Origin of the sequence: Streptomyces sp. NRRL F-525, assembly GCF_000716605.1 — a bacterium.
In the GTDB taxonomy this organism is placed as follows: Bacteria; Actinomycetota; Actinomycetes; order Streptomycetales; family Streptomycetaceae; genus Streptomyces.
Map to the genome: position 1 here is coordinate 1 of NZ_JNXE01000033.1, position 115,343 is coordinate 115,343.

The 115,343-nt window shown below is 70.1% G+C and carries 89 protein-coding genes and 1 pseudogene (1 of these 90 running past the window's edge); 36 read left to right on the forward strand and 54 right to left on the reverse strand.

Translation table 11 applies throughout. The features are described 5' to 3' along the window. Positions 1 to 2,954: 2,954 nt before the first annotated feature. The 4 genes from OO69_RS52620 to OO69_RS35345 are packed head-to-tail and all read right to left on the reverse strand — an operon-like array spanning position 2,955 to position 5,716. Positions 2,955 to 3,113, reverse strand: coding sequence for a DUF6760 family protein (locus OO69_RS52620; RefSeq protein ID WP_199811089.1), 159 nt, complete (start codon positions 3,111 to 3,113; stop codon positions 2,955 to 2,957). Beyond that, on the reverse strand, positions 3,110 to 3,622 hold the full coding sequence (locus OO69_RS35335) for a hypothetical protein (RefSeq protein WP_033284992.1): 513 nt from the start codon (positions 3,620 to 3,622) through the stop codon (positions 3,110 to 3,112). The genes OO69_RS52620 and OO69_RS35335 overlap by 4 nt, the downstream gene beginning before the upstream one ends. Beyond that, on the reverse strand, positions 3,622 to 4,065 hold the full coding sequence (locus OO69_RS35340; RefSeq protein WP_019063375.1) for a phage tail protein: 444 nt from the start codon (positions 4,063 to 4,065) through the stop codon (positions 3,622 to 3,624). The genes OO69_RS35335 and OO69_RS35340 overlap by 1 nt, the downstream gene beginning before the upstream one ends. Before the next feature lie 58 nt (positions 4,066 to 4,123). After that, entirely contained in the window at positions 4,124 to 5,716 is a 1,593-nt protein-coding gene (locus OO69_RS35345; protein WP_033284993.1) for a phage tail sheath subtilisin-like domain-containing protein, read from the reverse strand. Positions 5,717 to 6,008: 292 nt separating this feature from the next. Here OO69_RS35345 and OO69_RS35350 point away from each other — a divergent pair, with 292 nt between their 5' ends. Then, the gene (locus tag OO69_RS35350) at positions 6,009 to 7,436 is read left to right on the forward strand and encodes a hydrolase (protein ID WP_033284994.1); all 1,428 of its coding nucleotides are present in this window, start codon (positions 6,009 to 6,011) and stop codon (positions 7,434 to 7,436) included. A gap of 27 nt (positions 7,437 to 7,463) precedes the next feature. Here the strand turns inward: OO69_RS35350 and OO69_RS35355 are convergent, their stop codons facing one another. The 3 genes from OO69_RS35355 to OO69_RS35365 all read right to left on the reverse strand — a co-directional run bounded on the left by OO69_RS35355 (position 7,464) and on the right by OO69_RS35365 (position 11,007). Next, the gene (locus OO69_RS35355; RefSeq protein ID WP_033284995.1) at positions 7,464 to 9,473 is read right to left on the reverse strand and encodes an ATP-binding protein; all 2,010 of its coding nucleotides are present in this window, start codon (positions 9,471 to 9,473) and stop codon (positions 7,464 to 7,466) included. Then, complete coding sequence (locus OO69_RS35360; protein WP_033284996.1) at positions 9,470 to 10,162, reverse strand: DUF4255 domain-containing protein; 693 nt, start codon at positions 10,160 to 10,162, stop codon at positions 9,470 to 9,472. The genes OO69_RS35355 and OO69_RS35360 overlap by 4 nt, the downstream gene beginning before the upstream one ends. 176 nt (positions 10,163 to 10,338) lie before the next feature. Continuing rightward, a complete protein-coding gene (locus tag OO69_RS35365; protein ID WP_033284997.1) occupies positions 10,339 to 11,007 on the reverse strand; it encodes a helix-turn-helix transcriptional regulator in 669 nt (222 codons plus the stop codon). 218 nt (positions 11,008 to 11,225) lie between these two features. Between OO69_RS35365 and OO69_RS35370 the strand changes: the two genes are divergently transcribed. After that, entirely contained in the window at positions 11,226 to 14,027 is a 2,802-nt protein-coding gene (locus OO69_RS35370; protein ID WP_234444612.1) for a LuxR C-terminal-related transcriptional regulator, read from the forward strand. A gap of 21 nt (positions 14,028 to 14,048) precedes the next feature. Here OO69_RS35370 and OO69_RS35375 read toward each other — a convergent pair whose 3' ends face one another. Next, the gene (locus tag OO69_RS35375; RefSeq protein WP_033284998.1) at positions 14,049 to 15,317 is read right to left on the reverse strand and encodes an alpha/beta hydrolase; all 1,269 of its coding nucleotides are present in this window, start codon (positions 15,315 to 15,317) and stop codon (positions 14,049 to 14,051) included. A gap of 276 nt (positions 15,318 to 15,593) precedes the next feature. Between OO69_RS35375 and OO69_RS35380 the strand changes: the two genes are divergently transcribed. Beyond that, positions 15,594 to 17,675: an AAA family ATPase gene (locus tag OO69_RS35380; RefSeq protein WP_033284999.1), complete on the forward strand. Its 2,082-nt coding sequence runs from the start codon at positions 15,594 to 15,596 to the stop codon at positions 17,673 to 17,675. A gap of 72 nt (positions 17,676 to 17,747) precedes the next feature. Here the strand turns inward: OO69_RS35380 and OO69_RS35385 are convergent, their stop codons facing one another. Next, positions 17,748 to 18,308 carry a DUF3455 domain-containing protein gene (locus OO69_RS35385; protein ID WP_033285000.1) on the reverse strand — a complete coding sequence of 187 codons (561 nt, stop codon included), beginning with the start codon at positions 18,306 to 18,308 and terminating at the stop codon, positions 17,748 to 17,750. A 398-nt stretch (positions 18,309 to 18,706) separates the two neighbouring features. Here OO69_RS35385 and OO69_RS35390 point away from each other — a divergent pair, with 398 nt between their 5' ends. Further along, entirely contained in the window at positions 18,707 to 19,678 is a 972-nt protein-coding gene (locus OO69_RS35390; RefSeq protein ID WP_051801424.1) for a thaumatin family protein, read from the forward strand. Positions 19,679 to 19,700: 22 nt separating this feature from the next. Here the strand turns inward: OO69_RS35390 and OO69_RS35395 are convergent, their stop codons facing one another. Then, entirely contained in the window at positions 19,701 to 21,596 is a 1,896-nt protein-coding gene (locus OO69_RS35395) for a sigma-70 family RNA polymerase sigma factor (protein ID WP_033285001.1), read from the reverse strand. A 210-nt stretch (positions 21,597 to 21,806) separates the two neighbouring features. Here OO69_RS35395 and OO69_RS35400 point away from each other — a divergent pair, with 210 nt between their 5' ends. Further along, complete coding sequence (locus OO69_RS35400) at positions 21,807 to 22,823, forward strand: thaumatin family protein (RefSeq protein WP_234444613.1); 1,017 nt, start codon at positions 21,807 to 21,809, stop codon at positions 22,821 to 22,823. A gap of 7 nt (positions 22,824 to 22,830) precedes the next feature. On the opposite strand, the gene msrB is transcribed toward OO69_RS35400, so the two are convergent. The 4 genes from msrB to OO69_RS35420 all read right to left on the reverse strand — a co-directional run bounded on the left by msrB (position 22,831) and on the right by OO69_RS35420 (position 26,161). Continuing rightward, the gene (gene msrB, locus OO69_RS35405; RefSeq protein ID WP_033285002.1) at positions 22,831 to 23,238 is read right to left on the reverse strand and encodes a peptide-methionine (R)-S-oxide reductase MsrB; all 408 of its coding nucleotides are present in this window, start codon (positions 23,236 to 23,238) and stop codon (positions 22,831 to 22,833) included. Between the two features lie 13 nt (positions 23,239 to 23,251). Then, a complete protein-coding gene (gene murC / locus OO69_RS35410; protein WP_033285003.1) occupies positions 23,252 to 24,640 on the reverse strand; it encodes a UDP-N-acetylmuramate--L-alanine ligase in 1,389 nt (462 codons plus the stop codon). Positions 24,641 to 24,738: 98 nt separating this feature from the next. Further along, on the reverse strand, positions 24,739 to 25,212 hold the full coding sequence (locus OO69_RS35415; RefSeq protein ID WP_199811090.1) for an indole-3-glycerol phosphate synthase: 474 nt from the start codon (positions 25,210 to 25,212) through the stop codon (positions 24,739 to 24,741). Positions 25,213 to 25,366: 154 nt separating this feature from the next. Further along, positions 25,367 to 26,161, reverse strand: a complete 795-nt coding sequence (locus OO69_RS35420; protein WP_033285004.1) for a pyrimidine reductase family protein — start codon at positions 26,159 to 26,161, stop codon at positions 25,367 to 25,369. 37 nt (positions 26,162 to 26,198) lie between these two features. On the opposite strand from OO69_RS35420, the gene zapE reads away from it, so the two are divergent. From zapE to OO69_RS35460, 10 genes and pseudogenes are all read left to right on the forward strand, one after another. Then, complete coding sequence (gene zapE / locus OO69_RS35425; RefSeq protein WP_033285005.1) at positions 26,199 to 27,302, forward strand: cell division protein ZapE; 1,104 nt, start codon at positions 26,199 to 26,201, stop codon at positions 27,300 to 27,302. Positions 27,303 to 27,456: 154 nt separating this feature from the next. Further along, positions 27,457 to 27,855 carry a hypothetical protein gene (locus OO69_RS35430; RefSeq protein WP_033285006.1) on the forward strand — a complete coding sequence of 133 codons (399 nt, stop codon included), beginning with the start codon at positions 27,457 to 27,459 and terminating at the stop codon, positions 27,853 to 27,855. Positions 27,856 to 27,942: 87 nt separating this feature from the next. Further along, positions 27,943 to 28,524, forward strand: a complete 582-nt coding sequence (locus OO69_RS35435) for a carbonic anhydrase (RefSeq protein ID WP_033285007.1) — start codon at positions 27,943 to 27,945, stop codon at positions 28,522 to 28,524. A gap of 8 nt (positions 28,525 to 28,532) precedes the next feature. Then, on the forward strand, positions 28,533 to 30,029 hold the full coding sequence (locus OO69_RS35440) for a SulP family inorganic anion transporter (protein ID WP_033285008.1): 1,497 nt from the start codon (positions 28,533 to 28,535) through the stop codon (positions 30,027 to 30,029). A gap of 100 nt (positions 30,030 to 30,129) precedes the next feature. Next, a pseudogene (locus OO69_RS51520) lies at positions 30,130 to 30,637 on the forward strand (SPFH domain-containing protein); the annotation flags it as partial. Between the two features lie 50 nt (positions 30,638 to 30,687). Further along, positions 30,688 to 31,584, forward strand: coding sequence for a PPK2 family polyphosphate kinase (locus OO69_RS51525; RefSeq protein ID WP_033285087.1), 897 nt, complete (start codon positions 30,688 to 30,690; stop codon positions 31,582 to 31,584). Between the two features lie 23 nt (positions 31,585 to 31,607). Beyond that, positions 31,608 to 32,762, forward strand: a complete 1,155-nt coding sequence (locus OO69_RS35450; RefSeq protein ID WP_078652713.1) for an NADAR family protein — start codon at positions 31,608 to 31,610, stop codon at positions 32,760 to 32,762. Between the two features lie 27 nt (positions 32,763 to 32,789). Beyond that, positions 32,790 to 33,632 carry a polysaccharide deacetylase family protein gene (locus OO69_RS35455; RefSeq protein ID WP_033285089.1) on the forward strand — a complete coding sequence of 281 codons (843 nt, stop codon included), beginning with the start codon at positions 32,790 to 32,792 and terminating at the stop codon, positions 33,630 to 33,632. A 39-nt stretch (positions 33,633 to 33,671) separates the two neighbouring features. Further along, complete coding sequence (locus OO69_RS52625) at positions 33,672 to 33,815, forward strand: hypothetical protein (protein WP_199811091.1); 144 nt, start codon at positions 33,672 to 33,674, stop codon at positions 33,813 to 33,815. A 150-nt stretch (positions 33,816 to 33,965) separates the two neighbouring features. Continuing rightward, positions 33,966 to 34,703, forward strand: a complete 738-nt coding sequence (locus OO69_RS35460; RefSeq protein ID WP_033285009.1) for an aminoacyl-tRNA hydrolase — start codon at positions 33,966 to 33,968, stop codon at positions 34,701 to 34,703. 231 nt (positions 34,704 to 34,934) lie between these two features. Here OO69_RS35460 and OO69_RS35465 read toward each other — a convergent pair whose 3' ends face one another. The 5 genes from OO69_RS35465 to OO69_RS35485 form a co-directional block, all read right to left on the reverse strand. Then, complete coding sequence (locus OO69_RS35465; RefSeq protein ID WP_033285010.1) at positions 34,935 to 36,215, reverse strand: cation:proton antiporter; 1,281 nt, start codon at positions 36,213 to 36,215, stop codon at positions 34,935 to 34,937. Positions 36,216 to 36,227: 12 nt separating this feature from the next. Continuing rightward, positions 36,228 to 37,613, reverse strand: a complete 1,386-nt coding sequence (locus OO69_RS35470; protein WP_063744480.1) for a cytochrome P450 — start codon at positions 37,611 to 37,613, stop codon at positions 36,228 to 36,230. After that, a complete protein-coding gene (locus OO69_RS35475) occupies positions 37,610 to 38,743 on the reverse strand; it encodes an alpha-hydroxy acid oxidase (protein ID WP_033285091.1) in 1,134 nt (377 codons plus the stop codon). The genes OO69_RS35470 and OO69_RS35475 overlap by 4 nt, the downstream gene beginning before the upstream one ends. A 5-nt stretch (positions 38,744 to 38,748) precedes the next feature. Then, positions 38,749 to 40,350, reverse strand: a complete 1,602-nt coding sequence (locus tag OO69_RS35480) for an NAD(P)-binding domain-containing protein (protein ID WP_078652714.1) — start codon at positions 40,348 to 40,350, stop codon at positions 38,749 to 38,751. A gap of 438 nt (positions 40,351 to 40,788) precedes the next feature. Further along, the gene (locus tag OO69_RS35485; RefSeq protein WP_033285011.1) at positions 40,789 to 41,433 is read right to left on the reverse strand and encodes a methyltransferase family protein; all 645 of its coding nucleotides are present in this window, start codon (positions 41,431 to 41,433) and stop codon (positions 40,789 to 40,791) included. Positions 41,434 to 41,660: 227 nt separating this feature from the next. Between OO69_RS35485 and OO69_RS35490 the strand changes: the two genes are divergently transcribed. Continuing rightward, positions 41,661 to 42,551, forward strand: coding sequence for a DUF2236 domain-containing protein (locus OO69_RS35490; RefSeq protein ID WP_033285093.1), 891 nt, complete (start codon positions 41,661 to 41,663; stop codon positions 42,549 to 42,551). A 6-nt stretch (positions 42,552 to 42,557) separates the two neighbouring features. On the opposite strand, the gene OO69_RS35495 is transcribed toward OO69_RS35490, so the two are convergent. From OO69_RS35495 to OO69_RS35535, 9 genes are all read right to left on the reverse strand, one after another. After that, positions 42,558 to 43,085, reverse strand: coding sequence for a flavin reductase family protein (locus OO69_RS35495; RefSeq protein WP_063744482.1), 528 nt, complete (start codon positions 43,083 to 43,085; stop codon positions 42,558 to 42,560). 49 nt (positions 43,086 to 43,134) lie between these two features. Next, complete coding sequence (locus tag OO69_RS35500; protein WP_033285012.1) at positions 43,135 to 44,523, reverse strand: MFS transporter; 1,389 nt, start codon at positions 44,521 to 44,523, stop codon at positions 43,135 to 43,137. Between the two features lie 40 nt (positions 44,524 to 44,563). After that, the gene (locus OO69_RS35505) at positions 44,564 to 45,898 is read right to left on the reverse strand and encodes an NtaA/DmoA family FMN-dependent monooxygenase (protein ID WP_033285013.1); all 1,335 of its coding nucleotides are present in this window, start codon (positions 45,896 to 45,898) and stop codon (positions 44,564 to 44,566) included. Then, positions 45,895 to 46,554, reverse strand: coding sequence for a cysteine hydrolase family protein (locus tag OO69_RS35510; RefSeq protein WP_033285014.1), 660 nt, complete (start codon positions 46,552 to 46,554; stop codon positions 45,895 to 45,897). The genes OO69_RS35505 and OO69_RS35510 overlap by 4 nt, the downstream gene beginning before the upstream one ends. Next, positions 46,554 to 47,615 carry an LLM class flavin-dependent oxidoreductase gene (locus tag OO69_RS35515; RefSeq protein ID WP_033285015.1) on the reverse strand — a complete coding sequence of 354 codons (1,062 nt, stop codon included), beginning with the start codon at positions 47,613 to 47,615 and terminating at the stop codon, positions 46,554 to 46,556. The genes OO69_RS35510 and OO69_RS35515 overlap by 1 nt, the downstream gene beginning before the upstream one ends. Positions 47,616 to 47,655: 40 nt before the next feature. Beyond that, complete coding sequence (locus OO69_RS35520; RefSeq protein ID WP_033285016.1) at positions 47,656 to 48,765, reverse strand: ABC transporter substrate-binding protein; 1,110 nt, start codon at positions 48,763 to 48,765, stop codon at positions 47,656 to 47,658. Positions 48,766 to 48,871: 106 nt separating this feature from the next. Next, positions 48,872 to 49,729 (reverse strand): ABC transporter permease, encoded by an 858-nt coding sequence (locus OO69_RS35525; RefSeq protein WP_033285095.1) that lies wholly within the window; start codon positions 49,727 to 49,729, stop codon positions 48,872 to 48,874. 17 nt (positions 49,730 to 49,746) lie between these two features. Continuing rightward, complete coding sequence (locus OO69_RS35530) at positions 49,747 to 50,571, reverse strand: ABC transporter ATP-binding protein (protein ID WP_234444614.1); 825 nt, start codon at positions 50,569 to 50,571, stop codon at positions 49,747 to 49,749. Between the two features lie 150 nt (positions 50,572 to 50,721). Next, complete coding sequence (locus OO69_RS35535; protein ID WP_051801428.1) at positions 50,722 to 51,177, reverse strand: hypothetical protein; 456 nt, start codon at positions 51,175 to 51,177, stop codon at positions 50,722 to 50,724. Positions 51,178 to 51,222: 45 nt separating this feature from the next. Here OO69_RS35535 and OO69_RS35540 point away from each other — a divergent pair, with 45 nt between their 5' ends. The 7 genes from OO69_RS35540 (at position 51,223) to OO69_RS35570 (ending at position 58,577) form a co-directional block, all read left to right on the forward strand. Then, entirely contained in the window at positions 51,223 to 51,906 is a 684-nt protein-coding gene (locus OO69_RS35540; RefSeq protein ID WP_033285018.1) for a TetR/AcrR family transcriptional regulator, read from the forward strand. 104 nt (positions 51,907 to 52,010) lie between these two features. Beyond that, on the forward strand, positions 52,011 to 52,619 hold the full coding sequence (locus OO69_RS35545) for a TIGR03086 family metal-binding protein (RefSeq protein ID WP_033285019.1): 609 nt from the start codon (positions 52,011 to 52,013) through the stop codon (positions 52,617 to 52,619). A 159-nt stretch (positions 52,620 to 52,778) separates the two neighbouring features. Beyond that, positions 52,779 to 53,567 carry a DUF4142 domain-containing protein gene (locus OO69_RS35550; protein WP_033285020.1) on the forward strand — a complete coding sequence of 263 codons (789 nt, stop codon included), beginning with the start codon at positions 52,779 to 52,781 and terminating at the stop codon, positions 53,565 to 53,567. A gap of 171 nt (positions 53,568 to 53,738) precedes the next feature. Next, on the forward strand, positions 53,739 to 55,073 hold the full coding sequence (locus OO69_RS35555) for a DUF692 domain-containing protein (RefSeq protein WP_033285021.1): 1,335 nt from the start codon (positions 53,739 to 53,741) through the stop codon (positions 55,071 to 55,073). Between the two features lie 124 nt (positions 55,074 to 55,197). Beyond that, positions 55,198 to 55,968, forward strand: coding sequence for a DUF4142 domain-containing protein (locus OO69_RS35560; protein WP_033285022.1), 771 nt, complete (start codon positions 55,198 to 55,200; stop codon positions 55,966 to 55,968). A 117-nt stretch (positions 55,969 to 56,085) separates the two neighbouring features. Further along, the gene (locus OO69_RS35565) at positions 56,086 to 56,862 is read left to right on the forward strand and encodes a TIGR04222 domain-containing membrane protein (protein ID WP_033285023.1); all 777 of its coding nucleotides are present in this window, start codon (positions 56,086 to 56,088) and stop codon (positions 56,860 to 56,862) included. A gap of 134 nt (positions 56,863 to 56,996) precedes the next feature. Further along, complete coding sequence (locus tag OO69_RS35570) at positions 56,997 to 58,577, forward strand: alpha/beta hydrolase (protein WP_033285024.1); 1,581 nt, start codon at positions 56,997 to 56,999, stop codon at positions 58,575 to 58,577. A gap of 50 nt (positions 58,578 to 58,627) precedes the next feature. Here OO69_RS35570 and hemQ read toward each other — a convergent pair whose 3' ends face one another. Further along, entirely contained in the window at positions 58,628 to 59,359 is a 732-nt protein-coding gene (hemQ, locus tag OO69_RS35575; protein ID WP_033285025.1) for a hydrogen peroxide-dependent heme synthase, read from the reverse strand. A gap of 4 nt (positions 59,360 to 59,363) precedes the next feature. Continuing rightward, on the reverse strand, positions 59,364 to 60,794 hold the full coding sequence (hemG, locus tag OO69_RS35580) for a protoporphyrinogen oxidase (RefSeq protein WP_033285026.1): 1,431 nt from the start codon (positions 60,792 to 60,794) through the stop codon (positions 59,364 to 59,366). Positions 60,795 to 60,967: 173 nt separating this feature from the next. Between hemG and OO69_RS35585 the strand changes: the two genes are divergently transcribed. Continuing rightward, positions 60,968 to 61,927 (forward strand): DUF4349 domain-containing protein, encoded by a 960-nt coding sequence (locus OO69_RS35585; protein WP_033285027.1) that lies wholly within the window; start codon positions 60,968 to 60,970, stop codon positions 61,925 to 61,927. Between the two features lie 27 nt (positions 61,928 to 61,954). Next, positions 61,955 to 63,355, forward strand: coding sequence for an FAD-dependent oxidoreductase (locus OO69_RS35590; protein ID WP_033285028.1), 1,401 nt, complete (start codon positions 61,955 to 61,957; stop codon positions 63,353 to 63,355). Positions 63,356 to 63,360: 5 nt separating this feature from the next. On the opposite strand, the gene OO69_RS35595 is transcribed toward OO69_RS35590, so the two are convergent. Then, positions 63,361 to 63,684 carry a hypothetical protein gene (locus OO69_RS35595; protein ID WP_033285029.1) on the reverse strand — a complete coding sequence of 108 codons (324 nt, stop codon included), beginning with the start codon at positions 63,682 to 63,684 and terminating at the stop codon, positions 63,361 to 63,363. 125 nt (positions 63,685 to 63,809) lie between these two features. Here OO69_RS35595 and OO69_RS35600 point away from each other — a divergent pair, with 125 nt between their 5' ends. Continuing rightward, positions 63,810 to 64,634, forward strand: a complete 825-nt coding sequence (locus OO69_RS35600; protein WP_033285030.1) for a rhomboid family intramembrane serine protease — start codon at positions 63,810 to 63,812, stop codon at positions 64,632 to 64,634. 9 nt (positions 64,635 to 64,643) lie between these two features. Here the strand turns inward: OO69_RS35600 and hemE are convergent, their stop codons facing one another. Further along, positions 64,644 to 65,711 carry a uroporphyrinogen decarboxylase gene (hemE, locus tag OO69_RS35605; RefSeq protein WP_033285031.1) on the reverse strand — a complete coding sequence of 356 codons (1,068 nt, stop codon included), beginning with the start codon at positions 65,709 to 65,711 and terminating at the stop codon, positions 64,644 to 64,646. A gap of 146 nt (positions 65,712 to 65,857) precedes the next feature. On the opposite strand from hemE, the gene OO69_RS35610 reads away from it, so the two are divergent. From OO69_RS35610 to OO69_RS35630, 5 genes are all read left to right on the forward strand, one after another. Next, positions 65,858 to 66,484, forward strand: a complete 627-nt coding sequence (locus OO69_RS35610; protein ID WP_033285032.1) for a DUF3000 domain-containing protein — start codon at positions 65,858 to 65,860, stop codon at positions 66,482 to 66,484. A 237-nt stretch (positions 66,485 to 66,721) separates the two neighbouring features. Continuing rightward, positions 66,722 to 67,384: a response regulator transcription factor gene (locus tag OO69_RS35615; protein ID WP_030605794.1), complete on the forward strand. Its 663-nt coding sequence runs from the start codon at positions 66,722 to 66,724 to the stop codon at positions 67,382 to 67,384. 153 nt (positions 67,385 to 67,537) lie between these two features. Then, the gene (locus OO69_RS35620) at positions 67,538 to 68,815 is read left to right on the forward strand and encodes a ribonuclease D (protein WP_078652716.1); all 1,278 of its coding nucleotides are present in this window, start codon (positions 67,538 to 67,540) and stop codon (positions 68,813 to 68,815) included. Between the two features lie 277 nt (positions 68,816 to 69,092). After that, on the forward strand, positions 69,093 to 70,310 hold the full coding sequence (locus OO69_RS35625) for a thiolase family protein (RefSeq protein ID WP_033285033.1): 1,218 nt from the start codon (positions 69,093 to 69,095) through the stop codon (positions 70,308 to 70,310). Continuing rightward, positions 70,307 to 72,436 carry a 3-hydroxyacyl-CoA dehydrogenase NAD-binding domain-containing protein gene (locus OO69_RS35630; protein WP_033285034.1) on the forward strand — a complete coding sequence of 710 codons (2,130 nt, stop codon included), beginning with the start codon at positions 70,307 to 70,309 and terminating at the stop codon, positions 72,434 to 72,436. Before OO69_RS35625 ends, OO69_RS35630 begins: the two co-directional genes overlap by 4 nt. A 104-nt stretch (positions 72,437 to 72,540) precedes the next feature. On the opposite strand, the gene OO69_RS35635 is transcribed toward OO69_RS35630, so the two are convergent. The 6 genes from OO69_RS35635 to galE all read right to left on the reverse strand — a co-directional run bounded on the left by OO69_RS35635 (position 72,541) and on the right by galE (position 83,480). Beyond that, on the reverse strand, positions 72,541 to 73,782 hold the full coding sequence (locus OO69_RS35635) for a phospholipase D-like domain-containing protein (protein WP_033285035.1): 1,242 nt from the start codon (positions 73,780 to 73,782) through the stop codon (positions 72,541 to 72,543). Positions 73,783 to 73,849: 67 nt separating this feature from the next. Next, on the reverse strand, positions 73,850 to 78,349 hold the full coding sequence (locus tag OO69_RS35640; protein WP_078652717.1) for a bifunctional glycosyltransferase/CDP-glycerol:glycerophosphate glycerophosphotransferase: 4,500 nt from the start codon (positions 78,347 to 78,349) through the stop codon (positions 73,850 to 73,852). After that, positions 78,349 to 79,572, reverse strand: a complete 1,224-nt coding sequence (locus OO69_RS35645; RefSeq protein WP_033285037.1) for a CDP-alcohol phosphatidyltransferase family protein — start codon at positions 79,570 to 79,572, stop codon at positions 78,349 to 78,351. The genes OO69_RS35640 and OO69_RS35645 overlap by 1 nt, the downstream gene beginning before the upstream one ends. 227 nt (positions 79,573 to 79,799) lie before the next feature. Next, positions 79,800 to 81,365 (reverse strand): hypothetical protein, encoded by a 1,566-nt coding sequence (locus OO69_RS35650; protein ID WP_051801429.1) that lies wholly within the window; start codon positions 81,363 to 81,365, stop codon positions 79,800 to 79,802. 28 nt (positions 81,366 to 81,393) lie between these two features. Beyond that, positions 81,394 to 82,494: a hypothetical protein gene (locus OO69_RS35655; RefSeq protein WP_033285099.1), complete on the reverse strand. Its 1,101-nt coding sequence runs from the start codon at positions 82,492 to 82,494 to the stop codon at positions 81,394 to 81,396. Further along, a complete protein-coding gene (galE, locus tag OO69_RS35660) occupies positions 82,494 to 83,480 on the reverse strand; it encodes a UDP-glucose 4-epimerase GalE (RefSeq protein WP_033285100.1) in 987 nt (328 codons plus the stop codon). Before galE ends, OO69_RS35655 begins: the two co-directional genes overlap by 1 nt. Positions 83,481 to 83,666: 186 nt before the next feature. On the opposite strand from galE, the gene OO69_RS35665 reads away from it, so the two are divergent. Beyond that, positions 83,667 to 84,776 carry an LCP family protein gene (locus OO69_RS35665; RefSeq protein ID WP_033285038.1) on the forward strand — a complete coding sequence of 370 codons (1,110 nt, stop codon included), beginning with the start codon at positions 83,667 to 83,669 and terminating at the stop codon, positions 84,774 to 84,776. 87 nt (positions 84,777 to 84,863) lie between these two features. Here the strand turns inward: OO69_RS35665 and OO69_RS35670 are convergent, their stop codons facing one another. After that, positions 84,864 to 85,883 carry a hypothetical protein gene (locus OO69_RS35670; RefSeq protein WP_033285039.1) on the reverse strand — a complete coding sequence of 340 codons (1,020 nt, stop codon included), beginning with the start codon at positions 85,881 to 85,883 and terminating at the stop codon, positions 84,864 to 84,866. Positions 85,884 to 85,951: 68 nt separating this feature from the next. Here OO69_RS35670 and OO69_RS35675 point away from each other — a divergent pair, with 68 nt between their 5' ends. Continuing rightward, positions 85,952 to 86,323: an NTP pyrophosphohydrolase gene (locus OO69_RS35675; RefSeq protein WP_033285040.1), complete on the forward strand. Its 372-nt coding sequence runs from the start codon at positions 85,952 to 85,954 to the stop codon at positions 86,321 to 86,323. A 291-nt stretch (positions 86,324 to 86,614) separates the two neighbouring features. Here OO69_RS35675 and OO69_RS35680 read toward each other — a convergent pair whose 3' ends face one another. The 9 genes from OO69_RS35680 to ngcE all read right to left on the reverse strand — a co-directional run bounded on the left by OO69_RS35680 (position 86,615) and on the right by ngcE (position 98,742). Further along, positions 86,615 to 88,138, reverse strand: coding sequence for an amino acid permease (locus OO69_RS35680; RefSeq protein ID WP_033285041.1), 1,524 nt, complete (start codon positions 88,136 to 88,138; stop codon positions 86,615 to 86,617). A 147-nt stretch (positions 88,139 to 88,285) separates the two neighbouring features. Continuing rightward, positions 88,286 to 90,214: a 1-deoxy-D-xylulose-5-phosphate synthase gene (gene dxs / locus OO69_RS35685; protein WP_033285042.1), complete on the reverse strand. Its 1,929-nt coding sequence runs from the start codon at positions 90,212 to 90,214 to the stop codon at positions 88,286 to 88,288. 194 nt (positions 90,215 to 90,408) lie between these two features. Further along, entirely contained in the window at positions 90,409 to 91,725 is a 1,317-nt protein-coding gene (locus OO69_RS35690) for a sugar ABC transporter permease (RefSeq protein WP_033285043.1), read from the reverse strand. After that, on the reverse strand, positions 91,722 to 92,510 hold the full coding sequence (locus OO69_RS35695; protein WP_033285044.1) for an ATP-binding cassette domain-containing protein: 789 nt from the start codon (positions 92,508 to 92,510) through the stop codon (positions 91,722 to 91,724). Before OO69_RS35695 ends, OO69_RS35690 begins: the two co-directional genes overlap by 4 nt. Positions 92,511 to 92,719: 209 nt before the next feature. Further along, positions 92,720 to 93,814: a sugar ABC transporter substrate-binding protein gene (locus OO69_RS35700; protein WP_033285045.1), complete on the reverse strand. Its 1,095-nt coding sequence runs from the start codon at positions 93,812 to 93,814 to the stop codon at positions 92,720 to 92,722. Positions 93,815 to 93,946: 132 nt separating this feature from the next. After that, entirely contained in the window at positions 93,947 to 95,146 is a 1,200-nt protein-coding gene (locus tag OO69_RS35705) for an ROK family transcriptional regulator (RefSeq protein ID WP_019063292.1), read from the reverse strand. Between the two features lie 199 nt (positions 95,147 to 95,345). Further along, positions 95,346 to 96,281, reverse strand: a complete 936-nt coding sequence (locus tag OO69_RS35710; RefSeq protein ID WP_033285046.1) for a carbohydrate ABC transporter permease — start codon at positions 96,279 to 96,281, stop codon at positions 95,346 to 95,348. Between the two features lie 17 nt (positions 96,282 to 96,298). Next, positions 96,299 to 97,234, reverse strand: coding sequence for a carbohydrate ABC transporter permease (locus tag OO69_RS35715; RefSeq protein ID WP_033285047.1), 936 nt, complete (start codon positions 97,232 to 97,234; stop codon positions 96,299 to 96,301). A 59-nt stretch (positions 97,235 to 97,293) separates the two neighbouring features. Continuing rightward, entirely contained in the window at positions 97,294 to 98,742 is a 1,449-nt protein-coding gene (gene ngcE / locus OO69_RS35720; protein ID WP_033285048.1) for an N-acetylglucosamine/diacetylchitobiose ABC transporter substrate-binding protein, read from the reverse strand. Positions 98,743 to 99,111: 369 nt separating this feature from the next. On the opposite strand from ngcE, the gene OO69_RS35725 reads away from it, so the two are divergent. Further along, complete coding sequence (locus OO69_RS35725; RefSeq protein WP_199811093.1) at positions 99,112 to 102,903, forward strand: GH92 family glycosyl hydrolase; 3,792 nt, start codon at positions 99,112 to 99,114, stop codon at positions 102,901 to 102,903. Positions 102,904 to 102,910: 7 nt separating this feature from the next. Here OO69_RS35725 and OO69_RS35730 read toward each other — a convergent pair whose 3' ends face one another. From OO69_RS35730 to OO69_RS35745, 4 genes are all read right to left on the reverse strand, one after another. Beyond that, positions 102,911 to 103,285, reverse strand: coding sequence for a hypothetical protein (locus OO69_RS35730; protein ID WP_033285102.1), 375 nt, complete (start codon positions 103,283 to 103,285; stop codon positions 102,911 to 102,913). Between the two features lie 67 nt (positions 103,286 to 103,352). Beyond that, a complete protein-coding gene (locus OO69_RS35735; RefSeq protein WP_033285049.1) occupies positions 103,353 to 106,628 on the reverse strand; it encodes a GH92 family glycosyl hydrolase in 3,276 nt (1,091 codons plus the stop codon). A gap of 324 nt (positions 106,629 to 106,952) precedes the next feature. Then, positions 106,953 to 108,047: a lytic polysaccharide monooxygenase auxiliary activity family 9 protein gene (locus tag OO69_RS35740; protein WP_051801431.1), complete on the reverse strand. Its 1,095-nt coding sequence runs from the start codon at positions 108,045 to 108,047 to the stop codon at positions 106,953 to 106,955. Positions 108,048 to 108,550: 503 nt separating this feature from the next. Further along, complete coding sequence (locus OO69_RS35745; RefSeq protein ID WP_033285051.1) at positions 108,551 to 108,838, reverse strand: hypothetical protein; 288 nt, start codon at positions 108,836 to 108,838, stop codon at positions 108,551 to 108,553. Positions 108,839 to 109,014: 176 nt separating this feature from the next. Here OO69_RS35745 and OO69_RS35750 point away from each other — a divergent pair, with 176 nt between their 5' ends. Further along, a complete protein-coding gene (locus tag OO69_RS35750) occupies positions 109,015 to 111,282 on the forward strand; it encodes a glycoside hydrolase family 27 protein (RefSeq protein WP_234444615.1) in 2,268 nt (755 codons plus the stop codon). 49 nt (positions 111,283 to 111,331) lie between these two features. Here OO69_RS35750 and OO69_RS35755 read toward each other — a convergent pair whose 3' ends face one another. Beyond that, positions 111,332 to 112,870 (reverse strand): sensor histidine kinase, encoded by a 1,539-nt coding sequence (locus OO69_RS35755; protein WP_033285053.1) that lies wholly within the window; start codon positions 112,868 to 112,870, stop codon positions 111,332 to 111,334. Beyond that, entirely contained in the window at positions 112,867 to 113,592 is a 726-nt protein-coding gene (locus OO69_RS35760) for a response regulator transcription factor (protein ID WP_033285054.1), read from the reverse strand. The genes OO69_RS35755 and OO69_RS35760 overlap by 4 nt, the downstream gene beginning before the upstream one ends. Before the next feature lie 267 nt (positions 113,593 to 113,859). Here OO69_RS35760 and OO69_RS35765 point away from each other — a divergent pair, with 267 nt between their 5' ends. After that, positions 113,860 to 115,343, forward strand: partial view of a S8 family serine peptidase gene (locus OO69_RS35765; RefSeq protein ID WP_051801433.1) — the 5' end (the start) only. The gene runs 2,182 nt beyond the window's last position; only the first 1,484 of its 3,666 coding nucleotides appear in the window; the start codon lies at positions 113,860 to 113,862; its stop codon lies off the right edge, out of view.

The following is a 115,343-nucleotide window of genomic DNA, read 5'->3' on the forward strand; positions in this document are numbered from 1 at the left end:
GTGCCGGGGGATCCAGGGGTGCCGGGGAGGGCTGCGGTCCTGGGGAGGGTGGTGATCCTGGGTATTGCGGGGGTGCCCGGTGTTCCGGGGGTGCTGGAGGCTGCGGGAGTGCCGGGTACTACGGGTGTGGTGGGGCTGTCGGGTGTCGTGCGGCGGTGACGTTGCACGGGGGTGAAGGGCGATGGGGGTGCGGTGTGTCGCGCCGGGGATGGTGTGCGGAGTGAAGGGTTTGAGGGCGCTGGTGTGGTGGGGGCCTGGGGCGTGGGGCGGAGTGCGGTGAACGGGGAGGTGGTGTGGGAGGGCGCGGTGTGGGAGGGCGTACGGGGAGAGGGCGGGGCGGGGGTGGTCAGGCTGGGCGGGGTCTGCCGCGTGGGGCTGGGCGGAGCCGTGGTTGAGGGCGGGGGCACGGCCGAGGGTGAGAGCCCGGCCGGGGGCGGGGGCACGGTCGGGGACGGCGTCGCGGCTGAGGGTGAGAGCCCGGCCCGGGACGGGGTCGCGGCCGAGGGTTCAGGTACAGCCGGAGTCCGGGGACCACCCGAGGGCGGAAGCGCAGCCGGAGATGGGCTCGCGGCCTGGGCTGCGGTCGTCCGGGCTGCGGTGGTCGGGGGTGTGGCGGGTGAGGGGGCGGGGGCCGAGGAAGCCTGCGGGGCCGGTGTTGGCCCCGGTGCTGGCGCGCTGGGCGCGACGCTTCGCTGAATCGTCGGGCCCTGACCCGGTGCCGACGGAGCTGCGGTAGTTGGGGGCATGGCGGGTGCGGGGCCCGTGGCCGAGGGGACCTGCTCGGCCGGCGCAGACGCACTCGCGGCGACGCTTCGCTGGACCGCCGGCCCCAGTCCCGGTGCCATGGGAGCCGCCAGGTTCGCCGGGGCTGCCGTGGTCGCGGACGCTGCCGGTAGGGGACCCGGGGCCAAGGGGGCCTGCGCGGCCGGCACAGGTGCCACAGGTGCCACAGGCACGCTCGCGGCGACGCTTCGCTGAATCGTCGGCGCCGGACCCGGTGTCACCAGAGGCGCCGAATTGGCCGAGGGAACCTGCTCGGCCGGTACAGGCGCACTCGCGGTCACGCTTCGATGGACTGCCGGTCCCGGCCCCTGGGGCACCGGGGCTGCCGGGTTGGCCGGGGCTACGGTCGGCCCGTACACGGTGGTTGGGGGCGCGGCAAGCGGATGTGCGGTCGTCGGGTATGTGGCGGGCTGGTGTGTGGTGGCTGAGGGAGCCGTGGCCGGGGGCGGCGCGGACGTGTTGGGGGCGACGCTTCGTTGGATCGTCGGCCCGAGTCCCGCCGTCGGCCTTGAACCCGGTTCCGTACGAAGCCCAGTGCTGGCCGACGGCAACGGCGAACCGGTGAGTGGCCTCGCGTCCGCAGGCGTGACGGTGACCGGCGCCCCGAGAGGTGAACGGCGCCGGACGGGAGTGGGCGTCACGGGAGCCGGAGAGTCGGGGGCGGGTGCTGGTGAACCTGCTGCCGGGGAGGGCGTGGGCGCCGGAACAGTGGGCGAATCGCCTTGCCGGGCAGGGGCGTTCGGGGTGTTTCCCTGCTCGGGGTGAGTTGCCGAACTAGGCATCGGCGGTACGGGTGTTGAGGACTGCCGGGTCTCGTTCGGGCGCGTGGTGAGCGGGGCGCCGAGGGGGATGCGAGGCGGGCGACGGGCTGCGCTGCGTTGGATCTGGGGTGCGGGAGGGGGCGTAGGTCCGGGAGTTGGATTGCTGGTCCGGGTGCGGGCGGAGTCCGTCGGTTCTGCCGCAACTGCCGGGGCGTGGGGCTGAGGTTGGACCTGGGGCTGGGTGGTATCCCCATCGCGTGGGGCAGGAGCACTCGCGGCACGTTGTACGGGCATCGGTGCGCGGGAGGTGTTCGGGGCCGTCGGCTGCGCCGGAGCGACGGGCGTGGAGGGCGGCAACTCGGCTGACGGCGCTGCGGAGTTCTGCGTCGGCATCGGCATCGAGGCCATCGTGGACTTCGGAGCCGTCGAAGCAGCGGCCGCCGCACCCGGCATGGTGACCGCACGCTGCACGCTGTCCGCCCCGCTCCCGGAAACATTCCGACCCGCACCGCGAACTACGCCTGCAACACCACCCAGTTGCTCCACAACGTCACCGGGCGCCGGGAGGGCAGGTGGGACAGGCGAGTCACCACCCGGCTCATCTTCCCCTCGCCCCGCGCCAGTTGACGCGGACGGGGACTCGCCACCCGAACTGTCGCCCACAACCGCCGAGTTCCGCTGACCAACCAACCGCCGCTGCACCGCAGCCGCACTCGACCTCGTCAACGACCCGGTCCTCGGCCGGAGTTGCTCCGACGACGACACCGCAGTCACCCGAATACCGGAAGCCGACCCCACCGTCCCGCCCGAACCCACCACGGGAGCCGAAGCGGTACTACGCACACCCACAGCCTCCCTCGACGCAAGAGGCACAGCCCGCACGGCCCGCTGCACCACAGGCCCCGCAAGCTCCGCAAGCCCCGCACTCGCCCGCAACGGCACCACCGGCCCCGGCTGCGCCACCAAAGACCGCCCAGCCAAAGGAAGTTCACCCGCAGGCAGCCCCAGACTCGGTACCGCCCGCGCCGGCCCCACAGTCAGCGAGGAACCCGCGATCCGGGCACTCCGCTCAGCGTCCAGCACCGCACGGAACCCCGCCCCCGTGAACGACGGGTTCTGCCACGTCGGCAGACGCGCACCGAACCCGGCGTCGGCAACTCCGGTACCTCCGACGGCAGAGGCCCGCTGAATCGGCGGCAACCCCGGCCACGCGGCCAAGGCCACCGCAGCCGTAGCCGTAGCCGTAGCCGTAGCCGTAGCCGTAGCACCAGAACTCACCGGACCTGCGGAGCCACCCACCTCAGCGACACCCGGAACCTCGCCAACTCCCGCACCCACCCCGGAGTTGACGCCCCCACCGGCGACAGACCTTTCCGCCCGCCCCCGCAACCGGTCCAAGAACCCCACCGCTCAGCCCTCCGCCCCGGACCGCGTCACCAGGGACGCGATCTCGCCCAAGTAGCGGCGGCGGTCGGGGTGTTCGAGGTCCAGGATGTCCTCCAGGCTCCAGTGGAAGTGGTAGGCGACGTACGCGATCTCCTCGTGCAGCCGGTCGGTCGCGTACGTCACGATTCCCCCAGGCGGCTCCCGCCGAGCTCCACCTCGAAGGGCTCCGCGCAGTGCGGGCACTGAACTGCCGCGCGGGTGTGGCCTTCCGCGTTGATCTGGCGGTAGAAGTCCTGGAGGAAGGCGAGGTCGGAGGCGAACATGTTCTCCACGATCCCGTCGTGGACCATGGGGACGCTGCCAAGCCGCGTGATCACCCGGCCGAGCAGCACGACCGACAGATACGCCGGGTTCTCCTGCACGCGGACGTCCCGCAGCGGCACCAACTCGTCGCGTGCGGTGGCCAGTCGCATCACACCGTCCTGGTGGACCGTGCCGGACTCGTCGACGTAACCGCGCGGCAGCTGGAAGGGGAACTCTGTCCGCAGCGTCTGCCGTACGGCCGGAGCGGGCGCCGCGGCGGCCGGAGCCGACGCCGGGGTCGCTACCGGACCGGCACCCACCCCCGCCGGCGCCTCCGCACCCGGCGCAGCCACAGCCGTAGTTGCTCCCGCGGCCGCCGAACGCCTCATTATTCGATGACCAGTTCTTCGAACACGATGGTCACGGACTCGGTGAGCGCGGCGGCCTCGCCCGCCTTCACCGTGCTCGCGTCGATCTTGCTGCACCAGGCGTTGCGCAGGTGGTAGCGCTTCACCGGGTTGTTCTGGAAGTCCATCATGATGATCGACGCGTTCTTGCGCGCGGTGGTCATCTGGCCGGAGATGGACTCGTTGATCCACTGGGTGAACGAGGCCGACTGGGTCATGCCCCGGATCACCGTGCAGGTGCCGTTCTTCTTCACGCCCGGCAGGTTCTTGACGACGTTCTGGCCGTTGGGGGTGTTCTGCTGGTACGTGATGACGTCCTGCTCGATGCTGAGGCCGCTGACCTCCGCGAGGTACTCGACCATCACGCCGTCGATCTGCAGGCCGAAATTGTGTGAGGTGAGGGCGTCACCCGGCTGGAGACTCATGAATTCGCGTTCCTTCTGGCGTTACGGCGGCTGACTGCTGACGGATGAGAGTGGGGGACTACTCCTCCAACTCCCCGCTGCCGCTGGAGAACTGAGCCAGCCGGAAGATCACGAACTCGGCCGGCTTGACCGGCGCGATGCCGATCTCGCAGACGACCCGGCCGACGTCGACGGACTCCGGCGGGTTGGTCTCCTCGTCGCACTTGACGTAGTACGCCTCCTCCGGCCGCTGGCCGAACAGGGCACCGCTGCGCCACTCGTTGACCAGGAACGCCGAGATGTTGCGCCGGATCCGCGCCCACAGGGCGTGGTCGTTCGGCTCGAACACCACCCACTGGGTGCCGATCAGGATCGACTCCTCCAGGTAGTTGAAGTACCGGCGGATGTTCAGGTAGCGCCAGGCCGGGTCGGAGGACATGGTGCGGGCGCCCCAGACGCGGATGCCCCGGCCCGGGAAGGCGCGGATGCAGTTGACGCCGATCGGGTTGAGCAAGTCCTGCTCGCCGCGCGTGATTTGGGTCTCCAGGTCGACCGCGCCGCGTACGACCTCGTTGGCGGGCGCCTTGTGCACACCGCGCTCGGAGTCGTTGCGGGCCCAGACGCCGGCGATGTGGCCGCTGGGCGGGATCAGCCGGGACTGTCCGCTGGACGGGTCGAAGGTCTTGATCCACGGGTAGTACAGGGCCGCGTACTTGGAGTCGTAGCCGGCCGTCTCCTGCCGCCAGACGCGGATCTGACGGGCGTTCAGACTCGGCGGCGGGTCGATGACCGCGACCCGGTCGCCCATCAGCTCGCAGTGCGCGATCAGGCCCAACTGGACCGCCTTGACGGCCTCCAGGTCGATCGCGCCGCGCTGGTAGGCGGCCATCAGGTCGGGCACCGCGACCATGGAGATCTCGTCCACGGCCTCCAGGCCACCGAAGCCCGTGCGGTCGGAGGAGTCGCCGAGGTAGGTGGCCGGGCCGGGATGTGACGCGGTGTCATTTCCCTTGCCGGGTACGGCGGGTGCGGCCGGGGCGGCGGCGGGCGCGGCGAGGGCGACCGTCTGGTTCTCCGGGCGGGCCAGCTGCGCGGCGGGCGCGGCCTCGGTCACCGCGATGAGCTTGGAGCGCTCCTTGACCTGGGTGACGACGTAGTTGCGGCCGCCCTTCTTGGTGGTCACGTCGAAGCTCTCGACGTCCTTGCCGGCGTCCTTGACGACCAGCCGGAAGCGTTCGGCGGGGCCTTCGCCCTCGGCGTCGGCGACCTCGACGCTCAGGTCACCGGGCGCCAGAGCGGTCACGGCGAAGGTGCCGAGCTGGGCAGGCTCGCCGGGCGGCAGCGCGGCCGGAGCGGCCGAACCCGTCACGGCGGACGGGGAGTTGGACTCGGCGGAGGTGCCCTCGGCGGTGCCGCCGACGCGGACGACGTAGGCGGCCGAACCGCCGTTGTTGAAGAAGCCGTAGACGGAGTGGGCGAGGTAGTACCCGTCGGTGAACTCACCGAAGGCAGCCACGTACTGCGTCCAGTTGGTCACCAGGGTCGGCTCGTTCAGCGGACCGGTCGGGGCCAGGCCCACGAAGGCCGCCACCGAGGTGCCCACTCCCTCGATCGGGCGGGAGCCGCTGGCCACCTCCTCGACGTAGACGCCGGGCGACAGATAGGACGGCATGCTCTGCTCTCCTCGGGGTACGAGACAGGATGCCCTCAAGCGTCACGCGCGCGACCCCGCCGCCGAAACGTCCCCGAGTGCCTGCCTTGGGGCAACTTCCTTGCCCTCAGGGGCAGTCCGCGGCACCGTACGCGGGCAGCCCGCCGCGCCGTATCCTCCTCGGGGCGGTCTCATCTCGGTGCATGCCGTCGCCGCGGGGGCAGTGGCGGGTTTGGCGGGCGGCCCTTTTGGGCAACTGCTCTTGCCCCGGCGGCTCCTGACGCGCCCTCACCATCCGTCGTAGCGTCAGCCCATGAGTCTGTGGACCTCCCTGGAGCCCGCGTCCGCGACCGTCGATCCCGGTGGCAGTACCCGCGTGCGGCTGCGGCTGCGCAACACCGGCGACGTCGTGGACGAGTACCGCTTCGAGCCGGTCGGGAGCATCGCGCCCTGGACCGCTGTGGAGCCGCAGACGCTGCGGCTCTATCCGGGTACTACGGGGACGGTCGACCTGACGTTCACGCCGCCGCGCACCCCGGACGCGACGGCGGGCCCGAACCCGTACGCCGTACGTATTACGCCGACCGAGCACCCGGAGGCGGTCACCGTCCCCGAGGGCAATCTGACCATCACCCCGTTCACGGAGGTGCGGGCGGAGCTGGTGCCGCCGACGGTCAAGGGCCGTTTCCGGGGCCGCCCCCAACTCGCCGTGGACAACCTGGGCAACACCAGGCTGACGGCGTCGATCAGCGGCAGCGACAACGGCGACCAGCTGTCGTACGACATCCATCCGGGCAATGTGCAGATCGAGCCGGGCCGGGCCGCCTTCGTCAAGGCGTCGCTGAAGCCGCGGAAGATCATCTGGTTCGGGCCGAAGGAGCAACGGCCGTACACGCTCAGCGTGTTGAGGTCCGGGGCCAACCCCCTTCCCGTGGAGGGGACTTACCTCCAGCGCGGGTTCCTGCCGCGCTGGCTGGCCACCTTCCTCGGGGCCGTCCTCGCGCTCGCGCTCACCTTCCTCATGCTGTGGATCGCGTACAAGCCGCAGGTGCGGACCGCCGCCACCGAGCAGCTCAAGGACGCGGGCGTCAGCACGCTCGCGCCCAGCCCCACGCTCAGCGCCGCTCCTCCCCCGCCGTCGCCCGTCGCGACGAGCGCGGCCCCGGCGGCGGAGACCTCGACGGCCGCGGCGGGTGGCGGGTCGGGCGGCGGCTCGGGAGATTCCAAGCCTTCCGCCAAGCCGAAGCCCGCGACGGCGGCGACCGCGGTGAACAAGCTGGCCGCACGGGACGCCGGACGTCATATCTGCTACCGGATCTACGCCGAGGGTGACGGCTGGCAGTCCCCGGAGTGCGACGGTGCCACGGCCGGCACGGTCACCGACGAGAAGATCCTTTCCGTGAACATCGCGGTCTCCGGCACCGGCGGTTCGGGGGCCAACGCCTTCCTCCACAACCCCGCGTCGACCGACGGAAAGGGCCAGTACCAGCCCTCGGGGTGGACAGACGTCATCGCCGACGGCAAGGACAACTACATCGGGAGCGTGAAGTCGGACGCCCCGTACATGACGGGCTTCGCGATCAACATCGGCAGCGGCAAGCTCTGCTGGTTCTCCCGCAACACCGGCTGGGACTGGGGCCCTCAGACCTGCACCGATCCGCGGCCCGCGCTCGGCTTCCCCGGCACCGTCGACAACACCCCCCAGCTGGCGGCCATCAGGATGACCGTGCCGGCGAGCTGACAGCGTGATCCGGTGACCGGCGGGGCGCTACCAGGTGCCCTCTCCCGGCACCAGCCGCCCCGCCTTGCGGTATTCGCGGCGGGCCCCTTCGAGGAGGTCTGCCGCACACACCGTGTCCCCGCGTCCGGCGGCGAGATAGGCGGCGGTGACGACGGCACTGCGGATGGACCCGCCGGCCAGCTCGAACTCCTCGGCCAGCGGCCCGAGTTCGAGGCCGGGCACGCTCGGCACATGGGTCAGCCCGTGCCGCCACAGCGCGAGCCGCTGCGCCGGGTCCGGGAACGGGAAGTCGACGACCAGGTCGAGCCGGCGGGTGAACGCCTCGTCGATGTTGGCGCGCAGGTTGGTGGTGAGCAGCGCGATCCCGTCGAAGGACTCCAGGCGTTGGAGCAGATAGGCACTCTCCATGTTCGCGTACCGGTCGTGCGAGTCCTTCACCTCGGACCGCTTGCCGAACACGGCGTCGGCCTCGTCGAAGAGGAGCACGGCGTCGGTGCGGTCGGCCTCCGTGAAGATCCGTTCGAGGTTCTTCTCCGTCTCGCCGACGTACTTGTCGACGATCGACGACAGCTGAACGACATAGAGATCCAGGCCGAGTTCGGCCGCGACGACCTCCGCCGACAGCGTCTTGCCGGTCCCGGACTCCCCCGCGAACAGGCCGAGCACACCACGCCCCCGCCCGCCGCCCGCGCTGAGCCGCCAGTCGCCGAGGACCCGGTCGCGATGACGGGCGCGCAGGGCGAGTTCGTGCAGCTGGGTCAGCGACCGCTCGGGCAGCACCAGGTCCCGCCAGTCGACGGCGGGCCGGATCCGCCGGGCATGCTGTTCCAGCCCCGACGCCGACTGCTGCCGCGCCGCGAGCCGCAGATGGGCGGCGCTCATCGCGGTGCCGTCGAACGCGGCGAGACCGTGTGCCGCCCGGGCCGCACGCGCGATGCGGTCGGCGCCGAGATGGTACGGCGCGACGGTGGCCCGCACGTCGAACCCGCTCTGCTCGCCCACGGCGTCCGTCCAGGCCCGCACCGCCGCGGCCCGCTGCCGGGGCGCCTCCAGGATCAGCGGATCACTCTCGCACCACTGCGGGTCGTAAGGCCGCGCCCCGGCGATCAACACGGAGACATCGGTGACGTCGGTCAACGCCCGTACCAGCGCGCCGGGTTGATCGGACAACCCGCCCACGACGACGGTACGACCACTCAGCCGGGCCTCGCACAACAGCTCCGGCACCCGCTCCACGGGCCCGGAGTAGCGCACGGCGCCCATCCCCGCCACGTGCAGCGCGGCCGCCACGCACACGAGCCCGTCACCCTCATGACGCTCCCTCACATACACGGTGAGGGGCGCGCCTTCGGCGAGCAGCGCGCCCAGCCGGTCCACGAAGACAGTGAACTCCTCGTCTCCACCCGGCTCTTGTCCCTCGTACGACCCGCTCGGCACCGGCAGCGGGTGGAGGTGTCCGGTGAGGGTCGCGTCGGGGGTGTCGTCGCCGAGGAGGTGTGCCACGACCCGGTCGGGCACCCGCAACGAGCGGCTGAGGAAGGGGCGTTCGGGTTCCTCCACGGTGAGCAGCCCGAGGGTGGACAGCGGGGCCGTCGGGAGGAACCGGGCCCTGCCCTCCGCCTGGTGCGCCGGTACGCCGCACAGGTCGAGGGCGAGTCCTACGGTGGCCCGGCGGCGGCCGACGTCGTCGTTGAGGTAGCCGTAGAGGGGCTCGAAGGTGCGGTCCAGGTCGGGGGCGAGGGCGACGAGGAGGAGGGCGGTGTCGAGGTCGGTCAGGTGCAGGGCGGCGAAGCGGTCGGCGGGGCCGTGTTCCAACTCCGGTGGCGGCGGGGCCGGTTCGGTCGAGCGCAGCAGCAGGTGCCGTACCGCCTCCTCCGGGAGGTACAGGCCGCGCATCGGGTCGCCGGCCGTTGGGTCGGTGGCGGAGCGCCGGTCGACGAGCAGGGCGACGCGCTCGCGGAGGTGACCGATCCGGGCGAGAAGGGCGTCGGACTCCGACCCAGCGGTGAAAGCGACGGCCTCGTCCGTGACCGTCATGTCGGCGTCCCCGGCGTCCCCGGCGCCCTCTTGCGCCGGGCGACCTCCCGCGCCTCCCGTACCGCCGCCACCTGTCGCGGCCGGTGCGCGCGTTCCTCCACGCCCGGCCCGGTGCCGTCGAGGCCGCTCACGCGGACCGCCGCACCCTCGGTGACCGGCGGGCCGGCGTCGTACTCGGGGTAGGCCGGGAAGGGCGCGGTGACCACGAGGTCGAGGGACGGCTTGAGTTCGCCGCCGAGGGCGGACCAGATCTCCGCGAGGGAGCGCGACTCGGTCTGGATGCCGGCCACCGAGATCGGCACGGACAGGCCCAACTGACGTAGCGAACCAGGAAGTTCGTCGGGGGCGAGCAGCTCGCGCGGGATGAGGGTCGACAACACGGCGGACAGCAACCGGTGTTCGTCCTGCGGCCGCTTCGTCCACGCCGTCACCAGGTACGACAGCCGGAACCAGCGCGGCGGCTGGCGGCGCTTGACGACCACGTCCCGCTCGTCGCGCACGGCGACATGCCCGCGCTGACGGCGGTGCACGTCCTCCCGGATGTCGTACAAGTAGGTGTTGATCGTAGGGGTGTTGCGGCGGGCGGCCCAGTCGCGGGTCGGGGCGTCGAAGGAGACCTCGATCCCCGAACCGGCCAGTGCGCCGCCGCCGATCAGGTCCTTGAGAACCTCGTCCACCTCGTGGATCACCGCCGAACTCCCGCCCTGCCGTGCTGTCGTGCCCCGCGGTCCGCGTCGGCGCCCGGTACGCCCTGTCGGCCGTCCCCCGATCGTGCCGTCCCAACCTCCGGTCCGGGCAAGCACGTTGGGGACGGGGGCAGGGCACGACACGCTGCCCGCACGTGCCCCTTCGAGTGCCCGTTCGGTCAGATGTAGCCTTCCCGAAGGGCATGCGCCACGGCATGCGCCCGATTGCGCAGGTGAAGGCGTGTGGTCAGCCCGTGCATGACGTTTTTGACGGTGCGTTCGGAATAGGAGAGCTTGCTGGCAATCTCTCCGGTGTCCAGCCCCTCGGCGACCAGCCGCAGGACGTCCACCTCACGCGGCGAGAGCCCCGAGGGATGGACTCCGGACCGGCCCGCCGCGCTGCGATGCAGTGTCCCCACCTGTTCGACGAGCCGGCCGATCAGATCGGCCGGCAGGTCGCCGTCACCGCGCGCCGCGGCGACCACGGCCTGCACCAGACGCTGTGCGGTCGCCTCCCCGCGCCACACGATCGCGCCGACCCCGCACTCGATCACATCGAGCAACTCGGCCTCGCGCAGCGCCCCGACGACGAGCACGGCCCGCCCGCCCTCGCTGCGCACCAGTCGGCGCAGCCGGGTGAGCGCGGTCTCGTCGAGGGTGTCGGCGATGAACAGGGCCACTCTGCCGGGTCCGGTGTCGCTCTCCTCGCGGAGGTCGATCTCCGGGTATCTGCGCAACTGGCTGAGTGCTCCCTCGCGGGAGATCGGGTCCGGGGCGTGCACCGCGACGGGTATCCGGTCGGCGGAGTCGGCGGTACCGGGGTGTGCGGGCCGCGATGAGCTGAGCAACGTTCTCCCTCGAATCCACATCCAACTACGTGCCACCCCGGTTGCGCTGGTGGCGGCCGTGTACTCCTCACCCTCACGGGGCGGGTGGGGCGCGCGCAATCGTGGAGCACCACGAGCAGCACCACGAGATCGGACGTACGGCGGACCACGGCGAGTGAGCGGCACGGGCGGCGGAAGCGACGGGCACGACGGGTACGACGGAGACGAGGGGGACCGCGATGACGAGGACGAGGTCTGACGCCGGAGCGTCCGCGATACCGCCCGAACACCGGGACGCGACACGGCTGTTGGCGGCGGAGGCGGCATGGGCCCGGGCCGGTGCCGGCCGGCTGGTGCTGCTGCGCGGGGCCACCGGGACGGGCCGTACCACCGTGCTGGAGGACGCCGTGGCGGACGCCCTGGCGCACGGCATGCGGGTGCTGCGGGCCCGCTGTTCGCCCCGCGACCAGGCGGTGCCGTACGCCACCGTGCTGCAACTGATGGCTCCGGTACCGGAGTTCGGGGACATGAAGTTCGCCGGGGACGAGCGGGCGAGCGCGGATCTGTTCCGGCGGGTGCTGCGTTCCTACGCCGACCGGGCGCCGCTGCTGATCGCGGTGGACGACGTCCACCTCGCCGACCCGGCTTCGCACCGCTGGCTGGTCGAGTCCGCCCGGCACGTCGACCGATTACGGATCCTGCTGGTCGTCACGGAACGCAGCCAGTACGACGTCGATCCGCCGGCGCCTGGCCTGACCCACACCCTGTCGCCCGCCCTGGTCCGCACCCTCACGCTGGGTCCCCTGACCGCGAACTCGGCCGCCGAGCTGGTGAGTTCGGCCCACCCGGACGCCCCCGCGCCGTGGGTGGACGACTGCGTACGGGCCGGTGCGGGCAACCCGCTGCTGCTGCGCGCCCTGCTCGACGACCTGGGTGCCGGACGGCACGCGAGTGTGCCGACGTCGTCCGCCGCGCTGTACCCGGGCGCGTATCCGGCCGCCGTGTCCTGGTGGCTGGACAGCGCGGGTCCGGCGACCGGCGAGGTCGCGCGGGCGCTGGCCGCGTTGGACGAGGGGTGGGACGGCCACACCCCGCAGGAGCTGCCGAGCGGCCATGACACCTGTCCCATCGACGAACTGGCCGCGGTGATCGCCGAGTTGGCGGACGCCGACCCGGCGCGGGTGGCCGGCTGGCTCACCGCGATGACCGGGCTCGGGGTGCTGCGCCCCGACCCCGACGGGCGTCCGCGCTACGCGCATCCCCTCCTGCGCGACGCGGTGCTCACCGGCGTACCCGTGGCCCGGCGGCGGGCCGCGCACGCGGCGGCGGCCGAGACGATGCAGCGCCACGGCGTCTCCCCCGACACGGTGGCCCGGCAGTTGCTGCTGTCCGACCCGGTGGGCGCGCCCTGGACGGCGGTCGCGCTCCAGGACGCGGCCTCGCTCGCGCTGCGCGACGGCCGCACGTCCGACGCGGCCGCCTTCCTGCGCCGCGTCCTGGAGGAGCCGCTCCCGGACGCCCGCAGACAGCAACTCCTCACCGAACTGGGCTCCTTGGAGTACAAGGCCCAGACGACCTCGGCCGGCATCCCCCGCCTGAGCGAGGCGCTGCGGCTGTCGGGGGCGCCGCAGGACACGGTGCGCGCGGCGGTCGCGCTCGGCACGGCGCTGGCCGGCCGGGGCCGCACCCTGGCCGCCGTGGACGTACTGCGCACCCTGGAGGACGAGTTGACGGACCGTCCGCAGCTGATCCGCACCCTCCAGACCGCCTCCGTGCTGCTGTCCGAGCAGGACCAGACGGTGCGGAAGGAGGTGTACCGGTGGCTGTGCGGCGCCGCCGAGCACTCGCCGGAACTGGTCGGCACGGCCGGTCACGCGCTGGTCGTACGGCATGCGGCGACGGCCGGGCTGATCTCGGCGGCGGACGCGATGCGGCGGATGCGGGCGCTGCTCGCGCAGCCGGCCGATCCGCTGACCGAGCCGTTCCTGATCGGCACGGCCGCCGCCGTGGCCCAGTGGGCCGACGAACTCCCGGAAGCCGAACGGCTGGTGGAGCGCGGCCTGGTGGGCCAACGTCCCGACCTGCTGCACCCGATGTACGAGGCGCTGGTCAACGTACGGGCCGACATCCTGGCCGCGCGCGGCGAGCACGCGCGGCTGCTGGCGGACCCGTGCCCGCGCGACCGGGCGCGCACCGGCCCCTCCAACCGGCAGGCCCACGTGCTGCTTTCGCTCGTGGCGACCGGCGAGGAGGCGCGGGCGCTGCGGCTCGCGGACGGTCTCGATCTGCGGTCCGCGCCGGAATCCTGGGAGTTGAACCGCTTTCTCTACGCGCGGGGAGTGGTGCGCGCCGCGACCGGCGACATGGCGGGCGCGCTGCACGACTTCCTGGAGTGCGGGCGCCGGCAGTCGGCCCGTGAGGTGTTCAGCCCGGTCGTCACTCCATGGCGCACGGCGGCCGCCGAGTGCCGTCTCGCGCTCGCCCGCCCCCGGGAGGCCATCGCCCTGGCCGAGGAGGAGCTGCGGCTGGCCCGGGTGTGGAACACGCCCCGCGCGGTGGGCCGTTCACTGCGCGTCCTGGCCGCGGCGACCGGCGGCCGACGCGGTCTGGAGCTCGCGGAGGAGGCCGTACGACTGCTGCGGGACGGACCGGTGGGCACGGAGGCCGAGTTCGTGTCGGCGCTGATCGTGCGGGGCCGTGGGCTGACCGCGGCCGGGGACCGGGGGCGGGCCCGGGCCTGTCTGCGGGAGGCCGCGGAGCGTGCCGAGCGGCTGGGGGCGACGCGTCAATGGGCCCTGGCGGAGGAGGCGTTGGGCGAGAGCGGGGCGCGGCGCTCGGCGCCCGCCCGTACCGGTTCGCGGTCGCTCACGACCAGTGAGCGGCGGATCGCCGAGCTGGCCGCCGACGGCCGGACGAACACCGAGATCGCCGATCTGCTGCACCTGGCCCGCCGCACGGTGGAGACCCATCTCACCAGTTCCTACCGGAAGTTGGGCATCCGGCGGCGGGGCGAACTGCCCGGGACGCTGGGGCACGAGTAACGGGCGGTGGCCCACCGCGCGTTACTTGCGCGCCCCTGCGGTCGGCTTCTTGGGCTCGGTGGCCTCCGCCCGCACGGTGCTGTTGCCCTTCTTCTTGGGGACGTGCCGGGGCACGACGTCCTGGGGGAAGGTGAGCTGCTGGTTCATCCACTTCAGGGAGGCGGGCATCTCCCGTACCCAGGTGGGGAAGTTGTGGCTGCCGGACTCGGGCAGGATCGACGCGACGCGCATGGGTGCCTTGACGGCCTTGATGAAGGCGAGGGTCTGCGGATAGCCCCGCTCGCCGTGCTTGCTGTCGGCGACCAGGACGGAGACCTGCGGGATGGGCAGGTGCTTCAGCCGCCACATCAGGTCGTGTCCGTTGACCCGGTTCACCCGGCCGAGGCCGCTGCCGAAGAGGTTGCCGGTGGTGGGGTCGTCCTTGATCCGGTAGTCGGGGGAGAGCGCGGCGGCCGTGGTGTACACGTGCGGGTTGCGCATCGTCAGCTGCAGGGCGCAGGTGCCGCCGGAGGAGTAGCCCATGACGCCCCAGGCGCTGGCGTCGTGGCCCACCCGGTAGACGGACTTGAGGGCCTGCGGGAGGTCCTTGGCGAGGAAGGTCTCGGTCTGCGGGCCGCCAGGGACGTTCACGCACTCGGTGTCGCGCGGCGGGGCGATCGTCGGCCGGATCATCACCATGATGGTCGGCTGCATCTGCCCGCTCTTCTGCAGCTGCCCGGCGGTCTGCGAGACCCGCAGGTACTGCGCGAGGTTGAAGATGCTGCCCGGGTAGCCGCTGAGCGCGACGACGACGGGGAAGCGCTGGCGCGCGTACGCCTTCTGGAAGTACTGCGGCGGCAGGTAGACGAACGCCGGGTCGACCACTCCCGTACGGCGGCCGATGACCTTCACGGACTCCACCTTGCCGTTCACCGCGGGATCGCCGGTGGGCAGTCCGCTGACCCGGCTCAGCTGCTCGTCACCGGCGGGCTGCACCAGCGCCCCCTTCACGGAGACACCGGCGGCCGTGCCGTCGCCGTTGTGGTCGGCGGCCTGGGTCACGCCGACGGGGGCGGTGTCGACGTTGCCGAACAGCTCGCCCCACGATCCGAAGAACTGGTACGAGGAGTTCAGCCAGCACGCGAACGCCGCGATGATGGTGACCTGAGTCACTCCAATGGCTGCCAGCCGCCCGAGCACGTGCCGCACGCCTGGACTGGCGAGCCGCGGCCACACCCAGACCAGCAGCGCCACGCAGACGGCAGCCACGGCCGCCACCACATAAACGGTAGTCTCGCTGGTCAAACCCATGCCACTCAGTCCCCGGTTTCCTTGCCTGTGCTGTTTCCTTCACACAGAAGGAGGGTTACGGACCCTTCTGCGTTCCTCAACGAGCACGAATAGGACAAAGAAGCGGGTCGGCGGGTGTTTCCACGGACGGCCCCCTCCCAGGTTTACGACGCCCGGCCGGTGATCGGCCCCTCGGTCCGTAAGACCGGCGTAAGGTCCGGCCCCGCTCCATGGCCCGGCCCGAACGGGTAGGTTTCGCAGCGGCCCGAAGCGGTCGACTCCGGGGAGGGGAACGGCATGGCGAAGGACGATTCCGCCGGCCTGCTGGCCGACCGGCTGGCCTCCGCCCGCCTGCAGAACTTTGTCGGCAGGTGCGAGGAACTCGCCCTGTTCCGGCGGGCGTTGGCAGGTGAACCCGGCGCCCCGCTGGTCATCGTGCTGCACGGCCCGGGCGGCATGGGCAAGAGCGCGCTGCTGCAGCGCTTCGCCGCGGAGGCACGCGCCGCGGACCGGCCGGTCGTCGGCGTCGACGCGCGTACGGTCGAGCTCTCGCCGTCGGCCTTCGAGGAGGCGACCGCCGAGGTCTTCGCCCGTGACAACGCTGTCCTGCTGGTGGACGACTTCGAGCGCTACCGGGACATGGAGGAGTGGATACGCGACCGCTTCCTGCCGCGGTTACCCGCAGGAGCCCTGGTCGTCGTCGCCGGACGGCACGCGCCCGACCCCCTCTGGAAGGCGGACCTCGCGTGGAGCGAGGTCCTCCAGGTCGTGCCGCTAAGGGAGTTGGGGCCCGCGGACTCGGCGGCGCTGCTCACCTCGCGGGGCGCCGACCCCGCACTGCACGCGTCCCTCCTCCGGTTCGCCGCGGGCCATCCGCTGGCCCTGCGCCTGGTGGCGGAGGCGGCGACCCACGACAACTCCTCGACGGACGAGGTCTTCTGGGCCCCGCTGCGCACGGTCGTCGACCGCCTGCTCACCCACATCGTCGGCAGACCGCCCTCCCCCGCACACCGGCGGGCACTGGAGGTGTGCGGCCATGTCGCGGACACCACCGAGGAGTTGCTGCGCGTGGCACTCCCCGGCGAGGACGCCACCGAACTCTTCGCCTGGCTGCGGCAGTTGTCGTTCATGAGGTCGGGCCCCTTCGGGGTGTGCCCCTACGACGTCGTCCGCGACGCCCTCGACAGCGACTTCCGCTGGCGCGACCCCGAGCGCTACAAGGCCATGCACCGCACGATCCGCCGCCACCTCGTGGAGCGCGTCCGCGAGGCACCGGAGAAGGAAGCCCTGCGCGCGGCACGGGAGTTCAACCACATAGTCTCCCGGGCCCAGTGGCTGAGGGAGTTCCAGGGCGGCCGGGACGAACCCGACGTCCACGAGCAGCCGATGCGCCCCGAGGACGCCGCCGCACTGATCGAACTGACCCGCAAGGTCGAGGGCGAGCACAACGCCCGTACGGTCGCGTACTGGTTGAGACGTCAGCCCGAGGCGTTCCACGTCCACCGGCGCTGCGACACCGGTCAACTCCTCGGGTTCATGGCCTGGTTGAGGATCGACACGCTCGACGACGAGACCCGGGCGGCGGATCCCGTGCTGGCGGAGGCGTGGGAGCTGGTCTCCGCGATGACTCCCCCGCGCCAGGGCGAACACCTGGGTGTGGCGCGGTTCATGGTGCACGAGGAGCACCACCACCGCCCCTCGCGGTCGTGGGACCTGGTGCGGACGCGGATCGTCTTCGAGGTGCTGCGCGCCAAGCACTGCGCCTGGTCCTGCTTCGTCAGCGCCGAACCGAAGTTCTGGGCACCGCTGTTGACGTATCTGGGCATGTTCCAGCCGCCCCGCCGGGCCGTCCACGCCGATCGCGGGTACGGCCTGTTCTGCCACGACTGGCGGGCGGCACGGGCGGAGGAGTGGGCCGAGGGCATCGACGCACGCCTGCTCGGCGGGGCACCGGCCGCGACCGCCGGGAAGCCCAAGTCCCGTGTCACACCGCTGAGTCGGGAGGAGTCCGACGCCGCCGTCCGCGAGGCACTGCGTGGCTGGCTGGACCCCGGCGGGCTCACCGACAACCCGCTGCTGCGCGGGCGGCTGGTGGAGGAACTCAGCGAGGGCGACCCGGTGACCGCGCTGCGCGACCTGATCGGCAGGGCCGTACAGCGACTGAACGCCCATCCCCGCACCCGGCATCTGCACGACGTACTGACGCTGACGTACCACTCGACGTCCACGCAGGACGCCGTGGCGCGGAAGCTCAACCTAGCGTTCAGCACGTACCGCAGGCATCTGGCGCGCGCCCTGGACGAGGTGCGCGAGACGGTGTGGGACTGGGAGACGCACGGCCGGATCAGGGCCGAACAGGAGCCTCCGCAAGGGAGTTGAGAGTCCGGCGAGCAGACGGCAGCGGCCCCCGGGAGCCAACGGGGGACCGCTGCCGTCACCGCGCCCGCCGGACTACTTGGCGGGCTTGTAGAACGCGTACGTGGCGGTGTACTGCACGCTGACCTGGTCCGTGCTGGTGCCGGTGCAGGCCGTGGTCGGGGCGACGCCACCGCTGGTGGCCAGGCGCTGGACGTAGGACACGTCGGCGAACGTCCCGGTGCCACGGGTGGCGGTGGCCTTCACCAGCAGCTCGGGGATGGCGCCCGTCTTGGGCGAGTTGGCGATCGCGGAGCCGTTGACCGCGCTGCCGTCCACCGTGGACACCCAGACCGGGCCGCGCGAGTGCAGGGCGACGGGACGCTTGGCGCGGTCGTTCTTGGCCCACAGGGTGGCGGCCGGCTCCAGCAGCGTCCAGGCGCTGTTGGTGCAGGTGTAGGTCTGGACGCCGGCGGCGGAGAAGACGCCGGTGAGCTTGTTGCCGTCCGGGACCTTCAGCGCGTCGGGCACGGTGACGCCGAGGCGGACGGGCGGCTGCGGGGTGGCGGCCTGGCCGACGGTCGCGCTCACGAGCGTGCCGGCGACCACGGCGGTGACGGCCGCGGTGGTGAGGATGAGACGTTTGGCGATCTTCATCGGTAAGTCTCCAGAGCAATTTCTGAACAGGATCGCGGGTATCGGGGTCGCGGATGTCCGGACCCCCGGGCCGATCAGATGATCTTTCGGCCCCGCTGCCGCAATGTACGGGGGATTACTCGTCGCCAGGTTGCCAACTTCTGATCGACTTATGACCAGTACTGCTCACCGCCACGGCGAGGTAGGTATTGCCGTCCCCGTTTCCGTTGTCCGGCAGGACCTGCGCCGGTCTCCACTACGGAAGACTCCGCCGGCCGGATCACCGCGCGGCGGAGCGTGGGAACGGACAGGAGTGTTGAGACATGCCTCGTTGCCGGTTGTCCATCCGCCGACAAGGGCGCGCACGATCCATGGCGGGCCACCGCCGTGCGCCCCGCCCGGTCCGCAGACAGGTAGGCGTGGCCACCGCGGTCCTCCTGACCTGCCTCGCCGTGGTCACCGGCGTCCTGCTGACCCGCGCGCAGCCGGGAGACCGTACGGTCGCCGGTCCAACGTCCGCGCACGGTACGGCGGTTGCCGGCACCCCGGCCCTCCCCGGACCGTCGCCGACGACGACGTCATCACCGCGCGCCACGCCCTCCCCCTCGCCCACCCCCGACGCGCGAAAGCCGTCCAGGGCGAGCGCCTCGCCGTCCCGCGAGGCCGGTCAGCCGAAGGCCGCGACCGCCGGCAAGCGGACCGTCACCCTCGTCAACCGCCTCGACGAGACGATCTGGCCCGCGATCGCCGCGGACCCCAAACACCCTGTGGAGGCGACGGGCTGGGTGCTGAAGCCCGGGGCCAGCCTCAGCTTCACCGTCCCCGACCACTGGGACGTCCGGGTGTGGGCACGCACCGGCTGCTCCTTCGACGCGGCCGGCGCCGGCCACTGCACGACCGGGGACTGCGGCCGTTTCCAGTGCGGCTCGACCTGGGGCGAATTCCCCTCCACGCTGGCCGAGTTCAACCTGAACGCCTGGAACGGCATGGACTTCTACGACGTCAGCCTGGTCGAGGGCAACAACCTGCCGATGTGGATCAACAGTTACGGCGGCTCGTCCCAGGACAAGATCGACGCGAACGGCTGCTCCGCCGCCGGGTGCACCCGGGACGCCAACGCGACCTGCCCCGCCAGACTCCAGCGCGTCCGGGACGGCCGGGTCGTGGCCTGCCTGAGCGCCTGCCTGGTGTTCAAGACGGACCAGACATGCTGCACCGGCGCCTACGCGGCGCGCCCCCAGTGCGTCCCCTCGTCCTGGCCCGTCGACTCGGCGGCCGTGTTCAAGAAGGCCGAACCCTTCGCCTACTCCTACGTCAACGACGACGCGACCAGCGTGCTCACCTGCTCGGGAGAGTGCGGCTACCGCATCACCTGGGGTGTGAGCCCCTGACTCCGGGGGCGGCCGGGCCGGATCAGTCGGCGGACTGGAAGGCCCGGCCCGCCGCCGTGGTCGTCGTACCGTCCGTGAAGAGACCGCTGCTCGGCTTCGACGGATCGGCGCCCAGCCCGAACCACGCGTAGCGCTGCACGTACGGCAGCCCGTCCAACGCCTTCGTGGACGCGGTGACGAAATCGGCCTGTTGCTGCGCGGACGGGAAACGGGTGCCCTGGGAGAAGTCGATCAGCGCGTACTCGGTGAGCCAGATCGGCTTGTGGTAGCGCGCGTACACCGCGGCCAGGTACGACTTCAGCTGCTCGACGGCCTGCGGGGTGCGGAAGTCGCCGCCGTACCAGTGCAGCGTGATGAAGTCGACCCGGTACCCCTTCGTCTTCGCCCCCGACATGAAACGGTCCAGCCAACCGCCCGCCGTGTCACCGCCGTAGGCGACCGCGGGGCTGCCCAGGATCTTGCCCGCCGCCATGAGCTGGGGCCACAGCTGGAGCGCCTGCTCGACGGTCATGTTCGACTGCTGGGCCATGTCCGGTTCGTTGAACCCCAGCAGATAGGGCCCGTACTCCCGCGCCTGGGCCAGCGAGGAGTCGGTGACGGACTTCGCTCCCCAGATCATGGGCACGAACGACCCCGACGAGGGTGTCGTGATCCCCGAGTGCTGCGTGGACCAGGTGTAGTACCAGTTCGCCCCGCTCGCGGCGAGCGCCTGACTCACCCCGCCGAACGACCACACCCCGACGCCCTTCTTGGCACCGGAGGCGATGTGTACGGGCGCGGCGGCGATGTGCTTCGAGGGCGAGGCGCTCGGCTTGGCCTTCGGCTTCGGGGACGCGCTCGGCGACGTGCTCGGGGAGGCCGAGGGCGTGGGCGTGGGGCTCGGGGTGACGCTGGCCACCGGAGCGGGCGATGCCGCAGCCGTCGTAGAAGAGGAGCCCCCGGTGAGCCGGGGCGCGACCAGCGCGGCCACCACCACGACGGCGACCGCCGCCGAACCACCCACGACCTGCTTGCCCATACGACCCGACCGGCGCCCGTGCCGCCTACGCGGACCCCGGTGCGCAGACTCCGCGGAGTGCTCGGCGGGCGAGGCCGAACTGCCGTTCCCCATAACGGCGTTCAGCACCCGGGACGGATCAAGCCCGGCGGGCACGGCCACCAGCGGAAGTCCGCTCAGCAGCCGGTCCATCGGAAGCAGTCCCTCGTCGAGCCCCTGGCACACCCCGCACCCGCGGATGTGACGGGCAAACCGCTTGCGCCACAAGGCACTTGGCGTGCCGTCCCAGGTCGAGGCCGTCTCGTCCAGCTCCGCGCAGCGCGGTGCGGCGGCCAGCGCCCGCACCACCACCCGCGAGACCTCCATCTGCTTCTTCATGCGCTGCACGCGCACGGAGGCGTGCCGGTCGGAGAGGCCCAACGCACCGGCGAGTTCGGCCCGTTCGAGTTCGCCGGTCTCCTCCAGCCACCACAGGGACAGCAGTTCCTGGTCGTCGGGGTCCAACCAGCGTGTGGCCTCGACGACTTCACGGCGCTGCTCGGTCAACCCCAGCCGCAGGATGGTCAGTCCGGCGAAGTCGAGCGCGGGGTCGGTGATCGCCTCGGCGTCCTCGATGTGCGCTCTGCGGTCGCGGTCGGCGGCCCGTATCTGCTCACGGTCCCGTACCTGCCTGATCGTGATCGCCACCAGCCACGACCGGAACGCGGCGGGATCCCGCAGCTTCGGCAGCCCCCGCACCATGCGCAACAGCGTCTCCTGTACGACGTCATCGACGTCGGCGTGACCGTTCAGGGCCCGGCCGACGATGTTGTAGACCAGCGGCAGGCACTGCGTCAGCAGGTGATCCAGGGCCTGCCGGTCACCCGCGCACGCGGCCGTCACCACGCCCGCGTCGGGTCCACTCCTGGGCTTCTCGGTCATCTGCGTTCGTTCCTCCGCGTGTGGTCCGGCCGTGGCGTCTCTCTCCTTCGGAGACCGCCGACGCGCGCAAGGACTACAGAAAACAGGACAACAAAAGAAATCAGCCGGTCGCGTCCGAATTTATGTTGTCGGGCCGTCGCCGAACAGGTCACCGATAGGCAGGACCGCATCCGGCCCGCATCCGAAGAGCTTCAGGAAGGCGCGAGGACCATGGCACGAGGACGCAGAAGACTCGGCGCGAGCCCGCAGCGGCACCGCCGACGCTGGTGGTACGTCGCGGCGGCCGCCCTCGCCACGGCCGCCACCGTGCTGATCGCCTACAGCGTGTGGACGCCGTCCGGCACCCGGAGCACCCGCACGACGGCCCACCAGGACACGGCCGCGCGTCCGGCCGCGACCCCGAGCGCCTCGCCCTCCCCGGCCCACAGCGCCTCGGCCTCCCCCTCGCCCTCGGCCTCGCGCTCCCCCAAGGCCACCGCGTCGAAGAAGAGCACGCCCGCACCGACCGCCAAGGCGGACGAACCGGTACCGGACCGGCCCTCGACGGCCCCCGCCGGCAAACGCCTGATCACGGTCGTCAACCGCACCCCGAAGACGGTCTGGGCGGTCGTCACCAACACCGCCGTCTACCCGGCGGGCCGCCGACTCACCCCGGGCCAGAGCCTGTCGGTGACCGTGGCGAACAACTGGGGCGGCCGCATCTGGGGACGCACGGGCTGCGTCTCCACGGCCGCCGGCCACTGCGCGACCGGCGACTGCACCAGCGTGTGCGAGGGCGCCAACCCGCCCACCACACTGGGGGAGTTCACGTTCGACGCGTACGCCGGGATGGATTTCTACGACGTGAGCATGGTCGACGGCTCGAACCTGCCGATGTACATCAACATCTCGCACACCACGACCGCCGACCCGGTCAGTTCCTCGGGCTGCTACAAGGGCGTCTGCACCTCGGACGTCGACTGCCCCACCGCGATGCAAGCGGTGTCGGGCGGCCAGGTCGTCGGCTGCGAGCCGCCCTGCGCGGCGTTCGGCGGGGACACGTACTGCTGCCGCGGCGCCTGGGCGGGCCGCGACAACTGCGTCCCCTCGAAGTGGCCGGTCGACTACACCCAGGTCTTCAAGCGGGCCGCCCCGTACGCCTATGCGTACGCCTTCGACGACGGGGCGACGATGCCGTGCAAGGGAGCCTGCTACTACAAGGTCACCTTCGGGACGACCGGCTCGTGACCGGCGGTCACTCGGCTTCCGGCGTCAGCCGCAGCGAGATGGAGTTGATGCAGTACCGCTGATCGGTCGGCGTGGCATACCCCTCGCCCTCGAAGACGTGCCCGAGATGCGACCCGCACCGGGCACACCGCACCTCGGTGCGGACCATGCCGTGCGAGCGGTCGGCGATCAGCTCGACCGCGTCGGTGTCCTTCGGGTCGTAGAAGCTCGGCCAGCCGCAGTGGGACTCGAACTTCTCGGTGGAGGTGAACAGTTCGGCGCCACAGGCGCGGCAGGAGTAGACGCCCTTCGTCTTGGTGTCGGTGTACTCACCGACGAAGGCGGGCTCCGTGCCGGCCTGCCGCAGCACCGCGTACTCGGCCGGGTTCAGCTCCGCGCGCCATTCCTCGTCCGGCTTTTCGACGTCGTACGACATGCAGCTCAGCCCCTTACTTCGCGAGACGGTCCAGGATCCGCGGGCCGAGGTCAGTCACATCGCCCGCTCCCATGGTGAGAACGAGATCACCGGGCTTCGCCATTCCCGCCACGGCCTCGGGTACGTCCGCCTTGTCGTGGACCGGGGTCACGTCGGCGCCCGCGGCGCGCGCGGCCTCGATGATCAGGTCGCTGGTGATGCCGGGGATCGGGTCCTCGCGGGCCGGGTAGATGTCCAGGACCAGCGAGGCGTCGGCGAGGGCGAGGGCCTGGCCCATCTCCTTGCCGAGCTCCTGGGTGCGGGAGAAGAGGTGGGGCTGGAAGACGACCAGCAGCCGCGCGGAGGAGGCCGCCGCGCGCATCGCCTCCAGGTCGGCGCTCATCTCCGTGGGGTGGTGGGCGTAGGAGTCGATCACCTGGACGCCGGCCGCCTCGCCCTTGAGCTGGAGGCGGCGCTTCACGCCGGTGTACGCGGCGAGCGCGGGCGCCAGTTCCGCGGCGGGGATGCCGAGCGCGACGCCCGCGGCGAGGGCCGCGACCGCGTTGCTCGCGTAGTGGCGGCCGGGGACCGAGACGGTGAAGGTGAGTTCCTCACCGCCCAGGAGGACGGTCACCTCGCTCTTCAGGCCCTGCGCGACGACGGAGAGGATGCGTACGTCGGCGTCCTCCGCCTCTCCGTACGTCACCGTCTTCACGGAGCCGGAGATGCGCCGCGTCAGCTCCCGGGCGCCCTCGTGGTCCGCCGAGATCACCAGGGTGCCGTCCGGCACGATCCGGCCGGCGAAGGTCTGGAAGGACTCGTAGATCTCTTCCATGGACGCGTAGTTGGCGTGGTGGTCGAGCTCCACGTTGAGGACGATCGCGACCTCGGGGGCGTACTTGTGGAAGCTGCGGTCCGATTCGTCGGCCTCGGCGACGAAGATCTCGCCGTCGCCGTGCAGCGCGTTCGAACCGGGGGCGTCGAGGTCGCCGCCGATCGCGTACGAGGGCTTCAGGCCCAGCTCGGACAGCGACACCGCGAGCATCGACGTCGTGGTCGTCTTGCCGTGCGTGCCCGCTACGGCGATGGGGCGCAGGCCGTCCATCAGGCGGGCCAGCGCGTCCGAGCGGTGGACGACCGGGATGCCCAGCTCGGCCGCGCGGGCCAGCTCGGGGTTGTCCTTGCGGATCGCCGACGACACGACCACGCAGGTGGCGTCGTCGGCGAGGTGCTCCGCCGCGTGTCCGATGTGCACGGTGGCGCCCAGGGCGCGCAGGGCGTCGGCGGTCGCGGAGTCCTTGGCGTCGCTGCCGGCGACCTTCGCCCCGCGCTGCGCGAGGATCTTGGCGATCCCCGACATCCCGGCCCCGCCGATGCCGATGAAGTGCGGTCGGTCCATGGCGGTGGGAAGGCCGGGTGCCATGCGTGTCTCCCTGTGCGTGCTGGTTCCGTACGGGTACGGCGGACGTTCAGCGGCAAGCCTATGCGGTGCCACCGACAATCACCGACACCCGCCGACCGCTACTCCTTGCTGTGCGAGAACAGCTTCAGCACCGGTACGCCGACCTTGTGACGGGCGCGCGAGGCCCAGTCCCGGTGGAAGAACTCCTCCACGTAGTGGGGGTCGGTCAGCACGATCACCTCGTCCGCGCCGATCTCGTCCACGAGGGTCTTCAGCGCGTCCAGCGGGTGGTCCTCGATGAGCCGCCCCTGCGCCTCGCTGCCGGCCGCGTGCAGGGCCGCCAGGGACACCTCCAGAGCCTGCGTGCCGAGGGCCGCCGCGTCCTTGCCCTCGGGGGTCTCCCGCTCGTGTGCCGCCTCGTCGAGTTCGCCGAGGGCGACGTCGTCGATGGCCCGCAGCAGGCGGTCCGCCTGGTCGCCGCGGGGCTGGAGCAACACGTGGAAGGAGACGGTCTCGTCACCGTGCAAGGTGGTGACGAACTCCACGTCGGCGGACGTAAGGGCCTTCTCGATCATCAGTACGCTTGTGAACACCAGGCGCCCCTTCTCCTTCGAGGACCCGCGGGCCCTCTCTCCTCCGTAGGCCGTCCAGGCCCTGCGGAAACCATCCTGCCCCGTGATCGCACGGGTACTGCCGGATTTAGTGTGCCCGTCGAAAGACAAACGGAACGGATCATTCCGCCCGTACTCAGGACCGACGGTAGCGACCGAACAGGAACCCGGCCTCTTCCAGCAGGGACACCAGTTCGAAGCGCTGGGGAACCTTAACCGACGGCCCTCCGGAGATCCGCTGCGCCTCCCCCGCCACCAGCATCGGCGAGAGCGCCAGACACAGCTCGTCGAGCACCCCGGCGGCCACGAACTGCCCCAGCAGCCGCGGCCCGCCCTCAGTCAGCAGCCGGGCGTGTCCAAGCGCGGCGAGCGCTTCTACGGCCCGTGCGGGATCCACTCCGGCGCCGTCACCGGCGACCACCACCCGGGCGCCCGCCTTCTCTGCGGCCGCGACCCGGTCCTGCGGCGCCTGTGCGCCCGTGAGGATCAGCGTCGGCACCAGGGGCGAGGTGAAAAGCGGAAGCGTGAAGTCGAGGTCGAGGCTCGCGGTGACGACCGCGATCACGGGAGCCGGCCCCTGCCCGGCACGCGTGCGTGCCGCCGCGAACTCCACACGCGCGCGTGCGGGCCGATAGCCCTCCTGGCGTACCGTTTCCGCACCGACGACCACGACATCGGCCAGTGCCCTGAGCGTGCCGAAGATCCGCATGTCGGCGTCCCCGGAGATGGGTTGCGAGCGTCCCTCGTGGTGACCGGCCCCGTCGAGCGTGGACACCATGTTGGCGCGCAGCCAGGGGCCGTCGGTGGCGGGGTACGCGTACGCCTCCGCCAGCTCCGCGAGCCCCCACTCCCGGTCCGCCCCACGCGCATCGGGGGCCCCGTCCGAGGCCTGGGCTGCTGTTTCATCCGTCACAGGGAACAGGCGTCGCATGTCGTGCAGTGTGGCACGCCCCCTAGACTGATGAACCGTGTCATCCTCCTCCGCCGCCTCCGGGATCAGCCCGATAGCAGACGCGGCCCCGCTGTCCCTGTGCGCCCGTGAGCCGTACGTCCCCGCGGACCGGCTGGTCGCCGAGATGGTGCCGCCGCCGCGCTTCGACTCGGTGCGCTTCGCCACGTACATCCCCGACCCGAACCAGCCCAGCCAGACCGAGGCGGTCGGCGTCCTGGAGACCTTCGCCGCCGGACTCGGCGGGGCGCACTCCGCCGGCACCGCCAAGCGCGGCTTCCTGGGCTTCGGCAAGGGGAAGGCGAAGACCCCGGTAGGGCCTCGCGGCGTCTACCTCGACGGCGGCTACGGCGTCGGCAAGACCCACCTGCTCGCCTCCCTCTGGCACGCGACCCCGGCCGAGCCCGCGCTCAAGGCCTTCGGCACCTTCGTCGAGCTGACGAACCTGGTCGGCGCGCTCGGCTTCCAGCAGACGGTCCGGACGCTCTCCGGCCACCGGCTGCTCTGCATCGACGAGTTCGAGCTGGACGACCCGGGCGACACCGTCCTCGTGTCGACCCTGCTCGGCAAGCTGGTCGACGCCGGTGTGGCGCTCGCCGCCACCTCCAACACCCTGCCGGGCAAGCTCGGCGAGGGCCGCTTCGCGTCCGTGGACTTCCTGCGCGAGATCCAGGGCCTGTCCGCGCACTTCCGCTCGCTGCGCATCGACGGCGACGACTACCGCCACCGCGGCCTGCCGGAGGCCCCGGCCCCGTTCTCGGACGAGCAGGTGACGAAGGCGGCGTACGCCACCCCCGGCGCCTCCCTCGACGACTTCCCGCACCTGCTCGCCCACCTCGCCAAGGTCCACCCGAGCCGCTACGGCGCCCTCACCGACGACCTCACGGCCGTCTGCCTCACCGACGTCCAGCCGATACCCGACCAGTCGACGGCGCTGCGGCTCGTCGTCCTCGCGGACCGGCTCTACGACCGTGAAGTGCCCGTCCTGGCCTCGGGGTTGCCCTTCGACCAGCTGTTCAGCGAGGAGATGCTGAACGGCGGCTACCGCAAGAAGTACTTCCGCGCGATCTCCCGCCTCACCGCGTTGGCCCGGGACGCCAAGAGCCTCGTCAAAACCGCCTAGTTCACGCCAGCCCAGGCGCGCTTTTCACGCTCTCTTGCATCGGAAACGCTGCGTTAACCCTGCAAACAACTTCACCGGGTTACCGTGTTACTTGACCAGCCGTTGACCTGGCCTTGGTCTGTACTAGGAACACGAACTGGCTGAAGGGGGGCGCATGTTCCGAGGTAAGACGGCTCGGACCGTCGTGACGCTCCTCACTGCCGTCCTGTTCGCCCTTCAGTTCTTCGCATCCGCGGAATCCTTCGCACCCGCGCACACAGCGCGTCACGCGGAGGCCAAGGCACAGCCCGGGTTCAAGCTCAGCGGCAAGGCCCTGCGCGCCGAGACGATCACCTTCCGCGACTGCGGCGCCTCCGGGACTCCCACCGTCCCGCTGCGCCTGCGCGACCGATACCGCTCCGCCGACTGCGGGCCCGAGACACCCGAACGCCCGCTCCTCACCGAGGACCCGGCGGCCGTACGCACATCGGTGGCGCCCGGCGCGGCGCGGCACCGCACAGCGAGATCCTCGACAGCACACACTCCGGCGGCACTTCAGGTCTTCCGCTGCTGAGAGCTGAGCAGGCAGTCAATTCCCCCACACACACTGTCATGCAGGCCCGACGCGCCCAGAGGGCGCGCCAGGAGGAACAAACACGCCATGCAGCCCCTCATCGAGTACGCCCGTACGTTCGGACAACGCCCTGAGGAGTTCGCCAAACTCGCTGAAGGCCAGTCCCCGCAGGTGCTGTTCATCACCTGCTCCGACTCCAGGGTCGTCCCGGCCCTGATCACGGGCGCCCGCCCCGGCCAGCTCTTCGAGCTGCGCACCGCGGGCAACATCGTCCCGCCGTACGCCTCGGGCAACCCCACCAGCGAGGCGGCCACCATCGAGTACGCCGTGGAGGTGCTCGGCGTCCAGGACGTCGTCGTCTGCGGCCACTCCCACTGCGGCGCCGTCGGCGCCCTGGTGCGCGGCGACGACCTCGCCGCCGTCCCCGCCGTACGCGACTGGCTCGCGCACGCCGCCGACGAACCCGCCCCGAGCGACACCGCCGACCCGACGGTCGCCGGAGCCGTACAGAACCACGTGCTCGCCCAGCTGCTGCGCCTGCGCTCCTACCCTTGTGTGGAGCGGCGGTTGGCGGACGGACGGCTGCGGGTGCACGGCTGGTACTACGAGGTACACACCGGTGCCGTGCTCGAACACAGCGCGGACACCGACCAGTTCGAGGCCCTGTGAGTAGCGCCATGGACCTGAAGAAGAACAACGGAAAGTCCAAGTTCCCTTATCTACGGCAGGACTTCGCGGCCTCGCTCGTGGTGTTCCTGGTCGCGCTCCCGCTCTGCGTGGGCGTGGCCGTCGCCTCCGGCGTACCGGCCGAACTCGGCCTGGTCACCGGCATCGTGGGCGGGATCGTCACCGGACTCATGCGGGGCAGCAGCCTCCAGGTGTCCGGGCCCGCCGCCGGGCTGACCGTGCTGGTCTTCGAGGCGGTGCGGGAGTACGGGCTGCCCGCCCTCGGAGTCATCGTGCTCACCACCGGTGTCCTCCAAATCGCCATGGGCGTCCTGAAGTTGGGGCGCTACTTCCGGGCCATCTCGGTCTCGGTCGTCGAGGGCATGCTGGCCGGCATCGGACTGGTGCTGATCGCCGGGCAGTTGTACTCGGTGGCGGGGGCGAAGGCCCCCGCCTCGGGGCTGGACAAGATAGTCGAGCTGCCCGGCGCGCTCGTCGACGCCGCCGGGAGCACGAAGGCGCTGGCCTCGCTCGCGCTCGGCGCCGCGACCATCGCCGTCCTGGTGCTGTGGAAGCGGATGCCGGCCAAGGTCCGTACGGTGCCGGGTCCGTTGGCCGCCGTAGGACTCGCGACGCTCGCGGCGCTGGTCTTCGGTTTGCCGGTGGCGACGGTCGAAGTGCAGGGGCTGCTGGGCTCGTTGCAGCCGCCGCCGCTGAGTTCGTTCGGTGAGCTGGCACATGTCGGGGTGCTGGGCACGATCGTCGCGTTCACGTTGATCGCGTCCGCCGAGTCGCTGTTCAGCGCGGCGGCCGTCGACCGGCTGCACTCCGGTCGACGCACCGAGTACGACAAGGAGTTGGTGGCGCAGGGCGCGGGCAACGCGCTGTGCGGGATGCTCGGCGCGCTGCCGATGACCGCGGTGATCGTGCGCAGCGCGGCGAACGTGCAGGCGGGCGCGCGGACGAAGGCGTCCCGGGTCATGCACGGCGTCTGGCTGCTGCTGTTCGCGGCGCTGCTGCCGGACGTCCTCGCGTACATCCCGATCCCGGCCCTGGCGAGCATCCTGGTGCACGCCGGCGCCAAGCTCATCCCCGTCCGGGAGATCGTGTCGCTGTGGCGCGAGCACCGGGGCGAGGCGCTGATCCTGGTCGTCACGGCGCTGTCGATCGTCGCGGTCAGCATGTTCGAGGGCGTCCTCATCGGCCTCGCGCTGGCCGTCGCGAAGACCGCGTGGGAGGCCTCGCACATCAAGATGGAGGTCGTCGACAAGGGCGCCGGCCCGGTCCAGGCCTACCTCTCGGGCAACGCGACCTTCCTGCGGCTGCCGAAGATCCTCGACAGCCTGGAGGCGCTCCCCCAGGACCGCCCGGTGGAACTCCACCTCTCCGGCCTGCACCACCTCGACCACGCCTGCCGTACGGCCCTGGAGAACTGGGCGGAGCGGCACAGCGCGGCCGGAACCGAGCCGGTGAAGGTCACGGAGGCGAAGATCCCGGCGGTGAAATAGCGGTGCCGGTGCCTGCTCCGGGATGATCGTGGCCCCGGAGCAGGCACCGGGCATACCCTTGCAGGAGCAGACAGAACGGCCTCTCGACGAGGGGGTCAGGATGCTCCAGGAACTGCTGGTGGCGGGCGCGGCGGCCGGTTCCGCGTGCGTGGTGTACGTCGCTGCGGCGGCCAGGGTCGTCAAGCAGTACGAGCGCGGGGTGGTCTTCCGCCTCGGGCAGGTGGCCGGTGAGGTGCGGGCACCCGGCTTCACCATGGTCGTCCCGTTCGTGGACAAGCTCCGCAAGGTCAACATGCAGATCGTGACGATGCCCGTCCCCGCGCAGGAGGGCATCACCCGCGACAACGTGACCGTGCGCGTCGACGCGGTCGTCTACTTCAAGGTCGTCGACGCGACCGACGCGATCGTCAAGGTCGAGGACTACCGCTTCGCCGTCTCGCAGATGGCCCAGACCTCGCTGCGGTCGATCATCGGCAAGAGCGACCTCGACGATCTGCTCTCCAACCGCGAAAAGCTCAACCAGGGACTGGAGTTGATGATCGACAGCCCCTCCATCGGCTGGGGCGTGCAGATCGACCGCGTCGAGATCAAGGACGTGTCGCTGCGGGCACGGCCCCCGCGCCGGAGGATCGAGGGAGCCGACCGGAAGAGGTGCCCCATGGCCAAGAAGGGCGCGAAGCGCAAGAACGGGGAGAAGGAGGCGCAGGGCAAGGAGATCCCCCTGGCCGACCTCCTGCGCGTCCCCGCCGGCCGCCCGGTCGACCTCTCCTCCTACGACGCGGCGGCCACCCCCGGCGGCCCCGCCGACAAGGCCGCGGGACTCAAGGACACCGCCCGGATGGGCGAACACCTCGCGGACCTGCAAGAACGCCTCTGGGCTGCGAGCACGGCAGGCGACGCCCGACGCCTCCTCCTGGTCCTCCAGGGCATGGACACCAGCGGCAAGGGCGGCACGGTCAAGCACGTCATCGGCCTGTTCAACCCCTCCGGCTGCCGGATCAGCGCCTTCAAGGCACCCACCCCCGAGGAACGCAAGCACGACTTCCTCTGGCGCATCAGGCGCGCGCTCCCCCACCCCGGCGAGATCGGCATCTTCGACCGCTCCCACTACGAGGACGTCCTCATCGCCCGCGTGCGCGAACTCGCCCCGCACCGCGAGATCAACGACCGCTACGGCCGGATCAACCGCTTCGAGAAGTCCTTGACCGACGAGGGCGTGACCGTCGTCAAATGCTTCCTCCACATCTCCTACGACCAGCAGCAGCGCCGCCTGCTCGAACGCCTCGACAACCCGGACAAACACTGGAAGTTCAACCCCGGCGACATCGCGGAACGCGCCCTGTGGCCCGCGTACCAGCAGGCCTACGAGATCGCCCTCACCCGCTGCTCCACGCCGGAGGCCCCCTGGTACCTGATCCCGGCCGACCGCAAGTGGTACCGCAACTGGGCGATCAGCCGCCTCCTCCTGGACCACCTGACGGCACTGGATCCGCAGTACCCGAAGGCGGACTTCGACGTGGCCAAGTGCCGGGAGGAGCTGCTGAGTTCGGGCTGAGCGGGGGCCGGTACGGTTCACCCATGGCATGGCGGGGACCGACGTATCGGACGGTGGACGGGGAGCGGATCGACGGGGTCTGGTGCCACGTCTGGCGGCGCGGCGACTTCAGGGGCGAGTACTACGTCGACGATCTCCTCCTGTACGCCGACGGGACCGTCGTGTGCGGCGAAGGCACGGATCTGCCCGGCCTGAAGAGGCTGCTGGACGCCGGTCGCCTCGCGCTGACGCCTCCCGATACTCCCGTCAAGGTGGATGAGCGGTCGAAGTGGGAGTCCCGGTGGGGCGAGCCGCGCACCCCGGAGAGTTTTCTGCTCGAAGTCGCCGACCGGGTCGAGGAGTTGAACGGCCGGCCGACCGCCGCACGGCGATGTTGGGACGCCGCGGAGCGCTACGCCCGGGAGCCGAGCGAGGCGAACCGGGAGCTGTTGCGGGCGGCGTATCTCGCCGTACCGCAGCATCTGCGCGTCTTCGTGCTCGGCGACATGGACCTCCAGGACCGTCCGCTGCGGATCCTCCTCACCGACGTGGGCGCGCACGTCGACGGGGACGGCCCTCTGGTGACCGCGGAGATGCACGAGCGCGGGCTGGACTACTTCCGCCGTCAGGCCGAGGCGATCGCGGCGGCGGAGCAGCGGCGGGCCGCGCTCCACGCCGACGACCCGGTCACGGCCGGGCGGGCGACCGTCACCTCGCACCAGGCCGTCTACCCACGGGGCCGGCCGGCCGAGCCGGGCCTGTTCATGCTGCGGAACGAGTTCCCCGTGCCCATCGCGTACGGCGGTGAGACGTACGCCTCCGTCCTGCACGGGTACTGGGCCCTGTCCGCCGCCGACCCCGCCGACCGCGCCCGTATCCGCGAGGCGCCCTCCGGCCGGGACGCGCAGGAGCTGGGCGGTCACGTCGTACGGCGGGAGGGCTGGACCGGGCTGCGACTCGCGGTGATGGCCGGGCTGCTGCGGGCCAAGTTCACCCGGCATCCGGAACTCGCGGCGGTGCTGCTCGGCACGGGGGATGCGCGCATCCGCTACACCGGCTACTCGGACTCGGCGTTCTGGCTCGACGAACGCGACGACCGGGGGCGCAACTGGGTGGGGCGGCTGTTGGAGCTGGTCCGGTCCGAACTGGCCCTGGCTCAAGAGACGCAAGGAGTCGAAAGGCTGCATATAACCGAATAATCCCTTTTGCTGCGTTACGTTCGCTCGGTGACCATTCGAGTACGACGAGTCGCCGCCGCCTGTGCACTCGGCGCCGCGCTCACCGCCTGCGGGGCCCCCTCGGCGCCCCATGCCAGCCGTCCTGCGCCCAGCGCGCCCACCGCCGCCGTATCGCGGCCGCCCACGCTCGCGCCCGGTCCCGCCGGTCTGACCCCGGTCTTCAAGAACGGTCCGCGGGCGGACGGGAAAACCGTCGCGCTGACCTTCGACGCCGACATGACCGCCGACGAGGGGCCGCGCGCGGCGAAGGGCGAGCACTTCGACAATCCGCAGCTCATCGCCACACTGCGCACGCTGAAGGTGCCGGCGACCGTGTTCATGACGGGGCGGTGGGCCGACGAGTACCCGGCCGAGGCCCGTTCCATCGGACGCGACGCGCAGTTCGAGATCGCCAACCACTCCTACAGCCACTACGCCTTCACCGGTGACTGCTACGGCCTGCCGACCGTCGCCCCGGACCGGATGAAGGCGGATGTGGAGCGGGCGTACACCGCTTTCAAGAAGGCGGGCGTGCCGAACGCGATGCCGTACTTCCGCTTCCCCGGCGGGTGTTACGACCGGCAGGCGCTGAAGACGCTGAGCGCGGTCGGTGTCACGGCGGTGCAGTGGGACGTGGTGAGCGGCGACGCGTTCGCGACGGACTCCGACGCGGTGGCCCAGCAGGTGCTGGAGGGTGTGAAGCCCGGCTCTGTCGTCGTCATGCACTGCACGCGCAGCGCCGCCCCGGCGACCGAGCGCGCCGTCCGCGTGATCGTGCCCGAGCTGCGGAAGAAGGGGTACCGGTTCGTGAAGGTCTCCGAGCTGATCGGGGCCACGGACCGGCACCGCTGAGGTCGACTGAGGGGCGCGCACTCCTCGTACGCTGGTCGCATGAGCGACGAAGAGCCGGCGGCGGCGTACGCGGAGTGTGTGCTGTGCCGGGAACCGACCGAGTACCCGGAGTCGTACAAGGGGATCACGCTGTGCCCCGTCTGCGAGTGGCAGGAGGCGCAGCGCACCGCCTGTTCGGGGTGAGCGGCGGTGGATCTTCTGGCGTGAGCACCGTGGGGGTGGTGGGTGGTTTGCGGGTGCGGGCCCGTTGTGGCTGGTCGCGCAGTTCCCCGCGCCCCTGGGGTGCGGCCCCTTGGCGGTGCTTCCAGGAGCCGTTTCCTTGGCTGGCAGACTATGGGGGTGATCAGTGACTCCACCGTTTCCGGCGACGGCGCCGACCCCTTTCTCAATGAGCCCACCGTGCGTGATGAGGCTCCGCAGTTCGTGCTGCCTCTGGTCGTGCGGATCGAGCGGGACGCTCCCCCGGCCCGTACCGACGCGTTGGAGACGGCCGCTCGGGCCGTGCTGACGATCCTGAGTGATGAGCGGGCCGTCGGGGACGGGGAGTGGGCGCAGGTCATGCGGGACTGGCAGGACGCGCGGATCCGGAAGGTGGTCCGGCGGGCGCGTGGGGCCGAGTGGCGGCGGGCCGAGGCGCTGCCCGGCATCACGGTGACCGGGAAATCGGCGGAGGTACGGGTCTTCCCGCCCGTTCCGCTCGACGGCTGGCCCAAGGACCTCGCCCGGCTCCAGGTCTCCGGCACCGACCTCGACGACCCCGAACCGCCGGCCGACGCGGACCCCACGGCACCGGTGCTCTGGCTCAACCCCGACCTCGACATGTCCGCCGGAAAGACCATGGCCCAGACCGGCCACGGCGCCCAACTCGCCTGGTGGGAACTGTCGGACGAGGAGCGGACCGCCTGGCGCGAGGCCGGCTTCCCGCTCTCCGTCCGCACCGCCGCCCCCGCCCGGTGGGCCGAACTCACCGCCAGCGGGCTGCCGTTGGTCAAGGACGCGGGCTTCACGGAGATCGCGCCGGGCTCGGCGACCGTCGTGACGGAGCATCCGGCGCTGCGACGACGAGGCTGAGGCAGCGCAACTGCGGTGCCTGCGGGGCCCGTTGTGGAAAATGTACGGCCGTGTCGGGGTGTGCCCGGCCGGGGCGACGACTGGTCAGCTGGCGCTCCTTTGGCGCCGAGCGATCGTCGAACTCCTCGGCGCCGCACAGGCATTGAACCCCTCGGCGCCGCACGCGGTGACGATCCCGGCGTCGGACTCGTGCCGGGTGCGCCACGCCGTCCAACAGGCCGCATCCGCCGGTCAACTCGGCGCCGCCGCCACCTCCTCCTCGCCCTCGGGTGCCTCCGCTGCCGCCGGGGATCTGGCGTCGCGGCGGTCCAGCAGACTCAGCACCGGGACCGTCATGACCGTGGTGACCAGGGCGACGAGGACGAGCGCGGTGAACAGTTCCTCGCTGACTATGCCGGCCGACAGGCCGATGTTGAGCGCGATCAGCTGCATGAGACCGCGGGCGTTCATCAGGGCGCCGACCCGGACGGCCACCGGGCCGGGTTCGCCGCGCAGCCGGGCGGCGGCCCAGCAGCCGCCGAACTTTCCGGCCACCGCCAGGACGACCGCGGCCGCCCCGAACAGCAGCACGGGCGGGTCGGAGAAGACGTCGAACCGGGTGTTCAGGCCGGAGTAGGTGAAGAACATCGGCACGAACACCACCTGGGTCACGGACTGGGTGGTCCGCACCAGCCGTTCGGACGCCTCACCTCGCGGCATCGCCATCCCCACGCAGAACGCCCCGAACACGGAGTACAGGCCGCTGATGTCGGTGAACCAGGCCGCGCAGAACAGCAGGGCGACCGTGAAGAGGAGGCGGGTGTCGTCGCCGAGGCCCGGGCGGTTCACGATCCAGGCCAGCAGGCGGCGCCCCAGCAGGAGCAGTACGGCGACGAACAGCAGGGTGCCGCCGACGGCCTCCAGGATGGGTCGCACCTTGCCCGAGGCCACGCTCAGCACGCCCGCCAGCATGATCCAGGCGACGGCGTCGTCCGTGGCACCGGAGGCCAGGGCGAGTGAGCCGAACCGCGAACCGGCCAGCCCGCGTTCGGTGATGATCCGGGCCAGCATCGGGAAGGCGGTGATCGCCAGCGCGACGCCGACGAACGCCGCCGTCACCCAGACCGAGACCCCGTCGACGAAGATGCCGACATGGCCGTGGGCCACGAGGGTCAGTCCCACGCCCAGGACCAGCGGGATCCCCACGCCCGCCGAGGAGACGGCGACGGCGGTGCCGGCCAGGCCGCGTTTGGCGTGCGCCCGGAACTCGTAACCGGCACCGAACATCAGGGCCACCAGACCGATCTGGCCGGCCACGTACAGCACCGGCTTCAGCTCGGGCGGGAAGACGTGGGCGGAGGCCCCCGGGGCGACCAGCCCGAACAGGGAGGGGCCGAGCAGGACCCCGGCGATCATCTCGCCGACCACGGGCGGCTGGCCGAAGCGGCCCGCCAGCAGGACGACCAGCCGGCAGGTCAGCAGAATCACGACGACGGCCAGGAAGAAGGCGGGAGCGAGCTCCACGGGAGTCATGGTCTCGTCCTCTCAACGGCCGGCTGGGACGGAGGTGGGGGAGCCGCCGGGCGCGGCGGCGAAGTAGTTCCGGCACAGGCCCTGGCGCCGGGCGTCCCACACCATGTAGCTGCCGAGGGCGAGTTGGACGAGGCTGCGCCAGACGCCCTCCCAACTGCCGGCGAGGCGCATCACCGCGAGCCGGGTCCGCAATCGGGCGCCCCCGGCCCCGGTGCGCGCGACGAGGAGGCAGGGACCGCGGCTGGGCAGGGACCGGGTGTGCTCCACCGAGGAGTCCAGCCGGAAGCGGCCCAGCACCTCCTCGGCGGCGACCCGCATGGTGAGGACGGCGAAACCGCGCGCCGGGCAGGGACGGTTGGCGGTCACCCCGAACGGGATGGAGGCGGAGGGTCTGGTGTCCGGGTTCAGCCATCGGTCCGGGTCGAAGGGGGCGCCTCCGGAGCCTTGGTACTCGGGGTAGTTGAACAGCAGGACCGAGCCGGCCGGGATGGGGGCGCGTCCGTCCCGGGGGATCTCCCCCGAGGTGATCCGGTGGGCCACTCCGAAGAGCGGGAAGTGCTGCAGCGTCTCGTCGATCACCCGGTCCAGGAAGTCCGGGTCCTGCTGTCCGGACGCCAGACGGTCCTGTACCGGCCGGTGGGTGGCGAGGGCCAGCAGCAGATGGGCCATCGCCTCCGACATCTGCACGACCGCGGTGTTGAAGAACGTTCCCTGGAGGTAGTACGCCTGCTCGCGCGGGGTGAGCGTGGCCGGCAGCGGACCGGGCGGCGGGTCGTGGGCGAGCCGGTCCCGCAGGTGGGCGGTGAGGCGGGCCCGGCGGTCCATGTGCCGCAGGCGGGTGCACTTCAGGGCGCTGACCACGTCGTCCGCGTTGCCGGTGATCAAGTCCCGGACGTGCCGCGGACAAGGCGCGCGGAAGACCACCTCGTAGTAGACCTCGGCCCAGACCGGCATCATCAGGTCGCGCAGTCTGACCCGCTGCACGCGCGCGTGGCCGTCGAGTTCGTCGAGCACCCGGCGGGTGCAGCGGCCGACCAGCTCCGTCCACCGCTCACGGGACAGCCCGGCCAGGATCTGCCGGGTGGTCCGGGCCACGTCGTCGTAGCGCGGTCCCGGCTCCAGGTGCTCCTGGTGCACCTCCGGGCCCGGCGACAGCCAGTACCAGAACAGGTCGGAGAGTGCGGCGCCCCGGCTGCGGCCGTTGGCCGCCGGATGCCCGTACACCTTCTTGAACTCCTCGGCGGGCACCTCCTCGCCCGGAGCCCGGACCCCTTCCTCACCGCCCACCCAAGCGAAGATCCGCACCCGCAGCGCGATCACGGTCCTGGGCAGCCAGTACGGCAGACCGGCCACCAGGACCACGGCCAGACCCAGGGCGAGCCAACCGGTGGTGCTCACGCGACCACCCCGCCGAATCGCCGGTCCGCCCCCGGCGTCACGGCGGGTCCGGGCACGGGACCCCATGCGGGCACCCGGACCAGATCGGGTGTCAGGTCGGCGAGTCCGGACGCCCCGCACAGGGCGAGGGTGTCGTCGAGTTCGTCCCGCAGCAGTTCGAGGAGACGCCGTACGCCCTTCTCGCCGCCCTCGGCCAGTGCCCACATCACGGGCCGGCCGATGCCCACCGCGGACGCGCCGAGCGCCAGCGCCTTGACCGCGTCGGTGCCGCGCCGTACGCCTCCGTCCAGCACGACGGGGATGCGGTCCTCGACGGCGGCGAGGATCTCGGGCAGCAGCTCCAACGTGGCCGGGACGGTGTCGAGTTGGCGGCCGCCGTGGTTCGACAGCAACAGCCCGTCGACGCCGTGGCGGACCGCGAGCCGGGCGTCCTCGGGGTGCAGGACGCCCTTGAGCAGGATGGGCAGGGAAGTGAGGCCGCGCAGCCAGTCGATGTGCTCCCAGTTCAGTTCGGGGGACATGGCGATCTGGCGTACGTGGCCGCGCTCTCCGTCGCCCAGGTCCACCAGGTTCTCGCAGCGCAGGCCCGGCGGCAGGTCGTGGAAGCCGTTGCGCCGGTTGCGCTCGCCCGCGCCCAGCACCGGGGAGTCCACGGTCACCACGAGCGCGCTGCACCCCGCGTCGGTGGCCCGCCGCACCAGCGCCTCGGTGATGTCCAGGTCGGGCTGGATGTAGAGCTGGAACCACAGGGACACGTCGTCACCGGCCGCGCGGGCCGCGTCGGCGACCTCGCCCACCGCCACCGTGGACGCCATGGCCACGATCATGATCACACCGGCGGCGGCCGCGGCCCGGGCGGTCGCCAACTCCCCTTCGGGATCGACCAGTTTGTGGAAGGCGGTCGGGGAGAGCAGGACCGGCAGGCTCGCCCGGCTGCCCAACAAGCTGATGCCCAACTCCCGTTCGGCACTTCCCCGCAGCACCCGGGGCAGCAGCTGCAGCCGCCCGAACGCCGCCTCGTTGGCCCGTACGGTGATCTCGTCACGTGCTCCGCCGGCGATGAAGTCGGCGTACACGGGGTCCAGTTGGGCGCGCGCCGCGGTCTCGAAGTCGCGGACGGTGTACTGCACGCCGCTCACCGCCCCACCCGAGCCGGAGTCGGCCGACGATCCAGCTCGCGGGCGAAGAACGCGGCCAACGGGGCGCGGTGCACCTCCGGGTCGTCCCAGTGGTTCTCCAGGTTCTCGGCCATGTGATGGGTGCCGAGAAGTTCACCGCCACCGCCGCCGTGGTGGCGGATCACCGGGTGGAGGTACGCCGCGTCGAAGGCGTCGTCCACCGAGTTCTGGGCGGTCCGGCGCACGGTGATGTCGAAGGGGTCGACCTTGTCGTGGTCGGGGCCGTACTCCAGGGTGACGGTGAAGTAGTCGTTGCCGTCGGCGAGTTGGCGTTCGTGCGCGTACGCGACCGGCACCTCCTCGTGGTACCTGGCCGGTCCGCCGGGTGTCGTGACGATCAGGTCCCCGATGACGCCGAACTGCTGCCACAGTGCCGAGCTGCGGTTGACCCGGGCCACCACGGCGTCCGCCAGCGCGGCCGGGTCGCTCTCCAACTGCCGGTGCGGCCAGGGCTGTTGGTGATGGCGTTCGTCGAGGATGCGGCTCAGGGCGCGTACGGCGTACCGGAAACCGTGGATGAAGCCGCCGGTGGACTTCTTGAAGTCACGCTGCTGCATGAGCGTTCCGGCGAAGTAGAGGCCGGGCACGTTCACCGACTCGTACGCCGGGGAGAGGGCGGCGAAGCGGTCGTCGATGACCAGGGCGGGGCCGCACGCCGGGTCGAACACCGAGGCGTCGAAGCGGAATCCGGTGCACACGATCACCCGGTCGTAGCGCAGCTCCTTCACCACCTCGTCGGCCCGGGAGAAGCTGAAGCGGACCCGGTACATGCCGTCGGGATCCTTCTCGACGGACAGCACGTTGCCGTCCAACAGGGCGTTCTGGGACTTGAGTTGGTAGGTGTCGAGGAAGTTGTTGTTGACCGCGCGGAGATGGCCGACGTAGTGGGTGTTCCAGGCCATGCGGACGGAGTGCGGGCCGGCGACATGGATGACGGCGGCGGTCTCGACAAGGTTGTCAGCGGTCTCCAGGGCGGAGTTGCCCTTGCCGATGATCAGGACGCGCCGGTCGATGAAGCCCTCGGGGTCCACGGAGACCACGGAGTAGTCCTCGGCCGTCTCGATACCGGGGATGTCGGGGGTGTTGGGCCGGGTCAGTCCGGTGGCCATGACCAGCCGACGGGCGCGGTGTTCGTGACCGTGCTGATCGGTGACGGTGAAGCCGTCCTCGTCACGGCGGATCCGCTCCGCCCGGGTGTCGTAGGCGATGTCCAGCTTGAACGTCTCGGCGAAGTCGGCGAGATAGCGCACCAGGTCGTCGGCGTGCGGGAAGTAGCGCTTGCTGTAGCGGCTGAAGAGGAGGTCCGGGTCCGGGGACAGCAGGGAGTTCCAGTCCATCCGGAGGTTCAGTTCGGGATCGTCGGTGCCGTTGTACACCTTGTTGATGGAGATCAGCTTGCGGTGGCGGGGGAAGGTGCCGAAGAACGTGCCCGGAGCGTGGCCGCTCTCCAGGATCCGGTATCCGTGCCCGGCCGCCTGGAGTAACTGCCCGAGCTGGAGCCCGGCGGGCCCGGCACCGACCACGAGGTAATCCAGACGCTCACTGTGCGTGGAGTTCACGGAACTCTCCTTCTGCTCCGGGCGGGGACATGCCTGGAGGAGGGTGGGGGGTGACAGGTGAGGGATGTGAGGAAGGACCGCTCAGGGGGCACGGCCCACGGGCACGTCAGCGGCGGCCGGTCAGCCGGTCAGCCGGTCAGCCGGTCAGCCGGTCAGCCGGTCAGCCGGTCAGCCGGAATGGTCGCGCCTCGTCGGCGGACAGAGCGATTCGGGAGCGGTCGCCGCGAGGGCCGAGGACAACGTGGCCGGGCGTTCTGGCAGGGGCATTGCAGACCCTCCATCAGATTTCCCTTTGAAATCTCCATGAGCACGTTAGTGACGAGCTGTGGACATGGGCAACAGTGGCACCGGGATGACAGCAATCCGACAGGTGACCCCGTCAACTCCCCCTCTTCGGGCGAAAATTGACGCCGTCGACAACCACACGACCGGCCCGGACTACCCCTGCCCGCTGCCGACGGCCCTGGGTCCGGCCGGAGCGGGCCGAGTCCACGGGATCAGTGCCGGAACGCGGGCGCGGTAGGCGTCGTAGGACGCACCGAACCGGTCGGCCATCATCCCGTCCTCCACGCGCACCCGGCGCAGCAGCCACGGCACGGCGACGGCCAGGAACACGATCCACACACCGAAGCCGCAGGCCAGCATCCCGCCGAGGACCAGGCCCAGGAGCCCGGTGTAGATGGGGTGCCGCACTATTCGGTACGGGCCCTCCGTGCGCAGTTCATGGTGTTCGTGGACCAGCGGGATGCTGGCCCACATGACGCCCAGCACCCAACGGGCCCACAGCAGCAGGGCGGTGGAGGCGACGGCGAGCACCGCGCCCAGGATCGCCAGCTCGGGCTGCCAGTACTGGAGGTGGTGCCAGAAGGAGTCCGGGGAGTGTCTGATCAGCAGGGAGAAGGCATAGCCGACCACAAGCAGCAGCGCCCGACGGGGCAGGGTGCGGCGCAGGCCGTGTGCCCAGCCGCTCAGCCCGGACTCGCTCTTCACGCCGAAGTAGACGGCGCCCGCGATCCAGGCCACGACGAAGATCGCGACACAGATGCCGGTGAGAGCGACGAGTGCGGAATGTAGTGAGCCCATGGCACAAGGCTGCGCCCCGACCTGCGTCGATCACCACCACCCACGGGCTGATTCAGCGGCTCCACCCTCGGGTGGAGACCCATGACTCACGCCATGACTCACGCCATGACCCACGGTCGAGATGACGTCGACATGACGTCGAGGTGACCCAGATCACGGCGGATCGCGGCATCGGACAGCCCCGCCGGAGCGTCCCCCTTCAGAAAGTCCACGAGAGGGAACCGACCGTGCGCCGTGGCTACAAGTGGGTCGACCGCGAACTGGCCCGGATGGACCCGGACACCGACTGGGAACGCATGATCTCGCTCTACGTCGGCCACCGCGTCCCCGAGTTCGCGCTGGCGATGATGGTCTATCCGGGCACGATGCGCATGATGCAGCCGGGCTTCGGATCCGCCACCCTCGCCCACACCGGGAAGCTGGAGAAGCGGCCCCGGCGGCGTTTCGAGGACGGCAACGAGTTCCTGATGGCCTGGATGGTGGACGGGCTGTCCAGCGCAGCGGGCCGCGAGGCCGCCGATCGGCTCAACCGCATCCACCTGGCCATCGCCCGTGCGACACCGCACCTGCCGGGCAACTTCGACGACGTCGACGACTTCGTCTATCCCCTGGTCCTGCTGGCCACGTCCGCCGACCGGCTGCAGACCTCGCTGGGCCTGCCCGGTACGAGCGAGACCATGAAGACCGCCTGGCATCGCTGGGCGCAGACCCTCTTCCGCCTCCTGGAGCGCGAGTCCGGCCCGCTGGCCGACGAGGCCTTCCCCGAGGACTGGGACGCGATGACCGAGTTCGCCCTGAAGTTTGAGTCCCGGCCGTACGAGGAGACGGAGTCCGGCCACCGGGTGGCGACCGCGATGATGGAGTACTTCGCCGAGTACTGGTTCCCCACCCCCTTACGGGCGTTCGGCCGGGACCTGACCCGGTATCTCGCCGGCGAGCGGGTCTGCCGGCTCCACCGGATCGGCTGGCTCTCCCCTCGCTGCGAGCGTGCCGTCCGCGCCTTCCTGAAGTCCGCGTTCCTCGCCCAGCGCCTGCTGCCCGACTACCGCAGGCCGCTTCCCGAACGGCTCCGGCGGACCCCGCGCGGGCCATCCACCGCAAGCCGCTCCCCAAGGTGAAGCGTCTCAACTACCCAGCATTTTCAGAGTCCGTCGATGCCACACCAACGGACTCCTCTCGTCGTCGGACCGCATCGCGAGCACCCGCAGCACGATGATGTCGTGGTCTCCGGCCGGATAACTGTGCTCGACCGTGCACTCCAGCCACACCGGCGCACCGTCGAGGAAGATCGCGCCGGATTCCGCCTCCACCGTGCGCAGGTCGGCGAACCGGGCCGCCTTGCTGCGGGAGCCGAGTTGGCGGGCCTTGTCGCTGTGGCCCTCGCCCAGGACCGAGATCCCGATGGTCTGCGCGCGGGACAGCAACGGCCAAGTCGTAGAGGTGTGTTGGGCCGCGAAGGAGACCATGGGCGGGTTGTGGGAGACGCCGACCGCGAACGACGAGACGATCATGACGGTCGGTTCGCCGTGGACGCGTGCGGCCAGAGCCGCGACCCCCGACGGGAATCCGGAGAACGCGCTGGTGATCTCCCCGGGATCCGAGGTGATGCCGTCCAGATCCTCCAGGCCTGCCATGCCCTCGCTTGCCGTCATCGTGCAACCCCCGTCCGCATCGAGCCTCATGAGGCCTCGTCAGGATTCATCACGCGACTCCTGTGGGTAGTTGTGGCGCGGCGGACACCGGCAGGGGTTCGTTGCCAGGAGGTTCGGTACGCAGGAGTGCGCACGCCAGGAGGCAGAGCACCCCGACCGCCGCGAGCCCGCCGAGCGTCGTCGCGTAGCCGTGCCCGGCCAGCAGGACCGCGCACACCGCGCTGCCCAGCACCGCGCCAAGTTGCTTCATGGCGTTGAAGGTTCCGGACGCCGCGCCCACCTCCTCCGGCCCGACCGAGGTCACCGCCGCGATCGAAAGGGGCGACCAGACAAAGGAGTTGGCGACCCCGTACACCGCGAAGGTGGCGGTCAGGGCGGAGATCGGGGCGTCCGTCGCGACGAGCACCGCCGACGTCCCGATGGACAGGACGAGGGCGCCGGAACCGATGACGGCCACCGCGCGGGCCCCGATCCCGTTGTTGAGCCGGGCCGACACCGGCGCCCCCAACAGGCAGACCACGCCCATCGGTACGAGGGTGAGGGCAGCCGCGCCGGCATCGAGCCCGCGCTCCCGCTGGAGGTACAGCATCAGCGGAATCATCGCCGACCCGGAACAGAAGGCCGCCGCTGCACCGGCCCAGGCCGCGACGACGAACCCCCGCCTGCGCAACAACTCGACCGGCACCAGGGCACGTTGACCGTCCCGGCGCTGGAACCACACCACGCCCGCGACCACCACCACACCGACAACGACGAGCAACCACCTTGGTACGCCCAGCACTTCAGCACTCGCCGCGTCCGTGCCCTGGATGCCGATCACCAGCGCGCCGACCCCGCTCGCGTTCGCGCAGATCGCCCACACCGGGATACGCGCCTCCTGCCGCGGCAGCACCGGCACGAACACGGCCACGGCCACCAACGCGCCGACACCGACCGGCACGTTGACCCAGAACACCGCGGGCCAACCTCCGGCGGCGACAAGGAACCCGCCCAGCAGCGGCCCGACAGCCACCGCCGCTCCCCCGACCGCACCCCACACACCGAGCGCTACGGCGAGCTTCGGCGGCCGGAACAGCGCCTTGATGAGCGTCAGGCACTGCGGTGTCATCAGCGCGGCCCCGATGCCCTGCACCACCCGCCACGCGACAAGTGCCGTGATGGAGGCGGCGGTTGCGCACAGCAGCGACCCGAGCGTGAAGGCCGCGAGCCCGACCAGGTGGACGCGCCGATGGCCGTACCGGTCCCCCAACCGCCCCGCGACGACCAACGGCACCGCATAGGCGATGAGATAGCCGCTGTTGACCCACATCGCGGCGGTCTCGTCGGCGTGCAGCCCGCTGATCAGGGACGGCAGCGCGACGGAGGTGATCGTGCTGTCCAGCAGGAGCATGAAGAACCCCGTGCAGAGGCTGCCGAGCGCGAACCACTCGCGCCGCACGCCCGCGCCCCCATCCCCACCCGCTCTCACCGCGGGCATCTCAAACTGCCAGGTTCTCGCGGAGAGTCGGCCCCTGGTACGGCGGCGCGAGCGCACCCCGGCGGCGCAGTTCGGGCAGCAGCAGCTCGCTGATCCCGGCGAAGCCGGAGGGCATGGCCAGCGGACTGGAGAACATGAAGCCACCGCGCGATCCGGTCGAGGAGAAGGTCTCCTCCAACGCGTCGGCCACGGCGGCCGGATCGCCGACGACACTGTGGTCCAGGCCCGTCGCCCTCCCCCGCCCGTGCTCGAAGAACTCGCTACGGCTCATGGTGTGGTCCGCGCCGAACTCCGCGACGAGCGAGCCGACGATCCCCGCGGGACTCGCGTTGGCCGCCGCCAACTCGTCGCGCAGCTCACTCAGTTGGAAGGAGGCCGGAAGCGTCGAGAAGTCGTAACCGGCGTTGTGCGAGAGGTAGGTGGCGACGGCCTCCTCGTTCCAGAACTCGTGCACCGCCTCGCAGCGCGCCGAAGCCTCGGCCTTCGTACGGCCGACGATCACCTGGGTCGCCCAGAGGATGCCCACGTGTTCCGGGTCCCGCCCCTCGGCGAGGAGCGCCTCGTCGAGCAGTTTGCGGTGACGCTGCTGGCCGGCGAGGTTGCCGCCGAAGCCGAATACGAGGTCGGCGAAACGGGCCGAAGCGGCAATGCCCCGGGGCGAGTTGCCCGCCTGGACGATGAGCGGGTGGTACTGCGGACCGGGTACGGACGCGAGCGGACCCTTGACCGTGAAGAAGCGCCCCTCGTGGTCGATGGGGTGCACCTTCTCAGGGTCGGCGAACCTCCCCGTGCCGCGGTCGCGGACGATGGCGTCCGGCGCGACGGAATCCCACAACGCCCGGCAGACGTCGACGAATTCCTCCATCCGCTCGTACCGCAGGTCGTGGTCCATCAGCTCGGCGAATCCATAGTTGGCCGCGTCGGCACCCCGCGTCGAGGCGACCACGTTGAAGGCGATCCGGCCGCCGGTCACATGGTCGAGCGAGTTCAGCAACCGGGCGACGTAGAAGGGATGCATGAAGGTCGAGGAGTACGTCAGCCCGAAGCCGACCTTCTCCGTCACCGTGGACATCGCGGCGATCACCGGCGCCATGTCGTGGCGCGGCCACTGGATGCCCCACTCCACGGCCGGTGCGATGCTGCCCCGCCAGGTGCTGGGGATGCCGCTGCCGTCGCCGAAGAACAGCAGGCCCACGCCCGCGCGTTCGGCGGTCTGCGCCAGCTCCATGAACATGCGGACGTCCGGGAAGTCCCGCCCGATCCACGAGCCCTGTCGCGCCCAGGCACCCTCGGTGTGGGTGAAGGAGAGGTCGTAGCCGATGTGCATTCCGGTCATCGCGCGGCCTTCTTCCACAGCTCGGCCACTTCGTCGGCGTCGCTCAACACGGCCACGTTCAGGCCCAGTTGGAACAGGGCGGCGGCGTTGACGTGGTGGTCGTAGGCGGTCGTCGTGTCCTGCGGTACGACGACCGGCCAGTCGAGTTGGACGGCGTCCTGCGCGGTGGCGTACACGCAGCACTCGCTCGTCAGGCCGACGACGGTGAGCCAGTCGTGGCCGGCGGCGCGCAGCCGTACGTCGAGATCGGTGCCGAGGAAGCCGCTGTAGCCGCGCTTGACGACCCGCAACTCCCCCTCTTGCGGCTGCATTTGATACCACTCGGCGCCGGGCGTCCCGACCCGGCACGGCTCGTCCGGGCTCATGGGTGCGTCGTAGTCGCCCTCGCGCAGCCAGTTGCTGGACCGCCACGGCCGTGCCGGGTCGCTGCCCAACTCGACCCAGACGACCGGCACTTCGGCGGCACGAGCGGTATCGACGAGCTCGGCGATACGCGTGACCGTCCGGTCGAGGGTCGCCAGTGCCGTGTCCGTCAGGCCGTAGGCACCCAGCCGGTCCGGATCGGCGAAGTCACGTTGCACATCCACGACGACGAGCGCGGGCCTGCTGAACGGCCCGGCGAGCTGGGCGAGTTGTCTGTCGCGCAGGTCGGACATCAGGCCGCCACCTCGTCGCGGGCGCGCAGTTCGGGCAGCACGGTCTCGCCGAACAGCAGCATGTCCTCGTCGTACTCCGGGAAGATCAGCATGAGTCCGTCGAGGTCGGCCTCCCGCACGATGTACTCGATGTGCTCGGTGACCGTACGGGCCGAACCGGCGACGTACGGCGTCTGGAAGGCCGCCTCCCCGTCGGCGCCGTCGGCCCACGCGCGGGCCTGGTCGGCGGGGACGCCCCAGGTGTGCCGCATATGGGCGAGCGCCTCACGATCGACGCCGACGCCCCACTCCTTCACCTTCTTGACGGCCAGCTCGTCGGTGTCGTCCTGGACGACGGTGAGCATCGAATACGTCTTGCAGACACGGCCGTTGGCCCTCGCCCGCGCATGCACGTCGGCCGAGAGCGACCGCATGTCGTCGAGGCTGTCGGCGGCGAGAAAGGCGCCGTCGGCGTACCGCGCCTGGAACCGCCGCGCGTCCTCGGACCGCCCCGCGCTGATGAGGGTCGGCCGGGTCGCCGGATGCGGCCGGGACTCGCAGTCGACGAGGTCGAAGTACGGCGTGCGCAGCGTGACCGAGTCCTCGGTCCACAACCGCGTGACCGCCTCCGCCCACAGCTCCGTCATCCGATAGCGGTCTTCATGGCTCAACTCCGGGTCCCAGTCTCCGAATTGCTCGAACTCTCCCGCGTACGATCCGTTCACGATGTTCATCCCGGCCCGCCCGCCGGAGATGTCCTGGAGCGTGGTGAGCATCTTCGCCGCGACGGCGGGGTTGTGGACATTGGCGTGCAGGGTCGCCCAGATCTTGACCCGGCTGGTCGCCTCGGCGAGCGCCGCCATCATCGTCATCGACTCCAGCGAACGGCCCCAGTGGTCCGTACTCCCGCCGAAACCACGCCACTTGGCCATCGACATCACGAAGTCGAGCCCGATGCTCTCCGCGTGCACGGCGGCACGCTTGTTGTACGCGTAGGTCGCCTCGGGATGCGGCGCGGTGGTGGACAGCATCCAGCCGCCGTTCCCGATGGGAAGGAAGATTCCATACTCTTTCGCGGGCACGTCACGGACCTTTCTACGGCTCTGCGAGTCTCTTGCGTTCTTACGGCGCGGGCCAGACGAGCTTGTCGCCGCTGTAGATGTCCTTGACGAAGGACGGGTCGAACCACCCCGTGGCCTTGGCGGCGGTCACACTGCCCGGCACGATCTTGAACTGGTGCAGCATGGCGACGAGTTGGGTGACGTTGTCGGTGTCGATCCCGCCGAGCGGCTGTCCGGGCGTCGGGTTCTCCTTGACGACCTGCGTCTCGGTCTTCCAGATCGTCGCGTTCAGCTTCTTGTCGTAGGTCGGCCCGGACAACTTGGCCGCGTACCCGACGCATTCACTGATGTGCGCCTCGCCGGCGGAGCAGTACTCGTACGCGTGCAGCGCGGCCCGCAGGATGTCCTCGACGGCGTGCGGATGCGCCTTGGCGAACGCCGGGTTGACCGCCATGGCCCCGATCGAGCTCGGAATCTTGTAGTCGACCGGCTTCCATACGGTGACGTCCTTGCCGGCCGCCTTCAGCTGATTGGGCTCGTTGGAGATAAACCCGGTGAGCGCCTCAAGCCCGCCCTGCTTACGCGGCAGCACCGAGGGGTCGTACCCCTCCTTGACCAGCTTGAGCGAGTCCCACTTCACACCGGCCTTGACCAGCATCGCCTCGACGGCAGCCGGGACATACCCCTTGTGCCCGACGACCTTCCCGTCCAACTGGGTCAGATCGGTGATGTCCTTGTTGGTCATCAAAATATCGAGCCCGGCATTCGAGTAAGAGGAAATCCCCTTGATGTCGATCCCGTTGGCCTGCGCCTGGATCAGATCCTGCTCGGAGATCGCGGACACGGTCGCCTGTCCCCCGGCGAGCAATTTCGTGTTCTGCGCGGTGTCACCACTGCCCGGCTTCAGATCGACGGTGAGGCAAAGGTCCTTGAAGTAGCCGAGCTTGGCGGCCGCGATGTATTCGAGGATCGAGACGGAGGACTGGAACTGATACCCGGAGAGATACGTGATCTTCCCGGCGGCCTTGTTCTCCGCACACCGCTTCGCGGAAATCGCGGACCCGGCCGAGCCCGCAGAGGTGCTGTCGTCCGAGCCGGAACCACATCCGGCGACCCCGAGCACCAGAACGGCGGCGACAAGGGCAGATCTGGTGAGGCGATAACGAGGCATGAGTGGACTCCAAACTGGCTGAATGCCGGTGAGTTGAGCGCCCCAAAGGGGCGCGGGGAACTGCGCGACCAGCCCCCACCGGCCCGCAGATAAAGAACAGTCCCTACTACTCCTGCACGCTGTCGTGCCAATGCAACACACGCCGCTCAACCAACGTCACGGCAAGCAACAGCAACACGCCCATCACCGCAAGCACGAGGATCGAGGCGTAGACAACAGGGAGTTGATTCATGGAGGAGGCGACACTGATCGCGGTACCGAGCCCCCCGGTAGACCCGGACGCCGACATCTCCGCGACAACCGCCCCGATGATCGAGAGCGGAAAGACAATACGCAGCGCGGCAAAGAGATACGGCAGCGCGTTGGGCACGCGCACATGCCACAACAACTCGACCCGGCTCGCGTCCATCGTCCGATAAACCTGCAACACCTGCTGCGGCACAGACCGCAACCCCGTAGCCGTGTTGATGAGAATCGGAAAGAAACAGATCAACCCGGTGATGATCAGCTTGGGCATAGGCCCGAACCCGAATGCCACAACAAGCGCCGGCGCGATCGCAACCAACGGCGTCACATTGAGGACGACAGCGATCGGCATCACCGCCCGCCGCACCAACGGCAGTTCACTGGTCAGCACCGCGAGGACGAACGCCCCGACGAACCCCATCCCCAGCCCGGCCGTAGCCTCACCAAGGGTGACAAGCGCGTTGTGCACGTAGTAGCCGAGTTGATCGGACAGCGAACTTCCGACATCGGACAACGGCGGTAGCAGATAGGGAAGTCGTTCAGCCCCCCAGTGCCAGAGCCCGCCAAGCAGCACCAGCATCACGACAAGCGGCAGCCACACGGCCGGCCGGACCCACGCGATCCGCGACCTAGGGTGCTTCAGGCTGAACCGGGACGGTTCGACAGGCGGCTGTGTCTTCGCCACCGGAGCGGTGGTGCGTTCGTCGGCAACGGTCACGTCCCTCACGCCCCCACTCACGCCGCTTCACTGTTCCACGCGCGCCGCAGCCGCTCTCGAACCAGGTCCTCGTACTCGTGGAACCGCCGCTCCCCGAAGAGCCGTTCACCACGAGGCCGAGGCAGGTCGACATCGATGCTCTCGACGATCCGGCCGGGGTTGGGCGCCATGACGACGACGGTGTCGGAGAGCCGTACGGCCTCGGACACGGAGTGAGTGACGAACAGAACGGTCGTCCGCAACTCCTCCCACAGATCGAGGAGTTGGTCCTGAAGGCTCTCGCGGGTGAACTCGTCCAGCGCCGAAAAGGGCTCGTCCATGACCAGCACATCGGGCTGCAGCCCGAACGCCCGCACAATCGCGGCACGTTGGCGCATGCCGCCTGACAGCTGAGCCGGGAGCTTGTGCAGGGCGTCGCCAAGACCGGCCTTGACGAGGAGTTCCTCCATGTCGGGAACCGCCGTCCGCCGCTCGGCGAAATCGGCGATGCGCTCACGCCGCTTCCCCGCACCCCGGTTGATCTTCTGCGGCAGCGTGACGTTGCGCAGGACCGACAGCCACGGCAACAGCGCGGGGCTCTGCGGCACGAGCCCGATCATCTTGGCCGCACACGCCTCCGCCGGTGTCACCCCGTGCACCAACACCAGGCCGAGGTCCGGCCGTTCGAGGCCCGCGACGAGACGCAGCAGGGTGGACTTACCGCAGCCGCTGGGGCCGATGAGACTGACGAAACGGCCCGACGGCACCGTCAGGTGGACGTCGTCGAGGGCCGTGGTCGCGGCGGACCCGAAGCCGTAGACCCGTCGTACCGACCGCAGTTCGAGTGCTGGCGTACCAGTCACCTTCACGCTCCCATCCATGTCGCGGGCACGAGTGCCCGATCCTGGAAGTCGGAGAGCGTGCGTAGCGAGTGCGACTGACTGCCACGCGGAAATCCGCTTAGGTGCCCCCGACCGTAGGAAGATTGTGTTTCGGCACAGCGCAGTTGACTGTTACGGGCGTTTTACGTCTGGCTTCGAAGAAGATCGCAGCGGAGCGACCGCGGTGCCGTCGAAGACGTGGATCTCGATCCCGAGGTCGGCTGCGGCCCGTGCCACCCAGCCGCCGAGGGCCTGCACGATCAGCTCGGTGACCAGCAGCACCGCGCGCTCGGCGGTCGGCACGGACTCCCGCAGCCAGAGCAGTTTGAACATGTCCGCCATGACCTTGTTGCGGTAGGCGGGCTTGTACGCACCCTGGTTGCCGACCAGTTGGACGAGCACGCGGCAGCCCGCGTCGATCCCCTCGACCTCGACCCGGCTGCCGTCGGGCAGCATGAGCGGCTTCGGGCGCAGCGGCGTGCCGAGGTGGTCGCCGAGCGCGAGCAGCATGCGGCGCTCGACGGAACCCTCGGCGAACCGGCTCCACTCGGTGGGGGCGTCCAGGACGATCAGGTGCACGCGCCGCATCCTAGGAAGGGTCCGTTTCCCCCGTGTTGCTTAGGGTGGACCACCATGAGAGCAGGCGGAGCGACAAGGACACCTGACGAGGACGCGGGTACGACACGACCCGACGGCCGGGTCGAGCGGGGCAACCGCACCCGGCAACTGGTCCTGCGCCGCACCGTCGACATCGCCTCCGTCGAGGGCCTGGAGGCCCTGACCGTCGGCCGGTTGGCCACCGAGCTGCGGCTCAGCAAGAGCGGGGTCTTCGCACTCTTCGGCTCCAAGCAGGAGCTGCAACTGGCCACCGTGCGCGAGGCCGCCCGCATCTACACCGAGAAGGTGATCAGGCCAGCCGCCGAAGTCCCGCCCGGCGTGGGCCGGTTGTGGCGGCTGTGCGAGCTGTGGCTGGAGTACTCGCGGGGGCGGGTCTTCCCCGGCGGCTGTTTCTTCTACGGGGTCATCGCCGAATTCGACGCCCGCTCCGGTCCCGTGCACGACGCGATGGCCGGCGCGCAGCGCGACTGGATGGCCCTCGTGGAGCGGACGGCCGCCGAGGCCCGGGACACCGGCGAGCTGCGGGCGGACACCGACATATCCCAACTCGCCTTCGAGGTTGTCGCGTTGATGGAGACGTCCAACGCGTTCTCCGTCCTGCACGACGAGGAGACCGCGTACCGCCGGGCCCGCGTCGGCATAGCGGCCCGCCTTCGATGCGCGGCCACGGACCCTTCGACGGCTCCTCAAGTCCCCTGACATACAAGGCATTTCACCTCCCCTCAGACGGCACTTTCCCCCTCACCTCACTTCGGCCGAAAACAAGTAGCACGACCGTTCGCACAGTTTTAGGCTCAGGCTCCATGACAGCCACCGGAACGGACATCGTCGAGCTCGACCGGATCGCCGTGTACGAGGCCCTGCGCGTAGTGGAGTTGGCGCAGGAGGAGGACTGGGAGCGGGACACCCCCTGCGCGGGGTGGGACCTGCGGCGGCTCGTGGCGCACATGGCCGCGCAGCACCACGGATTCGCGGCCGCCGCGCGTGGCGCGGGTCAGGACAGGGCGTACTGGCGGGAGCCGGAGGACATGAGCGAGCCGGCCCGGACGCACCGCGCCGCGGCCACCGCCGTCCTCGCCGCGTTCGCCGAACCCGGCGCCCCCGAGGGGGAGTTCGCACTGCCGGAGCTGGGCGCGAGCTTCCCGGGCCGGACCGCGATCGGCTTCCACTTCATCGACTACGTCGTCCACGCCTGGGACGTGGCCGCCACCCTCGGCACCGAACTCGACCTGTCGGACGACGTGTTGGACATCGCCCTGGTGGTGGCCCGGCTGGTACCCACCGAACCGGCCGTCCGCGGACCGGAGTTCGCCTTCGCCCCGCCGCTCGACGTACCGCCGGACGCCGGCCCGCTCGACGAGACGCTACGGCTACTGGGCCGGACGCCGGAGCACTGGCCCGTCAAGGGCTGACGACAGGACCGGCGAAGGGCCGCCGAACTCGCCTACTTTGCCTGCTCCTTGAGCAAAGCTGCCCTCCCTTTGAACAAGGAAACCGCTCCGCGCGTACCTCCTGGCACTGGCCACGCGTCAACTTCTCCAACGACCAGTTGGTTCCCCCGGGAGGCTCCCTTGCGTCGTATCAACGGTACGGCTGTGTTCATCGCGACCATTTTCGCCACCACCGGTGCGCTCGTCTTTCCCGTGTGGTCGTACGCCGACCGGGCGGGGACCGGGCAGGCGAACGTGGCGGCGGGCACCGTGAACACCGAGTGGGGGCCGTTGACGGCCGCCGACCGGGATCTGATCGTGCGGGTGCGGCTGGCCGGGCTGTGGGAGCTGCCGGCCGGGCAGCAGGCGATCGAGCGGGCGCCCAGCCAGGCGATCAAGGAGGCCGGTGACCACCTCATCGTCGGCCACACCGACCTCGACAAGCGGGTGCGGATCATCGCGGCCCAGCTGGGGGTCGCGCTGCCGAACGTGCCGAACGAGCAACAGCAGGGCTGGCTGCGGGAGATGAGCGCGGCGACCGGCGCCGAGTACGAGTACAAGTTCGCCAACCTGCTGCGGGCCGCGCACGGCAAGATCTTCCCGGCCATCGGCGCCGTACGGAACACCACGCGGAACACGCTCGTGCGGCAGTTGGCGTCGGACGCCAACCAGACCGTGCTCGACCACATCACGGTGCTGGAGAAGACCGGGCGGGTCGACTTCGACGCCATCGCCAACGAGATCGCCAACGCCTCGACCGCCAGCCCGACCGGCCCTGCGGCCCCGGCCCCCGGCCAGCAGGCGCCCTCCGCGCCGGCCGCCGAGGCGAGCGGCAACATCGGCGCCACCTCGCGCCCGTCCCCGGCGGCACCGGGCACGGTCAACACCGGCCGCCCGGATCCGGTCGACTCGAACGGCGTCCTGGGTTAGGGCTCCCGCGGCCGTCCGGGTCCCGGCCCCGAAGTCCTGGCCCCGAACCTCAAATGTTGCTCTGAAAGTGACGCGGCCGAGGTTCGGGGCCTTGCCCGTGGGCGATACCCCCGTCACGCCGGACAGCGGACTTGTGGAGTTCATGACCTGCACACAGAACGGGGACGGACGATGGAGCGACTGGGAACGGGCATCGGCTGGCGGCCGGAGATCGCGGACGCCGTGGAGCGCATGCCGGGCATCGACTGGGTCGAGGCCGTGGCCGAGAACGTCTGCCCCGGCCACCTCCCCGACTCCCTGCTACGGCTGCGCGAGCGCGGCGTGACGGTGATCCCGCACGGCGTCTCCCTGGGCCTCGGCGGCGCCGACCGCCCGGACGAGGGCAGGCTGACGGCGCTCGCCGAGCGGGCCGAGGCGCTGGGATCGCCGCTGGTCACGGAGCACATCGCGTTCGTCCGCGCGGGCGGCCCGCTGACCGCCTCCCCGCTCCTGGAAGCCGGCCACCTGCTGCCCGTACCGCGCACCCGAGACGCCCTCGACGTGCTCTGCGAGAACATCCGCATCGCCCAGGCCGCACTTCCCGTACCCCTCGCGGTAGAGAACATCGCCGCGCTGCTCGCCTGGCCGGGCGAGGAGATGACCGAGGGGCAGTTCCTGTACGAACTGGCCGACCGCACCGGCGTACGCCTCCTCATCGACGTCGCCAACCTGCACACCAACCACGTCAACCGCGGCGAGGACCCGGCCAAGGCCCTCGCCGAACTCCCCGTCGAGGCCATCGCGTACGTCCATGTCGCGGGCGGTATCGAACGCGACGGCGTCTGGCACGACACCCACGCCCACCCAGTCCCCGCCCCGGTCCTCGCCATCCTGACCGACCTCGCGTCCCGCGTCTCCCCGCCCGGGGTGCTGCTGGAGCGTGACGACAACTTCCCCGAACCGGCCGTGCTGGAGCGGGAGTTGGAGGCGATTCAGGGGGCGCTGACCAAGGGGTGGGCACGGTCGGCCGCGCGCCGGGTGCCTTCGCGGGAAGGGCAGGCGATCAGCGCCGTAGGGGCATCGGAGACGGCACCCGCGCCCGAAGCCACCGCCGCCGCCCGTCAGCGTCTCGCCCTCGCTCAGACCGCCCTTCTCTCCGCCCTGGTCGCCGCGACTCCGGTCCCCGACGGGTTCGACCGGGTGCGGCTCGGGGTGCAGGCGCGGGCGCTCGGGGTGAAGCGGGCCGATGTCGTGGCGAAGGTGGCACCCGAACTGCCGGAGATTCTCGGGGAGTTGTACCGGCCGACCTTCCTCGCGTACGCACACTCGCACCCCATGACCGGCGGTTACCGGCGGGACGCGCTGGACTTCGCGGGGCAGCTGCTGCTGTCGGGCGGGCCGGAGGACGCGGAGGTGCGGCGGGAGTTGCGCGAGTGGTGGCTGGAGCGGTCGGGGCCCGTCCCGCGTTCGGCGCGGCCCGCGGTCCGGCTCGCACGTGCCACCCGGCGGGTGCTGCTGCGCCGTTGAGGGACTCAGGCGGCGCCGACCAGGGGCCTTGGAAGGTGACAGTGACTCCACAGTAATATTGCGGTCCCGCACGAGACGCGCACGAAAAGCACACTCACGTGCGGTGCCGTAACAGGAGGCACCCATGCGACCGCGACCACCCGTAAAGGGCCGAGGCATAGTCAGTGGCACCGGCGTCATCGTCATCGGCCTGACCGCGACCCTGGCCGCGCTGGTCTTCCCGGTCTGGTCCTACGCCGACCGGTCCGGGACGACCGGCGCCAGCGTGCTCAGCGACCAGACGGTGACCACCCCGTACGGGCCGTTGTCCGCCCTGGACCGGGACTTCGTCACCAGGGTCCGGCTGGCCGGGCTGTGGGAGCTGCCGGCCGGGCAGCAGGCCGAGGAGAAGGGCACGACCGCGGCCGTACGGACGGCGGGGCAGCACCTCATCGACGGCCACACGTTCCTGGACGAGCGGGTGCGGGACGTCGCCGCCCGGCTCGGGGTGCCGCTGCCCAACCAGCCCAACGCGCAGCAACAGCAGTGGCTCGCCACGCTCAACGCGGCGCAGGGCGTGGACTTCGACCGCAAGTTCGCCAACATCCTGCGCCTCGCGCACGGCAAGGTGTTCACGGTGGTCGCGCAGGTCCGCGCCACCACCCAGAACTCCCTGGTCCGCGCCCTCGCCGACGACGCGAACACGACCGTCCTGGACCACATCAAGATCCTGGAGGCCACCGGGTACGTCGACTTCTCCGCGCTGGCCCGGGACATGGCCGCGTCGAGTTCGCCGGTGCCCAGCGTCTCCGCCGCGGCCGACCCCGGACAGGTGGTCCCGCTGGCCCCGTCGGTCTCCCCGACCTACACGCTCCCGCCGGCCGCCTCCGCCCCACCGCCGTCGGCGCAGCCGTAGAACCGTTGCGGCAGTAGTCCGTTTCCGGACATTCGGAACGTCACATACCGACAACGCTCCGTCCGGATTGTGAACAAGGCATGGCGTCGCACTGGGCCTTTGGCATAGAAACTTGGCATGTTCTGGGTCCTTCTCCTGCTCCTGGCCTGGGCCGTCGCCGGCACGGCGTGCACGCGGCTGTGCCTGGCCGCCGTCAGAGCGGCGGCCGTCGACACGGACGACGCGGGCACGGGACACGATCTGACGCTCTACGAGGCGGCGTTCCTCTCCGGCGGTCCCGCGCGGGTCGCCGATCTGACGCTCGTCTCCATGGCGCGGCAGCACCGGCTGCTGCTCGCGCACACCGGCTGGGCGACCGTCGTCGACCCGCGCGGCCGGGACGCCATCGAGCGGTCGGTGATAGGCGCGATCGGGCCCGAGGGGCAGTCCAGGATCGGCCCGGTGCGGGCCACCGCGGCGGCCACGGATGCCGTGCGCGACGTCGCGGACCGGCTCGTCGACGCGGGCCTGGCCGTACCGGACGGCAGCACTACGACCGTCGCGTCCGGGGTACGGCAGGTGAGGGGCGCCGCGCTCGTCGTGCTCGTGCTGGGCGCGACCGCGCTGCTGACGCCGGGGGCCGAGATGCCGCGGGGGCTGGTCGCGCTCTGGTTCGCGCTGCCGCTGGCCCTCACGCTGAGCTGTCTGGCCATCGCGCGGGTCGAGGTGCACCCGTACTCGCGCTGGGCGTCCCCGGCCGGTCAGCGGCTGCTGGGCACGCTGGCCCGGCACGCGGGCAGCGGGGACGACCGTACGTATCTGACGTCCGTCGCCGTACGCGGCATCCGCGCGGTCGGCGAGCCGGATCTGCGGGCGGCCTTCGCGCACCGCGAGCAGTACGAGTGGCGGCGCTGACCACAGCGTGAAGGCGCTCCCCGGGGGCGCACAGGGGTCATTGGGGCCGACACCGCCCGACGGTGCTTGCCTTCGCCGACAGCCGAACGAAACATCCCTTTTGTTGCTGCCGTGCTCCGAAGGGATACCCCACCATGCGAGCCGCCGCCCTGTACTCGGCCGCCGGGTCCTTGCTCCTCACCACCCTCGCCGCCGCCCCGGCCACCGGTGCCCCGGGCGCCGCGGAGTCGACCGGCACCGCGCTGGCCGCCGCGCACGCCCGGGCGGCGGGCATCACCTTCGGGAAGTGCCCCGACGCCCAGGACCTGCCCGGCACCATGGAGTGCGGCACGGTCTCCGTCCCGCTCGACTACGCGCACCCCGACGGCAAGCAGATCAAGCTGACCGTCAGCCGCGCCCGGGCCACCCACAAGGACCCGCACAACAGCAAGCGCAGAGTGCCCGGCCAGGGCTCCCTGGTCTACAACCCCGGCGGCCCCGGCGCCTCCGGCCTCTACTTCCCGCTGATCGGCATGCTCCCCGAGTGGAAGCGCATCGCGTCGGCCTACGACCTCGTCGGCTACGCCCCGCGCGGGGTCGACAAGTCGGCACCCCTGTCCTGCGAGGACCCCAAGCACTTCTTCAAGGCGCCCTCGCAGTCGCCGACTTACCCCTCGGAGTCGTACAAGAAGGAACGCATCGCGGAGGCCAAGTCGTACGCGCGCGGCTGCGCCAAGCGCTCCGGCAGCAAGCTCCGCTTCTACACCTCCCTCAACAACGCCCGCGACCTGGACGTCCTGCGCGCCGCGCTCGGCGAGGACAGGCTGACGTTCATGGGCGCGTCCTACGGGACCTACTTCGGGGCGCTGTACGCGACGCTGTTCCCCACGCACGTACGGCGGATGGTGTTCGACTCGGCGGTGAACCCGGACCCCGAGCAGATCTGGTACCGCAACAACCTCGACCAGTCGGCCGCGTTCGAGGGCCGCTGGACGGACTTCCGCGAGTGGATCGCCAAGCACGACGACGTCTACGGGCTCGGCGACACGGAGGAGAAGGTCCTCGGTAGCTATCGCAAGGCCGAGGCGCGGCTCGCGGAGAAGCCCGCGGGGGGCAAGGTGGGTCCTGCGCAGTTGCAGGGCGCGATCCTGTCCGCCGGGTACTACGACGACTACTGGCCGCACAGTGCGGCTGCCTTGTCGGCGTATCTGAAGGGTGACCCGAAGCCGTTGATCCAGCAGGCCGGGCCCACGCCGGGGGCGGCTGTCGAGGCGGAGAACGGGAACGCGGTGTACACGGCCGTCGAGTGCAATGACGCGGCCTGGCCTACCGAGTGGAGTGTCTGGGACCGGGACAACACTCGGCTTGCGCGGGTGGCGCCGTTCGAGACGTGGGACAACGTGTGGATGAATCTGCCGTGCGCGTACTGGCCCGTGCCTCGGCAGCAGCCGCTTGATGTGCGGACTGGGCCTGGTGAGTTGCCGCCGGTGCTGATCATGGCTGCCGAGCGGGATGCGGCTGCGCCGTATGACGGGGCCCTTGAGTTGCAACGGCGCCTGTCTGACTCGGTGTTGGTGACTGAGCGGGATGCGGGGACTCATGGGATCGCCGGTGGATCCAACAAGTGCGTCAACGGGTATCTGGACGCTTATCTGTTGGAGGGGCGGTTGCCTGAGCGGCGGGCTGCGTGTGCTCCGCATGCTGAGCCGAAGGCTGCGCGACCGGGTAGTTCGTAGACTGCCGCCCGGCGGGGGCTGGTCGCGCAGTTCCCCGCGCCCCTAAAGACCTACGCCAGCCCGGCGATCAATTCGGAAACCGACTTTCGGCGGCCCGTGTAGAAGGGGACCTCTTCTCGGACGTGCATGCGGGCCTCGGAGGCTCGGAGGTGGCGCATGAGGTCGACGATGCGGTAGAGCTCGTCGGCCTCGAAGGCCAACATCCACTCGTAGTCGCCCAGCGAGAACGAGGCGACCGTGTTGGCTCGGACGTCCGGGTAGCCGCGGGCCATCTTGCCGTGGTCGGCGAGCATGCGGCGGCGGTCCTCATCGGGGAGCAGGTACCAGTCGTAGGAGCGCACGAACGGGTACACGCTGATGTAGTTGCGCGGCGTCTCGTCGGCCAGGAAGGCCGGGATGTGCGAGCGGTTGAACTCGGCGGGGCGGTGCAGCGCCATGTTCGACCAGACCGGGTCCAGGGCGCGGCCGAGCTTCGTGCGGCGGAAGAGGTTGTACGCCTCCTGAAGCTGGTCGGCGGTCTCGGCGTGCCACCAGATCATGAGGTCGGCGTCGGCGCGCAGTCCCGAGACGTCGTACGTGCCGCGGACGGTCACGTCCTTCGCGGCGAGCTGGTCGAACAGCTCCTGGACCTCGTCGGCGTATCCGGCGCGGTCCTCGGGCAGCACGTCCTTCAGCTTGAAGACGGACCACAGGGTGTAGCGGATGACCTCGTTGAGGTCCTTGGCCAGCTTGCCCTTGTTCGGGATGCGGCCGGGCTCGGTGGTGGGGGCGTCGTCGCTCATGGGGCTATTCTCCCGCTCCGCCGGAGGCGCTCGGCACCGGGTCACCGGTCAGCCGCTCGACGGCCGCGTACGCGCTCGCGATGGTGGCCGGGATGCCGACACCGTCGTAGGCCGCGCCGCAGACCGCCAGGCCGGGGAGCTTGCCGACGTGTTCGCGGATGCGGGCCACGCGCGCGTGGTGGCCCACCGGGTACTGGGGCAGACCGTCGGTCCAGCGGGTGACGCGGGTCGCGAGGGGCTCGGCGTCCAGGCCGGTGGCCTCGCGCAGGTCGTGCCGGGAGACGTCGACCAGGCCGGTGTCGTCGCGCTCCAGGATCGCCGTCTCGCCGTACCGGCCCACCGAGGTGCGCAGGACCAGCACGTCCGGGTTCTCGTCGGCGATCCAGCCCCACTTCTGGGAGGCGAAGGTGGACGCCTTGATGGTGCGGCCGTCGACCGGCGGCACCAAGAAGCCGCTGCCTTCGGGGAGTTCGGTGTCCGTGCGGCGGTAGGCGAGGGTGATCAGGGCCATCGAGGCGTACTCGACGGCGCCCAACTCGGCCGCCGCGCCCGGCGCTTCGGGCCGTAGCAGCTCGGCGGCGACCGGTGCGGGGACGGCGACGATCACGCCGTCGGCTTCGAGCACGCGGTCTCCGGCGACGACCCGCCAGCCCGATGTGCCGCTGCGGCGCAGCTCCGTGACCGGGGTTCCGGTGAGGATCTCGGCGCCCCGCGCGCGTGCCGACTCCGCGACGGCGAGCGGGAGTTGGCCCACTCCGCCCTGGATGCCCATGAAGACCGGGCCGGTCTGCTGTGCGGCGGCGGCGCGCTCCTGGATGCCCCGGACGGCCTCGGTGAGGGAGTCGTGGGTCTTCGCGGCCTGGTACAGCTGCGGGACGGCGGAGCGCATCGAGATGCGGTACGCGTCGCCCGCGTAGACACCGCCCAGGAGCGGCTCCACGAGGCGGTCGACGACCTCGCGGCCGAGGCGTGCCGCCACGTACTCCCCTACCGCCACGTCGTCGCCGACCTCCGTGCGGGGCAGGTCGGCGTCGCGCTCGATGCGGTGCAGGCCCTCGTCCGAGAGGACTCCGGAGAGGGCGGACGCGGTGCCGGGGACGCCCATGACGTGGCCCTTGGGCATGGGGCGCAGGGCACCCCGGGTCCAGATCGACGCGGTGGCCGTGGCGGGCGCCTGGAGGCGGTCGGTGAGGCCGACCTCGCGGGCCAGGGCGACGGCCTCGGGGCGGCGGGCCAGCATCGACTCGGCGCCGAGGTCCACGCGGGCGCCCGCGATCTCCCCGGGCAGCAGCTTGCCGCCGACCCGGTCCGACGCCTCGACGACGGTCACGCGCACGCCTCTGTCCAGCAGCCGGTGTGCGGCGGCCAGTCCGCCGATCCCGGCGCCGATGACGACGACATGCCCTGTGCCCGTACGAGTCTCCACTTCGCGCATGCACCCAGCCTCTCAGACCCCACTGACAGTCCGACTCCGGCCCGGTGTCCGACGCGGTGTCCGGCGCGAGTCCCGACCGTGACCGCATCGGAACCGTTTCCGGCCAACGTCCCGCCCGGCCCGGGCGTCGAAGGTGCGTCAGTCGTCACGACGAACCTCGGGGGTACCAGCACATGCACGCACGACACTCCGTACGATCCGTCCAGGCCCTGGCCGGCCTCCTGCTCGCCTCGGCGCTCGCGCTGGCCGGATGCAGCGGCGGCGCGAGCGACAAGAGCGCCAGCGACTCCGGCGCGGGCGCCAAGGCAGCCGCCCCGGACGCCGCCGGGCAGGAGGGCGCGTCCGGCAGCGGAAACGCCCGGAACACCAAGGCCGTGCCCAAGCTCACCGCGAGCAGCATCATCCGTACGGCCTCGCTGTCCGTACGGGTCAAAGACGTACCGAAGGCCCTCGACGAGGCGCGGACCACCACCGAGAACGCGGGCGGGTTCGTCGGCAACGAGTCGACCAGCCGGGACGGGCAGGGCCACGAGCGCACGCGGGTCGTCCTGCGCGTGCCCAGCGACAAGTACGACGAGGTCCTCACCGAGCTGGAGGGCGCGGGCAAGCTCCTGTCGCGCACCGCGAAGGCGCAGGACGTCACGGACCAGGTCGTGGACGTGGACAGCCGCATCGCCTCGCAACGGGCCAGCGTGGCACGCGTGCGCGAACTGATGGACCGGGCCACCAAGTTGAGCGATGTGGTGGAGCTGGAGGGCGAGTTGAGCACCCGCGAGTCCGACCTGGAGGCACTGCTCGCCCAGCAGTCGTCCCTGAAGGACCGCACCAGCCTGGCCACCATCACCCTGTCCCTGTCGCAGACCCCGGTCGCGAAGGCCGCCGCCAAGGACGACGGCCCCGGCTTCGTGGACGCCGTCGCGGGCGGCTGGCACGTCTTCGTGACGATGCTGCGCTGGATCGCCCTGTCCCTCGGCGCGGTGCTGCCGTTCGCGGCCGTGGCGGCGCTGGCGCTCTTCGTGTGGCTGCGTCTCGTACGGCCGCGTCGGGCGGCGGCCGTTCCGGCAGCCACCGGCGTGGGACCACTCCCGGAAGCCCGTCCGGTACGACCTGAGGAGGAGGGCGGGCAGGACTGAAATGCTCGGTCCCCGTAGCGTGTTCGCATGAGCATGAGCCGTGCGAGGGGTACCCGAGAACGACTGGTCGTCATCGGCGGAGACGCCGCGGGCATGTCCGCGGCGTCGCAGGCACGGCGCCTCAAAGGGCCGGACGAGCTGGAGATCGTCGCCTTCGAGCGCGGCCACTTCACCTCGTACTCGGCGTGCGGCATCCCCTACTGGGTGGGCGGTGATGTGTCCGCCCCGGAGGAGCTGATCGCCCGCACCCCGGAGGAGCACCGCGAGCGTGACATCGACCTGCGCATGCGCACCGAGGTCGTGGAGCTCGACGTCGCGGGTGGGCGGGTACGCGCGCGGGACGTCGATTCCGGGGACGAGTCCTGGACGTCGTACGACAAGCTCGTGATCGGGACCGGGGCGCGGCCGATCCGGCCCGACATGCCCGGGGTGGACGCGCCCGGGGTGCACGGGGTGCAGACGCTCGACGACGGGCAGGCGCTGCTGGACTCGCTGGCACGCACGCGTGGGCGTCGGGCTGTGGTGGTCGGGGCCGGGTACATCGGGGTCGAGATGGCGGAGGCGTTCGTCAACCGCGGGTATGACGTCACCGTCGTCAACAGGGGCAAGGAGCCGATGTCCACGCTCGACCCGGACATGGGGCGCCTGGTGCACAAGGCGATGGAGGGCCTGGGCATCACGATGGTCGACGACGCCCACGTCACCGAGGTGCGCACCGGGGACGACGGGCGGGTGCGGGCCGTGGTCACGAAGGACGCGGAGTACCCGGCGGATGTCGTGGTGCTGGGGATCGGAGTCCGGCCGGAGACCTCGCTCGCGAAGGCGGCCGGGCTGCCGGTCGGGCAGCACGACGGGCTGCTCACCGACCTGGCGATGCGGGTGCGCGGGCACGAGAACATCTGGGCCGGCGGCGACTGCGTCGAAGTGCTCGACCTGGTCTCCGGGCAGGAGCGGCACATCGCCCTGGGGACCCACGCCAACAAGCACGGTCAGGTCATCGGCACCAATGTGGGCGGCGGTTACGCCACCTTCCCCGGGGTCGTCGGTACGGCCGTCAGCAAGGTGTGCGATCTGGAGATCGCGCGCACCGGGCTGCGCGAGAAGGACGCCCACCGCGCGGGCCTGCGGTTCGAGACGGTCACGATCGAGTCGACCAGCCGCGCGGGCTACTACCCCGAGGCCGCCCTCATGACGGTGAAGATGCTCGCCGAACGCCGTACCGGCCGTCTCCTGGGCGTGCAGATCGTCGGCCGGGAGGGCGCCGCGAAGCGTGTCGACATCGCGGCGGTCGCCCTCACGGCCCGTATGACGGTGGAACAGATGACGGCCCTGGACCTGGGGTACGCCCCGCCGTTCTCCCCGGTGTGGGACCCGGTCCTGGTGGCGGCCCGTAAAGCGGCCGCCAAGGTCCAGGCGGGCCTGCGGTAAAGCGTTTACGCCGTGCCGTTGATGCGGTCTATCGCCTGCCGTGCCTGCTCGGCCGGCGGCCTGGCGGGCAGGGACGAGACGGACGCGCTCGGCGGCACCATCGCGGCCGGCTGAGCCCCGGCCGGCTTCGCGTGGGCGCCCAGCGCGTTGGAGCGCAGCCGGTTGCTCACCGCCTCGTCCAGGGTGACCGGCCGCTGCATCTGCGCGGCCATGCGTCCCGCCTCCTGGCCGAGCCGGGCGACGTCCTCCCAGGGGAGGCGCACCACCAGGGAGATCTCGGCCTCGCCGTCGGGCGTGGCGGTCATCTGAGGGGAAATACGGTCGTTCATCGCCTGTTCCTCACGTCGTCCCCGCGACACGCCTTCCCCGCACCGCGGGCGGTTGAGGAGTCATACGCACAGGCGGACGGCGGTGTTCACCGGTTCGCCGCGCGTATCGGGGGCACTAATCCCTTGTGGTCATCCCCGTCCATGACGTGAACCCGGTGCGCCGCACCCCTTGGGTGACGTATGCGCTCATCGCCGCGAACGTGCTCGTCTTCCTGTTCACGCCCGGAATGGCGGGCTCCGTGGCGGGCGGCAGCGACCTCTCGCAGCTGTGCCATCTGCAGGCGTTCCTGGACCACTACGCGGCCGTACCGCGGGAGTTGATCCACCACCAGATGCCGCAGCTGGTCCCGACCGGCGCCGTCCAGGCGGGCCCCGGCGGCCCGGCGTGCGCGGCCGGCCCGCCGGCCTACGACAAGTCGGCCCCGCTGAGCGTCCTCACCGCGATGTTCCTGCACGGCAGCTGGATCCACCTGCTGGGCAACATGCTGTTCCTGATGATCTTCGGCAACAACGTCGAGGACCGCATGGGCCACATCCGCTTCACGCTCTTCTACGTGGTGTGCGGTTACGCGGCGGGCTACGGCTTCGCGCTCCTCAACGCCGACTCGGCCGACCCGCTGATCGGCGCCTCCGGGGCGATCGCCGGTGTCCTGGGCGCCTATCTGGTGCTGTACGCGAGGGCCAGGGTGTGGGTCCTGGTGCCGTTCCTGTTCTTCCTGCCGCTACGGCTGCCCGCCTGGCTGGTGCTGGGCTTCTGGTTCGTGCTCCAGGCGTTCTACTCGTCCGGCGAGGGCGTCTCCGACGCGGGCACCGTGGCGTACGAGGCGCATGTCGTCGGGTTCCTCGTGGGCATGCTGCTGGCCTGGCCGCTCAAGGCGGGCACTCCCCCGCCGCCGGAACCGCGCGGCCTGCTGTTCGGCAGGCGGGCGAGGCCCCGGCACACGTGGTGAACGCGGACTTCAGTGAGCGGTCTGCGTGTGGACGTACTCGGCGAGCCGGGTGAGCGAGTCCGGGTCGGTGTTCGGCATCACGCCGTGCCCGAGGTTGAAGATGTGGCCCTCGAGGTCCTTCGCCGCTTCGAGGACCTCGCGGGTCTTCGCCTCGACGGCCTCCGTGGGGGCGAACAGGACGGCCGGGTCGAGGTTGCCCTGGAGGGCCTTGCCGGGGCCGACCCGGCGGGCGGCCTCGTCCAGCGCGACGCGGTAGTCGACGCCGACGACGTCCGCGCCGGCGTCGCCCATCAGCCGCAGCAGCTCGCCGGTGCCGACACCGAAGTGGATGCGCGGGACGCCGTAGCCCTCGACCGCCTTGAGGACCTTCGCGGAGGCGGGGAGCACCGAGCGGCGGTAGTCCGCCGGGGCGAGGGCGCCGGCCCAGGAGTCGAAGAGCTGGACGGCGCTGGCGCCCGCCTCGATCTGGACCTTGAGGAAGGCGGCCGTGATGTCGGCAAGGCGGTCGAGGATGTCGGCCCACAGTTCGGGGTCGCCGTACATGATCGCCTTGGCGTTCTCGTACGTGCGGGACGGGCCGCCCTCGATGAGGTAGCTCGCGAGGGTGAACGGGGCGCCGGCGAAGCCGATGAGGGGGGTGGAGCCGAGCTCGGCGGTCAGCAGGCCGATGGCCTCCGTGACGTAGGAGACGTCCTCGGGGGTGAGGTCGCGGAGGCGGTCCAGGTCGGCGCGGGTGCGGATCGGCTTCTCGACGACCGGGCCGACGCCGGGCTTGATGTCGAGGTCGATGCCGATGGCCTTGAGCGGGACGACGATGTCGCTGAAGTAGACCGCCGCGTCCACCTTGTGCCTGCGCACCGGCTGGAGGGTGATCTCGGCGACCAGCTCGGGCCGCGTGCAGGACTCCAGCATGGGGATGCCCTCGCGCACCTTGTGGTACTCGGGCAGCGAACGGCCGGCCTGCCGCATGAACCACACCGGCGTGTGGGGCACGGGCTCGCGCCTGCACGCCTTCATGAAGGCGGAGTCGTAAGTGGCGGTCGGCTGCTGGCCCGCGGGGCTCTGGTTGGCACTCACGGGGCAAGTCTCGCACGGCGCCAGAAGGCGATTACACGGTGTGCTGAGCGGAAGAGCTGGTGTCTAGTCCCGCACGATGCCTCCGTTCCCCTTAATCTTCCCGCATGGCTGCGGCTCAGGGACGATTGTCGGATGGCGCTGACGGGATGGACGACTCCAAGGAGGGGGACCGGGATGGGGGCGGTGCGGCGCCGCCGGCTTTCCAGGCCGCGGTCCAGGCCCTGAAGAACAGTCGGCTGAGGCCGCAGATCGAGATCGATCCGACGCCCGCTCCCCAGCGGCTCGCGCCCTACGCATACGCGCTGGAGGCCGCGGTCGTCGACGGCGACCAGGATCTGGCCGACGGCCGCCTGGTGCTGCTGCACGACCCGGCCGGGCACGACGCCTGGCACGGCACGTTCCGCCTGGTGACGCTGGTGCGCGCCGAGCTGGAGGCGGAGATGGCGGCGGACCCGTTGCTGCCCGACGTGTGCTGGTCCTGGCTGACCGGCGCGCTCCAGGCGCGCGGACTGACGTACGGCGAGCCGAGCGGCACCGTCACGCGGGCCAGCTCGCACTACTTCGGCGGGCTGTCCGAGCGGCCGTCCGCGTCCCAGATCGAGATCCGTGCCTCGTGGACTCCGCGCGAGGGGCTCGGCGGCGTCCCGGACACGGCGGCGCATCTGGCCTCCTGGTGCGATCTGCTGGCCCAGGTCGCGGGCCTGCCCCCGGCGGGCCCGGGCGACGCGTCCATCGTCACGCTGCCGCAGCGCCGCGGCCCGCAGTCACGCTGAGCCTTACCCGAGGCACACCGAGGTCTTACCGATCGCTTCCGGTGTCTTTGTCGATACGGCCACTTTCAATCAGGAGTGGCCCATCGAACGAGCCGTTTCGTGCACCGAACGATCGACAGCGTGTCCGAATTGCACTGATTGCTACTCACTAAATCGTGATCTTTCTCTAAAGGACCCGGGGTTTGGTGCCGAAGACGACTGTGACCTTGAAAGTCGTCCCACACCCCAGGAGGCCTGGTGTCCGTTCTCCTCGAGCAGCCCGCAAGCCTGGTCGCCTACCGCCCGAACAAGCCGACCGCCATGGTGGTCGTGGCCGACCCGCGCGTCCGCTCCACCGTCACCCGCCACCTGTGGGCGCTCGGTGTGCGCGACGTCATCGAGGCCTCGTCCGTCGCGGAGGCTCGTCCCCGCATCGGCAACCCCCGCGACATCTGTGTGGCAGACGTCCACCTTCCCGACGGCTCCGGTCTCACCCTGCTCTCCGAGACCAGAGCCGCAGGCTGGCCGAACGGCCTGGCCCTGTCCGCCGCCGACGACATCGGTGCCGTGCGTAACGCCCTCGCGGGCGGCGTCAAGGGCTACGTCGTCACCGGCACCCGTACCAACGTCGGGCTCCCCACCCGGCCCGGCGCCGCCCCCATCGGCTCCGCCGCCGCCCGTATGCACCGCCGCCCCCCGGGTTCCCCGAGCCACCCGGGTGGCTACCGCGAACTGTCCGGCCGAGAGGTCGAGGTCCTGCGCCTGGTCGCGGAGGGCCAGTCGAACAAGGCGATCGGCGTCTCCATGGGCCTGTCCGCACTGACCGTCAAGAGCCACCTCGCCCGCATCGCCCGCAAGCTCGGCACGGGTGACCGCGCCGGCATGGTCGCGGTGGCGCTGCGCACCGGAATCATCCACTGACCCCGTCCCCGTAACCCCGTCCCCACCCCTCCTTCCGCTCCCCCTTCGAGCCAACCGGATCTTTCACTTACCTGACTGGTTTACGACCCCCAGACGCCCGTCGACGGAACGTTCCGTCGGCGGGCGTTGTCCATACACGGATACCCTTGACAGGTGACCGACGCCCAAGAAACCGCAGCAGACAGCTCACTGCGAACCACCGGAGGCGCCCCTCCGGACGACGTCGAAACGGCGCCGATCCCTTTGCTCGAGCCCCGAGAGGGCATTCCGCCCGTGATCGCCGACGAGGACGCCCTCGCCGAGGTGATCGCGGCCTTCGCCGCCGGCACGGGTCCCGTGGCCGTCGACGCCGAGCGCGCGTCCGGCTACCGCTACGGACAGCGCGCCTATCTGGTTCAGCTGCGCCGTGAGGGCGCGGGCACCGCACTGATCGACCCCGTGGCCTGCCCCGACCTGTCGGGTCTCGGTGAGGCCCTCTCCGGCGTCGAGTGGGTACTGCACGCCGCCACCCAGGATCTGCCGTGTCTGCGCGAGATAGGCATGGTGCCGACGCGGCTCTTCGACACCGAGCTGGCGGGTCGGCTCGCCGGATTCCCGCGGGTCGGACTGGGCGCGATGGTCGAGGGCGTGCTCGGTTTCGTCCTGGAGAAGGGGCACTCCGCCGTCGACTGGTCCACCCGCCCGCTGCCCGAACCCTGGCTGCGCTACGCAGCCCTCGACGTCGAACTCCTCGTCGATCTGCGGGACGCGCTGGAGAAGGAACTCGACCGGCAGGGCAAGCTGGACTGGGCCCGCCAGGAGTTCGACGCGATCGCGGCGGCGCCGCCGGCCGAACCCCGCAAGGATCCGTGGCGTCGTACGTCCGGGATGCACAAGGTACGGCGGCGCCGGCAGCTCGGTGTCGTGCGGGAGCTGTGGCAGACGCGGGACCGGATCGCGCAGCGGCGGGATGTGTCTCCGGGGAAGGTGCTGTCGGACGCGGCGATCGTGGAGGCCGCGCTCTCTCTCCCTGTTGACGTGCAGGCTCTTGCCGCGTTGAACGGGTTCGGGCATCGGATGGGACGGCGGCAGCTGGAGCAGTGGCAGGCGGCCGTTGATCGGGCCAAGGCCCTTCCCGACTCGGCGCTTCCGCAGCCTGGGCAGCCGGTTACCGGGCCGCCGCCACCGCGTGCCTGGGCGGACAAGGATCCTGAGGCTGCGGCTCGGTTGTCCGCGGCGCGGGCGGCGGTTTCTGCGGTGGCTGAGGGGCTGAACATGCCTCAGGAGAACCTCATTACTCCGGATACTGTGCGGCGGGTTTGCTGGGAGCCGCCGAAGAGTGTGGATGTGGAGTCTGTGGGGGCGGCTCTTGCCGGGTACGGGGCTCGGGCTTGGCAGGTTGAGCAGGTTGCGCCGGTTTTGGTGGAGGCGTTGACCGCGAAGGCGCCGTAGGGGTCTGTGTTGTTTTGCGGGTGCGGGCTCGCTGTGGCTGGTCGCGCAGTTCCCCGCGCCCCCAAAGACAAAAGACCTCGGAAGCGGAACCGGAGCGTCGAGATCAGGCCAAGATCCTCAGATAGCGCCTAGGGAACTGGACGCGGTCGGGGTGTGACGTTCGCCGCTCCCGGCCCCGGGGGTGGGCAGGGTGGTTACTCGCAAGTAGCATGGGTACTGAGCGCGCGCTCAGCGCATCGCGGCAGTGCCGATCCCGCACCCTGGAGGAGAGCCAATCGTGCCTCGTACCGTCAGGGACGTCGTCTTCGTCGACGGCGTCCGCACCCCGTTCGGCAAGGCGGGCCCGAAGGGCATCTACCACGAGACCCGGGCCGACGACCTCGTTGTGAAGGCGATCCGGGAGCTGCTGCGCCGCAACCCGGGACTCGACCCCGCGAAGATCGACGAGGTCGCCATCGCCGCGACCACGCAGATCGGTGACCAGGGGCTGACCCTGGGGCGGACCGCGGGCATTCTCGCCGGGCTGCCGCAGTCGGTCCCCGGTTATTCCATCGACCGCATGTGTGCGGGCGCGCTGACCGCCGTCACGACCACCGCGGGCTCCATCGCCTTCGGTGCCTACGACGCCGTCATCGCCGGTGGTGTCGAGCACATGGGCCGCCACCCCATGGGCGAGGGCGTGGACCCGAACCCGCGGTTCGTGAGCGAGAAGCTGGTCGACGACTCCGCGCTGTTCATGGGCATGACCGCGGAGAACCTGCACGACCGCTACCCGCACATCACCAAGCAGCGTGCAGACGAGTACGCGGTGCGTTCGCAGGAGAAGGCCGCCAAGGCGTACGCCAACGGCAAGATCCAGCAGGACCTGGTGCCGATCTCGGTGCGCAACACCAACGAGCAGGTGGGCGAGGTCGGTTGGGGTCTCGTCACCGCCGACGAGCCGATGCGTCCGGGGACGACCCTCGAGAACCTGGCCGGTCTGAAGACTCCGTTCCGTGTGCACGGGCGGGTCACCGCCGGCAACGCGGCCGGGCTCAACGACGGTGCCACCGCTTCGATCATCGCCAGCGAGGACTTCGCGCGCGAGCACAACCTGCCGGTGAAGATGCGTCTCGTGTCGTACGCCTTCGCCGGCGTCGAGCCGGAGGTCATGGGCTATGGCCCGATCCCGGCGACCGAGAAGGCGCTCGCCAAGGCGGGCCTCGGCATCGAGGACATCAACCTCTTCGAGGTCAACGAGGCTTTCGCCGTCCAGGTGTTGGCCTTCCTCGACCACTACGGCATCGCTGACGACGACGAGCGCGTCAACCAGTACGGCGGCGCGATCGCCTTCGGTCACCCGCTGGCCTCGTCGGGTGTGCGTCTGATGACGCAGCTGGCCCGGCAGTTCGAGGAGCAGCCGAACGTCCGCTACGGCCTGACGACCATGTGCGTCGGCTTCGGCATGGGCGCCACGGTCATCTGGGAGAACCCGCACTTCGAGGGGGACAAGTGAGCACCACCACCGAGCTTCTGAAGGGTGCGGCCGAGCTGTTCCCGGACGAGGTCGTGACGTCCGCGCACGTCCGTCACCTCGAACTGCCGTACAGCGCCGGGCGGTTCGCGCTCATCACGCTGGACAACGGCTTCGACCACACCAAGCCGACCACCTTCGGCCCGGCCTCGCTGGCGAACCTCAACACCGCCATCGACCAGGTCGAGAAGGAGGCGGCGGCCGGCGAGATCGTCGGTGTCGGCATCACCGGCAAGCCCTTCGTCTTCGCCGTCGGCGCGGACCTCAAGGGCGTCGAGCTCCTCAAGAACCACGACGACGCGCTCGCCATCGGCAAGGGCGGCCACGAGGTCTTCAAGCGCCTCGCGGACATCGCGGTCCCGACCTTCACGTACTACAACGGCGCGGCCATGGGCGGCGGTGTCGAGGTCGGTCTGCACTGCGAGTACCGCACGGTGTCGAAGCACATCGCGGCCTTCTCGCTGCCCGAGGTCTTCCTCGGCCTCGTCCCCGGCTGGGGCGGCTGCACGCTGCTGCCGAACCTGATCGGCGCCGACAAGGCCGTCTCGGTGATCATCGAGAACAGCCTCAACCAGAACAAGCAGCTCAAGGGCCAGCAGGTCTTCGACCTCGGGATCGCCGACGCGCTCTTCGAGGGCGCCGACTTCCTGGAGCAGTCCCTGATCTGGACGGCCAACGTCCTCAAGGGCGACATCAAGGTCGAGCGTCCGGCGATCGACCGCGGCGAGGCCTGGGACCAGGCCGTCGCCAAGGGCCGTTTCGTCGCGGACTCCAAGGTGCACGGGGCCGCCCCGGCCGCCTACCGCGCCCTCGACATCATCGGCGCCGCGAAGAACGGCGACCTCCAACAGGGCTACGACGCCGAGGACTTGGCGCTCGCCGACCTGATCATGGGTGGTGAACTCCGCGCCGGTATCTACGCGTTCAACCTGGTCCAGAAGCGCGGCAAGCGTCCCGCGGGTGCGCCCGACAAGTCGCTGGCGCGTCCGGTCACCAAGGTGGGTGTGGTCGGCGCCGGTCTGATGGCCTCGCAGCTCGCGCTCCTCTTCCTCCGCCGCCTCGAAGTGCCGGTCGTCCTCACGGACATCGACCAGGAGCGCGTCGACAAGGGTGTGGGCTACGTCCACGCCGAGATCGAGAAGCTGCTCGGCAAGGGCCGTATCAACCAGGACAAGGCCAACCGCCTCACGGCCCTGGTCACCGGTGTGCTGGACAAGGCCGAGGGCTTCTCCGACGCCGACTTCATCATCGAGGCCGTCTTCGAGGAGATCGGCGTCAAGCAGCAGGTGTTCGCGGAGGTCGAGGCGGTCGCCCCGGCGCACGCGATCCTCGCCACCAACACCTCCTCGCTGTCGGTGTCCGAGATGGCGTCGAAGCTGAAGAACCCCGAGCGGGTCGTCGGCTTCCACTTCTTCAACCCCGTAGCGATTCTTCCCCTGTTGGAGATCGTGCGCGGTGAGCAGACCGACGACGCGTCGCTGGCCACCGCCTTCGCCGTCGCCAAGAAGCTGAAGAAGACAGCGGTGTTGGTGAAGGACGCCCCGGCGTTCGTCGTCAACCGCATCCTCACCCGCTTCATGGGCGAGATCCAGAACGTCATCGACGAGGGCACCCCGGTCGCCGTCGCCGAGAAGGCCGTGGAACCGCTCGGGCTGCCCATGTCCCCGCTGGTTCTGCTGGAGTTGGTCGGTCCGGCCATCGGGCTGCATGTCTCGGAGACCCTCAACCGGGCCTTCCCGGACCGCTTCACGGTCTCCCCCAACCTCGCGGCCGTCGTCAAGGCGGGCAAGCGCGGCTTCTACGTCTACGACAGTGGGAAGCCCGAACTCGACCCCGAGGTCGCGGCGTTGCTGCAGCAGGGCGACTCCGTGCTGACCGAGGAGCAGGTGCGGGACCGGGTCCTGGACGCGGTGGCGCAGGAGATCGGTCTGATGCTCGACGAGGGTGTCGTCGCCGAGGCGCAGGACATCGACCTGTGCCTGATCACGGGCGCGGGCTGGCCCTTCCACCTGGGCGGCATCACGCCGTACCTGGACCGGGAGGGTGTGTCGGAGCGGGTCAACGGCAAGCCGTTCCTGGCGCCGGGTGTGGCCAGCGTTCCGGCGTAACCACCGCCGTACGGACGTGACTTGGGGAGGGCCTCCGCTTTCGGGCGGGGGCCCTCCCCTCATGTGTCGGCCGTCGAATTCCCTTTACTCGGGTCCTCGTGTGGTCACGGTGCCACGTCCGCGGCGGAACGCTGGTGCCAGAAGTTGAGGCGGTAGGCGTCGTGCACGGCCGGGTCGTCGTACTTCAGCAGGGCCTCGTCGTTGCCCTGGAGCGCGCGCACGGTGTACGTGTGGCTGCCGGTCCAGACGATCTTCTGGTCGGCCTTTCCCTTGTAAGTGCCTTCCACCAGAAGGTACTTGCTGTGGGTGTAGAAGCCGTCGGTGTTCTCGTCCATCCGGTGCAGCGCGATGCCGCCGTACGCGGTCGGGGCCGCCAGCTGCGCGGCCACGGCGCCGGAGCCCGCCTCGTCCAGCCAGTGGTACACGACGTCGACGTAGCAGCCCGCGTTGTCCAGCTCCCAGAGCTTCTTGGCGACCGCGAGCCGGCTGATCTGGTGCATGGCGATCCGGATGACCGTGCGGCCGTCGGAGGTGCCGTAGCCGGTGGAGTTGCCGTGGCAGACGGCGTTGGTGCCGACCGGGTCGTCCACGGTGCTGAGGATGTTGACGACCGGGTCGGCGCTCGCGCGCGGGAAGAGATACAGCTTGGCGACGCCGGCCTGGGTCTCCACCGGGTAGTCGGCGACCTGTGCGGTCTCACCGCTCCCGGCGGCCCGCAGGTCCTCGAAGTAGTCGGCGTAGGCCTGGTGGAGGGCGCTGTTGCCGACGACGACCATGGCGTCGTTCCAGGCGAGGGTCAGATCGTCGCCGGTGAGGTTCGAGGAGGTCTGCAGGACCACGTCCCGGACCGGGGTGGCGCCGCTCGCCGAGGTGCCGGTGGTCTCACTGAACAGGAAGAACTTGTTGTGGTTGACGGTGGTGTACGCGTCGTCGGGGTTCGGGTCGCGGGACAGACAGGCCGAGTCCTGGGGGCAGGTGAGGACCCAGGAGTCGGCGGTGGTGTCGGTGCCGAGGGCGTTCTTCAGCGAGGTGTACGCGGTGCTGTTGCTGTCCGAGTCGGCGATCACCTGGACGGAGACGCCGCGTGCGGCCGCCTTGACGAGTTCGTCGGCGATCCACTGCGACCACATCAGGTAGATCGACACCCTGATCCGTGACCCGGCGGTCGCCCCCTGCGCCAGCCGGCCGATCTTCGTGAGGATCTCCTTCTGGGCGGTGGCGTCGCCCGAGGGGTCGTTGAAGACGGGGCCGGTGGTGACGAGTGGTGTGTCGTCGGCGTGGGCGGTGGCCGGCAGGACGGCGAGCGCCGTCGTCACTAGGGTGGCGAGCCAGGTGCGTGCTCTCAAGTGCTTTCCTCCTGCTGACAGTTGAGAGGTGGTCCGGGAACGCGGTACAGGGGCCACGCCCCAAAGGTCAGGCCGCGTCGATCCACCGGGAGGCGGCCGGCAGTGCGCCCACCGGTCCCTCGGGGGCGAGTTCGGCGGCGGAGGCGGTGCCCAGGGCGTCGATGGCCTCGAAGACCCGCTCGCAGTTGCCGCCGCCGCGGTGCACGAAGAACTCCTCGACCCGGTCGCGGTGGACGGGCTCGACGGTGAAGTCCCGGCGGACGGCGGCGATGATCTCGTCGACGGCCTGCTCGACGGTCCGGCAGACCGGGCCGAAGCCGTCCTCGGTGAGGTTGAAGTAGCCGCGCTTGTAGTGCCGTCCGTAGAAGTCCTCCTCGTCGAAGGGGACGTAGACCAGCGGAATGCCCATGTAGGCCACGTCGAAGAAGACCGACGAGTAGTCGGTGACCATCAACGAGCACTCCTTCATGGCCTGTTGGACATTGCGGGTGTGCGGGTCGGCGACCTGGATGGACGGTGAGGAGAACTGGAAGGTGTGGAGGTAGGGGCGGATCTCGTAGTGGGGGAAGAACTCCAGGTCCACACCGAAGTGGTCGAGCGCACGGCCCAGGCGGGGGTCGGAGAGCAGCGTCTTGTAGAAGCGGTAGTACTCGGACTGGGTGAAGCTGGTCTTCGCCGGGCCGGCCGACTTCTTGTAGGAGGCGGTGACGATCCACTGCCGCCAGGTCGGCATCAGCAGGATGCGCGGCTTGTCCCGCGGTTCCCGCTTCAACGCGTCGAAGCGCGGGAAGCCGACGGGCTGGGCCCGGTCTCCGTAGCCGGCCTCCAGCGCCATGAAGTCACGCTCCTGACGGCCGGCGGTGACGAGCAGGTCGTAGCTGGCGATGCGCTGGTCGGCGCCGGAGGTGACGTCGTTGTAGGTCACGCCGTGCTGGAGGAACACCCGCTGGTACTTGACCAGTTCGCCGAAGCGGTGCAGGAAGAGCGCCTTCTTGTAGCCCTCGGGGACGAGGTAGGACTCGGAGTCGTAGGAGCCGATCAGCTTGGTCGCGTGCAGCAGATACGTCCGGTGCTTGAAGGAGCCCAGCTTCAGGACGTTGCCGTAGGGGGCGATCTTGGCGTGGTCGGCCGAGGACGCGTCGATGACGTAGTACGCCTTGCGGCGCTTGCGGTTCTCCCGGATCCACTTGAAGAAGTGGTACGAGTTGTCCTGCGCGGTGTCGGAGCGCTCGCCGATCAGCCAGATCTCCTTGCCGTTGAGGAAGGGATACGTCAGCCAGTAGGCGAGGCGCATGCGCCAGCCGGGGTTGCGGGTCCTGAGGATGCGCAGTTCACGGCCGGCCCGCCACATCGTGTGCCGGGCGCGGGCGAAGCGGCCGGCGGCCACGAGCCGCAGGTGCAGGGCGTCCTGGGCGCCGATGGTCAGCATGTAGGGGTGGCGGCCGACCTTGCCCGGGCCCTTGAGGCGGTGCAGGGCCAGGCGGGCCTTCATGATCACGTTGCGGTGGCGGGTGCCGTCGGCGCGGTGCACGCGCAGCCTGAAGTCGCCGACGCCGAAGCCGCTTTCGGCGAGTTGCGCGGCGGGGAGTTCCGCGTACCAGCCGGCGTACAGGTCGCGCTCGCCGCGGGCGTTGAAGAGGTCGCGGCGGTAGACCTGGGTGAGCGGGACGGTGATCTTGGTGTCGCGGACCTGGTAGACGAGCTCCAGCCGGTTGCCCATCGGGCCGCTGAGGTCCAGGCCCGGGAAGGCCATGCACCCTTCCAGGACGAGTACGTCGTCGCGGGTGCGGACGCTCTCCACCACCACGTTCGGGTCCTTCACCCGGGCCGCGCTGCTCGGCCGTGTCCCGCCGGGGAAGGTGCGGTAGAAGCCGTCGTCGTCCACGTCCACGATCGGCGGGGCGGCGGCGAGTGCCGGTTCCGGGTCGCAGAACAGCGGGAAGTTGCCGGTGCGGGCCGCGTAGTGGTCGAGCTGCTGGGCCGGGCTGGTGACGAACTCGGTGATGACGTCGTCGGGGATCTGCGCGTAGTGCCGGTGGATGTCCGGGAACATCTCGGCGAGTTGCGAACGGCCCATCACGTTGCGGGCGTTGCAGAGGAAGCCCTTGTAGGTGCGGGTGGCGTAGCGCTGGAACATCCGGCGGATCTCGGGGCGTTCCTCGGCGCTGAGGTCCAGCAGGAAGTGGTTGAGGCGCAGGTGGTCCCGGTAGTTGGCGGGCTTGCTCCACAGCGAGTCCATGATGGACGAGCCGTCGGGGCGGCCCCGGTACCAGTAGACGGGCCGGTCGACCAGGCCGATCGAGTTCGCGCGCAGCATCGCGGGCAGGGTGAGCCAGGCGTCCTCGAAGTGCACGCCCTCGCCGAAGCGCAGACCGAGGCGGCGCAGCAGGGCGGTGCTGAAGAGCTTGTTGCAGGCCGAACCGCTGAAGATCATGTCGGGGATCTCGGCGAAGTCGGTGACCAGGCGGTCGCCGTCGCCGAAGTAGTCCTTCCACGGGCCGTAGGGCCGGTCGGGGAAGTTGACGAGGTCGCCCATGACGACCTCGGAACCGTCGCGGTACGCGGCCTCGGCCATGGTGGCGAGGGCGTCCTCGCCGAGGATGTCGTCGGAGTCGAGGAAGGTGACGTAGGGGGCGCGGACCTGGTCGAGGCCGGTGTTGCGGGCGTTGCCGAGGCCGCCGTTGCGCTGGTGGACGACGGTGACGTTGGCGTAGTAGCCGGCGAATCGTTCCAGCATCTGGGGCGTCTCGTCGGTGGAGCCGTCGTTCACCAGGATGACCTGGACGGTGGCGAAGCCGCGCTGGGCGGCGAGGGAGGCCAGGCAGTCGTCGAGGTACTTCGCCACGTTGTAGCAGGGCACCACGACGGCGAGCTCGAAGGGGCCGGTGAGCCGGCGCACCGGCGGGTGGATCCGGTCGCGCCACCACATCCAGGGGGCGTTCGGGTCGCTCTGCTCGGTCTCGAAGGTGCGCCGGCCGGCCGTGGCGGAGCGGAGGGCGAGGTTGCCGCTGACGGTGCGGTACCCCTCGTACTCCTCGCCGTCCCGGTCGAAGGTGAGGCCTTCCAGGGCGATGTCACGGACGTTGAGCGCGGAACGGGAGCGGCTGCGGTTCCACTCGACGACGACCGAGACGTTCCACACGGTGCTGTCGGCGAGGTCGTTCCCGAGCAGCCGGACCAGGTCGGCCGTGCCTTCGAAGGTCACGAAGCGGTCGTCGACCGAGACCTCGGAGACCGGCACCAGGACGTCCTTCTTGGTGTGCCGGTTGCGTACGGCCAGGGAGAGGGAGACGGAGTCGGCGGCGGTGATACGGCCGAAGCGGTTGACGAGTTCGCCGGTGTACGTCAGCTCCGTACCCGCCACGCGCCAGGTGTCGAGCTGGGCGAAGAGGGGGATCTGGGTCACCGGGGCGGCGGCCAGGCCCAGTTCGGTGACGTCCAGCATGCGCCGGGCGTCGGGCAGGTGCAGATGGTCGGCGGACCAGTACACCCGGCCGTCCTCCTCCACCAGGTGGGAGGAGAACACGCTCTTGCGCTGGGTGTAGTCCAGCGTGGTGAGGGCGGCCTCGATCTCCTCGTACATCAGGAAGTAGGCGCGCACCCGGTCGACCGGACCGCACAGGTCGAACGCCTCGTCGCCGAGGGTGAACAGGTAGGAGCTGACGAGGTCGGCGAAGCCCTGCTGGAAGTCGGCGTCGCCCTCGGCGAGCGCGCGCATGTACAGGCGCAGGTCGTGGGCGAGGAACTTGGCGTCCTTGCGGACCTTCAGCTGCCACAGGCCGCGCTCCAGCAGGAACTCGTCGGTGGCCCGGTGGACCGCGATCCGGTCGGTGATGCTGCGCAGTTCGCCGGTGCGGCCGGTGATGGAGGCACCGCCCTCCGGCTCCCACATCCAGCGGTAGACGGGCTCCGTGAGCACGGTGATGCCCCGGGCCAGGCAGCCGGCGACCGTGGAGAAGTAGGTGTCTTCGTAGAACACGCCCTCGGGGAACCACACCCCGTACGAGCGCAGGAACTCCACGCTGTAGAGCTTGGCGGCGGCGATCGGGTCGGACAGGAGGAGAGGGAACTCCTCCAGTCCGGTGACCGTGCGGCCCATCGCGTAGACCTCCGGCGCCCAGGGTTCGGAGTCGCCGGTGGTCCGGTTGACGCGCAGCGCCTTGCCCGCGGTGATGTCGCTGCCGGTCTCCAGGGCGGACGCGACCAGCCGTTCGCAGGCGCGGGGCGGGAGTTCGTCGTCGGCGTCCAGGAACGTCACCCACCGGCCGGCGGCCTGGGCGATGCCCCAGTTGCGCGGGGCGCCGACGCCGCCGCTGTTCTGCTTGCGGCGCAGCACGCGCACCCGGGGATTGGTGCCGGCGAAGTTGGCGACGACCTCGATGGTGCCGTCGGTGGAGGCGTCGTCGACGACGATCACCTCGACCAGCTCGTACGTCTGGTTCACGGCCGACTGGAGGGCCTTGCCGATCGTGGTGGCCGCGTTGTACGCGGGGATGACCACGGTGACCCAGAGGTTGTCGCCGTCGTACGTCTGCTGCATCGGGTGGTGGCCCGTGCCTGCTCTCATCAGGAGTTCTCCCAGGCCCCCGGCGCCTTGCGGGACGTGCCCGGCAGCGCCTGCCCGAACTGGCGGATCGGCATGGTGTCGCCGTGCGGCCTCGGGATGTGCGGGAGGCCGTCGGTCTGGTCGGGGACGTCGGACTCGGGGGAGGCGACGTTCGGCTGGGGGTAGGGCTGGAAGAAGGGGTCCTCCTCCGGCCCGGGCGCCTGGTAGCGCTCGTCGGCGAGCAGGGCCGCCTGTGCGGCACCGCGCTGACGGTGGCGGCCGCGGTGCAGGTGCGGGGCGATGGTGCCGGCCGTGTCCGCGTCGGGGTTCAGCTCCTCCATGACCCGGGTGAAGTCACGGGTGGAGAGCCAGAACTTGTACATGATGACGAGTTCGAAGGTGATCAGCAGGCCGGCCGAGACGGCGGTGGTCCACAGGATCTGGCCGATCAGCGGGCCCACGATGAAGACGAACATCTGGAACTCGATGCCGCTGATCAGGTGCGGGCGCACCCGGGTGCGCAGCATGGCCCGGCGGATCCGGGTGTACCAGGGGAACTGGCCGCGGAACTGCTCGTGCAGGTCGACCACGTTGGAGACGCCGGCCTCCGCGCGCAGGTCCTCGGTGGAGGTGTGCGGGTTCTCCCGCAGCAGGTCCTCCATGAAGACGACCTGCGGGCCCTCGGCGGCCTCCTGGGCCTCCCGCTCCGCCTGCTCCGCCTCGGCGCGGCTCTTGGTGACCTTCTCGATCTTGGCCCGCATCGACATGCGCATCTTGTAGATCTGCAGCGCGTCGACGTAGCGCAGCATGTCGAGGAAGACCACCACCAGGGCGGCCACGAGGTACCGCTCGTCGTCCTGGGGGAAGAACTGTCCGCCCATCAGGGCGAGCGCGCAGAACAGCACGCGGATGCGGTCGAAGACGTAGTCGAGCCAGCCGCCGAAGACGGTGCCGGTGCCCTTGAGGCGGGCCAGCTTGCCGTCGATGCAGTCGAGGATGAAGCTCAGGTGGTAGAGCAGGGCCCCGATGATCAGCGACTGGCGGTCGCCCTTCAGGAAGAAGCCGCCGGCGGCCAGGCCGATGAAGAGCGCGGCCCAGGTGACCCGGTTCGGGGTGATGAACCGGAACCTCGCCATGACGAGCAGCAGTCGGGTGGCGACGGGGTCGACGAGGAAGACCGTCCACCAGGCGTCGCGTTTCTTGCAGGTCAGTTTTTGGACAGCCCGCAGCGAAAGCCTGGCCATAGCCCCCCGTCACTCCTTCATCAGATACGCCTGTCGCTTCACAGTTCAATCACATGAGCGCCCCGCACTTTAACAATCCTTCACCTAAGTGTCGACGCGCGTTGACCTGTGATTGACCGCGACCTTGATCACAGGCAACCTGTACAACCATTTGCGATCTTCACATCGGAGAACCATGGGCAGTGCTTGGTGAGGCCTTTCCCTCACCCTTGCGTTGCCTTGCGAAATCAAGCCACGGGTCGCCAGCCGCCGAGGACGAGACCGTCCTCCCGGCTCTCGTCGCGGCGCGCCACCAGCAGGCGTCCGCCGGGCAGCCGGGTCGCCACGGCGAGCCGTCCGGTCCGGCTCACGGCCGCGGCGGGAGCACCGTACGAGGGGGCGCCGACGTCCTGCCACCACACCCCGGTGTCGGGCCGGGCGGCCGGGTGGGCGCCCAGTGCGCAACCGCCGTCCGCACCTCTTCCGACCAGCACGGAGTAGCCCCAGCCGGCCAGTTCGACGCCCGGCGCCGCGGCCGTGGGCCCCTCGCCCCCGGTCTCCGGTGCCGGGTCGTCGAGCGGGTACGCACCGGGAGCGCCGGGCCGCCAGAAGCAGGTACGGCCGGTGCGGGCGTCACGGAACAGGACGGCACCGGGCTCGGCCGCCGCCGCGAGCGTGCCGGGACGCGCGGCGAACGGGAGCGTACGGTCCTCGCTCCACGCTCCGCCGGGTCCGGGGTACCAGCGGAGCACGGCCGCGGTGTCCCGGGCCCGGGCGTACAGCTCGACCCCGCCGTGCTCGGCGGTCACCGCCACGAGTTCGTCGGCGACCCGCAGTCCGCTCAGGTGCTGCCACGGCGTCCAGGTGCCGTCGGCCGAGCGGCGGCGGTGGCTGACGCTGTGTCCGAAGTTGCGCACGAACACGTGGAGATCTCCGGCGGCGTCGAACGCGGCCGCGGGGAACCCGACCTCACGCCCCTTGCGCCAGGCCGCGGAGTTGGGGCCGCCGAGCGTGAGCCAGGGGGTCGGCGGGCGGCCGGTGCGGTACTGGGCCGCGTGCACGACCTCGACGTCCGCGCCCCCGTCGCCGCGCGCGGTCCGGCGCAGCGCGAGGAGATGCGGCAGCCCGTGCGGGTCCCGGACCACCAGCAGGCCCGGCAACAGGCCCTGGCCTTCCAGGAGTTCGGGGCCGCGCCACCGTCCACCCGGCACCTCCTCGTGCCAGCGGACCACACCGGCGGCCGTCGGCAGGAAGGCGCTGAGCCGGCCGTCGAAGCCGGCCGAGAGCCAGTTCACGGGCACCGGGTAGCGCGAGGGGGTGTCGTCGCCGGGCCCCGGCACCCGCTCGGCCCGACGGCACTCGACGTACAACGGGCGTCCCGTGGCGGCCTGATGGGCCCGGGCCGCGGCGAGGACGACAACGGCGGTCTCGGCGTGCTCGTCCGGCACGCCGTACGACAGGACACCGGTCGCCTCGTCGACGCCCGTGTGCACGGGGTCCGGATCGAGGGTGTGCAGCCGTTCCGGATCGATCGCGAGCAGCTCCGCCGCCAGAGCCGCCGACGCGTTCCGGGCGTCGGTGTCCAGCACCCGGGGGCCGCCCCGCACCCGGCAGCCCCGGGCCTCGGCCGCGGCGAGCGCCCGGTCGAGCGCCGCCCGGCCGTCCTTGCCGCCCGGCCGCAGACAGACCACGGCGATCTCCGCGCCGGGGGCCTCCCGACCGACCGGCCCCACCGCGTCCCGGGGTTCCGGTACGACGACGGCGACCACGTGCCCGAGGCCCTCCGGCACCTGGGCGGCGGATCTGCGTGTCATGCCCTCACGTCCTTGTCGCGGTGCCCGCTCACAGCGGTCTCCAGTCGCCCAGGGTCAGCCCCGGGCCGTCCTGCTGGCGGGTCAGCGCGAGCCCGCGGTCCTCGGTCGGGGCCAGCAGCACGATCTTGCCGAGACCGTCGCGGGCCAGCACCGGATCGCCCACGCAGACGGTGCCGGTGTCGGTCCACCACACGCCGTTGTGCTCGTCCTCCGCGCCGCACACGCCCAGCACGATCCGGCCCTCGGTGTCGCGGTGGGCCAGCACCGTGCAGGGGTAGCCGTCGAGGACGGTGGCGAGCGCGGTGTGCCGTCCGTCGCCCGGGCTGCCGCCGACGGGCACCGGCCAGGCGCCGGGCCGGACGGCGACGACTCCGCCGCCGACCGCGTCGGTGACGTAGTACGTGACCCGGCCCGGTGAGGTCTCCACACCGGTCGCGGAGCCGGGGAGCACCGACACTCCGAGGTCCTGGCCCCGGGTCGGCGCCCCGCCCGGCCGCGGCTGACACCAGGTCAGCGCATGTGTGCCCGCCGGGGCGAGGAGGTGCACCTCGCCGGTGGACGTGGCCACCGCGGCCGGTGTGTCCCGGACCGCCGCGACCTTGAGGTCCAGCCAGGGCTCCCAGCGGCCGCCCGCGCCCTCCCGCCGTACGGCCAGATGTCCCTCGGCCGTGGGGACCAGGATGTGCAGGGCGCCCGACGTGTCGACGGCAGCGGTGGGGGTGCCCATCTGCGCGGTGCGTTCCCGCTTGGCGTGGGGGTTGCCGACGGACCGCCACTCGCTCAGCGGGCGGCCCGCCTGGTACTGGATCGCGTAGACCAGGTCCACGGCCGGAGGCGCGTCACCGGTGCCGCGGACCCGGCGTCCGATCAGGTGGGCGTAGCGGTTGGCGCCCTGGACGACGGTGAGTTCGCTGACGCCCTTGAGCGGCAGGACGTCCGGGCCGGTCCAGTCGGGGCCGCCCGGGCTGGCCTCGGTCCACCGCAGCACGGCGTCGTCGACGTGCGCGTAGACGATCAGGCGGCCATCGTGCCCGGTGAGCAGCCACGGCCCGGACCGCACCGTGCGGCCGGCCGCGGTCCCGCCGGCCGGTCGCGCCGTGACAGCACCGTCCCGCACCGTGGTGGCCATCAGCGGCAGGCCTCGGGACGGCCGTGGCACCAGCCCGCCCATGCCGAGGTGACCATCGCGCGGACGTCGTGGCGGGCCGACCAGCCGAGTTCGGCACGGATGCGGTCGGCGGAGGCGACGACCCGCGCCGGGTCGCCCGGCCTGCGCGGCGCGGACACCGGCGCCGCCGCGGGACCGTAGCCGGTGACCTCGGCGATCAGCGTGATCATCTCGCGCACCGAAACCCCCTCCCCACGACCGATGTTGACCGTCAGATCGCTGCCGGGTTCCCGCGCGGACAGCGCGCGTGCGGCCGCCAGATGGGCGGAGGCGATGTCCTCGACGTGGATGAAGTCCCGTACGCAGGTGCCGTCGGCGGTGTCGTAGTCGTCGCCGAAGACCACCGGGGCGCTGCCCTGGCTCAGCTTCTCGAAGACCATCGGGACGAGGTTGAACACGCCCGAGTCGGCGAGGAGTTCGTCCGCCGCTCCGGCGACGTTGAAGTAGCGCAGGCAGGCGGTGGTCATGCCGTGCGCCCGGCCGGCCGCGCGAACCAGCCACTCCCCCGCCAGCTTGGTCTCGCCGTACGGGTTGACGGGGACGCAGGGCGTGTCCTCCGTCACCAGGTCCACGTCGGGCATGCCGTAGACGGCCGCCGAGGAGGAGAACAGGAAGCTCCGGACGCCGGTGTCGGCGGCGGCCTGCAGCAGGGTCTGCAGGCCCTGGACGTTCTCCCGGTAGTAGTGCAGCGGCCGTTCGACCGACTCGCCGACCTGCTTCTTGGCCGCGAGATGGACCACTCCGGTGATCCCGAGATCGGTGCAGGTGGCCCGGAGGAGTTCGGCGTCCAGCACCGACCCCTTCACGAAGGGCACGTCGTCGGGGACGCGGGCGGGGTCGCCCGTCGAGAGGTCGTCGTACACCGCGACGCGCTCGCCCGCGGCGAGCATCGCGCGGACGACATGGGCTCCGATGAAGCCCGCACCGCCGGTTATCAGCCAAGTCATGGCGGGCATACTATTTCTTTGGCTGCTGTTTACAAATACATCACCGGTTGTGCATGATCGTGCGATCGTCCGCCCTTGGGTGGATTCCACCGGGCAGCAGTACTGGGACCGGCCTCCCCCACCCGAGTCCTCACGCCACACCACCGCCCCGACTTCGGGGCACGACCCACGAGGACTCGACGCAGGATGAGCCATGTCTCGACGCCCCAGCACAGCGACTCCGACACGCCCTCGCGGCGCGGCGGCGGGCGAGGACGCAAGCGCGGACGCACCGGCAAGCGCCGCACCGGCCGCTGGATCCTGCTCTCGCTGGCCGTCCTGGTCCTCGCCGGAGCGGGTACCGCGTACTGGCTCTACAGCGGGATCGACGGCAACATCAAGGGCGTCGACATCGACAAGGCGATCGGCGACGACCGGCCGGAGAAGCTGCCCACCTCGGGCCAGAACATCCTGATACTGGGCTCCGACTCACGCGCCGGCGCCAACGCGAAGCTGAACACCGGCAACGTCTCCGGCGCCCGTTCGGACACCGCGCTGGTGATGCACATACCCGAGGGCCGCACGAAGGCCGTCGCGGTCAGCATCCCGCGCGACACCCTGGTGACCCGCCCCGCGTGCACCAAGTCGAACGGCTCCTCGGTCGCGTCGGCGAAGCGTGTGATGTTCAACTCCATCTACTCCCAGGTCGGTCCGGCCTGTGTGGTGAAGACCGTGGAGGAGATGTCCGGGGTCCGCATGGACCACTACGTCGAGGTCGACTTCGCCGGCTTCAAGGACCTGGTGGACGCGATAGGCGGCGTGACCGTCACCGTCGACCAGGACATCCACGACACCTCCAGCGGCCTCGACCTGAAGGCCGGCACCCACAAGCTGAACGGCACCCAGTCCCTGGAGTTCGTCCGCACCCGGCACGGCATCGGCGACGGCAGCGACCTGGGCCGGATCGGTCTCCAGCAGAAGTTCATGCTGGCCCTGCTCACCGAGATACAGAAGCAGGATCTGCTGGGCAGCCCCGTCAAGGCGTACAAGATCGCCGACCAGCTCACCGCCGCGCTCACCACCGACTCCGAACTCGCCTCGCTCACCAAGCTCGCGGAGTTCGGCCGCAGCCTGAACGGCGTCAACCCGTCCACCATGGAGACGATCATGCTCCCGGTGGCGTACGACAAGGTCGACCCGAACCGGGTGGTCGCGGCGGAGCCGCAGGCGACGACCCTGTGGAAGGCGCTCCGCACCGACGCGACGATCCCCGAGTCGGCGAAGAAGTCCCCTGCCACGGGCGGGACTTCGTCCTGACGGGACACAGTGGATGCCCGGAGCGGATGCCGTGGGCGGGGCAACTGCCGTCCGTCCACGGCTGATCGGCGGATCGGGCGCGGTGACTCAGACCTCCCGCCAGGCCTCCAGCGCCAGCCCCGCCTCCTCCTTCCGCCGGGTGACCAGCAGTTGACCGGTGGACGGCGACACCGTCGCGGCCGCCACCCGCTCGTCCTCGTCCAGCGTCAGTGACACCTCGGCGTCCGCCGGGAGTTGGGGCCCGGACTCGGTCCACCAGGCGCCCGCGGACTCCTGTTCCGTGGGATACGCGGCGAAGGCGACCCGGCCGCTCGCGGAGCGCTGGGCGAGCAACGTGCAGTCGTAGCCGTCGAGTTCGCAGCGGACGGCGGAGACCGGGCCGGGGCCGGCCGAGGGGAGAAGGGTGATCGGCTTGGCGCCGGGGCGCCAGACGCAGAGGTCGCCGGAGTCGTCCGTGTAGAAGAGGGTGGTGCTCGACGGGGAGGTGGCCAGGGCCCGGAGCGTGCCGGGGCGGACGGCGGCCTCCATCGCCTCCTCCAGCACCGGCTGTTCGCCCGACTCCTCCTGGCGCCAGTGCAGGATCGCGCCGGGTACCGGCGCGTACAGCTCGACCGTGCCGGACTCCCCCGTCACCGCCGCCAGGTCCTCGTGGACGTCGCTCCCCTTGAGGTCGCGCCACGGGTCCCAGCCGCCCTTCTCCCGTTGGGCCAGCAGGCTGACACCGCCCTCCGCGTTGCGCACGAAGACATGGGCCCGGCCCTCCGCGTCGACCGCGATCGCCGGTACGCCGGTGCGGTCGCCCTTCTTGTCCGGGTGGCCGATCGGGCTCCAGTCGAGGGCCGCGAGCCGGGGCCGGAAGTGCGTGGAGTGGACCAGCCCGGACTCGCCGGCCCGGGTGGGACGCCAGGACACCAGGTGGGTGTAGCCGTCCGCGCCCTGTCCGATACCGAGCTGCCCGGGGTGCAGCTTCTGGTCGCCGCCGACCGTGCGCGGGGCGCTCCAGAGGCCGCCGGGGCCGCGTTCCGCCCGGCACAGGACGGCTTCGCCCGAGGGCAGATACACACTGAGCCGGCCGTCACGGCCGCGGAGGAGCCAGTCGCCGTTCACCGGTTCACTGTAATTGGGGCGGACACTTCCGCGCGGGGCACCCCCCGCCCGCGTGCGACCCTTGCCCCATGGACGAGGACACTCCCCTGCTCGTGATCGTCGACGGCGCCAACGTCGTCGGCTCGGTGCCGGACGGCTGGTGGCGCGACCGCAAGGGCGCCGCCGAGCGCCTCCGCGACCGCCTCGCGAGCGACGGCCTGCCGGGCCGCACGGACCCCGTGGAACTCGTCCTCGTCGTGGAGGGCGCGGCCCGTGGCGTGGCGTCCGTCCCGGGCGTACGGGTGGACTCGGCACCCGGCAGCGGCGACGACCGGATGGTCGAACTCGTCGCCGAGGCCCACGGCCGCCCCTGCCTGGTGGTCACCGCGGACCGCGAACTGCGGCGCAGGGTGGCGGAGTTGGGCGCGGAGGTCACGGGGCCGCGGAGCGTACGGGGCTGACGCGCAGGCAATGGGGACCCCGCAAGTCTCCCCCGCCGAGCGGGACTTACGAGGGCCGATGGCCGACAGCCTGAGGGCGCTCCCGCCCCGGGCCACCGCCACCCGCGAACTCCGCCGCAGGATAACCGAGTTGAGCGTGCGAACCAGCGGGCCGCGCAGCGTACGCGGCTGACACGTACGCGCTACGGCCCCGCAGCACCCCCGGCTGACCCACGCACACGGCCCCGCAAGTCCCCTCCAGCGAGCGGGACTTACGGGGCCGTACGACAAACGGGGTTGATCGCGAAGGAATTACGACGCGTTTCCGCTCAGCGGTGCCGCCGACTCCCCCGCCTCCGCCGCCTGTTGCAGGCCGAGGCGGCTGTGGGTGCGGCCGTAGAAGTAGTAGACGAGGAAGCCGATCGCCATCCAGATGGCGAAGCGGAGCCAGGTCTCGGCGGGGAGGTTGAGCATCAGCCAGAGGGAGGCCAGGACCGAGACGATCGGGAGGGCCGGGACCAACGGGGTGCGGAAGGAGCGGGGCAGGTCCGGGCGCTTGTTCCTGAGGATGACCACGCCGATCGCGACCACGATGAAAGCGAACAGCGTGCCGATGTTGACCAGTTCGGCCAGCTCGCTGAGGCTCGTGAAGCCCGAGACGATCGCAATGACCACGCCGAGGAGGATGGTCGGGCGGTACGGGGTGCGGAAGCGCGGGTGGACGTGGGAGAAGAAGCGGGGCAGGAGGCCGTCGCGGCTCATCGCGAAGAAGACGCGGGCCTGGCCCAGCAGCAGGATCATGCACACCGTCGTCAGGCCGATCGCCGCGCCGAAGCTGATCAGGCCCGCGAACCACGGGTGTCCGGTGGCCTTGAACGCGTCGGCGAGCGGGGCGTCGATCGACAGCGAGCTGTACTTCTGCATGCCGGTCACGACGATCGCGACGGCGACGTAGAGCGTGGTGCAGATGACCAGCGAGCCCAGGATGCCGCGCGGCACGTCCCGCTTCGGGTTGCGGGTCTCCTCGGCGGCGGTGGCGACGACGTCGAAGCCGATGAAGGCGAAGAAGACCACGGAGGCGGCGGTGAAGATGCCCATGACGCCGAAGTTGGAGGGTGCCCAGCCGAACATCAGCTGGATCAGGGGGGCTTTGAGGTTGCCGCCCGCCTCGACCGACTGCGCCTTGGGGATGAAGGGCTTGTAGTTGTCGGCCTTGATGAAGAAGGCGCCGGCGACGATCACCACGAGGACGACGGCCACCTTGATGGCGACGACGACCGAGGTGACCCGCGCGGAGAGCTTCATGCCGAGGACGAGGATCGCCGTGAGGACGAGGACGAGCGCGGCTGCGAGGATGTCGAAGCCGAAGCCGTGGGCGCCGTCCCGCCCGCTGAGCGCCTCGGGCAGATGCCAGCCCGCGTTGTCCAGCAGCGAGTGGATGTAGCCGGACCAGCCGACGGCCACCACCGCCGTCCCCAGGGCGAGTTCGAGGACCAGGTCCCAGCCGATGATCCAGGCGGGGAACTCGCCGAGCGAGGCGTACGAGAAGGTGTACGCGGAGCCCGCGACCGGGACCGTGGACGCGAACTCGGCGTAGCAGAGCGCCGCGAGGGCACAGACGACGCCGGCCACGACGAAGGACAGGGCGACCGCGGGACCGGCGGTGTTCTTGGCGGCCGTGCCCGTGAGGACGAAGATGCCGGTGCCGATGACGACGCCGACGCCGAACACGGTCAGATCCAGGGCCGAGAGGGATTTCTTGAGCGCGTGCTCGGGTTCCTCGGTGTCCTTGATGGACTGTTCGACTCTCTTCGTCCGGAAGAGTGTGCTGCTCACGGTTGTACCTCCCACGCTTGGCGTCCTCGACATGATCGAGAGGGGGCGTGGTGCGTATGCCCCGACGCGGGCGGGTTCACGCGAACGGACCGCTTTCACCACTGCAAAGAGTGGTAAAAGCGGCCCGTTCGGCGGTGCGGCCGTGCCTCAGTCGCGCGCGGACTCCACCGAGTCGACCTCGGCGGTGGGCCGTTCGAAGCGGCCGTCCAGCTTGGAGACCAGGCCGGTGACCTGGCGTGCGATGTCCGGAGCGGTGAGGCCGATCTCCGTCATCACCTCGGCGCGGGAGGCGTGGTCGAGGAAGCGCGGCGGGATGCCGAAGTCGCGCAGCGGGACGTCCACACCGGCGTCGCGCAGTGCCTGTGCGATCGACGAACCGACGCCGCCGACACGGGAGTTGTCCTCGACGGTGACGACCACGCGGTGCTGCTCGGCGAGCGGGGCCATGGCCTCGTCGACGGGCTTGACCCAGCGTGGGTCGACGACGGTGGTGGTGATGCCCTGCTGGTCGAGGAGCGTGGCGATCTCCAGGCACATCGGCGCGAGGGCGCCGACCGAGACGAGCAGGACGTCCGGGGCGTCGCTGCCGGGCGCGCGCAGCACGTCCATGCCGCCGATGCGGCCCACGGCGGGTACGGCGGGACCGACCGCGCCCTTGGAGAAGCGGACGACCGTCGGCGCGTCCTTGACCTGGACGGCCTCGCGGAGCTGGGCGCGGACCTGGTCGGCGTCGCGCGGTGCGGCGAGCCGCAGGCCCGGGACGACCTGGAGGATCGACATGTCCCACATGCCGTTGTGCGAGGCGCCGTCGGTGCCGGTGACGCCGGCCCGGTCCAGGACGAAGGTCACCCCGCACTTGTGCAGGGCCACGTCCATCAGCACCTGGTCGAAGGCGCGGTTGAGGAAGGTGGCGTAGACGGCGAAGACGGGGTGCAGTCCGCCGGTGGCGAGGCCGGCCGCGGAGACGGCGCCGTGCTGCTCGGCGATGCCGACGTCGTAGATGCGGTTCGGGAAGGCGTCGGCGAACTTCTTCAGGCCGACGGGCTGGAGCATCGCGGCGGTGATCGCGACGATGTCCTCGCGCTCCTGGCCGAGGGCCACCATCTCGTCGCCGAAGACGGAGGTCCAGTCGGCGCCGGAGGCCTTGATCGGGAGGCCGGTGTCGGGGTGGATGGGGCCGATGCCGTGGAAGCGGTCGGCCTCGTCCTGGAGGGCGGGCTGGTAGCCGCGGCCCTTCTCGGTGAGGACGTGCACGATCACCGGGCCGCCGAACCGCTTGGCGCGGGCCAGCGCGGACTCCGTCGCCTCGATGTCGTGGCCGTCGATCGGGCCGACGTACTTCAGGCCGAGGTCCTCGAACATGCCCTGCGGGGCGATGAAGTCCTTGAGGCCCTTCTTCGCGCCGTGCAGCGTCTCGTAGAGGGGCTTGCCGACGACCGGAGTGCGCTCCAGGAGGTCCTTGCCGCGGGCCAGGAAGCGCTCGTAGCCGTCGGTGGTCCGCAGGGTCGCCAGGTGGTTCGCGAGGCCGCCGATGGTCGGCGCGTAGGAGCGCTCGTTGTCGTTGACGACGATGACGAGCGGGCGGTCCTTGGCGTCGGCGATGTTGTTCAGCGCCTCCCAGGCCATGCCGCCGGTCAGCGCGCCGTCACCGATGACGGCGACCACGTGGTCGTCGCGTTTCAGCACCTGGTTGGCCTTGGCGAGGCCGTCGGCCCAGCCGAGGACCGTCGAGGCGTGCGAGTTCTCGATGACGTCGTGCTCGGACTCGGCCTGCGAGGGGTAGCCGGAGAGGCCGCCCTTCATCTTCAGCCTGGAGAAGTCCTGGCGGCCGGTGAGCAGCTTGTGGACGTAGGACTGGTGGCCGGTGTCGAACAGCACCCGGTCCTTCGGCGACTCGAAGACGCGGTGCAGGGCGATGGTCAGCTCGACCACACCGAGGTTCGGGCCGAGGTGGCCGCCGGTCTTGGAGACGGCGTCGACGAGGAAGGTCCGGATCTCCCCGGCCAGCTGGTCCAGCTGCTCCAGGCTGAGCCGGTCCAGATCGCGCGGTCCCCTGATGCGGGTCAGCAGCGGCACCCGTGCCTCCTTGCGAGTAGAGCTGATCGAGCTGTTGCCGGGCTTGTCGAGTCTAATGTTCCGCCTTTGCGGACGTCGCCCGGGCTGTGCGTCATACGTCACGCGATCGGCTGTACCCACGAACAGCCTTTCCTACGACACGACTGTGCCCGGTACCGCGATCGGTACCGGGCACAGTCTGGGCGAAGGGCAGGTCAGCCGCGACCGGACGCCTTCTGGCTCTTGCGGGACACCGAGTCGATGACGACCGCGCCGAGCAGGACGCCACCCGTGATCATGTACTGGATCGACGTGTTCATGTTGAGCAGGTCGAGGCCGGTCTGGATCGACTGGATGACGAGCATGCCCAGGAGGGCGGACCAGACGGTGCCGCGGCCGCCGAAGAGGCTCGTACCGCCGATGACCGCGGCCGCGATGGCCAGCATCAGGGTGTTGCCGCCACCGGCGTTGAGCGTGGCGCTCTGGGTCTGGCCGGCGAAGAACATACCGCCGACCGCCGCGAAACCGCCGGAGATGGCGAACACGGTGATGCGGATCATGGACACGTTGATACCGGCACGGCGCGCGGCCTCGATGCCGCCGCCGACCGCGAAGACCTTGCGGCCGTACGGGGTACGACGGAGCACGAAGTCCACGATCACCAGGGACGCGAGGAAGATCACCAGCGCGTTGGAGACACCGGCCGACGAGTTCAGCACGTACGCGGTGACGAACGCGGCCACGGCGAGCAGACCGACCCGCAGCCCGATCTCGCTGGTGGGCCGGAACGGCACCCCCGCGGCCTTGCGGCGGCGCTGCTCGACGAGCGAGCCGTAGAGCAGGGAGGCGACGCCGAGGGCGGCCAGGATGTAGGCGCCCGCGATGGACTGGTCCATGAAGAACGAGCTCTGGCCGAGCAGGTGCACCGGACCCTCGTCCGGGATGTTGATGGTGCCGCTGGAGCCGAGCAGCCACAGCATCAGGCCGTTCCAGCCGAGGAAGCCGGCCAGGGTGACGACGAACGCCGGTACGCCGATCCTCGCGAAGAAGAAGCCGTGCAGCGCGCCGATGCCGATGCCCGTGATGATCGTCAGGATCAGCGCCAGCCAGCCGTTCATCCCGTGGTTGACCACGAAGACGGCGAACAGGGTGGACGCCAGACCGCTGACCGAGCCGACGGACAGGTCGATCTCGCCGAGCAGCAGCACGAAGACCAGGCCGATGGCGAGCATGCCGGTCGCGGACAGGTAGTAGCTGATGTTGGACAGGTTGTCCGCGTTCAGGAACCGGCTGTTCTGCGACTGGAAGATGATGCCGATGACGATCAGGCCGGCGACGACCGGCAGCGAGCCGAGCTCACCGCCCTTGACCTTGCGCTTGAACTCGGTGATGTAGCCCTTGAAGCCCTCTTCGCGGACCAGCAGACGCGGGTCGACGACGGTGGCGGACGCGGCCGCCGCCGTGGGGTCCTCGACAGGAGCCGCGGTGGGTTCCACCGCGTCCTTCTTCACGGTGCCTGACGTGTCGCTCACTTTGCCGCCTCCGTGCTGCGCACCGCACGACGGGTCACGGCGTTGTCCGTGGCACCGGTGATCGCGGCGATGATCGTTTCCTGACTGGTGTCCTTCACCGGGAAGGAGCCGTTGTTCTTGCCCAGGCGCAGCACGTTGACGGTGTCGGCGACCGCCTTGACGTCGGCCATGTTGTGGCTGATGAGGATGACGCCGAGGTTGCGCTCGCGCAGCCGCTCGACCAGGTCGAGGACCTGCGCGGTCTGCTCGACGCCGAGGGCGGCGGTGGGCTCGTCGAGGATGACGACCTTCGGGTCGCCGATCAGCGCGCGGGCGATCGCGACGACCTGTCGCTGGCCACCGGAGAGGCTGGCGATCGGGATGCGCACGCTCGGGATGCGGATGGAGAGCGTGCTCAGCAGCTCACGGGAGTGCTTCTCCATCGTGACCTCGTCGATGACCCCGTGGCGCAGCAGCTCACGCCCGAGGTAGAGGTTGCCGACGACGTCGAGGTTGTCGCAGAGCGCGAGGTCCTGGTAGACCGTCGCGACGCCGAGTCCCTGGGCGTCGTGCGGCTTGTTGATGCTGACCGGGTTGCCCTCCCACTCGATGACTCCTTCATCGATGGGATGCACCCCGGCGATGGTCTTCACCAGGGTGGACTTTCCTGCGCCGTTGTCGCCGACCAGTGCGACGACTTCTCCGGCGTGGACCTCCAGCTCTACTTCGGTGAGTGCCTGCACCGCACCGAATCGCTTGGAGACTCCGCGCAACGCCAGCACGGGCGTAGCGGACACGTGAACCATCTCCTTCGCCGCCTGACCGGCGGGGATGCCGCGCTTGTCAAAAGCCGCGGAGGGTTGTGCCTAGGCACAGATTTACAAGATGAACATGCGCGCGGCCGGTGCCAGTTGGCAACGGCTGCGTTCGCACGGGTTCCGATCGGCGCCCGCCCCGCAGCGGGGTTGGAAGGCGGGGCGGACGCCGAAGGGGCTCTGTCACCGCTGGGCGGTGATTACTCCAGACCGGCCGCCTTGCACGCCTTGGCGTAGTCGGCGGTGCAGATCTGCGCGACGGTGTAGAGACCGTCCTTGATGACCGTGTCCTTGATGTTGGCCTTGGTGACCGACACCGGGGTCAGCAGCTGCGAGGGCACCTTGTTGCCGGAGCCGCTGGTCTGGGTCGTGGTGGCGAGCGAGGAGATGCTCTTGCCCTGCGCCAGGTCGACGGCGAGCGTCGCGGCGGCCTCGGCCTCCGGCTTGAAGGCCTTGTAGACGGTGCTGGACTGGGTACCGGCGACGATGCGCTGGATACCGGCGAGCTCCGCGTCCTGGCCCGTCAGCGGGATGCCGCTGATCTTGGCGCCCTTGAGGACGGTGGCGATACCGCCGGCCATGCCGTCGTTGGCGGAGTAGACGCCCGCGATCTTGCTGGCGCCGATCTGCGTGATGGCCGCCGACATCTTCTGCCCGGCGACGTTGTCCTTCCACAGGCCGGACTGCTCGTAGGCGATCTTGACCTTGCCGTCCAGGGCCTCGTGGGCGCCCTTCTTGAACTGCGCGGCGTTCGGGTCGGCGTCGTCACCGTTGATCATGACGACGTTGGCCGAGGGGGTCGCCTTGGAGCCCAGCGAGGCGAGGAGCGCCTCGCCCTGGAGCTTGCCGACCTCGACGTTGTCGAAGGAGACGTACGCGGAGACCGGGCCCTGGGCCAGACGGTCGTACGCGACGACCTTGATGCCCTTGTTGACCGCCTGCTGGATCGAGGACTTGATCGCGGCGGAGTCCTGGGCGCTGATCACGATGACCTTGACGCCCTTGGTGATCATGCTGCTGACCTGCTGGGCCTGCGTCGCGGCGCTGGCGTTCGCGTTGTTGTACTGGACGGTGCAGCCGGAGCAGAGCTCCTTGACCTTCGCCTCGAAGTACGGCTTGTCGAACTTCTCGTACCGAGCGGTGACGCTGTCGGGCAGGAGCAGGCCGATCGAGGCGTTCGTACCGCCCGAGGAGCTGGAGCTGCTGTCGGACTTCTTGTCGTCGCCTGCCTTGCCACAGGCGGCCATCGAGACGGCCATCGTGGTGGCGATAACGGCAACGGCGGCACGACGCATACGCGTGTTCACTTTGAAACCTCCCTGACGAGGCCGCGTCGTTGCGGCCGAGGTGGCTGGAAGTCAACTCGGCCGCGCGTTCGGCGTCAAGAAGTAAATACTTAACGAGATGGCAACGGCGTCGTGCGTTCTCTAAGTGAAGACAGGTGTGGCCGCGGTCAGCGACCCGTCCAAAAGGGTCGAATCGCCCATCTCGCTGAGTGCGAGAGCGAGCGCTCCGAGCACTTCCGCACGGCCTCCAAGTGCCCCCGGGAGAACGGACAATTGACGCGCCGCACTGGGGATCGCGTAGCGGCCGACAGACTCCCTGATCGGCCCGAGCACCAGCTCACCGGCCTCGGCGAGATCGCCACCGAGGACCACTCGGCTCGGGTTCAGCAAATTGCAGAGATTGGCGACTCCACTGCCGATGTGTCGGCCGACGTCGGCGATCACCCGACGGCAGCCAGGGTCTCCGTCCCGCGCCAGCCGCACGACTCCTTCCATGGTCAGGTCGGTTCCGTGACTGGACTGGAGAAGCGGCAGCACATAGCGCGCGGCCGTGAAGGTCTCCAGGCAGCCCCGGTTTCCGCAACGGCAGACAGGGCCGGACTCATCAAGAGTAATATGCCCGATTTCTCCCGCTGTGCCACCCGGGCCCCGGTAGATCTTGCCGTTGATGACCAGCCCCGCGCCGACCCCGCTCGCCACCTTGATGTACGCCAGGTCCCTGACGCCCCGCCCGCTGCCCCAGACCAGCTCACCGAGGGCGCCGAGGTTCGCGTCGTTGTCCACGTGCACCGGTACGCCCAGACGGCTTCCCAGCTCCTCCGCGGGTCTGGTGCCGGTCCAGCCCGGGAGGATCGCGGTGGAGCCCAGGGTGCCCGACTCGACGTCGATCGGACCGGGCACGCCGAGGCCCACCCCGGCGATCTTGGAACGGTCCACTCCGGTCGCCGTGATCAGCCGGTTGACCAGCTCTTCCGCCCGGTCGAAGCCCTGCGTCGAGGAGGCGTCCACATCGACGGGCTCGGACTCCTCGGCCAGCACCTGGTGGGCGAGATTCCCGACCGCGACGCGCAAATGCGTGTGCCCGAAGTCGACACCGATGACGATGCCGGCGTCGCCGCTCAGGGAGACGCTGCGGGCCCTGCGGCCACCCGCCGAAGTCGGTGTGACCTCGACCGTTCCGCCGTCCTTGAGCTCGCGCACGATGTTGGAGACGGTCGCGGCGGACAGGCCCGTCGTCCTCGCGATCTCCGCCTGCGTCAGCGACCCGGCCAACCGCACCGCTCGCACGACCCGCTCGAGATTGGCTCGGTGCAGTGACGACTGCGACCCCGGAGTCTCCACGACGACCTCCTGCGCGCGGGACCGCATCGATGAGGCCCCGTCTATGTCCAACTAGTGAACTCTAAGCTGAGCTGTTCGGGTTGCCTCCCGTCAAGAGGTTGAACCGCATCGAGGGTCTCGGACACATACGTGACCACCGCTCCCGGCCTGCCGGGAGCGGTGGGGGAACGATCACTTCCTGTCACGTTCTCCAGGCGCGCTACTTCAGCGTCGCCGAGGTCAGACCGGACTGCACCTGGCGCTGGAACGACAGGTAGACGACCAGCATCGGGATCATGGCGATCGTGACACCCGCGAAGAGAACGGGCAGGTCGGAGGCGTAGCCCTGTTGCTGCTGGAGCTGGATGAGTCCTTGGGTGAGGACATAGCGCTCCGGGTCCGAACCGCTCTGCGGCTGCATCAGGACCGTCGGCAGGATGAACTGGTTCCACTGACCGAGGGTGTTGAAGATGCCGACACTGATCAATCCGGCCTTGGCCATCGGCAACATCACTTGGAAGAACGTCCGGGTGTGCGAGGCGCCGTCGAGGATGGCCGCCTCGAAGACCGCGGTGGGCAGCGTCCGGAAGAACGCGTGCATGAAGAACACCGTGAACGGCATCGAGTAGGCGATGTAGACCAGGATCAGCCCCTGGTACGTGTTGAGCATGTCGAGGCGCTTGACCATGAAGAACAGCGGGACCAGCGCCAGGAACACCGGGAACATCGCGCCGGCGACGAAGAAGTAGTACAGCAGCCGGTTGCCGAGGAACCGGTAGCGGGCCAGCACGTACGCGGCCATCGAGCCGAACAGCATCGTCAGCGGCACCGAGAAGACCAGCACGATCAGGGTGTTCAGGAAGTAGTCGCCGATGCCCTTGCTCCAGGCCCGCCGGAACACGTCGAACGACCAGTTCTGCGGCCAGCCGAAGGCCGAGTTGCCGATCTGCACATCGGTCTTGAACGAGCTGAACACCAGCCACAGCAGCGGCAGCACGATCAGCAGGGCCCACAGGGCGAGGAAGCCGTGCGAGAAGGCGTTCAGCACGACGCCCTCGCCGCGCGGTTCATGGGGCCGGGCGCCGGACTTCCCCGGCGACGGCTGGGGCGGGACGGTGCCGCCCGCGGGGGCGGTCTCCTTCAGGGGTGCGCTCATCGTCGTATGTCTCCCGCTCAGAACTCGATGCGCTCACGGCGGGTGGCGCGCAGCGTGACCACGGACAGGACCAGGGTGAGCAGCAGCATGACGACGCCCATCGCGCAGGCGTAGCCGCTCTTCCCGAAGTAGAGGAAGTTGCGCATCATCACGGTCGACATGACGTCGCTGCCGTGGTCGGGACCGCCTCCGTAGGCGCCCATGTTCGAGGTCATGGAGGAGACCAGGACGAACATGTCCATCGCGATGATGCCGAGGTACACCCAGGCCGTCTGGACGGTCTCCCAGAGCAGCGGCAGGGTGATCCGGAAGAAGGACTGGGAGCGGCCCGCCCCGTCGATCAGGGCGGCCTCGTAGATGTCCCGCGGAATGGACTGCATGGCGGCGGAGAACAGCACCAGATAGAAGCCGACGCCGTGCCAGACCACGACCGCCATCAGCGCCCACAGCACCACGTTGGGCTCGTTGAGCCATTCCACCGGATTGTTGACGTCGACCAGGTGGAGTTTGATCAGGACACCGTTGAGCAGGCCGCCGCCGTCACTGCGGTACACCGCGTTGAACAGCACCGCGAGAATCGCCAGCGACAGCACCTGCGGGAAGAAGTAGACGATTTTGTAGAACCCGCTGCCGGCGACACCCTGCACACCGCCGGCCTTGCTGTGTCCTCCCGCGTTCACCATGAAGGCGAAGAAGAGGGCCAGCAGAATGGTGATCACCGGGATGAACACCAGGAACAGGAGGTTGTGCCAGATGGCCTCCTTGAAGACGTCGTCGTGGAGCAGCGTTCGATAGTTGTCCAGTCCGACGAACTTGAAGGTCTGTGACTCGCCCTTCCAGTCGGTCAGCGAATAGCCGAACGTCTGGATGTACGGCCAGATCACGAAGATCAGATAGAGCGCCACGGGAACAAAGAGAAATCCCGTGACGAACCTGTACTGCCCTTTGCGCATTGGCGTTTCCTGCCCCTGGTGTCCCGAGCGTGATCAGGTGTTCCGATCAGGCCTTGCGATCAGGAGTGCACATTCTTCTTGGACGCCGGGTCCTTGGCCTGCTTGTCGACGGCGGCCTGGCAGCGCTTCAGCCACTCCTTGGGCTGGATGCGCTTGGACATCAGCTCGTTGGACGCGTTCTGGATGGAGGTGTCCATCTCGCTGTACCAGTCGGGGTACAGGAAGCGGAAGGTGTTGTCGCCGGCCGCCTTGGACGCGTCGACCGTGGACTGGGTGCCCGGGCGCAGGGTGACGCTGGAGTCGACACCGTCCTTGAGGATGGTGAGCGAGTTGGCCTCCTTGGCGAAGAGCGTCGACCACTCCTTGGAGAGCATGTGGCGCATGAACTCCTTGGCGCCGGGGAGGTTCTTGGCCTTCGCCGGGATGATGAAGGGCTCCCCCGAGCCGGCCCGGATCGCCTCGAACGGCATCTTGCTGTCGGCGAGCAGCGGCATCGGCAGGAACTTCATGTCGAAGTCCGTCGGCGTCAGCTTGAGCTGCTCGTTCTCCAGCCAGGAACCGCAGGTGATGAACGCGGCCTTGTACTGGTTCCAGCGGGTCTGCGACTCGGTGTGGGTCAGGCCGTTGGTGCCGGGCATCAACAGGTCCTTCTCGACCACCTCGTAGATCGCCTCGACCCCGGCCTGCGCGGCGGCCGAGCCGACGAACGCCTTCGGGTCGAGGTTGTCGATCGCCTTGACGGCGTCGATCCCGCCCTTCTTGGCGATCAGGTCCATGATGGCGACGTTGATGTAGTACGGGTACTTGCCCTGGTGGGCGAGACCGCCGATACCGGCCGCCTTCGCCTTCTGGCAGACGGCGATGAACTCGTCCCAGGTCTTCGGCGGGGTCCAGCCCTTGTCCTTGAAGAGCTTGCCGGAGTACCACAACCCCCAGACCGTGTAGATGTAGTTGAGGGCGACGACCTTGCCCTCCTGCACACCGGGGTCGAGGGTGCCGGGGATCAGCAGATCGCGCACCTTCTTGCTCGGGTCGTCGATCGCCGGGGCGTCGAGCACCGGGGAGAGATCGAGCAACTGGCCGTTCTTGTACAGGACGTCGATCTTGATCTGCTGGGCGCCGGAGTCGTCGACGATGTCCGGCGGGTTGCCCGCGTTGAAGCGGGGCTGCAGCTTGCCGGTGATCTCCTGCGTTCCGGTGTGGGTCGAGCTCACGCCGATCTTCGTCTTGAAGTTGGCTTCCCACGCCTTCGCGTAGTCGTCGCCGTAACCGCCCTTGAAGACGACGACGTCGAGCGTGCTGCCCTTCTTCACACCGAAGGGATTCGACTTCGACGTGGTGCCCTTGGTGGCGTCACCGCTGCCGCTGTCGTCCCCGCCGCCGCTGGCACACGCGGACAGGAAACTCATCGTGGGTACGGAGATCAGACCGAGTGCGGCCGACCTCTTGATCAAATCGCGGCGGCCGACGCCATTGGAACCGTTGTTCTCGGCTGAAGTGGATCCCATGCTCAAGTCCTCGCCTTCAACAGGACTCAGGCGGTGAACCGGATCCTCCCCGGCACCGCGGTCAGGTCGAGCTTGGTCGTGCAGAGGTACTTCGTGCGTGCTGCTGCGAGAGCGGTGTCGAACGCGACAGGTATAGTCCACTTCCGGTCGACAGAGCAAGATCGAATGCAGGGTGGGTTGTCGGTCTTTTCCGAAGTGAGACCTCGCGGAAATATGAACGCCCTGTGTGTTCGATGACGGAGAAATCCTCGCTATTGCCCTCGAATGCCTCACTCAACACCCTTGACACACCAGGCCACTTGACTCCCTACTGTTCCTTGCGCATCGAAGCTGACAACGTTGTCCAGCGTGCAGGGAGGATGCCCTCGTATGCATCACAGATGGTGGGGTACGGCGGTCGTGTCGACCGCCGCACTGGCTTTGCTCGTGGGTTCGCAGGGAGCGGCGGTCGCCCTTCCGGCAAAGGCCCCGACCGGCGGGGAGTTCGCCTCCTCGTTCGAGTCGGGAGACCCGGCACCGGACTGGCTGAACACGGTCGACACCGCGCCGGACGGCTCCAAGCGGGCCTCGGGCGTCGACGGCGGCTACAGCACCGGGATCCCGGGCAATGTGACCGACCACGTCACCGACGTCCGGGCCAGTTCCGAGAACACGGGCGGCGGGGAGGTGAAGGAGAACCTCGTCGACGGCGAGTCCGGCACCAAGTGGCTGACCTTCGAGCCCACCGGCTGGGTCGAGTTCGACCTCGACAAGCCGGCCAAGACAGTGACGTACGCCCTGACTTCGGCGAACGACTTCGCCGAACGCGATCCGAAGGACTGGACGCTGTCGGGCTCGACGGACGGCAAGGACTGGAAGACCCTGGACACCCGCTCCGGCGAGAGCTTCGCCGACCGGTTCCAGACGAAGTCCTACGACCTCGCCGAGCCGGCCGAGTACCAGCACTTCCGGCTCGACATCACGAAGAACAACGGCGCGAGCGGCATCCTGCAGCTCGCCGACGTCCAGTTCTCGACGGGCGGGACCACCGCCCCGATCCCCGAGGACATGCTCTCGCTGGTCGACCGGGGCCCCAGCGGCTCCCCCACCGCCAAGGCGGGCGCCGGCTTCACGGGCAAGCGCGCACTGCGTTACGCGGGCCGTCACACGGCCACCGGGCGGGCCTACTCGTACAACAAGGTCTTCGACGTGAACGTGCCGGTCGGCCGGGACACCGCGCTCTCCTACCGGCTCTTCCCGCAGATGTCCGACGGTGACCTCGACTACGACGCCACGAACGTCTCCGTCGACCTCGCCTTCACCGACGGCACGTATCTCAGCGACCTCGGCGCGACGGATTCGCACGGCTTCACGCTCACTCCGCAGGGGCAGGGCGCGGCGAAGATCCTCTACGTCAACCAGTGGAACAACGTCCTCTCGCGGATCGGTTCGGTCGCGGCCGGCAAGACCGTCGACCGGATCCTGCTGGACTACGACTCCCCCAGCGGGCCGGCGAAGTTCCGCGGCTGGCTGGACGACGTGAGCCTCAAGTCGGTGGCGCCCGAGAAGCCGAAGGCGCATCTGTCCGACTACGCGCTGACCACCCGCGGCACCAACTCCAGCGGCAGCTTCTCGCGGGGCAACAACTTCCCCGCCGCGGCGCTGCCGCACGGCTTCAACTTCTGGACGCCGGTGACGAATTCGTCGTCGCTCAGCTGGCTGTACGACTACGCACGCGCGAACAACGACGACAATCTGCCGACGCTCCAGGCGCTCAGCCTGAGCCATGAGCCGAGCCCCTGGATGGGCGACCGGCAGACCTTCCAGGTGATGCCGTCGGCGGCCTCGGGAACCCCCAACACCGATCCCACGGCACGGGAGTTGGCGTTCAAGCACGAGAACGAGACCGCGCGCCCGTACTACTACGGCGTCACGTTCGAGAACGGTCTCAAGGCCGAGATGGCCCCGACCGACCACGCGGCCTCGCTGCGCTTCACCTACCCCGGCGACGACGCGAGCGTCATCTTCGACAACGTCACCGAGCAGGCGGGCCTGACCCTCGACAAGACCAACGGGACCGTCACCGGCTACTCGGACGTCAAGTCCGGTCTGTCCACCGGCGCTACCCGGCTCTTCGTCTACGGCACGTTCGACGCGCCGGTGACGGACGGCTCCTCCAGCGGCGTCAAGGGCTACCTGAAGTTCAAGCCCGGCGCCGACCACACGGTCACCCTGCGCCTGGCCACCTCGCTGATCAGCGTCGACCAGGCGAAGGACAACCTGCGCCAGGAGATCCCGGACGGCACCTCCTTCGACACGGTCAAGAAGCAGGCCCAGAAGGTGTGGGACAAGCTGCTCGGCAAGGTCGAGGTGGAGGGCGCCACGCCGGACCAGCTGACGACGCTGTACTCCAGCATGTACCGGCTGTACCTGTACCCCAACTCCGGTTTCGAGAAGGTCGGTTCGACGTACCAGTACGCGTCGCCGTTCTCCCCGATGACGAGCCAGGACACCCCGACGCACACCGGCGCCAAGATCGTCGACGGCAAGGTGTACGTCAACAACGGTTTCTGGGACACGTATCGGACGACCTGGCCGGCCTACTCGTTCCTGACGCCCAGTCAGGCGGGTGAGATGGTCGACGGGTTCGTGCAGCAGTACAAGGACGGCGGCTGGACCTCGCGCTGGTCCTCGCCCGGCTACGCGGACCTGATGACGGGCACCTCCTCGGACGTCGCGTTCGCGGACGCGTACGTCAAGGGCGTGAAGTTCGACGCCAAGTCGGCCTACGACGCGGCCGTGAAGAACGCGACCGTCGTCCCGCCCGCCTCCGGCGTCGGCCGCAAGGGCATGACCACCTCGCCCTTCCTCGGCTACACGAGCACCGACACCGGCGAGGGCTTCTCCTGGGCGATGGAGGGCTATGTCAACGACTACGGCATCGCCCAGATGGGCCAGGCCCTCTACAAGAAGACCGGCGAGAAGCGCTACAAGGAGGAGTCCGCGTACTTCCTCAACCGCGCCCAGGACTACGTGAACCTCTTCGACAAGCAGGCCGGGTTCTTCCAGGGCAAGGACGCCAAGGGCAACTGGCGGGTGGACTCGGCGAGTTACGACCCGAAGATCTGGGGTTACGACTACACGGAGACCGACGGCTGGGGCTACGCCTTCACCGCCCCGCAGGACAGCCGCGGCCTCGCCAACCTCTACGGCGGCCAGAAGGCCCTCGGCGACAAGCTCGACCAGTACTTCTCCACCCCCGAGACCGCCTCACCCACCAACGCCGGTTCCTACGGCGGTGTCATCCACGAGATGACGGAGGCGCGGGACGTCCGCATGGGCCAGTACGGCCACTCCAACCAGGTCGCCCACCACGTCACTTACATGTACGACGCGGCCGGTGAACCCTGGAAGGCGCAGAAGGACGTGCGCGAGGTGCTGTCGCGGCTCTACACCGGCAGCGAGATCGGGCAGGGCTACCACGGCGACGAGGACAACGGCGAGCAGTCGGCCTGGTACCTCTTCTCCGCGCTCGGCTTCTACCCGCTCGTGATGGGCAGCGGCGAATACGCCATCGGCTCCCCGCTGTTCACCAAGGCGACCGTGCACCTGGAGAACGGCAAGGACCTCGTCGTCAAGGCGCCGAAGAACAGCACGAAGAACATCTACGTGCAGGGTCTGAAGGTCAACGGCCAGAACTGGACGAAGACTTCACTCCCGCACTCGCTGCTGGAGAAGGGCGGAGTGCTGGACTTCTCCATGGGCTCCAAGCCCTCGTCGTGGGGCAGCGGCAAGAACGCGGCGCCGGTGTCGATCACCAAGGACGACAAGGTGCCGACGCCCCGCAGCGACCAACTCGCCGGTGTCGGGCCCCTGTTCGACAACACGTCGGCCACGGACGCGACGGTGAGCTCGGTGGACCTCCCGGTCGCCCAGGCCACCAAGGGCATCCAGTACACGCTGACGTCGTCGAAGGACCACACCCTGGCGCCGACCGGCTGGACCCTCCAGGGCTCGGCCGACGGCACCACGTGGAAAACGCTCGACAAACGCTCCGGCGAGTCCTTCACCTGGAACCAGCAGACGCGCGTCTTCTCGGTCAAGTCGCCTGGTTCGTACGCGCGTTACCGCCTGGTGCTGAACGGTCCCTCGACCCTCGCGGAGGTGGAACTGCTGGCCTGAGGCACGGTCACGGCACGGGGAGGCGGGGCAGCAGCCGCCGCAACGCCTCCGCGTGCTGGTGGACCCGTCTGAGCACGCCTCTCCTGGTCGACGCGAAGACGGGGACGTCCTGGGCCGGGCCGCACGCGGCGGCCGTGTACAGGTCGTCGAGCCACGCCCCGCTCCCCCTGGTGCCGTCCGGCGCCAGGGGGACCAGTCGTGTCAGGACCTCCGATTCGGCGCCGCCCAGGAACCAGACGCGCACCATCAGATCTCCGCGCAGATAACGCAGGCCGCCGTCTATGTCCTCCGGCGGCGCGAAGCCCTCGTCCCCCACCAGGAAAGCGAAGGCCGTACGGGCTTCGGCCCGGAACTCCTCGGGCAGCTGCGGCCGTTTCACCATCTGCGGATGCTCGCACGCGCCGATGTGCCCCCGCCACCGGAACGGGCGAGGGCACACATTGTGGACGTCAGTTCACCGCAAGGGTGAACACATGGAGATCCGGGTCGTCCGGAAGTGTCACGCTCTTGATGGTCTTGCCCGAGGGCGCCGCGAACGGCTTGGTGGCGAACACATAGGTGGCTACCGGGTCTTTGTCCGCACCCGCGACATTGCGGTACGCGGTCCGGGCCACGACCTCGTTGCCGTACTGCACGGTGCCGCCGCCTCCGCCGACCGTCCAGTCCGTGAAGGACAGGTCGATGACGTCGGTGCTGCCGTCGGTGTAGGTGACGGTCGCCTTGGTCTGCTGGTTGCCGTTGACCGCGCTGCCGACGAAGGACAACGTGCTTGCCGCCTGCGGGAGTTGGACGGTCTGACCGGCCGCCGAGACGTTGTCGGGGCGCCCGTTCGGCGAGCTGGGCCAGGTGAAGCCGAGCCCGTCCACCGTGCCCGCGCCGCCCGGGGTCAGCCCGGCCGCCTCCAGTGCCTGGAGGGAGTAACTCCAGCCGCCCCCGTCGTAGTCCGCCTCGTCGTGCTCGCCGGTGTCGTCGGAGACACCGGTGTTGTTGTAGGCGGCGAGGAGGGTGCCGGGCGCGGCCACCGTCAGGGACACCGGCTGCTCGTACGACGTGCCGCCCGAGGTGACGGTGACCTTCACGTCGTAGAAGCCCTGCTGGACGTCGGTGGCGGCGGTGAGGGTGATGTCCTGGGAGCCGTCGACGACCGTGCCCTGCGCGGGAGTTGCGGTGACTCCGGCGGGGGTCTCGACGGTGTAGCGGACCTCGGGTCCGGTGCCGCCGTTCAGGGAGAGGGCCTTGATGTTGACCTTGGTGGTGTCGCCGGGGGCGAGGGTCGCGGCGGTGGGGCCGACGCCGATCTGGTACGGCTGCTCGCCGGTCCGGAAGGACGGCGGGGCGTCAGCGGGGTCGCTGCCCCAGGTGCGGTTCGGGGTGGTGGAGAGGGTGTAGTCGAGGGTGCCGCCGTTCCTGACGATCGAGGACGAGAGCCAAGGCTGTTGCGTGCTGCGGCCGTTGACCTTCAGGGACTGGATGTACGGGGCGTCGGTCGCGGCGCCCTTCGCGCGGATGGAGATGTCGTTGCCGTGCGGGCGGGTGATCTCGACGCGCTCGAACAGCGGGGAGGCGAGGGTGAGTTCGGCGCGGGACGGGACCTGCGGGTACATGCCGAGCGCGGAGAAGACGTACCAGGACGACATCTCGCCGAGGTCGTCGTTGCCGGGGATGCCGGCCGGGTCGGTGGTCCAGAGCTGCTTCATGGCCGCCCTGACCGTCTCCTGGGTCTTGTAGGGCGCGCCCGCGTAGTCGTAGAGGTAGGGGACGTTGACGGACGGCTCGTTGTCCAGCTCGGACTTGTCGCCGCCGCTGCCCGTGAAGGCCCAACTCCCGTCCGCCTCATGGAAGAAGGAGTCGAGGCGGGCGAGCGCCTTGTCCGTGCCGCCCATCGCCGCGAACAGCCCGGCGGGGTTGTGCTGGACCATCCACGTGTACTGGGCGGCCGTGCCCTCCACGAAGCCGTTGCCGGTGCCCGGAGTGAAGCCGGTGACCCAACTGCCGTCCGCCTTGCGGTTGGCGATGTAGCCGCCGGTGGGGTCGGCGGCGATGTTGAAGTTGTTCTGCCACCACTGGGCTCGCTGGGCGAAGTCGGCCGCCGTGCTCTTCTTCCCTGCCGCCGTGGCGAGTTGGGAGAGCGCGAAGTCCGCCGTGGACATCTCCAGGGTTTCGGCGGCGCCGCCCCAGGCGTTGGAGACGGACGGCATGTAGTGCAGGTTCAAGTACTTGTCCAGGGACGGCCGTTGGCCGACCGAGAGGACCGGCTTGCCCGAGGAGGACAGGTCCTGGGCGGTGGGTACGGTCGCCGCCTGGACGAGGGAGGCGAGGGCCCCCTTGAGGTCGAAGTCGGTGCCGCCGAAGGCGCGGATGCCGGCCAGGGCGGTGGGTGAGGGGTCGCCGTTCATGACGTGCGTGCCGCTCGCGCCGTGCAGCCAGCGGTCCCAGACTCCCCCGTTCTGCTGGGCGAGTTCGTAGAGGGACTGGGCGATGTCCGAGCCGGTGCGGGGGCTGAGCAGGGTGAGCAGCTGGACCTGCGAGCGGTAGATGTCCCAGCCGGAGAAGGTGCCGTACTGCGCTTGATGACCCCGGCCGACCTTGTGCACCTTGCCGTCGCTGCCGGTGTATCTGCGATCGACGTCGCTGATGACGTTCGGGTGCAGGAGGGAGTGGTAGAGCGCGGTGTAGAAGGTGGTGCGCTCGGTGTCGGTGCCGCCGCCGACCTTGATCGCGCCGAGCTGGTCGCGCCAGGCGCGGTGGGCCGCGTCCTCGACCGCGTCGAAGGTGCGCTTCGGCGGGTTCTCCGCCGCGAGGTTGGCCTTCGCGCCGGCCTGACTGACGTACGAGATGCCGACCTTGACGCCGACCGGGCCGGTGCCGGGCTCGAACTCGACGTAGCCGCCCGCGCCCTTGCCCGCGACGGGACGGCCGCCGGTGCTGAACCCGCCCGTGCCGCCGGTCGTGCTCGTCGAACCCGGGGTCAGCTTGTCGTCCTGCCAGGTGCCGGTGGTCTTGAAGGCGCGGTCGAAGGTGGCGGTGAAGTACAGGGTGTAGTAGGCGCGTTGGCCCTCGGGGTCGAGGTAGCCGCAGAAGTTGCCGGAAGTGACCGAGCCGGAGACCGTGTTGGTCTTCGGGTCGATGGTGACCGACGAATCGGTGGAGCCCACCTCGGAGTTGGCGGTGCGGATCAGCAACGAGGCGGGTTTGTCGGCCGGGTAGGTGAAGCGGCCGGAGCCGGTGCGGGCCGTCGCCGTCAGGTCGGCGGTGACGCCGGAGGCGAGGCCCACCTTGTAGTGGCCGGGTTCGGCGGTCTCGTCGGTGTGGCTGAAGTCGGAGGCGTAGACGGCGTCCTTGGTGTCGCTCGCCGGGGACGAGGTGACCTCACCGGCGTACGGGTAGAACGGGATGTCGCCGCTGCCGCCCGCGCAGCCCGTGCCGGACATGTGGGTGAGGCTGAACCCGCGGATGCGGGTGGCGTCGTACTGGTAGCCGCCTGGCGCGGCCGTGCTGGTCGCGCTGCCTCTGGTGTTCTCCGGGCTCCAGGAGAGCATGCCGAAGGGCACGACGGCGCCCGGGAAGACGTTGCCGCCGTTCTTGGTGCCGATCAGCGGATCGACGTAGGCCGTGGGGTCCTTGACGAGTTGCGGCGGGGCGGCGGCGGTCGCCGCCAGGGCGGGGGTGGCACCGCCGACCGCGAGTGCGGCGGCGAGCAACAGGGACATGGGACGGAAACGCATGACGCGGCCCCTCCTCCTTCGGACGGGTCGCGCACCACAGGTCGCACAAGCCGCAGGGACAGTAACGTGCGCCACCCGTACCAGGGAAGAGCGCGTGTGCCGGTGGGGGCACGCGGGGTGCCCACCCGGACGGCGCCCGCAGGCCAACTGGGTTGACATCGTTGTCCGTTGGGGCGGTAGAGTCATATACAGACCATTCGACAACGTTGTCGCACCGCAGTGCCGTACCAAGCCACGCACCACCCGGGCAGGCTGAACCCCCATTCCCTGCCCGGCTCGCGGACCCGGTGGCCCCCGACCACCGGGTCCGCCCCGAGCACTGGCTCAACCGACCTGGCAGGGAAGGGCAGTTGCCGGGTCACCGCCGTCGCCGTTCACGACGTAGCCGAAGGTGGCGCTCTGCCCCGGAGTCAGTGAGCCGTTCCAGTCGGCGTTGTGGACCATCACGTCCTGGCCGCTGTAGGTCGGGTTGCCATTCCAGAGGCTGGCGACCGACTGGCCTGCGGGGAGTGCCCAGTTGACCATCCAGCCGAGCATCGGGACGTCACCGGAGTTGGTGACGGTCACCTCGGACTGGTAGCCGCCGGGCCAGGTGCCGGTCGTGTGCCGGGTGGCCGAACAGACGCCGGGTACCGGGTCGGTGGGGTTGCCCGGGTCGTGAATACCCGTCACTTCACCGTTGCCGCCGTCGAATACGACATCGGAGCAGGAGTAGAAGGTCTCCGTGCTGTCCGAGCGCTGCCACACCATGTAGATGATGTGGCGCCCCGACTTGTTCGCCGGAAGCTGCCCGGTCCAGGAGTAGTTGGCCTCGACCGTGCCCGGGGTACCGTTGAGCGGCGGGTGGTCGACCGTGAGGAACGGGGTGTCCTCCATGTCGTCCCAGGTGAGTGCCTTCGTCGGGTCGAAGCCGTCCTTGGTGATGTAGACGTAGAACCAACCCGGGTGCGCCGCCCAGGCGTTGTACGAGAAGTCGACCGTCGCGCCCGAGGTGAGATGCGTCAACGGCCAGTCGTCGCGCGGGAGATCGAAGCCCGTGAAGTTCGGATTGCCGCCGCTGCACAGCGAACCGTCCGGCACGAAGCCCCGGGTGCGGCCGGCGCCGTCGGAGCGCAGCACCGAGAACCAGTTGTAGAACGGCGTTGTCCCGCTGACCTGTTGGGCCGCCCTGCACGCCTGGTTGACCGGTTTGATCTCGCCGGTGTCGGTGAGCGCGTCCTGCCAGCAGAGGAAGGTGCGACTGCCGGGTTTCATGGGGGTGCCATGGGCCTCCGCGCGGCCGCCCGTGGCGAGGATCAGGGCCAGGGCGGGGACGGTGGTGAGGAGTGCGAGGAGGACGAGGAAGAGGGCTCGGTGGGGGGTGGGGCGCGGTAATCGCGGTGCGGAGCGGGGAGTTGGGGGTGATGTTGTCGTAGGCATGACAGTTCTACGTCCCTTCGGTCGGCGGGTGCGAGGAACGTGCGAGGGTGGATGCGTGGGGTGGGGCGACCCGGCCACCCGGCGGGTTCCGGACCGCCGGGCGGGTGGGAGCGCTCCCACCCCACTTGTCCGTGAAGTTAGCGCGGACTGGGGTGGCTGTAAACGGCGGGGGCGTGCGAAGTAGCGCTTGGGGCGGGGTTGTTCGGGAGGCGAGGGTGTTCGGGTTCGGGGTGGGTCTCGGGGCGGCTCGTTCGGGAGCCGGAGGCTTGTCCCGTTGAACCCCGCGTGGGGGAAGGCCAGTTGGAGACATCCGTGCCCAGGCGTGGTTCGCCGTCGCGGAACGTCTTCAGCCGGTTGAACGCCGTGTCCGCGACGGCCACGACCTGCTCACGGCCCGACAGGGCGAGTCGCTCCCGCGCCGCATAGACCTGGTGATCACCGAAGGCCGCCTGCGCGAGGTTGAGAGCCGTGCGGTATTCGCCGTGATCACGAGCCGGTTCGGCTTACCCGCGCCAGGGATTCGGGTTGGCGTCGATGGCTGTCCGCACCGCTTTCAGGAGTGTTGCCGGGCCGGGGGCCTGCTCCCACTCCGCGGCGGTGTAGTTCATGGTGGAGCGCGCCCCCAGGGCGTCGATCTCCACGGTCCGACTCCCCTTCCGGTCGGGGCCGGTGACGCTCAGGCGCAGGTACCGGACGTGGAAGCGTTTGGGATGGTTGCCGAAGATCTCCAGTACACGACCGTCGAACGAGTACAACTGGTGGCCGATCACGGCCGTGATCTCGTCGTTCATGCGGGGGGAACCCTATGCACGGCGATCAGTCGGTGCCAGATCCCCGTCTCTTGACCCAGTTTTGGCCAACCGCGCCATGTGGTGACTGGCGTTCGGTCCTGTTCACTTGTCGCGTCCACGGGGTTGGTTCTTGACGGTTTCTGAGTCGGGTGAGCGTTGCGATGGAGGAACAGCTCATGAGAAGACAGATCCGCGGTGCACTGGCCGCGTTCACCGGAGCGCTGCTGCTCACCATGGGGATCACCGCGACCGGCGGCCATTCCGCGCGAGCCGATGACAACGGTGTCGGGCTCAAACCCGTGCTGGGGTGGAGCAGTTGGAGCTTTGTGCGGCGCGATCCGACCGCGCGGACCATCGAGGCGCAGGCGAAGGCCCTCAAGACCAGCGGGCTGGCGAAAAACGGCTTCGTCTACGCCAACGTCGACGACTTCTGGTACCAGTGCCCGGGCAGCCAGGGGCCGGACGTCGACCAGTACGGCCGCTGGGTCACCGACCCCGTCAAGTTCCCGCCGCGCGGCGGTGAGAACGGCGTCCAGGTCGTGGCCGACTATGTGCACTCCCTGGGGCTGAAGTTCGGGCTCTACGTCACTCCCGGCATCTCCCAGCAGGCCGTCGCCAAGAACACCGCGATCGAGGGATCGCCGTACCACGCGCGGGACATCGCCACCACGGCGACGGAGAGCAACTACAACTGCGGCGGCATGGTCGGCATCGACTACACCAAGCCCGGCGCGCAGACGTTCATCGACTCGTGGGCCGGTCAGTTCGCCGGGTGGGGTATCGACTACCTGAAGATCGACGGTGTCGGCACGTCCGACCAACAGGACGTCCAGGCCTGGTCGGACGCCCTGCATCACACCGGGCGGCCGATCCATCTGGAGCTGTCCAACAACCTCGACATCAACAACGCGGCCACCTGGAAGAAGCTCTCCAACGGCTGGCGCACCGGCGGCGACATCGAGTGCTACTGCGGTCCTGACGACAGCAGTTACCCCCTGACCACCTGGGCCTCCATCGCCTCCCGCTTCGACCAGGTCGCGGCCTGGGCACCGTACGGCGGGCCCGGCGGTTACAACGACTACGACTCCCTGGAGATCGGGAACGGCGCGAACAACGGCCTCACTCCCGACGAGCGCAGGACGCAGATGAGTCTGTGGTCGCTGGCCGCCTCTCCGCTCATCCTCGGCACCGATCTGACCCGTCTCGACCCGGCCGACCTGGCTTTGTTGAAGAACACCGACGTCCTCGGCGTCGATCAGGACGGCATCGACGCCAAGCGGATCTCCTCGGACACCAACTCGCAGGTGTTCGCCAAGACCGAGGGCGACGGGGATGTCGTGGTCGGTCTGTTCAACACCGGGCCGGCTCCCCGTGAAGTCGCCACGACCGCGGGCGCGTTGGGGCTACGCGGGGCGCGCGACTACGCCCTGCGGGATCTCTGGAGCCACCGACTCACCGAGTCCTCCGGCCGGATCGCCGCCAATGTGCCCGCGCACGGTGTGGTTCTCTACCGGGTCCACGCCACCCACCGCACGGTGACCGGCGCGGCTCCGGACGTCTCGTTCGGGCTCGACTGGGCACCTGCGCCCAGCGACAGCACCACCCGTACCGTGACCGCCGTCCTGTCCGACAACGGGTCGCGGTCGATCACCGATGCCGATCTGACCCTGACCGGGCCGGCTGGCACGAAGATCACCACTCGCTCGGTCACGCGGGCCCGGGCGGTTCGTGGCGGGCATGCGTTGAAGGCCGTCTACTCCGCGTCCATCCCGCCCTCGGCGAAGCTCTTCGCCTCCAACGACTTCCAGGGGACGGCGAGTTACCGCTTCCGGTCGGCGGGGAGGACCCGGCTGACCGCCGGTGACACGATCACCGTCAACCACCAAGTCACCGCCCCTTACCGGACGTTCGCGTCCACCACCGCGAGCTTCAGCGAGTCCGGCAGCCAACTCGGCATCCGGGCGCAGGGTGCGGACCTGTACAACGGCACGAACGAGTACGGGTCGATCTATCTGCCGGGTGCCGAGCACGACGGTTCGGTTACGACCGTGAAGCTCAACTCGCAGTCGGACACCGACGTTTGGGCGAAGGCCGGGATCATGGTCCGCAACGACATCACCCAGCCCAACACCTCCCCCGGGTACGTGGCCCTCGTCGCGACCCCGGGCAACGGCTACCTCCTCGACTGGGACAGCGACGGCGACGGAAAGCTCGACTCGCAGGATTCCGCCGGTACCGCCGCCTACCCTTCGTGGCTGAAGCTCGTCCGTGACGGCACGTCGTACAGCGGCTATTACTCGACCGACAACGCCACCTGGAACCTGGTCGGGACGATCGACGTTCCGACCGCCGCGGCCACCCAGGACGTCGGCCTGACCCAGACCTCGCACGCCTCGGGCACCACCGGCGAGGCCGACTTCGACTCGTTCACGACCACGCCGTAGGTCTGCGGCGACGACGGCGACGCGCGTCCGTCCGGTGCCCGGTGCTTCTCTAGACCGGTGCCGTGCGGGCGCGCATCGCCGGTTCCGCGGGCGGGAGTTCGGTGGCGGCGGCCGGGAGTTCGATGGTGAACTCCGTGCGGCCCGGGACGCTGGTCACGTCGATACGGCCGCCGTGGGCGCCGGTGATCGCCGTCGCGATGGCCAGGCCGAGGCCGGAGCCGCCCTCCTTGCCGCCCGCCCGGGCGCGGGAGGCGTCGGCGCGGGTGAAGCGTTCGAAGACCGTGGGGAGGAGGGCCGGGGGGATGCCGGGGCCGTCGTCACGGACCCGGATGACGACGGTGCGGTCGGCGGTGGCCTCGACGCTCGCCGTGACCGTCGTACCGACAGGTGTGTGCATCCGGGCGTTGGCCAGCAGGTTGGCCAGCACCTGGTGCAGGCGGGCCTCGTCGCCGATGACCAACGCCGGGGCGTCCAGGGAGAGTTGGAGCTGCCAGTCGTGGCCGGTGCCGGCCGCTCGCGCGTCCCACACCGCCTCGGCGAGCAGCGCCGCGAGGTCCACCTCGGCGGACTGCAGCGGCCGGCCCTCATCGAGCCGGGCGAGCAGCAGGAGGTCCTCCACCAGGCCCGTCATGCGTGCCGACTCCGCGGTGACCCGGCGCCAGGCGAGGCCCGGTTCGATGCGGTCGGTGCCGCGGTTCATCAGCTCGGCGTAGCCCGCGATGGAGGCCAGCGGGGTGCGGAGTTCGTGGCTGGCATCGGCGAGGAAGCGGCGCATGCGTTCCTCGCTGCGGCGCATCTGCTCCTCGCTGCGCTGGCGTTCGGCGAGCGAGGACTCGACGTGGTCGATCATGCGGTTGAGCGCGGCGCCGACCTGGCCGGCCTCGCTGCCGGGGTCGGTGTCCCGCTCGGGGACCCGGGTGAGGGCGGTGACCTCGCCGTGGCCGAGCTGCGAGCGGGAGACCTCGACGGCGGTGGCGGCGACCCGGCCCAGCGGCCGTAGCTGCCGTCGGATGACGACCGCGCACAGGCAGCCCGCCGCGGTCAGTCCGGCGAGGGCGACGCCCGCCTCGACCGCCACCATGCCGCTGATCATGCCCTGCACGTCGTCCATCGGGAGGCCGGTGAGGACCCGGACGCCATCGCTGTCGAGGGCCGTGAGCCGGTAGGTGCCGAGGCCGGGCACGGTCCTGGTGTGCATCGCGCTGTCGGCGGTGACGCCCGCGAGGGCCGCGCGCTGGGCGGCGGTGAGGTTCTGGGGCGGGGCGTCCTGCCTGACGACGGCCGCGGCGATGATCGTGCCCTTGTCGTCGAACCGTGCGGCGAGCGTCCCGACGGCGTGGCCGTTCTCCATGAGGAACCCGAGGTCGCCGTCGAAGTCCGGGTGGTGCTGGGCGCCGCCCAGGCTGCGTTCGGCGGCGTTGCCGACCCGGTCGTCCAAATTGCCCAGCAGATAGGCGCGTTGGACGAACACGGTGGTGAGGGCCATCGCGGCGCACACGACGACGAGGGCGGCGCTGATGAAGAGGAGGAGGCGGGTGCGCAGCGAACGGCCGTGCAGGCGGCCCCGGTTGCGGGTACGGAGGTTCATCTGGCGTCCTCCACGGGCCGTAGGGCGTATCCCATGCCGCGCACGGTGTGGATCATCGGGGCGCGGCCGCGGTCTATCTTGCGGCGGAGGCTGGAGATGTAGACCTCGACGAGGTTGCCGCCGCCGTCGAAGCAGCTGCTCCACACCTGGTCGAGGATCTGGGCCTTGCTCAGCACCTGGCGGGGGTGGTCGAGGAACAGGGTGAGCAGGTCGAACTCCTTGGCGGTGAGCTGGACCGGCTCACCGGCGCGGCGCACCTCACGGGTCTCGCCGGTCAGGACGAGGTCGCCGAGGACGCGTACGGAGTCGTCGGCCGGGGTGCGTTCGCCGCCCGCCCGGCGCAGCAGTCCGCGCAGCCGCAGCACGACCTCCTCCAGGGAGAAGGGCTTGGTGACGTAGTCGTCGGCGCCCGCTTCGAGGCCGTCGAGGCGGTGCTCGATCGCGTCGCGGGCGGTGAGCATGAGGACGGGCAGCCGGGGGTTCTCGTACCGGAGTCTGCGCAGCACCTGGACGCCGTCGAGGTCGGGAAGCATGCCGTCGAGGACGACGGCGTGCGGGGCGCAGGCCCGGGCGATCCGCAGCGCGCTCTGCCCGTCCGGCGCGGGATAGGGCCGCCAGCCGGCCTCGGTGACCGCGACGGAGAGCAGCTCGGTGAGCGCGGGCTCGTCGTCGACGATGAGCACGCGTACTCGGCTGCTTCGGGACCCCGATGTGCCAGTCATGTCCCGATTCTGTCCCGGCCTGCTGGGGGAATCCTGTGTTCCACCTGAGCCACAGCCGTGCGAACGGGCGGGAGGACACGGGCAGGCGACCCGCGCCGACCGGGCCCGCCGACCAGCCGCTTCGCCAACTTCCTTGGCCGAAGCGGGCGTTGGCACTCTTGTGCCACCTGATTCCCTTGAGCCGCCGTAGACCCCGCACTCACTCTGATGACTGGCTTCCGCTCACCGTGCGGAAGCGTTTCCGCGTTCAGGGGAGGATGTCCACCCATGCGAAGACTCCACGCCCTGTGGGCCGTGGCCGGAATGGCCGGACTGCTCGCGGGGGCCATCACGCCCGCGACAGCCGCCGGTTCCACGGTCTCCACCCACCTCACGGGCCCGAGCACCGCCCCACCGCAGACCGTCACCCTCATCACCGGCGACACCGTGACCCTCACCGCAGGACCGGACGGCAAGAACGCCGTCGACGTGCGGCGAGGCAAGGGCCGCGAGGCCGCGACCTTCCTGTCCAGCGAGAAGAACGGCGAGATCAGCGTCCTGCCGGCGGACGCCGTCCCGCTCATCAAGGCGGGCCGTCTCGACCCCGCCCTCTTCAACATCACCCAGCTCGTCAAGCAGGGCTACACCGACGCGAAGACCGGCACCACGCCCGTCATCGCGACGTACAGCAAGGGCGCCGAGACCCCCGAGGGCACGCGCCGGACGCTGGCGCTGCCCGGGATCGACGGCGCCGCGCTCAGCGCGAAGAAGTCCACGGCCTTCTGGTCGGACATCGCCCCGGCCCTGGGCACCGCGCCCACCGCGAAGGCGGCGAAGCAACTCGGCGACGGCATCGACAAGATCTGGCTGGACGCCAAGGTGAAGGCGTCCCTCGACGTGAGCGTGCCGCAGATCGGCGCACCTGAGGTGTGGAAGGCGGGCTACGACGGCACGGGCGTCGAGGTCGCGGTCCTGGACACGGGCGTGGACACCGGGCACCCGGACCTGGCCGGGAAGATCGCCGGCTCGGAGAGCTTCGTACCGGACGAGACGATTCAGGACGGCTTCGGCCACGGCACCCATGTGGCGTCCACGATCGTCGGCTCGGGCGCGGCCTCGGGCGGCCGGTACAAGGGGGTGGCGCCGGGCGCGCGGCTGCTGGTCGGCAAGGTGCTCGACAACACGGGCAGCGGCCAGGCCTCCTGGATCATCGCGGGCATGGAGTGGGCCGCGAACTCCGGCGCGAAGATCGTCTCGATGTCGTTGGGCGGTACGGCGTACGGCCCCTCGGACGTGCTCAGCGAGACCGTCGACCAACTGTCCGCGTCCACCGGCGCGTTGTTCGTGATCGCGGCCGGCAACGCGGGGCCGGGCGAGCAGACCGTGGGCACCCCGGGCATCGCCGACTCGGCGCTGACGGTGGGCGCGGTCGACAAGTCGGACAAGCTGGCCTCGTTCTCCAGCCGCGGTCCGCGCCCCGGCGACTACGCGGTCAAGCCGGAGATCACCGCGCCGGGCGTGAACATCACCGCGGCCCGCGCGGCCGGCACCAGCATGGGCACGCCGGTCGACGACAACTACACGACGGCGAGCGGCACTTCGATGGCGACGCCGCATGTGGCGGGCACCGCCGCGCTGGTGGTGCAGGCGCATCCGGACTGGACCGGCGAGCAGATCAAGGAGGCGCTGGCCAGTACGGCGAAGACGAACGCCGACGACTCCGTGTTCGAGCAGGGCGACGGCCGGGTCGACGCCGTACGGGCGGTCGAGCA

Coding starts and splice junctions, on each gene's coding strand:
- OO69_RS35335 (WP_033284992.1), bottom strand. CDS start 3,622: ATGAGGCGTTCGGCGGCCGCGGGAGCAACTACGGCTGTGGCTGCGCCG.
- OO69_RS35340 (WP_019063375.1), bottom strand. CDS start 4,065: ATGAGTCTCCAGCCGGGTGACGCCCTCACCTCACACAATTTCGGCCTG.
- OO69_RS35345 (WP_033284993.1), bottom strand. CDS start 5,716: ATGCCGTCCTATCTGTCGCCCGGCGTCTACGTCGAGGAGGTGGCCAGC.
- OO69_RS35350 (WP_033284994.1), top strand. CDS start 6,009: ATGAGTCTGTGGACCTCCCTGGAGCCCGCGTCCGCGACCGTCGATCCC.
- OO69_RS35355 (WP_033284995.1), bottom strand. CDS start 9,473: ATGACGGTCACGGACGAGGCCGTCGCTTTCACCGCTGGGTCGGAGTCC.
- OO69_RS35370 (WP_234444612.1), top strand. CDS start 11,226: ATGACGAGGACGAGGTCTGACGCCGGAGCGTCCGCGATACCGCCCGAA.
- OO69_RS35375 (WP_033284998.1), bottom strand. CDS start 15,317: ATGGGTTTGACCAGCGAGACTACCGTTTATGTGGTGGCGGCCGTGGCT.
- OO69_RS35380 (WP_033284999.1), top strand. CDS start 15,594: ATGGCGAAGGACGATTCCGCCGGCCTGCTGGCCGACCGGCTGGCCTCC.
- OO69_RS35385 (WP_033285000.1), bottom strand. CDS start 18,308: ATGAAGATCGCCAAACGTCTCATCCTCACCACCGCGGCCGTCACCGCC.
- OO69_RS35395 (WP_033285001.1), bottom strand. CDS start 21,596: ATGACCGAGAAGCCCAGGAGTGGACCCGACGCGGGCGTGGTGACGGCC.
- OO69_RS35400 (WP_234444613.1), top strand. CDS start 21,807: ATGGCACGAGGACGCAGAAGACTCGGCGCGAGCCCGCAGCGGCACCGC.
- msrB (WP_033285002.1), bottom strand. CDS start 23,238: ATGTCGTACGACGTCGAAAAGCCGGACGAGGAATGGCGCGCGGAGCTG.
- murC (WP_033285003.1), bottom strand. CDS start 24,640: ATGGCACCCGGCCTTCCCACCGCCATGGACCGACCGCACTTCATCGGC.
- OO69_RS35420 (WP_033285004.1), bottom strand. CDS start 26,161: ATGCGACGCCTGTTCCCTGTGACGGATGAAACAGCAGCCCAGGCCTCG.
- OO69_RS35430 (WP_033285006.1), top strand. CDS start 27,457: ATGTTCCGAGGTAAGACGGCTCGGACCGTCGTGACGCTCCTCACTGCC.
- OO69_RS35435 (WP_033285007.1), top strand. CDS start 27,943: ATGCAGCCCCTCATCGAGTACGCCCGTACGTTCGGACAACGCCCTGAG.
- OO69_RS35440 (WP_033285008.1), top strand. CDS start 28,533: ATGGACCTGAAGAAGAACAACGGAAAGTCCAAGTTCCCTTATCTACGG.
- OO69_RS51525 (WP_033285087.1), top strand. CDS start 30,688: ATGGCCAAGAAGGGCGCGAAGCGCAAGAACGGGGAGAAGGAGGCGCAG.
- OO69_RS35450 (WP_078652713.1), top strand. CDS start 31,608: ATGGCATGGCGGGGACCGACGTATCGGACGGTGGACGGGGAGCGGATC.
- OO69_RS52625 (WP_199811091.1), top strand. CDS start 33,672: ATGAGCGACGAAGAGCCGGCGGCGGCGTACGCGGAGTGTGTGCTGTGC.
- OO69_RS35460 (WP_033285009.1), top strand. CDS start 33,966: ATGGGGGTGATCAGTGACTCCACCGTTTCCGGCGACGGCGCCGACCCC.
- OO69_RS35465 (WP_033285010.1), bottom strand. CDS start 36,215: ATGACTCCCGTGGAGCTCGCTCCCGCCTTCTTCCTGGCCGTCGTCGTG.
- OO69_RS35485 (WP_033285011.1), bottom strand. CDS start 41,433: ATGGGCTCACTACATTCCGCACTCGTCGCTCTCACCGGCATCTGTGTC.
- OO69_RS35495 (WP_063744482.1), bottom strand. CDS start 43,085: ATGACGGCAAGCGAGGGCATGGCAGGCCTGGAGGATCTGGACGGCATC.
- OO69_RS35505 (WP_033285013.1), bottom strand. CDS start 45,898: ATGACCGGAATGCACATCGGCTACGACCTCTCCTTCACCCACACCGAG.
- OO69_RS35510 (WP_033285014.1), bottom strand. CDS start 46,554: ATGTCCGACCTGCGCGACAGACAACTCGCCCAGCTCGCCGGGCCGTTC.
- OO69_RS35520 (WP_033285016.1), bottom strand. CDS start 48,765: ATGCCTCGTTATCGCCTCACCAGATCTGCCCTTGTCGCCGCCGTTCTG.
- OO69_RS35535 (WP_051801428.1), bottom strand. CDS start 51,177: ATGCGGCGCGTGCACCTGATCGTCCTGGACGCCCCCACCGAGTGGAGC.
- OO69_RS35540 (WP_033285018.1), top strand. CDS start 51,223: ATGAGAGCAGGCGGAGCGACAAGGACACCTGACGAGGACGCGGGTACG.
- OO69_RS35545 (WP_033285019.1), top strand. CDS start 52,011: ATGACAGCCACCGGAACGGACATCGTCGAGCTCGACCGGATCGCCGTG.
- OO69_RS35555 (WP_033285021.1), top strand. CDS start 53,739: ATGGAGCGACTGGGAACGGGCATCGGCTGGCGGCCGGAGATCGCGGAC.
- OO69_RS35560 (WP_033285022.1), top strand. CDS start 55,198: ATGCGACCGCGACCACCCGTAAAGGGCCGAGGCATAGTCAGTGGCACC.
- OO69_RS35565 (WP_033285023.1), top strand. CDS start 56,086: ATGTTCTGGGTCCTTCTCCTGCTCCTGGCCTGGGCCGTCGCCGGCACG.
- OO69_RS35570 (WP_033285024.1), top strand. CDS start 56,997: ATGCGAGCCGCCGCCCTGTACTCGGCCGCCGGGTCCTTGCTCCTCACC.
- hemQ (WP_033285025.1), bottom strand. CDS start 59,359: ATGAGCGACGACGCCCCCACCACCGAGCCCGGCCGCATCCCGAACAAG.
- hemG (WP_033285026.1), bottom strand. CDS start 60,794: ATGCGCGAAGTGGAGACTCGTACGGGCACAGGGCATGTCGTCGTCATC.
- OO69_RS35585 (WP_033285027.1), top strand. CDS start 60,968: ATGCACGCACGACACTCCGTACGATCCGTCCAGGCCCTGGCCGGCCTC.
- OO69_RS35590 (WP_033285028.1), top strand. CDS start 61,955: ATGAGCATGAGCCGTGCGAGGGGTACCCGAGAACGACTGGTCGTCATC.
- OO69_RS35595 (WP_033285029.1), bottom strand. CDS start 63,684: ATGAACGACCGTATTTCCCCTCAGATGACCGCCACGCCCGACGGCGAG.
- OO69_RS35610 (WP_033285032.1), top strand. CDS start 65,858: ATGGACGACTCCAAGGAGGGGGACCGGGATGGGGGCGGTGCGGCGCCG.
- OO69_RS35640 (WP_078652717.1), bottom strand. CDS start 78,349: ATGAGAGCAGGCACGGGCCACCACCCGATGCAGCAGACGTACGACGGC.
- OO69_RS35645 (WP_033285037.1), bottom strand. CDS start 79,572: ATGGCCAGGCTTTCGCTGCGGGCTGTCCAAAAACTGACCTGCAAGAAA.
- OO69_RS35650 (WP_051801429.1), bottom strand. CDS start 81,365: ATGACACGCAGATCCGCCGCCCAGGTGCCGGAGGGCCTCGGGCACGTG.
- OO69_RS35655 (WP_033285099.1), bottom strand. CDS start 82,494: ATGGCCACCACGGTGCGGGACGGTGCTGTCACGGCGCGACCGGCCGGC.
- galE (WP_033285100.1), bottom strand. CDS start 83,480: ATGACTTGGCTGATAACCGGCGGTGCGGGCTTCATCGGAGCCCATGTC.
- OO69_RS35665 (WP_033285038.1), top strand. CDS start 83,667: ATGAGCCATGTCTCGACGCCCCAGCACAGCGACTCCGACACGCCCTCG.
- OO69_RS35675 (WP_033285040.1), top strand. CDS start 85,952: ATGGACGAGGACACTCCCCTGCTCGTGATCGTCGACGGCGCCAACGTC.
- OO69_RS35695 (WP_033285044.1), bottom strand. CDS start 92,510: ATGGTTCACGTGTCCGCTACGCCCGTGCTGGCGTTGCGCGGAGTCTCC.
- OO69_RS35700 (WP_033285045.1), bottom strand. CDS start 93,814: ATGCGTCGTGCCGCCGTTGCCGTTATCGCCACCACGATGGCCGTCTCG.
- OO69_RS35710 (WP_033285046.1), bottom strand. CDS start 96,281: ATGAGCGCACCCCTGAAGGAGACCGCCCCCGCGGGCGGCACCGTCCCG.
- OO69_RS35715 (WP_033285047.1), bottom strand. CDS start 97,234: ATGCGCAAAGGGCAGTACAGGTTCGTCACGGGATTTCTCTTTGTTCCC.
- ngcE (WP_033285048.1), bottom strand. CDS start 98,742: ATGGGATCCACTTCAGCCGAGAACAACGGTTCCAATGGCGTCGGCCGC.
- OO69_RS35725 (WP_199811093.1), top strand. CDS start 99,112: ATGCATCACAGATGGTGGGGTACGGCGGTCGTGTCGACCGCCGCACTG.
- OO69_RS35730 (WP_033285102.1), bottom strand. CDS start 103,285: ATGGTGAAACGGCCGCAGCTGCCCGAGGAGTTCCGGGCCGAAGCCCGT.
- OO69_RS35735 (WP_033285049.1), bottom strand. CDS start 106,628: ATGCGTTTCCGTCCCATGTCCCTGTTGCTCGCCGCCGCACTCGCGGTC.
- OO69_RS35740 (WP_051801431.1), bottom strand. CDS start 108,047: ATGCCTACGACAACATCACCCCCAACTCCCCGCTCCGCACCGCGATTA.
- OO69_RS35745 (WP_033285051.1), bottom strand. CDS start 108,838: ATGAACGACGAGATCACGGCCGTGATCGGCCACCAGTTGTACTCGTTC.
- OO69_RS35750 (WP_234444615.1), top strand. CDS start 109,015: ATGAGAAGACAGATCCGCGGTGCACTGGCCGCGTTCACCGGAGCGCTG.
- OO69_RS35755 (WP_033285053.1), bottom strand. CDS start 112,870: ATGAACCTCCGTACCCGCAACCGGGGCCGCCTGCACGGCCGTTCGCTG.
- OO69_RS35760 (WP_033285054.1), bottom strand. CDS start 113,592: ATGACTGGCACATCGGGGTCCCGAAGCAGCCGAGTACGCGTGCTCATC.